Source organism: Mucilaginibacter gossypii (genome assembly GCF_017569325.2).
GTDB classification, from domain to species: Bacteria; Bacteroidota; Bacteroidia; order Sphingobacteriales; family Sphingobacteriaceae; genus Mucilaginibacter; species Mucilaginibacter gossypii.
In genome coordinates, this window is sequence record NZ_CP071878.2 from 4,841,063 (window position 1) to 4,956,405 (window position 115,343).

At 43.9% G+C, this 115,343-nt stretch carries 89 protein-coding genes, 3 tRNA genes, 3 rRNA genes and 2 pseudogenes (2 of these 97 running past the window's edge); 35 read left to right on the forward strand and 62 right to left on the reverse strand.

Annotated elements, in window-relative coordinates; translation table 11 throughout:
• Both J3L18_RS20210 and J3L18_RS20215 read left to right on the forward strand, forming a co-directional pair.
• Window positions 1-1,520 carry the 3' portion of an outer membrane beta-barrel family protein gene (locus tag J3L18_RS20210; RefSeq protein WP_129571844.1) on the forward strand. The gene continues 1,282 nt to the left of window position 1, outside the view, so 1,520 of the gene's 2,802 nt are visible here — the last part of the coding sequence; the start codon falls outside the window, past its left edge; its stop codon occupies window positions 1,518-1,520.
• Window positions 1,521-1,526: 6 nt separating this feature from the next.
• The gene (locus tag J3L18_RS20215; RefSeq protein WP_129571845.1) at window positions 1,527-2,303 is read left to right on the forward strand and encodes a GLPGLI family protein; all 777 of its coding nucleotides are present in this window, start codon (window positions 1,527-1,529) and stop codon (window positions 2,301-2,303) included.
• A gap of 113 nt (window positions 2,304-2,416) precedes the next feature.
• Here the strand turns inward: J3L18_RS20215 and J3L18_RS20220 are convergent, their stop codons facing one another.
• Genes J3L18_RS20220 through J3L18_RS20240 form a run of 5 tightly spaced genes read right to left on the reverse strand, consistent with a single transcriptional unit; the run spans window position 2,417 to window position 7,791 of the window.
• Window positions 2,417-3,205 (reverse strand): SDR family oxidoreductase, encoded by a 789-nt coding sequence (locus tag J3L18_RS20220; protein ID WP_091176575.1) that lies wholly within the window; start codon window positions 3,203-3,205, stop codon window positions 2,417-2,419.
• Window positions 3,206-3,230: 25 nt separating this feature from the next.
• The gene (gene fucP / locus J3L18_RS20225) at window positions 3,231-4,511 is read right to left on the reverse strand and encodes an L-fucose:H+ symporter permease (protein ID WP_090534993.1); all 1,281 of its coding nucleotides are present in this window, start codon (window positions 4,509-4,511) and stop codon (window positions 3,231-3,233) included.
• A 33-nt stretch (window positions 4,512-4,544) separates the two neighbouring features.
• Window positions 4,545-5,762 (reverse strand): DUF6786 family protein, encoded by a 1,218-nt coding sequence (locus J3L18_RS20230; RefSeq protein ID WP_129571846.1) that lies wholly within the window; start codon window positions 5,760-5,762, stop codon window positions 4,545-4,547.
• A gap of 5 nt (window positions 5,763-5,767) precedes the next feature.
• Window positions 5,768-6,619 (reverse strand): fumarylacetoacetate hydrolase family protein, encoded by an 852-nt coding sequence (locus J3L18_RS20235; RefSeq protein WP_129571847.1) that lies wholly within the window; start codon window positions 6,617-6,619, stop codon window positions 5,768-5,770.
• Window positions 6,619-7,791, reverse strand: a complete 1,173-nt coding sequence (locus J3L18_RS20240; protein ID WP_129571848.1) for a glycoside hydrolase family 172 protein — start codon at window positions 7,789-7,791, stop codon at window positions 6,619-6,621. Before J3L18_RS20240 ends, J3L18_RS20235 begins: the two co-directional genes overlap by 1 nt.
• Before the next feature lie 284 nt (window positions 7,792-8,075).
• On the opposite strand from J3L18_RS20240, the gene J3L18_RS20245 reads away from it, so the two are divergent.
• From J3L18_RS20245 to J3L18_RS20255, 3 genes are all read left to right on the forward strand, one after another.
• Complete coding sequence (locus J3L18_RS20245; RefSeq protein WP_129571849.1) at window positions 8,076-8,660, forward strand: Crp/Fnr family transcriptional regulator; 585 nt, start codon at window positions 8,076-8,078, stop codon at window positions 8,658-8,660.
• A gap of 159 nt (window positions 8,661-8,819) precedes the next feature.
• Window positions 8,820-9,536, forward strand: coding sequence for a pirin family protein (locus J3L18_RS20250; protein ID WP_129571850.1), 717 nt, complete (start codon window positions 8,820-8,822; stop codon window positions 9,534-9,536).
• A 4-nt stretch (window positions 9,537-9,540) separates the two neighbouring features.
• On the forward strand, window positions 9,541-9,846 hold the full coding sequence (locus J3L18_RS20255) for a hypothetical protein (RefSeq protein WP_129571851.1): 306 nt from the start codon (window positions 9,541-9,543) through the stop codon (window positions 9,844-9,846).
• Between the two features lie 4 nt (window positions 9,847-9,850).
• Here the strand turns inward: J3L18_RS20255 and J3L18_RS20260 are convergent, their stop codons facing one another.
• On the reverse strand, window positions 9,851-10,327 hold the full coding sequence (locus tag J3L18_RS20260; protein WP_129571852.1) for a hypothetical protein: 477 nt from the start codon (window positions 10,325-10,327) through the stop codon (window positions 9,851-9,853).
• 256 nt (window positions 10,328-10,583) lie between these two features.
• Between J3L18_RS20260 and J3L18_RS20265 the strand changes: the two are divergent.
• A pseudogene (locus tag J3L18_RS20265) lies at window positions 10,584-10,936 on the forward strand (transposase).
• A gap of 123 nt (window positions 10,937-11,059) precedes the next feature.
• On the opposite strand, the gene rrf reads toward J3L18_RS20265, so the two are convergent.
• The 5 genes from rrf to J3L18_RS20290 all read right to left on the reverse strand — a co-directional run bounded on the left by rrf (window position 11,060) and on the right by J3L18_RS20290 (window position 16,575).
• A 5S ribosomal RNA gene (gene rrf / locus J3L18_RS20270) occupies window positions 11,060-11,171 on the reverse strand.
• Window positions 11,172-11,485: 314 nt separating this feature from the next.
• A 23S ribosomal RNA gene (locus J3L18_RS20275) occupies window positions 11,486-14,365 on the reverse strand.
• Window positions 14,366-14,590: 225 nt separating this feature from the next.
• Window positions 14,591-14,667, reverse strand: a tRNA-Ala gene (locus J3L18_RS20280).
• A gap of 100 nt (window positions 14,668-14,767) precedes the next feature.
• Window positions 14,768-14,842, reverse strand: a tRNA-Ile gene (locus J3L18_RS20285).
• Window positions 14,843-15,054: 212 nt separating this feature from the next.
• Window positions 15,055-16,575, reverse strand: a 16S ribosomal RNA gene (locus J3L18_RS20290).
• Together the 16S, 23S and 5S rRNA genes with 2 tRNA genes alongside form the textbook arrangement of a ribosomal RNA operon.
• 774 nt (window positions 16,576-17,349) lie before the next feature.
• On the opposite strand from J3L18_RS20290, the gene J3L18_RS20295 reads away from it, so the two are divergent.
• A complete protein-coding gene (locus J3L18_RS20295) occupies window positions 17,350-18,735 on the forward strand; it encodes a methyltransferase RsmF C-terminal domain-like protein (RefSeq protein WP_129571633.1) in 1,386 nt (461 codons plus the stop codon).
• Between the two features lie 240 nt (window positions 18,736-18,975).
• Here the strand turns inward: J3L18_RS20295 and J3L18_RS20300 are convergent, their stop codons facing one another.
• Window positions 18,976-19,659 (reverse strand): porin family protein, encoded by a 684-nt coding sequence (locus J3L18_RS20300; RefSeq protein WP_129571632.1) that lies wholly within the window; start codon window positions 19,657-19,659, stop codon window positions 18,976-18,978.
• Between the two features lie 198 nt (window positions 19,660-19,857).
• Between J3L18_RS20300 and J3L18_RS20305 the strand changes: the two genes are divergently transcribed.
• On the forward strand, window positions 19,858-21,570 hold the full coding sequence (locus J3L18_RS20305) for a glycoside hydrolase family 3 protein (protein ID WP_129571631.1): 1,713 nt from the start codon (window positions 19,858-19,860) through the stop codon (window positions 21,568-21,570).
• 92 nt (window positions 21,571-21,662) lie between these two features.
• On the opposite strand, the gene J3L18_RS20310 is transcribed toward J3L18_RS20305, so the two are convergent.
• Entirely contained in the window at window positions 21,663-22,208 is a 546-nt protein-coding gene (locus J3L18_RS20310; RefSeq protein WP_129571630.1) for a hypothetical protein, read from the reverse strand.
• Window positions 22,209-22,290: 82 nt separating this feature from the next.
• Here J3L18_RS20310 and J3L18_RS20315 point away from each other — a divergent pair, with 82 nt between their 5' ends.
• The 4 genes from J3L18_RS20315 (at window position 22,291) to J3L18_RS20330 (ending at window position 29,630) form a co-directional block, all read left to right on the forward strand.
• Window positions 22,291-25,461: an ATP-dependent helicase gene (locus J3L18_RS20315; RefSeq protein WP_129571629.1), complete on the forward strand. Its 3,171-nt coding sequence runs from the start codon at window positions 22,291-22,293 to the stop codon at window positions 25,459-25,461.
• A 76-nt stretch (window positions 25,462-25,537) separates the two neighbouring features.
• Window positions 25,538-26,098, forward strand: a complete 561-nt coding sequence (locus J3L18_RS20320) for a transposase (RefSeq protein WP_129571628.1) — start codon at window positions 25,538-25,540, stop codon at window positions 26,096-26,098.
• Between the two features lie 56 nt (window positions 26,099-26,154).
• Entirely contained in the window at window positions 26,155-27,501 is a 1,347-nt protein-coding gene (locus J3L18_RS20325) for a M28 family peptidase (protein ID WP_129571627.1), read from the forward strand.
• Between the two features lie 650 nt (window positions 27,502-28,151).
• On the forward strand, window positions 28,152-29,630 hold the full coding sequence (locus J3L18_RS20330; RefSeq protein ID WP_129571626.1) for a rhomboid family intramembrane serine protease: 1,479 nt from the start codon (window positions 28,152-28,154) through the stop codon (window positions 29,628-29,630).
• Window position 29,631: 1 nt separating this feature from the next.
• Here J3L18_RS20330 and J3L18_RS20335 read toward each other — a convergent pair whose 3' ends face one another.
• The 3 genes from J3L18_RS20335 to J3L18_RS20345 are packed head-to-tail and all read right to left on the reverse strand — an operon-like array spanning window position 29,632 to window position 31,541.
• Window positions 29,632-30,432 (reverse strand): ABC transporter permease, encoded by an 801-nt coding sequence (locus J3L18_RS20335; protein ID WP_129571625.1) that lies wholly within the window; start codon window positions 30,430-30,432, stop codon window positions 29,632-29,634.
• 3 nt (window positions 30,433-30,435) lie between these two features.
• The gene (locus J3L18_RS20340; RefSeq protein ID WP_129571624.1) at window positions 30,436-31,335 is read right to left on the reverse strand and encodes an ABC transporter ATP-binding protein; all 900 of its coding nucleotides are present in this window, start codon (window positions 31,333-31,335) and stop codon (window positions 30,436-30,438) included.
• Window positions 31,329-31,541, reverse strand: a complete 213-nt coding sequence (locus tag J3L18_RS20345) for a hypothetical protein (RefSeq protein ID WP_090530816.1) — start codon at window positions 31,539-31,541, stop codon at window positions 31,329-31,331. Before J3L18_RS20345 ends, J3L18_RS20340 begins: the two co-directional genes overlap by 7 nt.
• Before the next feature lie 349 nt (window positions 31,542-31,890).
• Between J3L18_RS20345 and J3L18_RS20350 the strand changes: the two genes are divergently transcribed.
• The 7 genes from J3L18_RS20350 (at window position 31,891) to J3L18_RS20380 (ending at window position 38,844) form a co-directional block, all read left to right on the forward strand.
• A complete protein-coding gene (locus J3L18_RS20350; protein WP_223266297.1) occupies window positions 31,891-32,838 on the forward strand; it encodes a sensor histidine kinase in 948 nt (315 codons plus the stop codon).
• Window positions 32,839-32,856: 18 nt separating this feature from the next.
• On the forward strand, window positions 32,857-34,191 hold the full coding sequence (locus J3L18_RS20355) for a 3-keto-disaccharide hydrolase (RefSeq protein WP_129571622.1): 1,335 nt from the start codon (window positions 32,857-32,859) through the stop codon (window positions 34,189-34,191).
• Window positions 34,192-34,245: 54 nt separating this feature from the next.
• Entirely contained in the window at window positions 34,246-34,980 is a 735-nt protein-coding gene (locus tag J3L18_RS20360; RefSeq protein ID WP_090530824.1) for a LytR/AlgR family response regulator transcription factor, read from the forward strand.
• A gap of 240 nt (window positions 34,981-35,220) precedes the next feature.
• Entirely contained in the window at window positions 35,221-37,443 is a 2,223-nt protein-coding gene (locus J3L18_RS20365; protein WP_129571621.1) for an ATP-binding protein, read from the forward strand.
• A gap of 2 nt (window positions 37,444-37,445) precedes the next feature.
• Entirely contained in the window at window positions 37,446-37,865 is a 420-nt protein-coding gene (locus J3L18_RS20370) for a response regulator (protein WP_091175513.1), read from the forward strand.
• A complete protein-coding gene (locus tag J3L18_RS20375) occupies window positions 37,855-38,226 on the forward strand; it encodes a response regulator (RefSeq protein ID WP_091175516.1) in 372 nt (123 codons plus the stop codon). Before J3L18_RS20370 ends, J3L18_RS20375 begins: the two co-directional genes overlap by 11 nt.
• A 12-nt stretch (window positions 38,227-38,238) precedes the next feature.
• Window positions 38,239-38,844 carry a biliverdin-producing heme oxygenase gene (locus J3L18_RS20380; protein WP_129571620.1) on the forward strand — a complete coding sequence of 202 codons (606 nt, stop codon included), beginning with the start codon at window positions 38,239-38,241 and terminating at the stop codon, window positions 38,842-38,844.
• A 117-nt stretch (window positions 38,845-38,961) separates the two neighbouring features.
• Here the strand turns inward: J3L18_RS20380 and J3L18_RS20385 are convergent, their stop codons facing one another.
• Together J3L18_RS20385 and frr are read right to left on the reverse strand one after the other, a co-directional pair.
• Window positions 38,962-40,722, reverse strand: coding sequence for an ABC transporter ATP-binding protein (locus J3L18_RS20385; RefSeq protein ID WP_129571619.1), 1,761 nt, complete (start codon window positions 40,720-40,722; stop codon window positions 38,962-38,964).
• Between the two features lie 73 nt (window positions 40,723-40,795).
• A complete protein-coding gene (frr, locus tag J3L18_RS20390) occupies window positions 40,796-41,359 on the reverse strand; it encodes a ribosome recycling factor (protein WP_090530830.1) in 564 nt (187 codons plus the stop codon).
• Window positions 41,360-41,510: 151 nt separating this feature from the next.
• On the opposite strand from frr, the gene J3L18_RS20395 reads away from it, so the two are divergent.
• Entirely contained in the window at window positions 41,511-41,900 is a 390-nt protein-coding gene (locus J3L18_RS20395) for a hypothetical protein (RefSeq protein WP_129571618.1), read from the forward strand.
• On the opposite strand, the gene J3L18_RS20400 is transcribed toward J3L18_RS20395, so the two are convergent.
• The 5 genes from J3L18_RS20400 to J3L18_RS20420 all read right to left on the reverse strand — a co-directional run bounded on the left by J3L18_RS20400 (window position 41,890) and on the right by J3L18_RS20420 (window position 45,713).
• Window positions 41,890-42,720, reverse strand: coding sequence for a sterol desaturase family protein (locus J3L18_RS20400; protein WP_129571617.1), 831 nt, complete (start codon window positions 42,718-42,720; stop codon window positions 41,890-41,892). The genes J3L18_RS20395 and J3L18_RS20400 overlap by 11 nt on opposite strands.
• A gap of 126 nt (window positions 42,721-42,846) precedes the next feature.
• Window positions 42,847-43,233, reverse strand: coding sequence for a hypothetical protein (locus J3L18_RS20405; RefSeq protein WP_129571616.1), 387 nt, complete (start codon window positions 43,231-43,233; stop codon window positions 42,847-42,849).
• A gap of 63 nt (window positions 43,234-43,296) precedes the next feature.
• Entirely contained in the window at window positions 43,297-44,088 is a 792-nt protein-coding gene (gene cdaA / locus J3L18_RS20410) for a diadenylate cyclase CdaA (protein ID WP_090530839.1), read from the reverse strand.
• Between the two features lie 97 nt (window positions 44,089-44,185).
• Complete coding sequence (locus J3L18_RS20415) at window positions 44,186-44,662, reverse strand: group II truncated hemoglobin (RefSeq protein ID WP_129571615.1); 477 nt, start codon at window positions 44,660-44,662, stop codon at window positions 44,186-44,188.
• 79 nt (window positions 44,663-44,741) lie between these two features.
• Window positions 44,742-45,713 carry a polyprenyl synthetase family protein gene (locus J3L18_RS20420; RefSeq protein ID WP_090530846.1) on the reverse strand — a complete coding sequence of 324 codons (972 nt, stop codon included), beginning with the start codon at window positions 45,711-45,713 and terminating at the stop codon, window positions 44,742-44,744.
• Between the two features lie 260 nt (window positions 45,714-45,973).
• On the opposite strand from J3L18_RS20420, the gene J3L18_RS20425 reads away from it, so the two are divergent.
• Window positions 45,974-46,061 (forward strand) — tRNA-Ser (locus J3L18_RS20425).
• A gap of 725 nt (window positions 46,062-46,786) precedes the next feature.
• On the opposite strand, the pseudogene J3L18_RS31110 reads toward J3L18_RS20425, so the two are convergent.
• The 8 genes and pseudogenes from J3L18_RS31110 to J3L18_RS20460 form a co-directional block, all read right to left on the reverse strand.
• Window positions 46,787-47,443, reverse strand: a pseudogene (locus J3L18_RS31110) (recombinase family protein); the annotation flags it as partial.
• Window positions 47,418-47,987 (reverse strand): restriction endonuclease, encoded by a 570-nt coding sequence (locus J3L18_RS20430; protein WP_129571614.1) that lies wholly within the window; start codon window positions 47,985-47,987, stop codon window positions 47,418-47,420. The gene J3L18_RS20430 and the pseudogene J3L18_RS31110, both read right to left, overlap by 26 nt.
• Window positions 47,984-48,277 carry a P-loop NTPase family protein gene (locus J3L18_RS20435; RefSeq protein WP_129571613.1) on the reverse strand — a complete coding sequence of 98 codons (294 nt, stop codon included), beginning with the start codon at window positions 48,275-48,277 and terminating at the stop codon, window positions 47,984-47,986. Before J3L18_RS20435 ends, J3L18_RS20430 begins: the two co-directional genes overlap by 4 nt.
• 516 nt (window positions 48,278-48,793) lie before the next feature.
• Window positions 48,794-50,149: a hypothetical protein gene (locus J3L18_RS20440; protein ID WP_189549473.1), complete on the reverse strand. Its 1,356-nt coding sequence runs from the start codon at window positions 50,147-50,149 to the stop codon at window positions 48,794-48,796.
• A 215-nt stretch (window positions 50,150-50,364) separates the two neighbouring features.
• Window positions 50,365-50,712 carry a hypothetical protein gene (locus J3L18_RS20445; RefSeq protein ID WP_129571611.1) on the reverse strand — a complete coding sequence of 116 codons (348 nt, stop codon included), beginning with the start codon at window positions 50,710-50,712 and terminating at the stop codon, window positions 50,365-50,367.
• Between the two features lie 10 nt (window positions 50,713-50,722).
• Entirely contained in the window at window positions 50,723-52,345 is a 1,623-nt protein-coding gene (locus J3L18_RS20450; protein WP_129571610.1) for a hypothetical protein, read from the reverse strand.
• 231 nt (window positions 52,346-52,576) lie between these two features.
• Entirely contained in the window at window positions 52,577-54,571 is a 1,995-nt protein-coding gene (locus J3L18_RS20455; protein WP_129571609.1) for a hypothetical protein, read from the reverse strand.
• A 1-nt stretch (window position 54,572) separates the two neighbouring features.
• Window positions 54,573-57,548 (reverse strand): hypothetical protein, encoded by a 2,976-nt coding sequence (locus J3L18_RS20460; RefSeq protein WP_129571608.1) that lies wholly within the window; start codon window positions 57,546-57,548, stop codon window positions 54,573-54,575.
• A 1,073-nt stretch (window positions 57,549-58,621) separates the two neighbouring features.
• Between J3L18_RS20460 and J3L18_RS20465 the strand changes: the two genes are divergently transcribed.
• The 3 genes from J3L18_RS20465 (at window position 58,622) to J3L18_RS31115 (ending at window position 60,799) form a co-directional block, all read left to right on the forward strand.
• On the forward strand, window positions 58,622-59,842 hold the full coding sequence (locus J3L18_RS20465; protein ID WP_129571607.1) for a site-specific integrase: 1,221 nt from the start codon (window positions 58,622-58,624) through the stop codon (window positions 59,840-59,842).
• A gap of 55 nt (window positions 59,843-59,897) precedes the next feature.
• Entirely contained in the window at window positions 59,898-60,296 is a 399-nt protein-coding gene (locus tag J3L18_RS20470; RefSeq protein ID WP_129571606.1) for an ORF6N domain-containing protein, read from the forward strand.
• A 197-nt stretch (window positions 60,297-60,493) separates the two neighbouring features.
• A complete protein-coding gene (locus tag J3L18_RS31115; RefSeq protein WP_189549471.1) occupies window positions 60,494-60,799 on the forward strand; it encodes an Arm DNA-binding domain-containing protein in 306 nt (101 codons plus the stop codon).
• 189 nt (window positions 60,800-60,988) lie between these two features.
• Here the strand turns inward: J3L18_RS31115 and J3L18_RS20475 are convergent, their stop codons facing one another.
• From J3L18_RS20475 to J3L18_RS20550, 16 genes are all read right to left on the reverse strand, one after another.
• Window positions 60,989-61,195, reverse strand: a complete 207-nt coding sequence (locus J3L18_RS20475) for a YgaP family membrane protein (RefSeq protein ID WP_129571604.1) — start codon at window positions 61,193-61,195, stop codon at window positions 60,989-60,991.
• Window positions 61,196-61,329: 134 nt separating this feature from the next.
• A complete protein-coding gene (locus J3L18_RS20480; protein WP_129571603.1) occupies window positions 61,330-61,965 on the reverse strand; it encodes a Crp/Fnr family transcriptional regulator in 636 nt (211 codons plus the stop codon).
• A 9-nt stretch (window positions 61,966-61,974) separates the two neighbouring features.
• Window positions 61,975-62,283 (reverse strand): rhodanese-like domain-containing protein, encoded by a 309-nt coding sequence (locus tag J3L18_RS20485; RefSeq protein ID WP_129571602.1) that lies wholly within the window; start codon window positions 62,281-62,283, stop codon window positions 61,975-61,977.
• A 1-nt stretch (window position 62,284) separates the two neighbouring features.
• Window positions 62,285-62,524: a hypothetical protein gene (locus J3L18_RS20490; RefSeq protein WP_112657487.1), complete on the reverse strand. Its 240-nt coding sequence runs from the start codon at window positions 62,522-62,524 to the stop codon at window positions 62,285-62,287.
• Window positions 62,525-62,533: 9 nt separating this feature from the next.
• Entirely contained in the window at window positions 62,534-62,929 is a 396-nt protein-coding gene (locus J3L18_RS20495) for a DUF983 domain-containing protein (protein ID WP_129571601.1), read from the reverse strand.
• Between the two features lie 137 nt (window positions 62,930-63,066).
• Window positions 63,067-64,332: an NAD(P)/FAD-dependent oxidoreductase gene (locus tag J3L18_RS20500; protein ID WP_129571600.1), complete on the reverse strand. Its 1,266-nt coding sequence runs from the start codon at window positions 64,330-64,332 to the stop codon at window positions 63,067-63,069.
• 10 nt (window positions 64,333-64,342) lie between these two features.
• Entirely contained in the window at window positions 64,343-64,795 is a 453-nt protein-coding gene (locus tag J3L18_RS20505) for an OsmC family protein (protein ID WP_091175553.1), read from the reverse strand.
• Between the two features lie 159 nt (window positions 64,796-64,954).
• On the reverse strand, window positions 64,955-65,140 hold the full coding sequence (locus J3L18_RS20510) for a YgaP family membrane protein (RefSeq protein ID WP_091175555.1): 186 nt from the start codon (window positions 65,138-65,140) through the stop codon (window positions 64,955-64,957).
• 10 nt (window positions 65,141-65,150) lie between these two features.
• Window positions 65,151-65,456 carry a hypothetical protein gene (locus tag J3L18_RS20515; protein WP_129571599.1) on the reverse strand — a complete coding sequence of 102 codons (306 nt, stop codon included), beginning with the start codon at window positions 65,454-65,456 and terminating at the stop codon, window positions 65,151-65,153.
• On the reverse strand, window positions 65,453-68,677 hold the full coding sequence (locus tag J3L18_RS20520; protein ID WP_129571598.1) for an efflux RND transporter permease subunit: 3,225 nt from the start codon (window positions 68,675-68,677) through the stop codon (window positions 65,453-65,455). Before J3L18_RS20520 ends, J3L18_RS20515 begins: the two co-directional genes overlap by 4 nt.
• Window positions 68,678-68,681: 4 nt before the next feature.
• Window positions 68,682-69,791 carry an efflux RND transporter periplasmic adaptor subunit gene (locus J3L18_RS20525; protein WP_129571597.1) on the reverse strand — a complete coding sequence of 370 codons (1,110 nt, stop codon included), beginning with the start codon at window positions 69,789-69,791 and terminating at the stop codon, window positions 68,682-68,684.
• A 10-nt stretch (window positions 69,792-69,801) separates the two neighbouring features.
• A complete protein-coding gene (locus J3L18_RS20530; RefSeq protein WP_129571596.1) occupies window positions 69,802-71,145 on the reverse strand; it encodes a TolC family protein in 1,344 nt (447 codons plus the stop codon).
• A gap of 396 nt (window positions 71,146-71,541) precedes the next feature.
• Entirely contained in the window at window positions 71,542-71,961 is a 420-nt protein-coding gene (locus tag J3L18_RS20535; RefSeq protein ID WP_129571595.1) for a hypothetical protein, read from the reverse strand.
• 301 nt (window positions 71,962-72,262) lie between these two features.
• Window positions 72,263-73,831 carry a SusD/RagB family nutrient-binding outer membrane lipoprotein gene (locus J3L18_RS20540; RefSeq protein WP_129571594.1) on the reverse strand — a complete coding sequence of 523 codons (1,569 nt, stop codon included), beginning with the start codon at window positions 73,829-73,831 and terminating at the stop codon, window positions 72,263-72,265.
• An 18-nt stretch (window positions 73,832-73,849) separates the two neighbouring features.
• Complete coding sequence (locus J3L18_RS20545; protein WP_129571593.1) at window positions 73,850-77,161, reverse strand: SusC/RagA family TonB-linked outer membrane protein; 3,312 nt, start codon at window positions 77,159-77,161, stop codon at window positions 73,850-73,852.
• 41 nt (window positions 77,162-77,202) lie between these two features.
• Window positions 77,203-78,384 carry an ROK family protein gene (locus tag J3L18_RS20550; RefSeq protein WP_129571592.1) on the reverse strand — a complete coding sequence of 394 codons (1,182 nt, stop codon included), beginning with the start codon at window positions 78,382-78,384 and terminating at the stop codon, window positions 77,203-77,205.
• Window positions 78,385-78,500: 116 nt separating this feature from the next.
• Between J3L18_RS20550 and J3L18_RS20555 the strand changes: the two genes are divergently transcribed.
• The 4 genes from J3L18_RS20555 to J3L18_RS20570 all read left to right on the forward strand — a co-directional run bounded on the left by J3L18_RS20555 (window position 78,501) and on the right by J3L18_RS20570 (window position 83,402).
• Window positions 78,501-79,850, forward strand: coding sequence for an alpha-L-fucosidase (locus tag J3L18_RS20555; RefSeq protein ID WP_129571591.1), 1,350 nt, complete (start codon window positions 78,501-78,503; stop codon window positions 79,848-79,850).
• Window positions 79,851-80,292: 442 nt separating this feature from the next.
• Window positions 80,293-81,477, forward strand: coding sequence for an alginate lyase family protein (locus tag J3L18_RS20560; protein WP_129571590.1), 1,185 nt, complete (start codon window positions 80,293-80,295; stop codon window positions 81,475-81,477).
• A gap of 176 nt (window positions 81,478-81,653) precedes the next feature.
• Window positions 81,654-83,171, forward strand: a complete 1,518-nt coding sequence (locus tag J3L18_RS20565; RefSeq protein WP_129571589.1) for a cryptochrome/photolyase family protein — start codon at window positions 81,654-81,656, stop codon at window positions 83,169-83,171.
• Window positions 83,172-83,213: 42 nt separating this feature from the next.
• Window positions 83,214-83,402: a carboxymuconolactone decarboxylase family protein gene (locus J3L18_RS20570; RefSeq protein WP_129571588.1), complete on the forward strand. Its 189-nt coding sequence runs from the start codon at window positions 83,214-83,216 to the stop codon at window positions 83,400-83,402.
• A gap of 75 nt (window positions 83,403-83,477) precedes the next feature.
• On the opposite strand, the gene J3L18_RS20575 is transcribed toward J3L18_RS20570, so the two are convergent.
• The 5 genes from J3L18_RS20575 to uxuA form a co-directional block, all read right to left on the reverse strand.
• Window positions 83,478-85,106 (reverse strand): GH35 family beta-galactosidase, encoded by a 1,629-nt coding sequence (locus J3L18_RS20575; protein WP_129571587.1) that lies wholly within the window; start codon window positions 85,104-85,106, stop codon window positions 83,478-83,480.
• Between the two features lie 31 nt (window positions 85,107-85,137).
• A complete protein-coding gene (locus tag J3L18_RS20580) occupies window positions 85,138-85,974 on the reverse strand; it encodes an alpha/beta hydrolase (RefSeq protein WP_129571586.1) in 837 nt (278 codons plus the stop codon).
• Window positions 85,975-85,984: 10 nt separating this feature from the next.
• A complete protein-coding gene (locus tag J3L18_RS20585; RefSeq protein WP_129571585.1) occupies window positions 85,985-87,097 on the reverse strand; it encodes a glycoside hydrolase family 43 protein in 1,113 nt (370 codons plus the stop codon).
• 23 nt (window positions 87,098-87,120) lie between these two features.
• A complete protein-coding gene (locus J3L18_RS20590; RefSeq protein ID WP_129571584.1) occupies window positions 87,121-89,253 on the reverse strand; it encodes an alpha-glucuronidase family glycosyl hydrolase in 2,133 nt (710 codons plus the stop codon).
• Window positions 89,254-89,525: 272 nt separating this feature from the next.
• Window positions 89,526-90,725 carry a mannonate dehydratase gene (gene uxuA / locus J3L18_RS20595; RefSeq protein ID WP_129571583.1) on the reverse strand — a complete coding sequence of 400 codons (1,200 nt, stop codon included), beginning with the start codon at window positions 90,723-90,725 and terminating at the stop codon, window positions 89,526-89,528.
• Window positions 90,726-90,883: 158 nt separating this feature from the next.
• Here uxuA and J3L18_RS20600 point away from each other — a divergent pair, with 158 nt between their 5' ends.
• Both J3L18_RS20600 and J3L18_RS20605 read left to right on the forward strand, forming a co-directional pair.
• The gene (locus J3L18_RS20600; RefSeq protein WP_129571582.1) at window positions 90,884-91,912 is read left to right on the forward strand and encodes a LacI family DNA-binding transcriptional regulator; all 1,029 of its coding nucleotides are present in this window, start codon (window positions 90,884-90,886) and stop codon (window positions 91,910-91,912) included.
• A gap of 12 nt (window positions 91,913-91,924) precedes the next feature.
• Window positions 91,925-92,671: an SDR family NAD(P)-dependent oxidoreductase gene (locus J3L18_RS20605; protein ID WP_129571581.1), complete on the forward strand. Its 747-nt coding sequence runs from the start codon at window positions 91,925-91,927 to the stop codon at window positions 92,669-92,671.
• Window positions 92,672-92,698: 27 nt separating this feature from the next.
• On the opposite strand, the gene J3L18_RS20610 is transcribed toward J3L18_RS20605, so the two are convergent.
• Both J3L18_RS20610 and J3L18_RS20615 read right to left on the reverse strand, forming a co-directional pair.
• On the reverse strand, window positions 92,699-94,222 hold the full coding sequence (locus J3L18_RS20610; RefSeq protein WP_129571580.1) for a glucuronyl esterase domain-containing protein: 1,524 nt from the start codon (window positions 94,220-94,222) through the stop codon (window positions 92,699-92,701).
• A gap of 27 nt (window positions 94,223-94,249) precedes the next feature.
• Window positions 94,250-96,112 carry a sialate O-acetylesterase gene (locus J3L18_RS20615; protein WP_223266296.1) on the reverse strand — a complete coding sequence of 621 codons (1,863 nt, stop codon included), beginning with the start codon at window positions 96,110-96,112 and terminating at the stop codon, window positions 94,250-94,252.
• 260 nt (window positions 96,113-96,372) lie between these two features.
• On the opposite strand from J3L18_RS20615, the gene J3L18_RS20620 reads away from it, so the two are divergent.
• Window positions 96,373-96,864 carry an ABC transporter ATP-binding protein gene (locus J3L18_RS20620; RefSeq protein WP_223266295.1) on the forward strand — a complete coding sequence of 164 codons (492 nt, stop codon included), beginning with the start codon at window positions 96,373-96,375 and terminating at the stop codon, window positions 96,862-96,864.
• Window positions 96,865-96,876: 12 nt separating this feature from the next.
• Window positions 96,877-98,202, forward strand: coding sequence for an ABC transporter ATP-binding protein (locus J3L18_RS20625; RefSeq protein ID WP_223266294.1), 1,326 nt, complete (start codon window positions 96,877-96,879; stop codon window positions 98,200-98,202).
• Window positions 98,203-98,440: 238 nt separating this feature from the next.
• Here J3L18_RS20625 and J3L18_RS20630 read toward each other — a convergent pair whose 3' ends face one another.
• The 3 genes from J3L18_RS20630 to J3L18_RS20640 form a co-directional block, all read right to left on the reverse strand.
• Window positions 98,441-99,766 (reverse strand): vanadium-dependent haloperoxidase, encoded by a 1,326-nt coding sequence (locus J3L18_RS20630; RefSeq protein WP_129571578.1) that lies wholly within the window; start codon window positions 99,764-99,766, stop codon window positions 98,441-98,443.
• A gap of 10 nt (window positions 99,767-99,776) precedes the next feature.
• On the reverse strand, window positions 99,777-103,127 hold the full coding sequence (locus J3L18_RS20635; RefSeq protein ID WP_208102407.1) for a VCBS repeat-containing protein: 3,351 nt from the start codon (window positions 103,125-103,127) through the stop codon (window positions 99,777-99,779).
• 176 nt (window positions 103,128-103,303) lie between these two features.
• Window positions 103,304-104,332 carry a glycoside hydrolase family 53 protein gene (locus J3L18_RS20640; protein ID WP_129569888.1) on the reverse strand — a complete coding sequence of 343 codons (1,029 nt, stop codon included), beginning with the start codon at window positions 104,330-104,332 and terminating at the stop codon, window positions 103,304-103,306.
• Between the two features lie 153 nt (window positions 104,333-104,485).
• Between J3L18_RS20640 and J3L18_RS20645 the strand changes: the two genes are divergently transcribed.
• Window positions 104,486-105,046 (forward strand): thioredoxin family protein, encoded by a 561-nt coding sequence (locus J3L18_RS20645; RefSeq protein WP_091173119.1) that lies wholly within the window; start codon window positions 104,486-104,488, stop codon window positions 105,044-105,046.
• 312 nt (window positions 105,047-105,358) lie between these two features.
• Here the strand turns inward: J3L18_RS20645 and J3L18_RS20650 are convergent, their stop codons facing one another.
• Together J3L18_RS20650 and J3L18_RS20655 are read right to left on the reverse strand one after the other, a co-directional pair.
• The gene (locus J3L18_RS20650; protein WP_243771449.1) at window positions 105,359-105,595 is read right to left on the reverse strand and encodes a phytase; all 237 of its coding nucleotides are present in this window, start codon (window positions 105,593-105,595) and stop codon (window positions 105,359-105,361) included.
• A 175-nt stretch (window positions 105,596-105,770) separates the two neighbouring features.
• Window positions 105,771-108,887: an AsmA family protein gene (locus tag J3L18_RS20655; protein WP_129569887.1), complete on the reverse strand. Its 3,117-nt coding sequence runs from the start codon at window positions 108,885-108,887 to the stop codon at window positions 105,771-105,773.
• A 348-nt stretch (window positions 108,888-109,235) separates the two neighbouring features.
• On the opposite strand from J3L18_RS20655, the gene J3L18_RS20660 reads away from it, so the two are divergent.
• Entirely contained in the window at window positions 109,236-109,742 is a 507-nt protein-coding gene (locus tag J3L18_RS20660) for an REP-associated tyrosine transposase (protein WP_129569886.1), read from the forward strand.
• 192 nt (window positions 109,743-109,934) lie between these two features.
• On the opposite strand, the gene J3L18_RS20665 is transcribed toward J3L18_RS20660, so the two are convergent.
• Both J3L18_RS20665 and J3L18_RS20670 read right to left on the reverse strand, forming a co-directional pair.
• Window positions 109,935-112,418: a glutaminase family protein gene (locus J3L18_RS20665; RefSeq protein WP_129569885.1), complete on the reverse strand. Its 2,484-nt coding sequence runs from the start codon at window positions 112,416-112,418 to the stop codon at window positions 109,935-109,937.
• Window positions 112,419-112,460: 42 nt separating this feature from the next.
• Window positions 112,461-114,173 carry an arylsulfatase gene (locus tag J3L18_RS20670; protein WP_129569884.1) on the reverse strand — a complete coding sequence of 571 codons (1,713 nt, stop codon included), beginning with the start codon at window positions 114,171-114,173 and terminating at the stop codon, window positions 112,461-112,463.
• 214 nt (window positions 114,174-114,387) lie between these two features.
• Here J3L18_RS20670 and J3L18_RS20675 point away from each other — a divergent pair, with 214 nt between their 5' ends.
• Entirely contained in the window at window positions 114,388-114,855 is a 468-nt protein-coding gene (locus tag J3L18_RS20675) for a DinB family protein (RefSeq protein WP_129569883.1), read from the forward strand.
• Window positions 114,856-114,915: 60 nt separating this feature from the next.
• On the opposite strand, the gene J3L18_RS20680 is transcribed toward J3L18_RS20675, so the two are convergent.
• Window positions 114,916-115,343 carry the 3' portion of an OmpA family protein gene (locus tag J3L18_RS20680; RefSeq protein ID WP_129569882.1) on the reverse strand. It continues 106 nt past the right edge of the window, so the window shows 428 of its 534 coding nt (coding positions 107-534); its start codon lies beyond the right edge, outside the window — the gene reads right to left on this strand; the stop codon is at window positions 114,916-114,918.

Consider the following 115,343-nt stretch of genomic DNA (forward strand, 5'->3'; position numbering starts at 1 on the left):
CCAGCCGTTTGGATGGTAGCCTAATCAACAGCAACGACCGTGAAAACAGCGCCGATGTTGACGGCAAGGTATTTAACGCCAACGCCTTCTACACCAAAAAGTTTAAAAAGAAAAGCCGTACGCTTTCTGTAAACTTTAAAACCGCTTTCAACGAAAGCGACTCTAAAGGTTTCCTAAGATCAAACACGCAGTTTTATGATTCGGTTGGTACATATGTAAGCAAAGACACCATCGATCAGTACAAGGTAAATAAAACCAAAAGCACCAATATCAATACCAACATAACTTATACCGAACCACTGGCCAAGGATTTTACCCTCGCCGTTAGCTATGCCCTATCGGTAAACAACGCTACTGCCGACAGGCGCACGTTCAATAAAGATCCAGGCAACGGACCTTATAATATACTCGATAACATTTACAGCAGCGATTATAAACTGAACCAATTGTCGAACCAGGGGGGCATGGTATTTAATGTACAAAAACAGAAATACTCGTTCAACTTTGGTACAAAAGTCGCTGGAGTAAGGTTTAAGCAGGTTGATGAATTTGGACGGATGGCCGATTTGGTGCGTAACTTTACCAATTGGTATCCCCAGGCTTCCTTCCAGTACAAATTCACTAAACAATCAAGCTTAAGGTTGAACTACAACGGGAATACAACACAGCCCAATATTGACCAGATCCAACCCGTACGCGTAAATACCGATCCTCTGAATATACAGGTAGGTAACGCAGGGCTTAAGCCATCGTTTACTAACAGGTATAATATCAGTTACAACTCATACAAGGTAATCAGCAACCAGTATATCTGGATCAGCGGATCATACTCAACTACCAGTAACCCTATCGTGAGCAATGTAACACGCGATACCACTACCGGTATCAGCACTTATCAATCGTCAAACCTTAAAAACAAATCAACCAGCAATTTTTGGGTTAATAGCTATTTTGAGAGAAAGATTCCCGGTCTGGACATTAACGCAGGTTTTGAATTATCCGGCAATGGTAATACTTACTATAACCTTTCAAACGATGTGCTTAACGAAACTAAATCATATAATTATTCGGGCAATATCAGGCTATCTAAATATAAGGAAAAGAAATTTGATGCCTGGATCTCGGCAGGGCCTACTTATACCATTAACTCTTCATCGCTTAATACGGTCCAAAACAATAATGGCCGCGGGTTTAACGCCAACGGAGGGTTTAATATCTACCTTCCCGGTAAATTCCAGATCGGCTCGGATGGTAATTATACCTATAACGCCCCTACAAAATCATTCCCACAGGATTTCAGAAGGTTCCTGCTAAATGCAAACATATCGAGGACATTCATGAAAGATGCCTTGAAAGCTACCATTTCGGGTAATGACCTGTTAAACCAAAATACCGGCTATAACCGCACCGGATCGGCCAATGTGCTTACACAGGAGCGTTATACCACTATCAGAAGATATTTTATGTTTTCCCTCACCTGGGATTTTAACAAAGTTGGAGGCGGTGCACCTAAAAAATAACCTATCATGAAAAAGATTTTAACCTTAACAACCATATTGCTATTAAGTGCGAACTTTTTGCTTGCGCAGGGCAATAAGCATTTTACTTTTCACGGTACCATTGAGTATAACAAAACCTCAAATGTATGGGCTATGTTGCAAAAAGCCATTAATAAAGATAACGAAATGTGGTACCAGCCCAGGTATGAACAATATAAAAAAACCAAACCCCAGTTTAAGGTATTAAAAAGCACCCTAAAATTTGGCAATAACCAAACGCTGTTTACACCTATTGAACCGGAAACACCAACAGCCGGTTACTGGAGTGAGCCAATGATGACAGCTCAAAACAGCACCGTATTTTCTGACTTTAATACAGGACTGAGCATCAGCCAAAAAAGTGTATTTGAAGAAACCTTTTTGGTGAAAGACACCACCCGTCATATCAAATGGAAACTTACCGGCGAAACCCGTGAAATTGCCGGCTATCCATGTCGTCGGGCTAACGGCCTGATTCTTGATTCGATTTATGTAGTAGCTTTTTATACCGAAGAGATTCCTGTTTCTGGCGGTCCCGAATCATTTAATGGCTTGCCAGGGATGATATTAGGCGTAGCCCTCCCGCACGAAAACGTAACCTGGTTTGCCACTAAAGTTACCGAACAGCCTATCGACGAAAAATCATTAACAGCACCCAAAAAAGGCAAAGCAGCCACTAACAAGAGCTTCATGACTATATTGCAAAACGCCATGAAAGATTGGGGTACGGAGGGAAAAGAGTATTTGAAGGGGTTTTCGTTGTAGATAAATTCATACTAACTACCAACAAATAAAAAACGTCATTACCTTTCTGGCAATGACGTTTTTTATTGTATCAAAAATCTTGGCGACTTAGCGCCTTGCGTGCTTAATAAAACTTACGCATTGGCCAAAGCCCTATCCAAATGCACATAACCACCATCAACATAAATTAGCTGACCGGTAGTATGGCTTGATACCGGCGACAATAAAAACGCTACGGTATTGGCAATTTCCTCAGCAGTAGTCATCCGGTTACCCAGCGGAATTTTTGACTCAATTTCTTTCAGTTTTGCCTGAGGATCGGGCAGGGTCTTGATCCAATTAGCGTAAAGCGGTGTCCAGCATTCGGCTACTACCAGTGCGTTTACGCGGATGCCGTATTTCAAAAGCTCAACCGCCCATTCGCGGGTAAGCGCGTTACGGCCACCGTTTGATGCCGCATAACCCGAAGTATTACCCTGACCTGTATCAGCAGTTTTTGAGGTAATGTTAAGGATAGCCCCTTTTGATTTTTTTAGTTCGGGCAAGGCGTGATGCGCCATCAGATAATAATGCACCACGTTTTTATGTAACGATGCCATGAAACCTTCGTAGTCGCCGCTTTCCAGGCCGACTCCATCATTTACCCCGGCATTGTTTACCAATCCGTCAATACGGCCAAATTTAACTATAACTTTATTCACTGCGTTTTCGCATGCTTTGGGATCAGTAAGTTCGGCTACTACCTGATACGCCTTATGTCCTGCTGCTTCTACAGCTTCAACCGTTTTCAGGTTATCAGCCTCACCGCGGCCTATTATAACCGGGATAGCCCCTTCAGCAGCTAACACTTTCACTATGCCTTCGCCTATGCCCTTGGCCCCCCCGGTAACAATAATTACCTTATCTGTAAGTTGTAAATTCATTTTTTTATAATAGATAGATCAAATATTAATGCGAACCTGATAAGGTTAGCTTTTTAACTTTATGGTTGTTGATAGCAAAGATCAGGATGCCAAAAAAGCAAATACCCGGAACAACATAAGCCCACTGAATGCTATGAGTGGCATCAGATACCCTACCCATGATTACCGGGAAAATAGCGCCACCTACAATACCCATAATTACCAGCGACGAACCTAATTTGGTTTTAGCACCAAGTCCACGGATACTTAACGAGAAAATAGTTGGGAACATGATAGACATAAAGAACCATGTACACATTAACGCGTAAACCGCTACTTCGCCTTTTAGTGTTACGGCCATAGCTATCAGGAAAATGTTAATAATCGCATAAGTGATAAGCAGTTTAACCGGGTTAAAATAACGCATGAGCAATGTACCAATAAACCTGCCTGCCATGAAACCCGCAGAAGCGATAGTGAGATAAAAAGAAGCTGGTTTTTCGGCAAATCCGGCTACTTTTTCTGAATAGCGGATAAAGAAACTGCTTATACCCGCTTGCGCCCCTACATATAAAAACTCTGCAAAGATACCGGCCCTTAAACTTTTCACGTGCAACAGCTCGCTTATCCTTACACCAAGCGAACGATTGTCGTTAACTGCCTCTTCACTGGTTTCTTCAACAATTGGCGGGAAGTGCGTACGATAAATTAAGAATGCAACTACAAGCACCACTGCGCCAATTACCACAAAAGGAATTTGTACAGACGATGCTTCATGATTAAGATATTCATTCAGCTGCTCGGGCGACATTTTGCTTGATTCCGCATCTGTTAACACTTTGCCCGATAAAATATAATTGCCACCTACAAGCGGAGCTAAGGTAGCAGCCAATCCGTTAAATGATTGTGAAAAGTTGATCCTTCTTTCAGCACCAGCCGGATCACCTAATACCGTGATGTAAGGATTAGCGGCTGTTTCCAAAAAGGCCGCTCCCGAAAATACGATGAATAACGCTGCTAAAAAGAACGCGTAGTTACGCACCGCAGCAGCAGGGAAAAACAGGAATGCTCCTGTTGAAAAAAGTATCAAACCTAAAATGATCCCACCCTTGTAGCCATATTTTTTCATGAATTGCGCGGCCGGAATGGGTAATATAAAATAGGCAATATAGGATGCCGAATCGATCAGTGAGGATTGCAGGTCATTAAGCTGACAGGCTTTTTTTAAGTGTGGAATTAGTATCGGATTAAGATTGAGCGCGAACCCCCAGATAAAGAACAGGGAGGTAATTAATGCTACTGCGAACAGGGCGTTGTTTTTTGACATTGAGTATTTATTGGTTGGTTGTATATTGATCTGTTATTTAAATGCGGTCGCGATCTCATCTAACGAAATCCCCAGCGTTTTTAATGCTATTTTATTTAATGCGGCTTTATTACCGGTGAAATGGAATACACTATGTTTATGTGTAAGCTTTTCGCCCGGCTTCAGGAACGCGGCGGGTGATACACTTTCTATCTCATAAAAGGGCCCCATTTGTTTACCATCTGCCAGTGGGCCATCGTTATAAGCATTTACCGCGTCGCCGCTGTAAGGCGCAGTATCTGTTTTCCATTCCTGGTTTAGGTAGGATGCTGTGCTATCCACATCAAACGTGGTGATGGTTAAAACATCGCTCTCCGCATCATAGCTACCAGCCATATTTTTTGCACGATGAGGTGGAATACCCAGCTTGCCACGGCTTTTTCCATCAGCCTTAAACAGCAGGATGCCGTTTTTATAAGTGATTCTGTCTTTCGGGATCTCGCCAAAATAATTGGTAGTAGCTATTTTACCGGTAGCACTTTCATTATATGGCACTACGATCACCACTTTTGGCGAAGGGGTAAACATATCTAAATTCCAAAGGCATGGCGCACCGGTTATTTTATCCCAGGCCTTATCACCTGTATTTATGATAGTATTCAGCGTATTGAAGCCTACTGCCTTTACCGATGTGTCGGCATCAATACCAAGTGCCTGCTGTATAGCATTTGGCTCCATAATCTCCACATCCCGCTCCAGCTTTATTGATAATTCGGTACCGGCATAATTTTGCAGATGGGTGCTTTTGCTCATCGATACCTTTTTATCCGAAGCTGAAATGAGTTCCCAGCTTTCATTATCAACAGCAGCCGGCGTATGCCAATTGGCAAACTCCATTTTGGTGTCCGGCTTAAAGAAAAGCGAGAATTGCCCGCCTTCCGGCCCAAGCCACAGGCGATCTTCACCGCCAAAGGCATTCATATGCGGGTCTGGCTGTTTCAAATCGAATGTTTCATACTTGATCCATCCGAAACTTTTACCATTTAAACCATCAGCGGTAGATGTAAAAACCTTTGCCTGATATTTGGGCGATACGATCACCTGCCCTAAACCGCTGCCATCTTTTAAAACGATAACACTATCCTTTGCTTTTAAAAAATCAAGATCTGATCCAAAAGTTCCTTTCATGGGTAGTTGAGGGTTGCGCATGGTACACGACACCGAAGCGGCAAACAGCAAAACTAATGATGACTTTTTTAAAAGCTGCACCATACCGCTTATTTATGTTTAGGATTTAAGCCAATCACATTCACCATTGTGCCGATATGGTCAATACTGATCTCCACAACGTCGCCGGCTTGCAAAGTAAAACTTGGCAGCGGCACCAGGCAGGTGCCCGTCATTAAAAAGCATCCGTTAGGAAAATCACATTCACTGTATAAATAGCCGGTAAGCTCGGTAAAAGAACGTTTAATGCGCGATACCGTTGTTTCGTCTTCAAAAACGATTGTACCATTTCGCTTAATGTTCATGCTGATGACTGTTTCCCCCGGAATTGGCGATGAAGTAACATATAAGCATGGCCCAAGTGCGGCACTTTTTTCATAAACTTTAGCCTGCGGAAGGTACAACGCATTTTCTCCCTCAATACTCCGGGAGCTCATATCATTGCCAATGGTGTATCCCTGGATATTACCATCGCTATTCACAAATAGTGTAAGTTCAGGCTCCGGCACATCCCACTCCGAATCTTTGCGGATGTAAACCTCGCCCTTATGTCCGGATACCCGGTGAGCAAGTGCTTTGAAAAAAAGCTCAGGGCGGGCTGCATCATAAACCTTGTCATACAAACTTGCGCCGGTTTCTGATTCTTCCATGCGGGCATCACGGCTACGTAAATAAGTTACACCCGCAGCCCATACTTCCTGATTACCTATAGGTGGCAATATGTTGCCGGTTAAATGTTCGTCTTCTACTTCAGGACTTAAAGCCGTGGTATCTGTAGTTACCGATTCAAGATAGGCTGCCAAACCATCACGATTGATCAGTTTGTCCCATTCATCATCAATAATATATGATGACCCGTTATGTTGCAATAGGCTGCCTTTTGCCAGTTTATATAGTTTCATTAGTTTACTTCCAGTTCGTCTTTTGAGGGGAATTTAGGGAAAGGGCCGTGTTCGCCGGTTTGATACCAAAACACGGTTGAAGCAATATCGTCCTGCAAGGGCATGTAACGGCCATCATGCCGCCAGCCTAAGGCTTGTATGGTAACTTTTAAACTTTTTTCAAAGCGAATGGGGTCAACGATATGCCAGCGGTACATGCCGAAACGTTGCGCAATATTGTAATGCCCGTCACCACGGATCACCTGCGGCAAGCCGCTGTAGGGGCTGCAAAATTCGGTGTATTCTGTTCCGGGTTTCTCTTTACCATCAGCATCCTTGTGATGGGTATCAAAATCATATGATCCGCAGAAATAATCCTCCGTACCAGTACCGTTTATGGTAGGGAATTTGGTATCGCCATCCATAAAAAACTTGATCTCACCTTCGCCCCACCAGCCATTTTTATTTGAGCCATAAGCGATGTAAGTACCTACGTATTGCCCTTTGCCTTTAATGCTATCCACCAAAACAAAATCTTTTTTATAAGGCAGCGGATTTACCCTGCGAAATTGCGCATGAAAATACCCTGCATCTTCAGGTACATCGGTCAGGGTATAATCCACCTGGTAATATAGCACCATGTCTTCATCATCAATGTTTTCCATGGTGATGCGACATTTTTTTCGGAACGGCATTGGCCAGTAACAATTGAATGCGCTGCCAGGGTTTACTGCAACAGCAAGGGAACTTACCGGCGCATATTTACCCCAACCCATACAAAAAAAGTCGCCCACCGGCACCTCCACGGATGGGGTAGTTTCATCGTCCCAATAAAAACGGATTATGGAATAGCGCCAGTTACCGGTAGGTGTCATCCAGATATGCTGAATAGCGCCCGATCCGTTAATTTCGGCAACGGTAAAAGTTGTGTGCTTTTTGATAACAACGCTCGGGCTTACTTTCCAGGTCTGGCCCAGATCGCGCGAAGCGTTGGCGCCGGTGCCGTTTGTGGCCATGCCACCTTTACCTTTCTCGCCCGTAAAATTTTCCGGACTGATAGACCGTGTCTTAGCGTCAGACGTACGGTAAAGATTCCCGAGCCCAACATCAAGCCCATTAAATTTTTGCTGTGCACTAACAAACGAAGCAACAATAACACACAGGCAGATCGTTAAAAAATAATTTTTCACCATAAAACTTATCTTTAAAATCAATTAACGCAGTAATTGGTAATGCGCTCCAGGTTTATTTGTTTATGCTTCAGGCCTTGGTTAAAAAGCCATTCACAATCATATTGATAATTTTTTGCTATCCATACCGCTTTATAAGCATAACATGCGCATATTTTGGCATGGCTTACCTGCGGTTGATAAAGCTAATTTAAAATTTATTAAATAAATGCCTGCGCCTGTAAAAAACAGGATAGATTAATTGTCCATTCTTCGATAAATAAGCTAAATAAACCACATTTTTGCATATGCCGTTTGATCTGATACTTAACAATCTCGAAAAACACATCCACTTAACCCGCGAAGAACAGGAAATTTTTACGGCTTATTTACAGCCTAAAAAAATAAAACGCAAACAGTTTTTGCTTACTTATGGTGAAGTATGCAAGTATTCGGCTTTTGTAACGGCCGGGTGCCTGAGGGGATATACGGTAGACAAAAGCGGCATAGAACACGTGTTAAGTTTTGCCCCTGCCGATTGGTGGATTGCCGATATGTATAGCCTAATTTCGCAAAAAACCGGTATCCAGAATATCGAAGCATTGGAAGATACAGATGTACTGCTGCTCTCAAAAGCAAATCAGGAAAAACTATACACACAAATCCCAAAGTTTGAACATTTTTTCCGGATCCTCACCGAAAATTCCTTGGTAGCCAGCCAGCAGAGGTTGATCGATAGTTTAAGCCTAACTGCCGAAGAGCGCTATAATAATTTTTGCAAGCGTTACCCCACATTGATCGATCACTTGCCCCAAAAACAAATAGCATCTTATATTGGTGTAACCCCCGAATTTTTTAGCCGGATGAAGGCAGAAATGGTGAGAAAAAGGTAGATGAATGGTTGATTGGGCTGATTAGAGAGTGGTGTTATACGCAATAAATAACTATTCTCCATCCACCTAATCAACTACTCTCCAATTTTCTTAACCTACATCAAGTGCCGCCAACCAATCTCCCTTTAAATTTGTAATATAATTTAAAGGAAACACACAATGGCACAGACCGTTTTACATAAAGCCAACACCCGCGGACATGCAGACCACGGATGGTTACACAGCTACCAATCATTTAGTTTTGCTGGTTATTACAATCCTCAACGGATGAACTTTGGCGCGTTGAGGGTGTTGAACGATGATACCGTTGATCCGGGTATGGGTTTCGGCAAACACCCGCATGATAACATGGAGATTATATCCATTCCGCTGGAGGGTGATCTGGAGCATAAGGACAGCATGAACAATGTAGCTGTTATCAAAAACGGAGATATCCAGGCTATGAGCGCCGGCACCGGAATTTTTCACAGTGAGTATAATTTTGACCGCACCAGCGAAGTTAAGTTTCTTCAAATCTGGATTTACCCTAACAAACGGAACGTTGAACCACGTTATGATCAGATTTCATTAAATCTTGAAGACCGTCATAATAAATTACAGCAGGTATTATCTCCCAATCCGGATGATGCCGGTGTATGGATACATCAGGATGCGTGGTTTCATTTAGGCAAATTTGACAAAGGTGTTAGTACCGAATATAACCTCAAGAAAGAGGGCAACGGAGTTTATGCGTTTGTTTTAAACGGAGAAGTAAATATCAACGGTCAAACATTGAGCAGCCGGGATGCTTTAGGTATCTGGGACACCGACAAGTTCACTATTGAAGCAGGTACCGACGCCGAGTTTTTATTGATAGATGTACCGATGAAATTTTAAGATCATGGAAAAGACACAGATACTGGTGGTTGGCCGCCATCCTGAAATTTTAGCTACCGTAGTACGGCTGGTAAACAATAATCCTGATTGGAACGCAACAGGCTGCCTCACCGATGAGGAAGCCATTGCTGCGTTCCAGTCACAAGACTTTAAAGTGGTGTTATTAGGTGGAGGGGTTGATGAGGTTTCAGAGGGGAAATTGAAGGATTACTTTTTTACCGAAAAGCCGGATATTAAGATAGTACAGCATTTTGGCGGGGGAAGTGGATTACTTAGTGCGGAAATTTTCGAGGCGTTGGGCTCATGTTAAATAGCTATTGTACTTTTTTCGTTAATTCATTTAACAGCACATCCCTATTACATATTTCTGGTTGAATCCTTATCCAACCTTTGCCGCTCCATTTCCTTGAAAACTTCGAAATGCTATTATCATAAAGATCGATAATGCCACTTTCCTGTTCTTTAACAATCAAATTATTCCAATTTATGGTTCTATAAGGCATTCCTTCTGCTTTAACTTCGACACCATCATCGTTTAATACGATTTTAAATGTCTCATGCATTCTCCTTAGCTTTTTTCTAAGTGTAATCTGCGGAAGAAATATAGCTACAGGGGCGATGATAATAGTGGAAATGAAAAAGACCTTAAATTCGTGGCGCCCTACCGAAAGATATTGTAGAATAGCAACGGACAACACGATCATAGTCATTCTTCTAAACATCGCAATTAGCAAACGTCTTATTAACCTTCCAAGCTGATTTTGATCAATAGTATATATTATCTCTTGCATTTATGATAAGATCAGTATGTTAAGATAGAAATCTATTGCAATATAAAAAAACAAGTAATTTATATTTCAGCTACAAACTAATACTGTATCATATACTTGCACGACATTGAATTTAATTAATGTAAACGATCATAGCCACGGTGCCAACAACTTTAGCTTGCGCACGTGCCACACGCGTATTCCAAGATAAGTCGCGCATAAAAGCGCCCAAAACGCACGCGGCACGTGTATAGTAGCTAAAGAAACAGGGAAAGCCATGAGTTACACTCTAAATGAATCTTTCCCCCAATGCCATTGTAATGACGCTAAGGCTTATCGACTTTCCGTTCGTTTAGGACAGATATTTACTGTAAGCAAGAACAAACAACGGGCTTTTAAACGATTGGCTATCTGGTATAATGAGGTTGAGGATGTAGGTATTGACGCGTTTAAAACCTTAGCCCGTTCAGTGCAACAACATATCAATCCATCCTGAACTTCTTCGATAATCGAAGTACAAATGCTTCAGCCGAATCCTTCAACGCTAAGATCAAAGCTTTCAGGGCTACTTCAAGAGGCGTCAGAGACACTACTTTCTTCCTGTTCACACTGCAAAACATCTATGCCTAAATTATTCTATCCCCCTCTCGGACTGAACCCAGGTCTGAAGGATTTGTGAAAAGCCCATTAAACGCAAAAAGCCCTAGTAATTAGCTAAGGCTTTTGCGATGTTGCACCATTGAAGGTGATAAAGGGTGGCACCGACCTACTCTCCCACGTTTTACCGCAGTACCATCGGCTCTGGCGGGCTTGACTTCTCTGTTCGGAATGGGAAGAGGTAGACACCGCCGATATAGGCACCTGAATTTCTTTTGGTTCATTTGTTCATTCGTTCAGTAGTTCATTGGTATGAGCTTACTGATGAATGTTCATTTTATCGAACCTATTATTTTATTTGTTTCCTGTTCTTTTATCCACCATGCTTAGCCCTAATGAACCAATGACATCAATGAAACCAATGAACATTTTACAAATGACATATTATTGAAAGAAGTGATTGAATGTAAGAGAAAACAACAGCTTTTGTTGTTTTTGTTGTCACCGGCTCACTTATCCCTCATTCTACGATATTGCTACCAATGAACTACCGAACAAATGAACCAGTGAACGTTTTTCTATCTGAAGAAAGCTTCGGGCAATTAGTATTACTCGGCTATGATGTCACCACCTTTATACCTGTAACCTATCAACGTAGTAGTCTCCTACGACCCTCAATGGAAGTCTCATCTTGTGGCTAGTTTCGCACTTAGATGCTTTCAGCGCTTATCTATTCCCAACGTAGCTACTCTGCAGTACACCTGGCGGCATAACAGATTCACCAGAGGTTAGTCCAACCCGGTCCTCTCGTACTAAGGTCAGCCCCACTCAAACTTCCTACGCCCACAACAGATAGGGACCGAACTGTCTCGCGACGTTCTGAACCCAGCTCGCGTGCCACTTTAATGAGCGAACAGCTCAACCCTTGGGACCTTCTCCAGCCCCAGGATGTGACGAGCCGACATCGAGGTGCCAAACCTCCCCGTCGATATGAGCTCTTGGGGGAGATCAGCCTGTTATCCCCAGCGTACCTTTTATCCTTTGAGCGATGGCCCTTCCATGCAGAACCACCGGATCACTATATCCGTCTTTCGACCCAGCTCGACTTGTCTGTCTCACTGTCAAGCAAGCTTATGCTATTGCACTCCACGTACGGTTACCAAGCGTACTGAGCTTACCTTTGAAAGCCTCCGTTACCTTTTTGGAGGCGACCACCCCAGTCAAACTACCCGCCAAACAATGTTCTCCTCTTTGAAGAGTTAGACACCAAATACAGAAAGGGTGGTATTTCAACGTTGACTAACCGACTCCTAGCGAAGCCGGATCACAGTCTCCCACCTATCCTACACATCCTGTATCCGATATCAATGTTAAGCTATAGTGAAGGTGCATGGGGTCTTTCCGTCCCGTTGCGGGTAACCGGCGTCTTCACCGATACCACAATTTCACCGAGCTCATGGCTGAGACAGCGCCCAGATCGTTACACCATTCGTGCAGGTCGGAACTTACCCGACAAGGAATTTCGCTACCTTAGGACCGTTATAGTTACGGCCGCCGTTTACTGGGGCTTCGATTCAATGCTTCGCCTTGCGACTAACATCCCCTCTTAACCTTCCAGCACCGGGCAGGTGTCAGGCCATATACGTCATCTTGCGATTTTGCATAGCCATGTGTTTTTGTTAAACAGTCGCCTGGGCCTTTTCACTGCGGCTGACATTGCTGCCAGCGCCCCTTCTCCCGAAGTTACAGGGCCATTTTGCCGAGTTCCTTAGCCATGATTCACTCGAGCACCTTAGGATTCTCTCCTCGACTACCTGTGTCGGTTTACGGTACGGGTTTTTATTACCTGAAGCTTAGCGGGTTTTCTTGGAAGTCTGATTACCTGAACTATCACCTTGTCCGAAGATTTGGTGTACTATCAGCTTTCAGCAAAGTCTGCGTACTTAACTACAAACTCTATACCTACAGCCTTTAACGAACTATTCCGTCAGTTCGCGTCAGTGTCACTACTCCGTCACCGCATCGCAGTAATAAAAAGTACTGGAATATTAACCAGTTGTCCATCGGCTACGCCTGTCGGCTTCACCTTAGGCCCCGACTAACCCTGATCCGATTAGCGTTGATCAGGAAACCTTAGTCTTTCGGTGGGCGGGTTTCTCTCCCGCCTTATCGTTACTTATGCCTACATTTGCTTTTCTATTCCCTCCACAGTCAGTTACCTTCCTGCTTCGCCGGATAATAGAATGCTCCCCTACCAGTCATATTAATATGAATCCATAGCTTCGGTATACTGCTTGATGCCCGTTTATTATCCATGCCCGATCGCTCGACTAGTGAGCTGTTACGCACTCTTTAAATGAATGGCTGCTTCCAAGCCAACATCCTAGCTGTCTGTGCAATCGGACCTCGTTAGTTCAACTTAGCAATAATTTAGGGACCTTAGCTGATGGTCTGGGTTCTTTCCCTCTCGGCCATGGACCTTAGCACCCATAGCCTCACTCCAGCGTATATTATAAAGCATTCGGAGTTTATCTGGATTTGGTAGGATTTGACTCCCCCGCACCCAATTAGTAGCTCTACCTCTTTATAACTCAACCGCCAGGCTGTTCCTAAAAACATTTCGGGGAGTACGAGCTATTTCCCAGTTTGATTAGCCTTTCACCCCTACCCACAAGTCATCCGGAAACTTTTCAACGTTTATCGGTTCGGTCCTCCAGTACCTGTTACGGCACCTTCAACCTGCCCATGGGTAGATCACAAGGTTTCGCGTCTACCTCCCCTGACTATACGCCCTTTTCAGACTCGCTTTCGCTTCGGATCCGTGTCTTAAACACTTAACCTTGCCAGGGAAGAGTAACTCGTAGGCTCATTATGCAAAAGGCACGCCGTCACCCGTTGCCAGGCTCCGACCGCTTGTAAGTACACGGTTTCAGGTTCTATTTCACTCCCCTGTTCGGGGTTCTTTTCACCTTTCCCTCACGGTACTGGTTCACTATCGGTCTCTCAGGAGTATTTAGCCTTACCGGATGGTGCCGGCAAATTCCCACAAGGCGTCTCCGACCTCGCGGTACTCAGGATACCACTATCCTACTATCAATTACCCGTACGCAGCTCTCATGCTCTATGGCCGGGTTTCCCACCCCGTTCCGGTTCTCTTTAATATTCATGTTGTGGTCCTACAACCCCTGCTATGCCGTAACATAACAGGTTTGGGCTTCTTCCATTTCGCTCGCCACTACTCTGGAAATCACTATTGTTTTCTCTTCCTCTGCTTACTTAGATGTTTCAGTTCGGCAGGTTAGCGCATTTATGCAGTTATTCTTCAAATAACTAGGTTTCCCCATTCGGAAATCTGCGGATTAATTCATATTTGCTAATCCCCGCAGCTTATCGCAGCTTATCACGTCCTTCTTCGCCTCTGAGAGCCAAGGCATCCCCCGTGTACCCTTTCTTACTTTCTTCTACTCTTGCGCCTTTTGCGCCGCAAGGTATGTCTTTATTTTAGTCCGTCATTGGTTCATTAGTTCATTGGTTCATTAGTATTACTACTTATTTACCTTTGAAGTCTTGAATTCAACAACTTCCTATCTGTTGTTTTCTCTTGTTTTCAATTACTTCTTCCAATATGTCAAAGAACGTTAGTTTTCATCTGTAGCGTAACCTATATTATAGTTACTGTAGAATACTTGGTGGAGAATAACGGATTCGAACCGTTGACCCCCTGCGTGCAAGGCAGGTGCTCTAGCCAGCTGAGCTAATCCCCCGAAGGATAAATTAATTAGTGATTTGGTGATTTATTGAATTAGTGATTGCTTTTCAATTCACTAACTCACTAATTCCTTAACTCGCTAATTGCCTTTATAGTAGTCCCGAGCAGATTTGAACTGCTGACCCCTACATTATCAGTGTAGTGCTCTAACCAAGCTGAGCTACAGGACTAGTTGTTTTTAGTTGCAGTTATCAGTTGCAGTTTGCAGGACTTTTCTGCCTACTGCTGCTGCCACTGCTTACTGCCACTTGTCCTGTGCTTACTTTCGTTTGCACATTCCACAGATGGCTTCATCTTCTGGGTTTCCTTTTGTCTTTTTGTTTGTGTTTTAAGAAATATCATGTAGGTAACAGTTCCGAGTCTATCAGAGATTCTGCTCCAGAAAGGAGGTATTCCAGCCACACCTTCCGGTACGGCTACCTTGTTACGACTTAGCCCCAGTTACCGACTTTACCCTAGGACGCTCCTTGCGGTTACGCACTTCAGGCACTTCCAGCTTCCATGGCTTGACGGGCGGTGTGTACAAGGCCCGGGAACGTATTCACCGCGTCATTGCTGATACGCGATTACTAGCGAATCCAACTTCACGGGGTCGAGTTGCAGACCCCGATCCGAACTGTGAATGGCTTTAAGAGATTGGCATCCTGTTGCCAGGTAGCTGCCCTCTGTACCATCCATTGTAGCACGTGTGTAGCCCCGGACGTAAGGGCCATGATGACTTGACGTCGTCCCCTCCTTCCTCTCTATTTGCATAGGCAGTCTGTTTAGAGTCCCCACCTTAAATGCTGGCAACTAAACATAGGGGTTGCGCTCGTTGCGGGACTTAACCCAACACCTCACGGCACGAGCTGACGACAGCCATGCAGCACCTAGTTTCGTGTTCCGAAGAACTGTGACGTCTCTGTCACATTCACTAACTTTCAAGCCCGGGTAAGGTTCCTCGCGTATCATCGAATTAAACCACATGCTCCTCCGCTTGTGCGGGCCCCCGTCAATTCCTTTGAGTTTCACCCTTGCGGGCGTACTCCCCAGGTGGAACACTTAACGCTTTCGCTTAGACGCTGACCGTATATCGCCAACATCGAGTGTTCATCGTTTAGGGCGTGGACTACCAGGGTATCTAATCCTGTTTGATCCCCACGCTTTCGTGCCTCAGCGTCAATCATACTTTAGTAAGCTGCCTTCGCAATTGGTGTTCTGTGACATATCTATGCATTTCACCGCTACTTGTCACATTCCGCCTACCTCAAGTACATTCAAGCTCTTCAGTATCAAGGGCACTGCGATAGTTGAGCTACCGTCTTTCACCCCTGACTTAAAAAGCCGCCTACGCACCCTTTAAACCCAATAAATCCGGATAACGCTTGGATCCTCCGTATTACCGCGGCTGCTGGCACGGAGTTAGCCGATCCTTATTCTCAAGGTACATTCAACCCGGTTCACGAACCGGGGTTTATTCCCCTGCAAAAGCAGTTTACAACCCGTAGGGCCGTCTTCCTGCACGCGGCATGGCTGGTTCAGACTTCCGTCCATTGACCAATATTCCTTACTGCTGCCTCCCGTAGGAGTCTGGTCCGTGTCTCAGTACCAGTGTGGGGGGTCATCCTCTCAGATCCCCTAAACATCGTCGCCTTGGTATGCCGTTACCACACCAACTAGCTAATGTTGCGCATGCCCATCTTGATCCTATAAATATTTGATTATAATACGATGCCATATCATAATGTTATGCGGTCTTAATCTCTCTTTCGAGAGGCTATCCCCCTGATCAAGGTAGGTTACATACGTGTTACGCACCCGTGCGCCACTCTCATTAGGAGCAAGCTCCCAAATCCCGTCCGACTTGCATGTATTAGGCCTGCCGCTAGCGTTCATCCTGAGCCAGGATCAAACTCTCCATTGTAAAATGCTTTGTTTAACCACTGACCCTATTATTAATTAATAGAATCTGTATTATATATCTTTATACAGTCTCTCTTCTTTTTGTAACTCTTCAATCTTCCTCTGCCTTAGCTTTGGTTAATCTCCCGTTACGCTACATGATTTCCATTTCTTAAAAGAACTTGCTCGCTTCATCATCCGAATCAGCTATTATGTCGTCGCAATCTTCATCGCTTAACTTGTCAGTTTGTTTCCCCGAAAATCGCTTTCGGCTCTCTTGTTTTACTCATTAACTATTGTTAACTTTCTTCCTTCTTTTATTGACTGAACTCGCTCAGCCTCAACTTCTTTTGCTCTTTCAAGCTCCCTTCCGTTTGGGTCTGCAAAGGTAGAAAACCTTTTCTTATTTCCAAAACTTTTTTATTTTTTATTTTTCAAAGTTTTGATGACGCTTATCTTCCTTCTCTTTCCCTCTTCAGCACCAATTCTTCTACCCTTTGTATGAACTACCGCTCCTGTTTGAAGCGGCTGCAAAGGTGCGAATTTCATTTTGATTTAGCAAGTGAAAATTTCACTTTTTTAATCTTTTTATTCGCTTTTAATTTTCAAAAAACAACGCCTCTTTTTCTAAAGCGGTCACAAATGTACACAGAAAACCAGCTACCAACCAAGATATATTTTCAAATAATTAAACCTATTTTACAACTACCTGTAAATTAAGGCAAAATACATCCCCAAACACCTTCATAATTAAGTAAAGACGGGCATTTAGCTAATGTGTATATTTGAAATGTATATGAACGAGCATAATTTCCCTCCGCATTTCATCGCATCATTGAGCGCGGAAAACGGTTTCGATGAAGAAAATTTTGTAAAAGCGCACCGGTTTGAGGAGGCTCCAACCTCTATAAGGGTTAATCCTTTTAAACCATCTGTCTTAAAAAGCACACAAAATGTACCGTGGTGCGCCAACGGATATTACCTTGAAAGCCGCCCGTCGTTCACTTTTGATCCACTCTTTCATGCCGGCTGTTACTATGTGCAGGAAGCATCATCAATGTTTATTGATCATGTTTTTAAAACAATCAACCAAAATAATGATGATGCGGTAAAAGTACTTGACCTTTGCGCGGCACCCGGAGGTAAAAGCACCCTGCTTAATTCGGCCCTGCAACCTGCCGATTTATTAGTGGCAAACGAGATCATTAAAACACGTGTACCTATATTAACAGATAATTTGAACCGGTGGGGTACAGCCAATACCATCGTCACCAATAATGACCCTAAAGATTTCGGGAGGTTGAAAAGCTTTTTTGATATCATACTCGTTGACGCCCCTTGCTCGGGCTCGGGCATGTTCCGAAAAGATCCGGACGCGATGAGCGAATGGTCGGAAGGGAACGTGAACCTTTGTCACCAGCGACAGGAACGCATACTGGCTGATATTTACCCGGCCTTAAAAGAAGATGGGTACCTTATATATAGCACATGCTCATATTCGCACCAGGAAAACGAGGACATTCTGGACTGGCTTTGTACCGAGTTTGAACTGGAAAGCGTACGTATCCCAATTAATAAGGAATGGAGCATTGTTGAAACCCAGTCGCCGGAGAAAAAAGCCTGGGGCTACCGCTTTTACCCGGGTAAGGTAAAAGGCGAAGGCTTATTTGCCGCCTGCCTGCAAAAAAAAGAAAACAGCGGCGACCTGGCCTCCTTTAAAAACAACACCCAGCAAAAACTGCCGGGCAAGGAGCTCGACCAGGTGCGCTCATATATTAATAACCCCGACGAGTTTTATTATTTTAAAGTAAATGACGACTGGATGGCTATTAACCGAACGCACAAGGAAAGCCTTAATATATTGCAAAGGCACCTTTATATTAAAAAATCGGGGGTAATTATTGGTAAACTTGCCGGTAAGGACCTGATCCCTGATCATGAACTGGCGCTAAGCCTTATAATTAATAAAGATGCAGTTTTGGAAACGCCCCTTAATAAAGATCAGGCTATCCAATACCTGCGGCGGGATAATATCGAACTATCCACAACAGATAAGGGCTGGACGCTCATGACCTTTGAGGGGCATCCGCTTGGCTGGGCCAAATTATTGCCAAACCGGATCAATAATTATTATCCTAAAGAAATAAGGATTCTCTCGGCACATCCCCCGAGAGAATGGTAATATTATGCCTTTGTGTTAGATTGAAGCGGGTACCGGCCAATGTGGCTAAGGCCCTGCGCAGTATGAGCGGAAAGCCCGGCCGAAGGCAACGCCTAAATAAATAAAGATCGAACTTAAACTCACAAAAAAAGCTAAGCCGTAAAGTTTTGGAATCTCTTCCCCTTTGCGGCTTAGCATATTTGCATAAAAGTAAATGCTACATTAAAGTAGCTGTGATCAATTACCGTACTCCATTATTTATTATTGAAATTTAAACCCTAAACCAATTTGCCAAACCTGGTTACGGTAATCGGGCAGGTTTTGATCAGCATAAGGACGATTTTCGCCAAGGTCGATATTATAACGGCCGCGGATCTCCACATTGCGGTTAATATCAAAGCTTACACCAACTACGCCGGCTACGTAGCTATGACTGGCATCGTTATCAATATGATCGACACTGGTGCCCAAAGCGCTTTCGTAAGTATTTTTGGTTGAAGTTAAAAAGGTAAGCTGTGGACCAATCAGCAGGTTAAAGCCCCGTACCACCCTAAATTTAGCCAGCAAAGGCACATCAATATAATTGGTGCGCTGTGTAAATTTCCCGTCCCGGTCATTCACCTCATATCCTTTTTGCGAAAACAATACTTCGGGAGCAAATGACAGCGGGTAGATAATAGGCACATCAAAGGTTAAACCTGCGTGCCAGCCCGCAAGTGAACTCGAACTATAATTGCTGTTATAAGCATCAACCGTGTTTGAAACGTTTAAACCAACCGCCAAACCAACTTTGGGGGTGTAAAAATCATCATAACGGCGTTGGGGCTGAGACCTTTCAACAACCCGGCGGGGCGGGCGGCGATGACGCGGTCCATAGTAATACCCCTGCGCACTAACTGTCCCTACGGTAAAGAGGCACATTGCCAAGAAAAGTAATTTTTTCATCGTATTTGTCTGTTTTAAATAAGTGGCGGAAAAGTCGTTAGCCCGTTAGTTACCGGTTACCGCCGGCTTTTCTCCTCGTATGTATGTTAATAACGTGATAGATTAATAAAAAACACAAAGGTTTATTAGCGGTTTGATTTTTATAATAGTTATAACATCATTTTCATCAAAAATTCAGAATAACGCTACATTTGGCCTATGCAAGCTTCTAAAAACCGCATTTTCTACCCGCTGATTATCATCTTCACATTTTTCACCGCCGATGTTTTTGCACAAAAAGAAAGTTATATCCAATTGTTAGGCAAACAAAACCGCTGGGTAGATTCGGTGTATCATAAAATGAGCCGCAAGCAGCGGGTTGCACAATTATTATTTGTACGGGCGCATACCAATAAAGGAAAAGCCTATGAAGATTCGGTTGGGCAGGTGATTAAAGAGCAGCAATTGGGGGGCGTTGTGTTTTTTCAGGGCGGACCGGTGCGCCAGGCCAACCTAATCAATAAATACCAGAAACTGGCCAAAGTACCTTTAATTATAACTATGGACGGCGAATGGGGCCTGGGTATGCGCCTGGATTCTACCATATCATACCCATACCAAATGACCCTCGGTGCCATACAGGATGATAACCTGATTTACAAAATGGGCCAACAGGTAGCTTATGATTTTAAACGCCTGGGCATGCAAATAAACCTTGGCCCCGATATGGATGTGAACAACAATCCTAATAACCCGGTTATCAATTACCGCTCTTTTGGCGATAATATGTATAACGTGGCCAAAAAAGGTATTGCTTATTTTAAAGGCATGCAGGATGCAGGCTTGCTTACTTCGGCCAAGCATTTTCCGGGGCATGGGGATACCAATGTCGATTCGCATTTTGATTTACCGCTGCTGCCTTATAGTCGTAGTCGATTAGATTCTTTAGAGATGTATCCCTTCCGGGAAGCCATCAATGCGGGTATCAGCGGGGTAATGATCGCTCATATGGGGATCCCTTCCTTAGATAATACGCCAAAACTACCCTCAACCCTTTCGCGCCCTATTATTACCGGAATCCTGAAAGATTCGTTAAACTTTAAAGGCCTGGTGATATCCGATGCGATGGAAATGAAAGGGGTAACCAAATATTTCCCCAACGGTGAAGCCGACGTAAAGGCATTTATTGCCGGCAATGATATCATTGAACTATCTGAAAACTCAGACCGGGCTATACGCTTGATCCGTAAAGCTGTGAGGCATGGCAGCGTTAGTGCTGTTGAGTTTGAAGCGCGGATCAAAAAGATCTTAGTTGCCAAATACTGGGCAGGGCTTAATCAATACAAGCCAACTACTTTAACCAATTTAAGCCAGGACATTAACAGCGATGCCGCCAAAGCACTGGTACAACAACTAAGCGATGCCGCGGTAACCCAATTGAAGAACAATAATGTAAAGCTTAATCCATTTTTAAAAACAGCCATCGTGAGTATAGGCGTAAGCTCGCCAACGCTTTTCCAGATGGAGGTTGTAAAAAGTTTCCCGAACAGTCGCATTTTTATAATTAATAAAGATGCACCGGCGATTGAAGTTACCAATATCCTGAACTGGCTTAAACAGTACCAGCAGATTATTGTAGGCATACATGATACCCGCCTCCGCCCGCAGAGCAAGCTTGATTACAGCAGCGATGTAAAACTGATGATTGCCGACCTGGCATCACGCAAAAACACAGCATTCAGTGTGTTTGCCAATGCTTATACCATAGCGGGTTTGCCGGGACTTGAAAACGCTGGCAGCTTATTGGTTTGTTACCAGATGTCGCCCGAACTGCAACAGTCGGCGGCGAAAGTGCTTAGCGGTCGTTTAAAGCCTACCGGTAAGTTACCTGTAAGCGTGAATGCTTTTTTTATTACGGGGATGGGATTGTAGGAAAGAGATTAGAGACTGGCGATTAGAGGTTAGGTGCGCCGCAGTTATAAATAATCTAACAGCCCATAACTGTTATTTAAACTGGCTTTCAGTTAATACTTTTTACTTTTCATAACATTCAACAGGTATTGTGCCTCTGGCTCATAAAGATCTTCTCCAAAGCAGAAGTTTCGCATGCCGTAATCAAATGCTATAGTTCCCTTTTCTTTATTCCGGTAATAAAATACGAACCAGAATTGCCTATCAGATTCTGATTCTATTTCCCTGATCCTAAACTCCCTACATTCATTAAGATCGTAAACTTTTTCGCGGGTAAAAAGATCATTTTTACGATTGATGCTGAAGGTGCCCATTCCAATTTCGATGATCTCCTTGCCCCAAAACAACCAAATTATCGTTTTTACTGCCATAACTCCGCCAATGGCCCAACCGCTTATCCATAGCAACATAAATACGTGGCCAAATTCGTTAGGGGGATTGAAAAGTTCACCAAATGCAGATGCCCCAAAGTATCCCCAAAAAGTCACCCAGCAACAAATCCATATAATGGAGATATAATTTCGTTTTACAGGAATAGTAATTTTGAGATACTCGAAATTATCCTCAACTATCGCCCGCCCATGATAAGGTTTTTCCATGGTTAATATTATAGCCTAAATATCATATTTATTACCCTGTTTGCAAATGCAGCAGCATCCTTTTTTATCTTTACTAAATATTATGCAATCTACATTCAATAAATATAACGCTAAATTTCAGGAAGCCTTAGCCGGTTTAAACCCCGAGCAGCTGGCCGCAGTTAACAAAATGGACGGGCCCGTACTTGTAGTAGCCGGCCCCGGTACGGGCAAAACCCAGATCCTGGCAGCGCGGATAGGTAAAATCCTGACCGATACAGACGCTTTGCCCAGCGAAATCCTGTGCTTAACATATACCGATGCCGGCGCAGTAGCCATGCGCAAACGCCTGTTCGAATTTATTGGCCCCGATGCTTACCGGATCAACATATATACCTTCCATGCGTTTTGTAACGAGATTATCCAGGAGAACCTCGAGTATTTCGGCAAGCTGAATTTGGAGTCGCTTTCCGACCTTGAATCGGCCATGCTATTCCGTGAACTGGTTGATGAGTTCCCGAACGATCACCTGCTGAAGCGTTTTACGGGCGATATTTATTATGATGTTCCCCGGCTTAAAAGCCTGTTCAGCACTATGAAGCGGGAAAACTGGAACGCCGAAATGATTGAGCAGGCGGTAAATGACTATCTTGAAGACTTGCCTAACCGCGAGGAGTTTATTTATAAACGGGCTAATGCCAAAGCGGGCATCAAGATTGGTGATCCGAAACAAAAAGATATTGACGCCGCGCATGATGTGATGAAAAAACTGCTGGCTGCTGTTGGAGAGTATCAAAACTATACAGAAAAAATGAAAACGCGCGGCCGCTATGATTACGACGACATGATTATTTGGGTGTTGCGCGCTTTCCGCGATAATGAAGAAATACTTCGTAAATACCAGGAACGTTATCAGTATATTCTGGTAGATGAATTCCAGGATACCAGCGGATCGCAAAACGAGTTGCTGCGCTTTTTGCTTAATTATTGGGATACCCCGAATGTTTTTGTGGTAGGCGATGATGATCAGTCGATCTTTAAATTTCAGGGAGCCAACATGAAAAACATCCTTGATTTTGCCAATGACTATGTAGATACACTATACACCGTAGTGCTAAAACATAACTATCGCTCCAGTCAGCAGATCCTCGATATTTCAAAAGCGCTTATCGATAACAATTTTGAGCGATTAACCAGTCAGCTTAATTTAGATAAAGCTTTAAAATCGTCGCACCCGCGTTTTAATAACCTGTTGGTCGAGCCGGTGATCCGGGAGTACGAGAACCCTGATAAAGAACTAGTTGATGTATCGCTACAGATAAAACAACTGGTTACTTACGGTGTACCTCCGGGCGAGATAGCGGTAATTTACCGCAACCACAACCAGGTTGAAGAGATGATCAAATTTTTGGATGTGCAAAAGATCCAGGTAAACACCAAACGCAAGATAGACGTGCTTACCCAACCCTTTGGTGAAAAGATCATTAATATCTTACGTTACTTTGCCATGGAGCTCGATTCGCCATACAGCGGGGATGAATTACTATTTGAGATCATGCACTATGATTTCTTTAACATCCCCCCTATTGAAATTGCCAAGGCAAGCGTTGCCGTGTTTAAAGAAAACTTTGGCACCCTGGCTTACAATCAGCCTAAAACTTCTATCCGCCGTTACATAAGCGAGATGAGGCCACCCAAACAAGCAGACCTTTTTCACCCCGACCAGCAACAGGAGATGCGGTACCTCGTAAGCAATATCGATTACCTGCTCAAAAAGTCGGTTAGCGTTACGCTGCAACAGCTTTTTCAAAGTGTGATAGCCAAAATGGGCATCCTTAAATATATTATGCAACAACAGGATAAGGGCAGTTACATGCAAATGCTTACCAGTTTTTTCGATTTCCTGAAAGATGAAAGCCGCAAAAGGCCCGACATCAGCCTGGATGATTTGATCTCGACCATCGAGATGATGAAAAAACATCAGATCCGCCTGGAGCTTAACCAAAGCATCTTTTCGGAGAATGGTGTTAACTTCCTCACCGCACACGGCTCAAAAGGCCTTGAGTTTGAATATGTGTTTTTTATTGGCTGCGACAAACGTACCTGGGACAGCAAAGGCCGGAACAGCGGTTTCAGCTACCCCGACACGCTTACCCGCTCCGCCGCTGACGAAATAGCACAGAAAGAGGAAGCGCGCCGCCTGTTTTATGTGGCGGTAACACGTGCTAAGCAGCACCTTATGATCTCATACGCCGCTAAGGATAGGAAGGACAAAGACCAGGAGGCAAGCCAATTTATAGGCGAGATATTAGCCAGCACCAATATGCAGGTACAATATCCTAAAGTGGATGTCATGGATATGATCGAGTTCCAGGCAACCCAATTCAGCGAAGCCGAAAAACCAAAGGTTGAGTTGCTGGATAAAAACTACATCAACCAGCTGCTGCAAAATTACACGCTATCGGTAACCCACCTGAGCAGTTACCTGGACTGCCCGCTGCGGTTTTATTTTCAGTGTTTGATCAGGGTGCCATCGGGTAAAAGTCCGGCGGCTACTTTTGGACAGGCGGTACACTGGGCACTCAACAAAACTTACAGGCAGTTGAAGGATAATGACAACGAGTTTTTGAGTACGGAAAATTTCATGCGCGAGTTTAGATGGTATATGGCCCGCAATCGCGATTCATTTACTAAAGATGAGTTTAAACTGCGCTCAGCCTACGGCGAAAAGATCCTGCCGCCATATTATGAACAAAACGTACCGCATTGGAACAAGATAGCTGTTACCGAACGATCTATAAAAAACATTGAAGTAGCAGGTGTTCCTATTAAAGGTAACCTGGATAAAATTGAATTTGACAGCAAGCAGGCTACCGTTGTTGATTACAAAACGGGTAAGCCTAAAAATGCAAAAGATAAACTACTGCGCCCAACCAATGATGCGCCAAACGGCGGCGATTACTGGCGACAGGCTGTTTTCTATAAAATACTGATAGATCATGACCGCACTACCGACTGGCAGGTGATCAGCACCATTTTTGATTTTGTTGAACCCATAAGCGATGGTGAATATTACCGCGAAAAATTTATGATAACACCGGAAGACGTAGAGACAGTAACCGGGCAAATTCAGGACACTTATGAGCAAATCATGGCTCACAATTTCAGCACAGGTTGCGGCAAAAAAGAATGCGATTGGTGCCATTTTGTAAAAAGCAATTTTAAACAAGCTGATGAGATTTTAGGGATTGTTGCGGAGGAGGAAGGCGAATAAAAAATGCTGATGTAGAGACGCATAATTGCGTCTCTCGCAGGACAGGAACAATTGCATTATAATCCTTACAATATAAATGGAAGAAAAATATCAAAATAAATATCGCACCTCATCACCTCGTTTAGCTGGATGGGATTATGGGGCTCATGGTTTATATTTTGTAACCATCAGTACCCTTAACCGTGTACCATATTTTGGAGATATCCTCCCAAATGAAAATAATGAAGCTCTATTTCTACAATCCTCAATTATGGGTGAATTCGCTCATATCAACTGGCTAAAAATTCCAGAAATTAATCCATTTGTCGAATTGGATGAATTTGTGGTAATGCCAGACCATTTGCATGGGATATTGTTTTTTAACAAGCCTGATAAAATCAATTGGGAAGCAAATAAATTCGGTGTTCAAAAAGATAACCTGGCTTCTGTATTGCGTGGCTATAAATCATCCGTTAAGAAATATGCGAATGACAACAGCATCGATTTTGCTTGGCAGCCTCGTTATTATGATCGGGTAATTAGAAATGATCGTGAGTACAATAACATAAGCAATACATTCATAACAATCCCAACAACTGGTTTACTGAAAGAGATAGGTTTGAAAATTTATATATCTGACCCAAATCATCAAGGTTGACCTGTATGGTCGGAGACGCAATTATGCGTCTCTACGGGAAAAAACATCATCATCATATGAAACACATCTTCTTATTCCTCCTCCTTATCCTTACCGTCCCGGCCTCCGCCCAAACCATCATAAAACAGGACGCTGGCATTAAGCAAATGGTTGATGAGGTATCAGCCAAAAACATCGAAACTACTATCCGGAAGCTGGTTAGCTTTAAGAGCAGGCATACATTGAGCGATACCACCAGCAAAACCACCGGCAGCGGTGCAGCACGCAACTGGATCAAGGCCGAAATGGAGAAATATGCGACTGAGTCAAACGGGAAGATGACCGTGCAGTTTGATACGTTCACACAGCCTAAAGGTACACGTATCGATAAACCCATCAAACTCAAAAATGTACTGGCTATATTAAAAGGTACCGATCCGAATGATACCCGGGTGTATCTGGTATCGGGACATTATGATTCACGCATCAATGATGTGATGGACGCCAACGGGGTTGAACCCGGTGCCAATGACGATGCTTCAGGCACTGCACTTTCGATGGAACTGGCCAGGGTGATGGCTAAAAGATCGTTCCCTGCCACTATTATTTTTATGACAGTGGTTGGTGAAGAGCAGGGTTTGTATGGATCTGCCAACGTAGCCAAACGGGCCAAAGCCGAAAACTGGAATGTGGATGCCATGCTGAATAATGATATCGTTGGCAATACTTACGGCATGGAAACCGACCTGAAAGATAACCGTAGCGTACGTGTTTTTAGCGATGGTGTACCTACAGCAGCTACCGATAAACAAGTGGCAGCTTTGAAATCATTAGGAGGGGAAAATGATAGTCCGTCGAGGCAGTTGGCAAGGTATACCAAAGAAATTGGAGAGCGTTATGTTGATCAATTAGACGTAAAGCTTATTTACCGGCGAGATCGCTATTTGCGCGGCGGCGATCACCTGCCATTTTTAGAACAGGGCTTTACGGCTGTAAGGTTTACCGAAATGAACGAGAATTTTAACCGTCAGCATCAGAATATCCGCGCCGAAAACGGTGTTGAGTACGGCGACCTGCCTAACTTTGTTGATTTTAATTATGTGCAAAAAGTAGCCCGCATGAACCTTGCAGTATTGGCTAATCTCGCTTCAGCCCCGGCCGGGCCTCAGAATGTAGGCGTGATCACCAGCGACTTAACCAATAAAACTAAACTGAAATGGGAAGTACCTTCCACGGGTAAAAAGCCCGCCGGCTATTATGTACTGATGCGCGAAACCATCAGCCCTTATTGGGAAAAGAAATTCTATGTAACCGATACTATAGCTACGTTGAATTACTCAAAGGATAATTACTTCTTCGCGGTACAGTCTGTTGATGCTGAAGGGCACGAAAGTTTACCGGTGTTTCCGAAGCCGGTTAGATAGTCTGATAAACATGTCAAATATTTCGTCATTCATCGATGCAATTTTCATGGGCTTAGGGCTTTTTATTCCTTTGCTTGTCCTGTTGAAATTCACAAGCCTTTTTCACAAGAAAATAGATATTAAAACGCGGATCATCGCAACAAACTTATTGCTGCCTATAGCTGCAACAATCAATCTGATATTCTTTGTTTCGGAAATATTTGCAGCATATTATTCACAAACAACTATGAACAGATTAGGGTAAATAACCGCATACTTGGCCCGTATTGGTTTGCATTTGCTATGCAAGCTTTTATTTATTTCTTGCTTCCGCAAATGATGTGGATTAAAAAGGTGCGGACATCGATCATTGCAACTATAGTTTGGGGATTGTTTGCATACGCTTTAGCAGCTTTTATTTTTTACGCCGAACATTATTCCGATTATATCACAAGCTTCAAATCTTCAATAAATTTTTAGCTGATTTAAAATCGCTGATGATTTTCATGCTGCTGCTTGTAACCATTTATTTTGGGAATCTAAAAAGGGCTCGTAATCCGATCAAAACAACAGGCTCGACCTAACTAATCCGATCATTGATATGCGACAATGTGTTTTTTGACTAATAAGAGATTTATTGTCATCTTTATAGCTAAAAAAGTCCTAACCTTATGGCATTTAGCTTTACCCCTTCATTTAAGAAACAAATTGATACAAACAACGCCGACCCAAAACATATCCTGGTAATTGCACTCGAAACCGCCCGGCAACTGGATTGGAGAATAATTTATACCGGAAAAAATGGGCTTATAACAATTATAGGCGGAGGCCTTTTTTCACCCATGCAGGAGTTCAGGCTTGTTATTAATCAGTCTGATATTTTGCTGATAAGTAAAAACGCCGACGGAAAAATTACTGATTGGTCGGAAATGAACGAAGAGAATGTAAATACTTTCATCGAAAAATATGATCAGCTTAAAACATCTCTGAACAGCGAATTTATCGAGGAAAAATTGGTCGAACTCACTCCCATATTTGAATCTGAAGAAGAAGATATCTTAAACGCCCCTCCACCAACCCCAAAAGAAAAGTTACTGGGATTCCTTAGTTTCTTTATACCACGGCCTGAATACTTCATAACACCAATAATTATAAATGTTAACATCGCGATTTTTATTATTATGGTTATTCGTGGTGTATCGGCGCTCGAACCTACAGTAAGCGACCTCATTAGCTGGGGAGCAAACTTTGGGCCACTCACTTTAGATAATCAATATTGGAGACTAATAACGGCAATTTTTCTTCATATCGGCATCATGCACTTGCTTTTAAACATGTATGCCCTGATGTATATAGGTATGCTACTTGAGCCCCGGCTTGGCAAACTAAAATTTGCAGCTGCCTATTTATTGACAGGTTTATCTGCCAGCATAGTTAGTGTTACAACGCATGGGTTTATTGTTAGTGCGGGTGCATCCGGGGCTATATTTGGCATGTATGGTGTATTTCTTTCCATGCTCACAACAAATATTATCGAAAAAAACGTACGAAAGCAACTTTTGGTCAGCATAGGCTTTTTTGTCGCTTTTAATTTATTATATGGTACTAAAGAAGGGATTGACAACGCGGCTCACGTTGGTGGACTGGTAAGCGGATTCATTATAGGATACCTTTACTATCCAAGTCTTAGCAAACCGGATAATACAGGATTAGAAGTTCTCTCTGTAATGTCCATTGCCGTTTTAACACTACTATGCTGTACCGTTACCTACTATCAAACACCTAATCCATTTGCGATGTACGAGAAAAAGATGAAGGATTTTGCCGTTAAGGAGTCAATGGCATTAGAGGTAATGCAAATGCCAAAAAATACGGCTAAAGATGTTTTAATGTCCGAACTGAAGGATAGGGGTATATACTATTGGAATGAAAATATCCAGGTTATCAACTCTGCTGATTCACTCGACCTTCCCGAACCTTATAAGGTTCGCGACAATATGCTTAAAAAGTACTGCCAGCTACGCATCAATAGTTATAATTTATTATATAAGAGGTTACAGGACAGCACGACAGTTAGGCTTCCGTCCATAGATTCGGTTAATCGCGAAATTGCTCAGATCATTGATGACTTGAGTAAACATAACAAATAATCTACTTCACGCTCTTACGCTGCACAATAAAATATCCTGCCACAAATACAACAACTGCTATAGCCATACTTACAAATACAGCTTTAGTAAAAACATCTATTTGTAACCGGTTGGATGGATCGCCATGATTGTTTTTCAGCATGCTACTGATAGCTGCCATTGGGTGTGCATATGGAAACAGGTAGCTATACTCCCAGCCTTTTGAAGCCGCCACAACGCCGGCTATAGTACATATAAAACCAATCCCCATCGGCTTTAAAAAATCTGCCCAAAATAAACTGAGTAAAAACTGAATGGAAAGGATACCTAATGATGATAAAAACAGTTTGAAATAGATCTGTGCCAGTTCTTTCTCCATGTGGAAATCGTCGAACCGTAACTCTGGTTTTACTATGCTTAACAAATTGCCGAAACCAATGGTAAACAGCACAAACAACGCAAGGCAAACAAATACAAGGAAAACCGCATAAAAAAATTTAGCCGCATAAACCGACCAGCGGGGGATTGGCAGATTAAACAAGGTTTTCCAGGTATCGGCCCGGTGTTCGATACTGTTTACGGAGTATGCTATAAATATGATATATATTGGCAGCACCAATGAGCCCATGATACCCAAAATAGCACCGGCAAACTGTAGCCAAAGCATCATCGGTGGCATTGACACCAACTTTTCACTTTTGGTATAAAACCCTACGAACAACAAAACACCTATAAATAAAGGAAGCATTACCGAAGCCCAAAAGCCAAGTGTTTTACGGCTTTTGTAAAACTCCGAACGGAATGACAGTATAAATCCTTTCATGGCTTAGGCTCTTTGGGTGATATCTAAAAATAGTTTTTCCAGGTCTTTTTGCTGTTTACTGATGCTGTAAACCGTTTGCCCGTTTTTATTAAGCAGGGCGTTGATCTCGCCCATTTGCTGTTTGGAGATGTAGGGTACCAGTAAATGCTCGTCGGTTACTTCGGTAACGTTAATATGGTGGCGGGTTAACAGGTTGGCGGCGTCAACGGTATTTTCGGCATCAACGCGCACCAGCGGTTTACTAATGGACTGCAGGTCGGCAACACTGCCCTGAAAAAGCATTTCGCCGTTATTTATAATGCCCACATGCGTGGCCATCCGTTCAATCTCACCAAGCAAATGGCTTGATATAAAAACGGTTTTACCGTGTTGGGCAACAAGCTTTTTCAAAAGCTCGCGGATCTCGATGATACCGTTTGGGTCGAGGCCGTTGGTGGGCTCATCCAAAATCAACAATTTAGGATCGGCCAGCAGGGCCAGCGCAATGCCAAGGCGCTGCTTCATCCCTAATGAATATTGCCCGGCTTTTTTGTTGGCAGCATTGGTTAGCTGCACAAGTTCAAGCATATCTTCAACGCGCTGAGCAGGCACCTGCAATAATAAGGCCCTGTTCAATAAATTTTCCCTCCCGGTTAAGTGCTGGTATAAAGCAGGCTGCTCAATAAGCGAACCTATTTGCGAAAGTATGCTGATGCGGTTTGTTTTGATATCCTGCTCAAAAATGTGGATGTTACCTGCATCGGGTTTTAGCAGGTTAAGCAGGAGTTTGATGGTAGTGGTTTTCCCGGCGCCGTTGGGACCGAGAAAACCATATATACTTCCTTCCGGAACTTGCAGCGCGAGTGATTTAACTACCTGCTGCTTACCAAAGGTGAAGGAAAGGCCTTCGGTAGTAATTACCATATGTTATTGTTTTTTGCTATTGAGCAAACAGTTTTAACCATTACAAAACCTTTGTGAAACAATGAGGTAGCATGTACTGCTGTGCGGCCAATTATTGCTGTTTCCTTTTTTTGCTCGAACTGGTAACTTACACCCAAAATAAGGGCAAACATTACCGGGATCAATAACATGATAAAAGGATTTGAATTTTTGATAAGCGTTTTCATTGTGAGTGGTGATTTTATACAACAAAGGAATATTAAAAAAATAACCTGCTAAAATCATTTAGACCAACACACTTTGTTTATAGATGAACGCTTTTCTGCACCTTTTAAACAGTTCATCGATAATAAAAGCCAGTTCATCGAAAAAATGAGCAGCTATATATAAATAACAGGCCGATATCATTATCAAAATATTAAATTAGATGCCACACCCGTAAACATAAAAGGGATTTAAAAACAGCGAATGGAGGCTTCATTACCATTACCGAAATCCAGAACCGGAATAAAAACCGCCTGGATAATTTTTTGGCACCTGTTTTTTTGGACGGGCATTATATCCTTTTTTGTTTTTTTGGCAAGACTAAACGACGCGCAGCTCAGTACCAAAGAGCTGCTGGTGATCTTTTTGCTTTATCCTACTATTAATATCAGCCTATTTTATCTTAACTACCTGGTTTATATACCCAATTTCCTTAATAAAAAACGATACTGGGAATATGCCACAGCTGTACTGGTAAGCATAATAATATATGGCATAGGTAAATATGGAGTAGGGTTAATATTTAAGGATATTGTGTTAGTACATCAAAAAGGTCATGTAACCAGTTTTGCCACCTATTTTTACAGCAGTATTTTTACCAGTCTGATATTTGTTTTCCTGAGCACTGCGCTAAAGTTCAGTACAGACTGGTTTCTGAACGAACGTATCCAGCGCGACCTCGAAAATCAGCGCCTTATTGCCGAGCTGGCTTTTCTGAAATCGCAGATTAACCCGCATTTTTTATTCAACTCCTTAAACAGTATTTATTCACTGGCCTATCAGCGTTCGGAAACCACGCCCGAAGCTATCTTAAAGCTGTCGGAAATTATGCGTTACATGCTCTATGAATGTAATGAAAACAAAGTTGACCTGAGTAAAGAACTCCAGTACCTGCAAAACTATATCGACCTGCAAAAGATCCGCTTTGGCAGCAAAGCATTTATTGATTTTAAGGTAGATGGCAATATCACCGATCAAAAAATAGAACCTTTGCTACTGATCGCTTTTATCGAAAACGCTTTTAAGCATGGCGTTGCAAATGATATCAATTCGCCTATAAAGCTACTTATTAACGTGGCGGATGGTAAACTGCATTTCTACATCCAAAACAAAAAACATAACAATAACCGTGATGCTGTAGGTGGAATTGGTTTGATAAATGTGCAACGCCGGCTCAACCTGCTTTACCCCAACAGGTACTCTTTAAAAATAAGGGATGAAGAATATACCTACACCTGCGAATTATCAATAGATTTATAGTTATAACCTATTATAACCATGACCTGTTTGAAAAAATTGCTCCCAGCCCTGTTTCTTGCAGCATCGGCCATTACCGCATGTGCACAAACCGATCCTAAGGCAACCGAAGTTTGGGACCCCGAACCTGAAGTAGTTTTACCGGGCGCCGGCAACAAGCCGCCATCTGATGCTATTATTTTGTTTGATGGCAAAAATTTGGACAAATGGACAGATCAAAAAGGCAACAAACCGGGCTGGATAGTAAAGGATGGTATTGTAACCGTTAAGCCGGGCAGCGGCTCTATCATCACCAAACAAAACTTTGCCGATTGCCAGCTGCATATTGAATGGCGCACACCACCCATTGTTAAGGGCAACGGCCAGGAACGTGGCAACAGCGGCGTAATTATGCAAAGCCGCTACGAACTGCAGATCCTCGACAGTTATAAAAACCGTACCTACTCAAACGGGCAGGCCGGTTCTGTTTATAAACAATACCTGCCGCAGGTAAATGCCTCGCTTAAACCGGGCCAGTGGCAAAAGTATGATATCATTTATACCGCTCCACGCTTTAATATCGATAGCTCGGTTAAATCGCCGGCTTACATTACCGTATTACACAATGGCATACTGGTACAAAACCATGTTGCTATAAAAGGAACAGTGGCGCATGTTGGTCAGCCCAAATATCAAAAACATGCCTTCGCCTTACCCCTGTTGCTGCAGGAGCATGAGTTTCCGGTATCGTTCCGCAATATCTGGATCAGGGAGATTGGGGTTCAAAAATTGTTAAACGGCAAGGATAAAAAGGGTTGGTATACCTACCTGGATACTTTAGGCAAGGATAATGATGTACATAACAACTTTGCCATTGAAAATGGTATGGTGCATGTAATGGGCAAGTATTTTGGTTATATGGCCACCAAAAAATCGTACGATAATTATTACCTGAAAGTAGTGTTTAAATGGGGGAGCAAACAATATCACCCGCGCGAAAAGGGCGTCCGCGACGCAGGTATTTTATATCATTTTGGGGAGGGTGATAAAGATATTGTATGGCCAAGATCGATAGAATGCCAGATTCAGGAGGGTGATTGCGGCGATATTTGGTGCGTACAACATACTAATGTGGTTACGCCCAATAAATCGGCCATTGAGTGGGACCAGCAGCGTGTTTACCGCACCGCCAATTTTGAAAATCCGCGCGGCCAGTGGAACACCATCGAAATTATTTGTAACGGCAACCAGATTGAACATTATGTTAACGGACATTTGGTAAACTGGGGAATAGCCTCATTATCGCACGGTCGCATCCTTTTGCAATCTGAAGGGGCCGAAATCTGGTATAAATCTGTTGAATTGACGCCGTTATAACAAAACAGCATATTAAAAAATTTAGAATAACCATTATTACATTATTTTTACGCTATGATCAGATGTTTGGTAGTTGACGATGAGCCTTTGGCGCTGCATATTTTGGAAGACTATATTTCCAAGATGCCTTTTTTGCAATTGGTTAAAGCCACAACTAACCCCATCGAGGCGCTTACCATGGTACAGGCCGCCGAAGCCGATCTTGTATTTTTAGATGTTCAGATGCCCGAGCTTACCGGCATTCAATTTTTGAAAATTGCTAACGGCAAAGCCAAGGTTATTTTAACTACAGCCTACCCGCAGTACGCGCTTGAAGGCTATGAGCTTGATGTAGTTGATTACCTGTTAAAGCCAATCGCATTTGATCGCTTTTTTAAATCGGTACAAAAAGCACAAAGCATTATCCAGCCTGTTGCAGCCAAACCACAGGTAGTGATGCAGGCCGAACCCGTGCAGCAGGATGATTTTTCAACCGATTTTATCTTTGTAAAAACCGAACATAAGATCCAGAAGGTATACCTGCATGATATTATGTTTATTGAGGGTTTAAAGGATTATATAAGCATTTTTACCTCTGCCGAGCGGATTATTACCCTCCAGGGCATGAAAAAAATGGAAGATGCCTTGCCCGAAAAACATTTTGTACGTGTACATAAATCATACATTGTAGCTCTCAATAAAATAGACAGTATTGAACGGAGCCGCATCCAGATCGGCGACAAGATCATCCCTGTAGGCGACACCTATCGCGATGAATTTTTCAGGATGATTGAGAATAAAAATATTTAGGGGTATGTTTTATTTATTCGGAAAGTAACTCCTCCCCGCATTTGCTCGTGGTCGGTATTTCCATCGCACCACTTCCCTAATTAACACGGTACTGTGATAAAACCAGGCATGGGCTTAATGCTATAGTTTTATTAACAATCACCTTTCCTCTCAATCCTTACAACTTACCTATTTAAAAAATATATTTCATAAAAGTGTATTTTTTGTATTTTACGCGGTCATTCATCCTATCAAAAAACTATGAGCTACCAGGTAGACCTGACCAATTGCGACAGAGAACCAATACATATCCCGGGAAAGATCCAATCGCACGGTTTCTTGATCGCTGTAAACAGCAAATCTTACAATATTTCCTACATCAGTCAAAACGTTGAAAGCTATACCGGTATCAACGCAATCGGACTCTTAGGCAAAAATATTAGCGAACTGGAAGAACAATTAGCCATAGCAAATGATACCGCGTCATTGCAGCAGTTGTTAAAGTTGGCTAAGGGTGCAAAAAGTTCAGACACCATCAATCCGCTGGCTATTGATGTAAAGGGAACTAATTACAATCTTATCATCAGTCACTCGGTAAATGATCTGGTACTGGAGTTTGAGCCAACCGAATCAGATCTGGGTGGTGACATTCAAAAAACTATAGGCCGTTCGGTAGCCGAGATCCTGAGTGGTAAAAGCTTATCCCTTCTACTGCAAAAGGCTGCTTCTGAAATAAAAAAGATCATCAATTATGACCGGGTAATGATCTATAAATTTAACGAGGATGGTCACGGCGAAGTAACCGCCGAAGTGAAGAACGATGACCTGGAGCCGTTTTTAGGCCTGCATTATCCGGCTTCAGATATTCCTAAACAAGCCCGCGAGCTTTATAAGATCAATCTTACCCGTATTATAGCCGATGTAAATTCAGAAAGCTCGGCTATTATTACCTATGAGGAGGGAGCCGCACCGCTTGACCTTACCCATTCGGTATTGAGGGCAGTGTCGCCTATCCATATCCAATATTTAAAAAATATGGGCGTCGACTCGAGCTTCAGTATCTCGCTTATTGCCCATGGCGAACTTTGGGGACTTATCGCCTGCCATAATTATTCGCCAAGGTTTATCGACTATAAATCGCGTGATGCATCGAAACTGATCGGTCAGATCCTTTCATCAGCATTAGAGTACCGCCAGGATGAGGAAGAATTGGCAAAACTTCATGAACTGGGCGAAGCTGCCAATACCATTGCCGATTATATCAAAAAGGACACTGATTTTACTTTCGCCTTAACCCGCAATAAAGTTACTATCAAAGATGTTACCACGGCTACGGGTGTGGCGCTGGTGTACGATGGAGAGATAACTACCATTGGCCAGACACCCACCGAAGAACAAATAGCCGAGATAGTTGATTGGCTTAAGGTAAATATGGTTGATACCATTTACAGCACTTACCGTTTCCCCGAAATATATCTGGCGGCCAAAAATTACAGCGATGTTGCCAGCGGTATTTTATCTTGCAGCCTATCGCGCGAGCTTGGGGAGATGATCATTTGGTTTAAACCCGAGCAGGTAAAAGCTATCAACTGGGCGGGCAATCCGGAAAAGCCTGTTGAAGAAACTGCCGACGGCCTGTTGCAGCTCTCGCCACGAAAATCGTTTGAAAGCTGGACACAAATTGTTAAAAACACATCCGAAAAGTGGAAGCATGATGAGATCGCCGCGGTTTTAAAGGTTCGTGAAGATGTTATTTATGCCATCAACCGCAAAGCCAACGAAATCAGGATCCTGAATGAACGTTTGCAATTGGCCTATGATGAGCTAGATACCTTCAGCTATACCATATCGCATGATCTACGCACCCCGCTATCATCAATAAAAAATTACTCGGAGCTATTGCTGGCCAGTAATAAAAGCCTGGATGATTCGGCAAAAAAAATGCTCGAAAGGATCGTCAAGGGCACCGATAAAATGCACATGCTCATTAAAGAGATCCTGCATTATTCGCGCGTGGGCCGTACTGACATAGAGGCCGCCCCAATTGATATGGGCCTGTTACTAAATGAAATTAAAAGGGAAGTACTATCGGCCCTTAAGCCCGAAAGCATTGAATTTACCATTGGAGATACCCCAGGTATTGACGGCGACAGTGTAATGATAACGCAGGTTTTCACCAACCTGATTAACAATGCTGTTAAATACTCTTCAAAATCAACGCCATCAAAAGTTAAGGTTGAGGGGATAGTTAGAAACAACGAGATCGTTTATTCGGTATCCGACAATGGTGTTGGTATCGACGTAAACTATTATAACCGCGTGTTTGAACTATTTAAACGCATGGATAACGCGCTCGAATTTGAGGGCACAGGCGTTGGCCTGGCCATTGTAAAACGCATTGTTGAAAAACACAAAGCGCGAATTTGGTTTGAGAGCAAATTAGGATTTGGCACAGTTTTTTATATATCTTTTAAAATTAGTTAGTTGTGAGTTCGCCTGATATTTTTTATGTTGAAGATGACGAAGATTTTGCATTCATAATGCAGCATGCCGTACGCGAAGTGAAAGACGGGCTTACGGTAAAGATCATTGATAATGGGAAGGATGCGCTTGAGCAGTTAAAACAGCTTACCGAAGCAAGAGTAAAACCGAAACTTATACTGCTCGACCTTAACCTGCCCGGGCTTTCGGGGCTCGACCTGGTAAAACGCATTCGTGAAATATCGTTTTTAAAATATGTTCCGGTGATATTCTTTTCAACGTCCGACAATCCAAAAGACGTTAAAGCATCACTTGAATTTGGCGCTAATGCTTATTTAACCAAGCCTGCGGGCTATTTAAACCTGGTAAATTGCGTTGAATCACTTTATAATTTTTGGTTCACTAAAAATCTGAATGTCAATTAAAACGCTGAAAAAAATATTAGTCATCGAGGATGATGGGGATATAGCCGATATTATGGGCATCGCATTATGCGATAAATATGAGGTTGAAGTAAAACGCGACGGCTACGAGGTTGTAGCGCAAATTGAACGCTTCTCTCCTGATTTGATCATACTCGATAACTATATTGGCCAGCGCCAGGCCCGTGAAATAATCAAAGAGATCCATGAGGTTGATGACCACAGAACTATACCTTTTGTATTATTTTCAGGCCATGACAACATTATGCAGCTTGCTGAAAATCTTAATGCTACATCTTACCTCGCAAAACCATTTGCACTTGACGAACTTTATAAGTGTATTGACGGTATTTTAGCGGCGTAAAAACGCACACCTATGCTTCATGAAAAAATAAAACAAGCCACAGCACACCTGCATGATCAGCTTGAACAAAAAATGTTTACCGGTCAGATCATGGATGGCTCATTTACCTTTAAACAATATCAAACCATACTGACAGTAAACTACGCTACGCACCTGGCGGTAGAAGATTTTTTATTTAACAATCTCAGCGATGAATTATGTCAAAAACTGAATATCGAAGCCAGGATAAAATTACCAGCGCTGCTTCGTGACCTTGAGGAGATTAACTCATCTGTAAGCAGCAGTTTGCCGGAAGCCCCCGAATATATTGACTTAAACAGTGACGCATCCATTCTTGGTGCAATGTATGTATTGGAAGGGGCAACACTTGGGGGCAACGTAATAGCAAAACGCCTAAAAACTAACGGGCAGTTGTTACCATACAATCTGAGTTATCACTATTACCAGGTTTACGGCGACCAGCTTGGCTCAAAATGGAAACAGTTTTTAGAGGTGCTTAACGCGATACCGGAGAATGAACATGAAGCAGCCATAAAAAATGCGGTGAACTTGTTTGAACACATGGCAACTACTGAAGTAGCAAGTACTACAGTAATACTTGTACCGCCGGAAGTATAGTTAAAAAACATGTCATTGCGAGGAGGGACGACGAAGCAATCGCATGGAAGCAGGGTCGCCCTGTATAGCAAGCGATTGCCGCGCTTCACTCGCAATGACATAAAATATTCGAAAATCTTAATCCAGCGCATCTGCTGTATCCTTCTCTCCAATCTGCTGACGCCACATGGCGTAATACAAACCTTTTTGGGCTATCAGATCGGCATGTTTACCGCCTTCAATAATGCGGCCTTTTTCCAGCACATAAATACTATCAGCATGCATAATGGTTGATAAACGGTGAGCGATCAGGATAGTAATATGGTTTTCCTTTTCGGATACATTACGGATGGTTTCTGTAATCTCCTCTTCGGTGATAGAATCGAGGGATGACGTAGCTTCGTCAAATACCAGAATATCCGGTCTGCGTAATAGAGCTCGCGCTATAGACAGACGCTGTTTTTCACCACCCGATACTTTTACACCGCCTTCACCAATTACAGTGCTCAAACCTTTATCGGCCCGCGCCAGTAAGGTTTGGCAGGCTGCACGCTGTAACACATCCATACATTCTTCATCAGTAGCTCCGGGGCGAACGAACTGCAGGTTCTCGCGGATGGTACCTGAAAACAGTTGTGTATCCTGGGTTACAAAACCAATTTTCTCACGGAGCTGATCAAGGTCTATTTCTTTACTTAATGTGCCGTTGTATAAAATATCTCCCTGCAAAGGCTGATATAAACCAACCAATAATTTAACCAGTGTAGTTTTACCCGAACCTGACGGACCAACAAACGCTATCGTTTCGCCCGAATTAGTTTCGAAGCTGATATGGTTAAGGGCATTACGATTGGCTGTTAAATGCTTAAAGGTAACATCGTTAAAAGTGAGGGTTTCTACCTTTTCAAGCAGCACCGGTTTTTCTGGCTTTTTATCGATAGGAATGCTTAATATCCTGTTGAAGTTACCAAGGGAAACCTCAGCTTCACGCCAGGAAAGGATTACGTTGCCTAACTCCTGCAAGGGATTAAATAAGAAGAATGAGTAAAATAAAAAGCTGAAATATTGGCCCGGAGAGATAGTGCTTTTAAAAATGAGCATCAGCAGAACCACCACCATCACACTGCGCACAAAGTTTACTGTAGTGCCCTGTACAAAGCTCATGCTGCGTACATACTTCACTTTTTTCAGTTCCAGGTCGAGGATTTTGTAAGTGGTATTATTCAACCTTGCTATTTCCTGTTTTGCCAAACCCAAACTTTTTACAAGCTCGATATTCCTTAGCGATTCGGTTGTTGAACCTGCCAGCGCTGTTGTTTCGGCTACAATTGTCTTTTGGATTTTTTTGATCCTACGACTCATGGCCATACTCACAAAAGTAATGACAGGTATCGCAGCGAAATATACCAGGGTAACTTTATAGCTTACGCTTACTGAGTAAACGATAACAAATACCATCCCGATAAGCGACACAAAAAGGATCCCGATAAAGGAGGTAATAAACTTTTCGCAATCTAAACGTACCTTTTGCAATATGCCTAAAGTTTCGCCGCTCCGCTGGTCTTCAAATACCTGGTAGGGCAACTCAAGCGAGTGCTTTAAACCATCGGCATACATTTCGGCCCCAACTTTTTGAGTAATGATATTGGTAAAATAATCCTGGAAGTTTTTAGCTATACGCGATACCATGGCAACACCAATAGCAGCGCCAACCAGCATCAGCACCTGGTTAAGGTATGCGTCATATTGTAGCTTACTGCGTTGTTCAATAACACGGTCAACAATACGCCCCGTTATCCATGGGTCGAGCAGTGAGAAGCCTATATTCATAGCCGCCAGGAAAAGTGCGAATACAACTATCCAGCGGTGTTTTTTTAAGTAAGAGATTAATACATTCATGTTTCAACGGCAAACATAAAAAAAGGGAATGGCTAAGTAGCTCATTCCCTTTTAATTTGACACAAGGTTAATATTAAACCGTCATGATATCTTTTTCTTTAGCTTCTGAAAGCTGATCAACTTTAGCAATGTAAGCATCAGTAAGTTTTTGAACTTCAGCTTCGCCTGTTTTTATCTCGTCTTCAGAAACACCTTCTGATTTTAATTTTTTGATCTTTTCGTTAGCATCTTTACGTATGTTACGAACAGCCACCTTACCGGTCTCAGCCTCGGCTTTAGCTTTTTTAACCAAATCACGGCGGCGCTCTTCGGTAAGCGGCGGTACATTAATACGGATAATGATACCATCGTTTTGAGGGTTAACACCTAAATTAGCTTCTTTAATGGCTTTTTCAATAGGATTTAACAATGATTTTTCCCATGGCTGAACAACAATGGTACGGGCATCAGGGGTGTTAACACTACCTATCTGGCTTAGTGGTGTTGGGGTACCATAGTAATCAACCCTGATATCGTCAAGTAATGAAGGGCTTGCCTTACCTGCACGTATTTTATTTAATTCGCTATCTGCATGGTCAATGGCCTTTTCCATCAAGGCCTTTGCATCGTTCACTTGTTTTTTAATGAGTTCGCTCATCGGTTTTTAAATTTTCCACAAAAGTAATAAAATCTATCAGTTTATGGCTTTGGTATTTGGGTTCAATTCAAAAGCATTTAACATTTAATAACATTATTTAACATTTAAATATTATTGAATGATAGGTATATTAGTATAAAATAGTATCACCATGAAAAAAACCTTCATCCTTGCCGCTATCGTAGTCTGTGCAGGCCAGCTTAAAGCACAAAACCTCAATAAGGCACCTAAAAACAATAACACTGTCGATAAACTTTTTAATTTGAAACCATTACAGGTTGACAGCAACTTGTCTAAACTAATCCCGGTACTTCCGAAAAACGGACTTTTAAATGATAACAATACACTACTGAACACCCGCGAACTTGTAGACAATGTAACCGTATACAGCCGGATGCCTGTAGTTAAAACTTACCCAAACGACAATATGCCGATTGTTAAAACAGATGAGCCGGGGGTGAAATACCATATGCTCATTAAAAGAATAGATGTTGTTAATCCGGATACTGCCGGGGTAAAAAAGGAAAAAGTTACTCCGTAGCCAGCTCGTCTGGCAGTAGTTCGCCGTCTCCTTTATACTTCACTTTTTCGCGCTTTTCAACCACCTGTTCAAAGCTCTTTTCATAATCGGGATGATTAGTGCCCATTAACCTGTCCCATATGTTGAAATATAAACCATAATTGCATTTTACCAATCGGTGGTGCATGTTATGATGCGTTGAAGTATTGTGCCATTTAAACAGTTTATGCGTAGTAAACCCCTGGGGAAAAAGCTCATAGCCCAGATGACCGGTCACGTTTAATAGCAACGAATACAAAGAAAATATAGTGAGTGCTGTACCGTGATAAGGAATAGTAAAGGCGATGAGCGGTACAATGCCAATCTCTACTACGGCCTCCAGCGGATGGAAAGCATAAGCGGCAAATGGTGTCGGATTAGTTGACAAATGATGCGTTTTGTGCATCAGCTTAAACAAAGGCTTCCAGTGCATAACCCTGTGTGTCCAGTAAAAGTAGGTATCGTGCATCAGGATCATCAGCCCTATACTCAAAAAATAATAAGGATATCCTTTATCGCTGATATTTAAATAGATCCTTGTTAAATGCTGCTTACTGGCATAGATCACCAGCATGATCACCGCACCAAATATCAATATGGTGAAGAATGAATAAACAATTTCCCTAACGACGTGCTTATTTGCGGGATAGCGTTGCTGAATTTTTGCATACCAGTAAGCTCTTTTTCGCCACACATAGAAAAACAGGTAAAACGCACCGGCAAATACAAGATAGCGCACTGCTATAGAAAGCAGAACCCGGGAGATCTCTGTTATTTTATCGATGGAGGGATGCACTGGCATTGATTAGATAATGTCAATTATCGGTTCATAATAATATGCTATCCTTTTGCTGTATAAGGCACAGGCCAGCTGCGCACTGACAACCACACAAGACTTTCGCCAATTGACATCAAAATAAATCTCCATTCAGGGAACGACAATGTAAATATCATCTACAAATCCATTTTTAAATTCTATAAGCAATGATTCAGTCTGGATACCTGTATAATCCATACGCTTAATATCTAAACACTGTGTCCCGCCTTCAACAAAATATCCCATAACGTTTTTATTCTCTCCATTAGGTCTGCCTAATAAACTCACTACCTGGGCTCTATTCAGATTAATCAAGTTTTGCTTATTACTAATAAGTATTTTAACTAATTCTGGGCGTTGATCATTACAACTTAACCTATCTTTTTTCCATTTGCGGCTATTAAACCCTTTAATTCTTATAACATGATTATGGTTTATAACTGTTTTTTTAGTTGAACAAGATGTAAAAACAAGAAAAGCAATTACAAGTAAAGACACCTTAATATGATACATTTTTGTTTTTCCCTTCCTCAAACTGCATGTATAGGCTTTCCTCCAACCTCAAAAATCCTTATTTAAAACTTTTTCCAGCTCCGCAAAACTGATATTCATTTTAATCCGGCCTTGTTTGGCATACGAGATCTCACCGGTTTCTTCAGATACAATGATCGCCGTGGCCTCATTTGCCTCTGTAACACCAATACCTGCCCTGTGGCGCAGGCCGAACTGCGCCGGCAGATCAGTTTTTTCGGTAAGCGGCAAAATACAACTTGCCGATTTAATCTTATTCTCCGAAATCACCACCGCACCATCGTGCAGCGGACTGGTTTTTTGAAAAATGCTTTCCAACAATCGCTTTGAAATTTTGGCCTCCACCACCTCGCAACTGTTTTGATAAAACTGTTCGTCATAATACTTGGCGAAAACAATAAGCGCCCCGGTGCGGGTTTGCTTCAGGCTTTTGCAGGCATCAATTATTGGCTTGATCCTGGCGTAATTATTTTTCTCAACTTCCGATTTTCCGAAGAAATATTGCCACCAGGCTTTATTGCGTTGGAGCGAAGCATTTTTACCTACCAGTAATAAAAATCGCCTTACTTCCTGTTGAAAAACCACGATAATGGCAATGATCCCCACATCAACAAATTTGCCCAGGATAATGGTAAGCAGCTTCATATCCAAAGCCTTCACCACAAAATTGAGGGCAAAGATCACTGCAAACCCAATGAAGATATTAGCTGCAATGGTTCCCCTGATAAGGTTATACAACTGGTAAATGATCAAAGCCACCAGCAATACATCAAGAATAGAAAAGAAACCTATTTTGGGGAAGAGGGATTGTATGGACTGCATTTACGAAGTTAATAAGTTTACCCGAACATAAACGCCGAAAGAGCAGTAATTATGATGTGCTACTCTTGAACACCGGTCATTTTACATACGCGTTTTATTATTTCAGGGGAATGTATGGCCCTCCCGGCACGCCCCAGCCCCATTTCGGCATAGGCGTATCCGGGCTTTCTGTAGTATTATCTGTTTGGGAGTTCAGCATTGCTATCCGCGTACCCCACTCAAGGTAAGCCATAAAAGCTGAGCGAAATTCCGGATCATCGGGCAGTGACAGTTCATCAGCAGTTTGCAGCAACAGTTCAATCCAGCGCTTGCGGTGCGTTTCGGTTAAATGCTTTTGCAAATGTTTATTAATCATGGCATAATGGTTGCCTTCAGTTTCGCTATAGGTTTTTGGGCCGCCAAAAACTTCACTTACAAAATGCGCCACATGCATCCGGTGTTGGGGCGACATATGCTTAAATACAGGTTCCAACAGTTCATCGTCCAAAACCTTATCATAAAACTTGTTGAAAAGCAGTTCAAAAGCAGGTGTACCACCCGCCCATTCAAACAATGTAGGGATTGTAGCTGTCATAAGTGTAAAAACCGGTTGTGATAAAGATAGGGAGTGCATCTTTAAAAAACCAGTTATTTATACGCAGCAATAAAATTGATTATTTGTCCCGTTCGGTAGTAAACCTAACCAGTTGCTCCAGCCCGCGGTGCGAATCACTGTCGGGAAAAGTGTTCAGGATTTCGAAAGCCTCCTCCTGATACTTTTTCATCTGGGTTTCGGCGTATTGTAAGCCCCCGGTATCCTTCACAAATTTGATGATCTCAGCAATCTTTTTAGGGTCTTCATTATGGTTCTTCACCAGGTTGATCACCCTCTTTTTTTCTGAACTGCTGCAATTGGCCAGGGCGTAAATAAGCGGCAGGGTAACTTTTTTTTCTTTGATATCGATACCTAACGGCTTACCCACATCATCAGTTCCGAAATCAAACATATCATCCTTGATCTGGAACGCGATGCCTATTTTCTCGCCAAAGAGGCGCATTTTTTCAATCACCTCGTCACTGGCCCCTGCCGACGCAGCACCGCAGGCGCAGCAGGATGCAATAAGCGAAGCGGTTTTCTGCCTGATCACCTCATAATAAACCGGTTCGCCAATATCCATACGGCGTACCTTTTCAATTTGCATTAGTTCCCCCTCACTCATTTGCTTAACCGCGTCAGATACGATGCGTAACAATTGGAAGTCGTTATTATCTATAGAAAGCAGCAAACCTTTTGAAAGCAGGTAATCGCCTACCAAAACGGCTATCTTATTTTTCCATAAAGCATTGATAGAGAAAAAGCCGCGGCGCTGATAGGAGTTATCAACCACATCATCGTGCACAAGAGATGCTGTATGCAACAGTTCAACCAGTGCCGCCCCGCGGTGCGTAGCCTCATTGATGCCCCCGCAAATACTGGCCGAAAAGAACACGAACATGGGGCGGATCTGCTTGCCTTTACGCTTTACAATATAATGCGTGATGCGGTCAAGCAGCGGAACGGAACTTTTCATTGAGTTCCTGAATTTCTCCTCAAACGCATCAATATCAGCAGCAATAGGTTTTTTAATGTCGTTGATGCTCAGCATTGCAACCAAAACAGTATTTTATGTTAACCACCGCCATGTGACAGTGCGGAGCAAACATAAGCTAAAATTATGTATCTGCATTGCAGCCTAATATTTTTTACTCAAATTAAACCAAAGCACACCATAACTGTCATACTTGCGCGAGTGCAATTTTTATAAGTAGAGTTAAGTTTTTGTGAAAGCGAAGCTGGTTAAAACGGGCTTCGCTTTTTTATTGATAGTAAGGGCAAATATTTTACCTTTGCAATCCGCATTTACTCGGAGAGGTGTCTGAGTGGTCGAAAGAGCACGCCTGGAAAGTGTGTATACTCCAAAAGGGTATCGAGGGTTCGAATCCCTCCCTCTCCGCTTAGAGGGATTTTGTCATGAAAATCCCTCTTTTTTTGGAAAATTAAAAAACCTTCATCTCTCATTTCCAGATATTTACGAGCAAACAGCGGCAGCATTGTAGGGGTTTGATATATGCCATTTTCATAGTACAAATTGCTGTCAAACACCTGCTTTACGAACTCCCGCTTGTTTAACGTATCTGCCTGCTCATACACAAATTTCATATCCGTCAGCAGATCAAGGTTCTTGTTCAAGATATCGAAGGCACAATCCTGGCCATTATTGATACGCTCCATCACGCCTTTTATACCGATTATATTCCCCGAGTAAGTACCGTACCATCGTTCATAGGTATCTTTCGCAATATCGCCCCTGATCCACTTTTCTTCTACCGCAAACAACAGTTCTTCCTCCTTACGCAATTCGATACGTTTTGAGGCCAGTACCGCCTTATTCTCTTTCAACTCCGCACTCATAGCTATCTCAGAAAACTGCTTGATCTCACGCTTCTCTATATCGCTTAAACTCATCAGTTCACAGGCTCCCAGGAACTGTTTTGTTGATTTAACCACACTGATCGTGTTGTGGCCAGAATGCCTGCATTTGTAATAATAGAACAAGCGTCCTGATTTACCTTTCACCGGCCCGCCGGTAACCGGATTTCCGCAATGGCATTTCAACAATCCCCTCAAAGGCACTTCGTCATCTACAGTAACCTTAAGCTTTTCAGGCTTTTTCATTTTATTCTGTACCATCTGCCAGTCCAGTTTATTCACGATCGCCTCGTGCCTGGCCGGAAATAATCCGGCCGGATACTCCTTGAAGGCATTCGCATGAAGCAATCCGCTATACGCCGGATTTGCCAGTACCCGTTCGATGGCCATGTTGCCACCACGGTCGAAACCCATCTCCCGCGCTTGTTGCTTGATTACATACAACGGGACATCGCCCAAATAGGCCTGGTAAATGTAACGGACAATCTTAGCCTCTGTAGGTTCCACGACAATCGTCCTGTTTTTGTTCTCACCTGCCAAGCGATACCCAAAAGGCGCGTTTTTGTAAACAAAACGGCCTTCTTTTGCTTTTGCCGTATAAATCCCGCCCCTGACCTTAATACTCCGGTTGATATTGTCCTCTTCGGCCAGCAATAACTGGAGGCCGGTACGGAAATAGCTGCCGGGCGTATCGTAGTCAAAAGTGATACCTTCGGTGACGCTGACGATCTGTATATTATACAACCGCTGCAAGTTTTTAACCATACTCATTGCCTCACCCGCATCACGGCTGAAGCGATCCAACTGGTCAACCAGCAGGTAATCCACCTGCTTATGGTATTTGGTAATAAATTCCTGAAGTTTGATAAAATCCGGCCGGTCAAAAGTTTTTTTGGTCTTTGCCATTATCTCTTGTTTGCTGGGTTAATGTTACGTCGAAGCCGTCCTTGTAAAACATTTCTCCCACCAACTCTTCAAATTGCCTAGGGGTTATTTGATGAAGTAATGCCGGTTTATTTTTGATCAATTTGAGGATATTGACATTAATCTTGCTGATATCTGTGATGATCTCGGGTGTATCTATTCTAAAGGTATGTTTGCTGATTTCCAGAATTTCCTCAACATCGTCTTTATAAATAATTTCATTGTCAATTAAACGAGCGATATCCGCTGACGACAAATTTGCGCTGTTCATCAAGGCTATGATATTCAATTGTGCTTGTGGACTGAGTTTGACACAATCAGCAATTCTTTCTCGTTTCACAGCCTCGCCTAACGACTCGATGAGTTGGTTTGTATTAAAGGTGATCAAACTTATAGCTTGCAATTTTGGATCCTCCTCCAAATGAATGCGAAAAAATGAACTGACAAAATTTTGAAGGTTAGTCAGACGGGAAACGGCTAATATCTTTACATTCAATTTTTGGAATTCGTCAACAACCAGTTTCATGACCTGGGTTTCATATAGTAAAAAACATCATCGATCTCATCGATGCCATCAATGATGGCTAAAACTTCTCTCTCTGCATACTTTTTGGATGTAAAGAAGGATTCTTCTATATCCAGAATACTGAACTCTAACGCATTTATATAAATTACACGTTTAAATTGCAAGGGATTCGCCACCTGATAGGCTTTAGCTAACTCAGTTTTACCAATCCTTGGTTTGCCCGCCACTAAGACATGGTCGTATTGCAATAAAGCTTTAGAAATTAAGTCAATATTGTATCCAAAGTTCATCTCTTACAATCTGATTGTTTCGGTTTTCAATTTAACATTATTTTTTGGCCTTAACCCAAATCGTGCTTGTCACCCAAATCAGGTATTTGAACTGAGTAAATGATGCAGTGATATAAGCGTCAGGAGAGTTTAGAGCACTGTAGAAGAAAAAAACATTATCTAGATCAGTGTCAATCTTGTTCCCAAATTATTGGAATAGTAAAGCCCGGTTTAACTAGTGGAAAATTGCCTTCACTAAAATTGGCTCTTCAATTAACTGGTTATTATGCGTTGCAAAATTAATCAAAACCGGACCGACAGTAGTAATATCATTTTATAGATAGGATTGTGAGTTGGAATGTGTATACAACGATTTCATCAATAAAGCGCTCGGGATAATCTGCGAGTGTAACACCGCCTTATAGTCCAAAACAGCTTTGATAGCAGTTCGAAGATTTTTCGGGTTTATGATTATCTGTTAACCATGGGTATAATAAACGAATAATAGCAGTTTTACATTTCTTTACATATTACAGGTTAATTGACTAAGACACTCGTGACCTGGCTGATGGCTGGGTTCTGCTGCAGGGCAATAATGATCTTGACGATTCCTTTATAAGCGGAGTTCCCGGTGGTGAAATTAACAGTCGCTGCGCCGTTGGCGTCGGATGCAGTGCCGTTACTGAACACCCCGATCTGGTTACCGCCGCTATCGGTTGCGCTGTAAACGAATTGGTAGCCAGCTGCAGGTTTGCCGATGTTTTTTTGCAGGCTAATACTAATGGCTAAGTTATTGCCGAAGCCAGAACTCACTGAAGGGTTATTGCTTAGAAGCATGTTGTCAGGTACGGAGCGGGTAAAATTAACGGTCAGGCTGCGAGTTACGCTACCGCTAGCCATGGTGACATGCACCGGCCCTTCTACTGATTTTTTTAAGTAAACAGTGGCATTGCCGGCTGCGTCAGCAGTAGCTGTGGCTGTTGGGTTACCGTTGCTGTACGTCGCGCTGTTATCGGCTGTAAAAGTGACGGTTTGGGCAGACAAAGGCAGTTTTTTATTTACGGCGGCGGTCAGGACCATAGTGCTCACGCCATCGGCCATAACGTTATCGGTAAATGAGGCAATAGTGAATACGTTATCGGCGGTGGGAGCGACAAAATTAACTGTCAGATTGCGGCTAACCCCAAGGCCGGTCATGGTGACATGGACGGAGCCTTCGGTGGCTTTCTTCAGATAGGCAATCGCATTGCCTGCTCCGTCTGCGGTTATGGTCATGGTGCCGGTATTATTGCTGAAGGTCGCGCTGTTGTCGGCAGTAAAGGTGATGACCTGGGACGCAACGGGCAGTTTTTTATTGACGGCGGCGGTTAGGGTCATGGTGCTGACGCCATCGGCGATAGTATTATCGGTAAAAGGGGCTATGGTAAAGACGTTGTCGGCATTGGGCGCGACAAAAGTAACAGTAAGGTTACGGGTAACGCCGAGGTCGGCCATGGTCACATGGACAGGGCCTTCCGTTGCTTTTTTCAGGTAAGCTATGGCGTTACCTGAACCATCTGCCGAAACGGTAATGGTAGGGGTATTGTTGCTGAAGGTTGCGCCGTTATCTGCGGTGAACACGACCGATTGAGCGGATGTAGGCAGGCTTTTGTTGATGGCGGCGGTCAGTACCATTGTGGTGGTCCCGTCTGCGGCGACATTATCGGTAAAGGCTGCCACTGTAAAGATATTGTCGGCTGCCGGAGTGGTAAAATTTACCGTTTTTACAGCAGTATATTTGGTGGCTACTGCGGCTTTGATCGTCGCTGTTCCGGTAAGGGCGCTTTTGATACTGGCGGTGGCATTGCCGGAAGCGTCAGCGCTGACGGTAATCGTCGCGCTGTTGCTGTTCACAAATGTGCCGAGGTCCGTGGTAAATGTTACCTGCGTCTGGGGATCCGAATCTGGGGGAAGCACGGCAGTGATGGCCAGCGTTGTAAGGTTATCCGCAGGCGAGCTTTCCGGGTCAGGCTTAGAGAAGTGTATGACCAGGGTGGCGTTCAGTGGATCTTTCTTACAGCTGCCGGTGCTTAGCAGCAGAAAGGCCAGGAAAAGCAGGGTGATATTTTTCATGAGAAATGTACGGTAAATTGCTGGCTGTCGGGATCGTTGTTGGCGGTATCTATCCCGTCAATATTTATAAAGCCCAAGCTAAAATTGGGGTTGTTCCCGCTTTTAACGATGGTCAAAATATCGCTGAAAGACTTCGGCGAATTTTGCAGGTTAAAGTTTTGGGTGATCTCTTTCACTTCACTCCCGTCGGCCAATTTAAAAAATAAGTTGTTCCCGGAATTTAAATGGTACGTGAGCTTGATGGGATCCGGGTTGCCGCTGACGTCAAAGTTTAAGGTGACCTGTCCAGGCGTTGAAATGATCGCGCTGGATGGAGATGGTGCGGAAATGCTGAATGCTGCCATGATCTTTGTTTTATTGAATGGATGAAACCTGTGAGCTGGTGAATAAATTGTTGAATACTGTTTTTACATTAATATCGAAGGATAGCGATATAAAGGGCGATCCGGCGATGGACTTATTGCTGTTAAGTGGGTTTGGGTTGATCTGTCCGTACCAGACCATACCGCCGTTGATCCGGACAAAGTCCGCCACACGGAAGCCGCCGCCGGTTATCAGATTAAAAGAGCCCAGCAGGTCGGCCCGGTAATTGTCTTTGGCCAGCGAGTTGACGGTGAGCCCGATCAAAAAGGAAAACCGTTTAAAAAAGTCGAGTTTATGAAAGGTCAGCGGATAGTTTTTGTTGACCGGCCGCAGGTAGATATTGGTGCCTAAATAAGGGGCCAGCTGCCCGATCTGCGGGATGACGGCTAATCCAAGGTCGGCGCTGATATATAAATTGGCACGCGTAGTGAAATCCCCCGGAGTGCTGGTACCGGTGATGTAGGCATTACTGTAAAGGCGCTCGGCCAGGACCGTGGTAAAGGTCAGGGATTGCGCGGCTACGTCCTGGTCGATGGTTTTCAGGTCGAGGCTGTACTGCTTGAACTTGTCCGTGATGCCCGGCAAAAAATCTTCGATAATCCCTTTTTTTATCGGTTTCAGGTCTGGATTGTCAGGTAAAATGGGTTGCAGGGCATCGGCCAATGCTTTGCAGGCACCGAGATAGGCAGTTACTTGTCCATCGTCAACGGCATTGGCGCCGGTGGGGTAACGCCAGGCGGGCGGCGCCAGCGGGAAGACTTTTCGCAATGCTTTCACATCGGCGTTATTATCAGGATCCGCGATGGTGCGTTCATAGGCCAGTTCAAATGTTTTGAGCTTCTCGACGAGGACTTTTAGCTGTGCGATCTTACCGTCCAGGGCTTTTTTGCTTTGACTGGATTGTTCATAGGCGGTACAGATGACGCCAAGGGCATCAAACAGGATTTTGTGATGTGCAGCGTCTATCGCGGCAAAATCGATCTTTAAGCCCTGCGCCTCCACCGCGTCGGCGGTTTTTTGTTCGATTTGCCCGATAATCTTATCAAAGGTGACATCGCTGAATTCATGGCTGCCACCGTTGGCTGCCTGCGCGATGGCTTCGGTAATAAAAGGTTTCGCGGTGGTGACCAGTGTTGTTTTCTGCGCATCGCTCAGTTTGCGCCGCATGCGGAAAATGAAAGTGAAGACCTTGTTGGGCGGCAGGCCCTCCTCGATCATCAGGCTGAACTGTTTGTCGCCCGCTTTATAGAACCAGGAGGTATGGTGCCCGAGTTGTTTAGGGTCCTGCATCAGGGTTTCGAGGTCGACATTCTTTAATTTCGGACCGTACCAGCAATCGATCGCCTGCACCTGGTCGATGGTGATCGGGTCCGTAGCCGCCCCGCCGCCGATGATCTGGAAGGGTACGTCAAAGGGCAGGACATCGGAGAACGCATGCAGGCTGAGGTCCATCGTGATCGCCGGTGAGCTGGTGGTAAACGTTCCGGTAGCGGTTTTCGTAACGGTCTTGGTCACCTGCGTGGAGGAGGCCACGGTCTGTCCGTAAGCCCCGTAAATAGTGGCTGCCAGTAAAATGCCTAACAGTTGAAATACGCGGGTTGGGTTAAAGGTCATCGGTCATGGGATAGGAAGAGGTGCGTAAGTAGGATGCCGGCGAAAGCGGTAAGGCCTGTCCTTTAACTAAAGGGCGGCAAAGGGTACAGCGAAGCATAGTTGCCATGTTCATGGATGATAAGTTAAGGCTGTAACTATCTTTTGTTAAAACAGTTACCACGTAAAAATAAAAAATAATATTTATTATTTTTATATACCGGCTAAAAAATATTTTCGCTGCCCTTATCCTGCTCAGGTGCCGGTCTGCGCCCTGATCTTGGTGATGTTATCGGCCATGATATCCAGCGAAAACGCAAATAGAAATATAGATATGAATTCTTCTGGCTGCCCGACAAAATTCTTGCCGTAGGAAAGATAGCCACCGGCACCCATCAAGAGCGTCAGCACGAAAAGCTGCAGCAGGTTATAGGCGATATAGCGACCGTAAAGTATTTTGAAGGACGCGCTGAGCGTAGCCATGCTGATGGTCTTTAAGTCCGTTCCCGGCGAGGGCGGCTGTGCGACGGAAAACATCTGGTGCACAAATGCGAATGCCGGGGGCTTCGGTTGACCGGGGCCTAACGTGGTGGATGAAACCCCCAGGGCGGCGGTCCAGGCGGCATTCAGGTCGGCGGGCAGCGTCGGGATCCAGTACATCAGCGACTGCGGCGCGCCCTGGGGGTTGCTGATCATATCGCCAATCGCTTTCAGCCAGTTGTTGAACGCGTTTTTAAAATTTGGGTGGTTGGCTGCCAACTGGTTGGTGTCATTATAGTATTTAATGACGCCGTTGGTCAGTGCGGTTAATGCCTGGTCCAGGGTGGTTTGTATCCGTTTGGCGGCAGCCAGTGCGGCGTGGGCATCGGTGATACCGCTGCCGAAAGTCGTTGTGCAGATGGTTTGCGCGGGAGCCAGTAAAGCCTGTACGGTAGCCAGGGTTGGGTCTGTCGCCGGTATTGTCGGGTAATAATTGGCCGGGGTAACTAAAAAGAGCAGCAGGCCGGTGACGTAAGCGCCGTAGGCGGTCAGCCCGGTTATTTCTTGCTCCTGGGTTTTGGCCCGCCATAGCGCTGCTTCCGTCGGGTTAAAAACATCGAGTTTCGCTTTGGCCTTCTTTAAACTGTCCTGCGCGTCAGACAATGCCCTGTTGAGCTGCGGTGGCAAGTCGCTGGCGAACAGGTCAGCTTCTATACTGGTATAAAGCCCCGTTTCCGTATCGATTTGCGTTTGAAAGGTTGCCTTGCGTGTATTGTAGGCGGTCCGGGCATCCTCTATTGCTTTGGTAATGACTGTGGTGCCGTTGAGGTTTGCGGCGTTGTTCTCCGGGGAAATGGCCGTCAGCACGGTTTGTACGATCATATTGACATCGGCTTGCAATTTGGGGTCTTCGATCGCTGCGGTAAAGCTTTTGATGTCCTGCACGAGTTGCAGGCCGTTGAGCCGGGCTTGCTCGCGCTCTTTTCTTTCCTTTAAAAAATGGCGGACGAAGGTCCCGGTCAGTAAACCGCCGAAAACAGTCAGTACGATCCACCATTTGCTGAGCCTTTTCCAGATATCGATCTGAACAGGAATGGGCGCGGCTACGGAGCCGGCCATCAACTGGACCTTACCAACGGTCTCCCCCAGGGGTAAGGCGTCGAATAGGTCCGGGTCGAGGTGATAAGCGATGGTCACCAGGCCGCCGGGCAATATCTTTATGGGTTTTGCCGGCAGGGTGATGAGGCTGCCCTGGACAACGGGAAAATAAGCGGAGCTGATCCGGAGCCCGTCGGCGCCTGCTTTGCCGCCGGTCTCGGTGATCACGAGCGGGTCGGTTTTGCGGGTGCTTCCCTGTTCGGCGATATTGATCTTATCCGCAGTCAGTACTGCCGGAGGGCGTACCAGCGTCAGAGGCAGGTACGAGTAGTCGGTCGCGTTGCCGGACTGGTAACGGAGGCTGACATCGTAATTGCCCTGGGCATCCAGCAGCGCCGGGTCGACCGTCAAGGTCAGCGCGGCCAGTTTCGGGTTCCAGGAGATTCTAATGCCTTTTAGATAAGCGTCGCTGGACACATTGCCGTTGCGGACGGCAAACGCGCTGACGGTATCGAAGTGTAGTTCCAACGGCTTATCCAGTTTCAGTTTGACCGGGATTTTGGTTTCCTTTTCGGTGTTTATTTCAAAAGGGGTCCCCTGGACGGTGATGGTCTGGGCGCGTGCGGTCGTCGCGGTGAAGATCAGCAGGATAAGGTAAATGGCTTTTTTCATGTTAATTGATCTTAAGGTTACTGTTGCCGAAGCAGGTAAAGACAAAGGCCAGAGGGTTATAGGAGCGGAAGCGGTTCTGGTTAAAGTTCTGTATGGCCTCGCCGATGTCCTTGCCGTCCCGGTAAAGTGATTGTAATACTTCCCGGATAAAGACAGCGCCGAGGTCGGGGGTGATATCACACTCGGTGCCGACAATAGCGGAAGCGCCGGCGGTATGAAAATCTTCGATCAGGGAATTGAGCGAGTTGACGGTCATGGTGGCGTTATAACAGCTGATTAGGAAGACCAGCGGCAGAGGCGCGCCGTCCCAGGGATCATCCAGCATGATTTTATTGATCAGTAGGCGGTGATATAGCCATTTGCTCAATGGCAGGTTGCCGCTGCCCGGCGGCCAGGAATCCCGTAAGAAAGTGAGGATACGGGGCTCATCGGGTTCCCCTGCAATCGTGCCGGTCTCCAAATGCCCGAAGACGACCAGCGAGGATGGTCTGGAGGCTTCGCTCCACAGCAGTTCCAACAGGTTGCAGTCATGGGTGACCTCCTGTAAGGGCAGGTCCGCCCGGAGGCTGGCGAGCAGTGCCTGGCTGTGGGGGTCGCTGAAATTATTGGCGTAGAGTACGTTTTTGCCGCTTGAGTCTACTGACTGTGCCGTATCCGTCGCTTTAGCGGCGGTGGTCAACAATTGCTCGATCCGGTGCCGGAAACCCCAGAAGCCTTCGATGCAATAGGTGTACAGGTTCGGGTTATGCGGACAGCCCTCGCCGTCACAGTGAAAACCGGGATATAGGTCAGGGTCCAGCGGCGCACCCATGCAAACCGGGTAGTCGGGATCGCCGGCAGCCGGGGGCACGAGGTAATAGTCGTAGATCAAGGGCCAAGGAAAGGAATAATTGACTTCATGCCGGGCTATCTGGAACGAAAGGTTGCTGTTCTTCCTGACCTTTTTCAAGGCGTCCTTGAACTCCTTATCGTTGGCGCTGAACAGCCGTTCGTAATAACTATGGCCGATCCTGGCAAATTTACGCACCTGGTCAAAAAAAGCTTCCTGGTCAGGTACTGCGGCGTCCAGCGGGAAACGCAGGTAGCCCGCGTCGAAATAAGCGGCTTTGAGGAGTTCGCTGAATGTTTGCTGGGCGTCTTTGAGCACGGACTCGTTCAGGCCGTGAACTTCGCGGACCACGGTATCATCTTTGATAAAAAGGGAATGGGTGCCGTCGTTGCCGGCATTGATGCCGATATACAGATCCCGTTCGCCGACTTCGTCGAGGTTGGTGTACCTGGCGGAAGTGGCGATATCCATGCGCACAGTGATAGCGGGCTCTTTTTGCTGCCGGTCCTGATAGGTCCCGACCGTGGCTTCCAGCAGGAAAGCCTGCAACAAGTAGTTTTTCCGGAAAATGCCGAAACGCAGTTGCGCGGTCTCCAGCCCTTCGGGGACTTCCAGCAGGAAGCGGGCGGTGTTCGAGCCGCCCAGTAAGGGCAGCCTGATTTTTTTGCGCTGTTTGGAGGTCAGGATAAAATCTTTGGAAAAAAGGACGACTTCCAGTTCGTGACCGTCTTTGTCATCCGGGTCCGGCAGCAGGGGATCGATGGAATCGACCTTGCCGGTTATCAGGCTTTCCTGCGATGGCTGCCCGATGTCGATATTCAGGCGATAGCGCCCGCCAGGGAAAAGGGGCTGATACCGATCTGCAGACGTGTAACGCAGGGTATCGGAGAGCTGGTCTAGGGTCGCGTCGACGACCCGCTCCTGGGCCTGCCGAAAAGTGTCGAACAGATCCGGCGTATTGATCAGCGTTTTCAACTCCGCCGCGGATTGCTCCAGCTGTAGCTGCTGGCTGGTCCTGAAGAACTGTATCTCGTTGGAAAGGGGTACCAGACCGCTGGTCTCCCGGCCAAAATCACCGCCGAAGTTTTTCATCTGGTGAAAATACTGACCGAAATGGCCGCTGTCTTTAAAGGCAGCGCCGAGTTGCGCACCGGCGGCCGGCGGGAGCTTTTGGATAAATCGGTCCAGGTTACCCGGGTTGACGGTGCGGGCATACTGGTCTACCTCAAGTTTGAAGTTATCCAGCCCGTCTACCATCCGCAAGGCCTGGTTGGCTTCCACACTGGAGTATAGAATGGGGCCGTAATTGGGTGGTCCGGTTCTTTTGATGGCGAATTCGACCGCTTCATGAAGCGGGTAGTCGTGTATGATGCTGTATAAAAACTCTTTCAAAAATAGACGTTTCCCGTCATGAAAGCGGTCATGGACGAGCAGCAGGGACGAGTTTGGGTAACGCTGGGACCAGTCGACCCACTCTGAAAAATAGGCATCAAGAAGGATGATCAGCCGAGGGGCCTGAGCGGCATCATCCCTGAAATAAAAATCACTATTGGGTTCTTCCGCAATGAGTATATCGACGCCCTGATGTTCCGGATCTTGGAAATAGTCATAATCGATGGTTTGCAGGCCATATTCCTGAGTGCCCGGGTCATTCCTGAGCCAGTTCCATTCTTCGATCTGCGACCTTATATTCCGGGCATCCGGTCCGGCGAGCGCGATGCGGAAGGGTAATTCGAAAGCAGGCCGTTTGGCTATGTCCCGGTGATGGATGAACTGGTAACTCTTATCTTTTAGGGTTGCTTCAAAAATCTCTGTCCAAAAGCGGAAGTTATAAACGGACCAAAGCTGCGTTACCAGCGATTTCAGCGGCGCGTCCAGTTCCTGGTCTGCAAAAATGGCCAAAGGAAGGTCTTTGATCCCGTAGGGTGTCATGCGCTGGCGGGGTTCGGCATCCAGCATCTGCGCCAGGTAGGTATCGATGCGCAGATCGATCCGCACACTGGCGAAAAGTGACAGGTCAACGGTGCGGTATTCCTTTCCGGGCGTTTTAACTTTATTGCCCATGCCGTCTTCGTAACTTACGAAGACGTATCTTTTTCGGAATATAAAGCAGAGCTTTACCCACTTATTTTTTTCCGGCTTGTTCATTGTAGTGATAAATAATTAATGTTCAGGTAATTATAAGACCAAATTAAGCAATAATATTTTATTTGATATGGGACGGAAATATTTTTTTTTGATAGTCTGCGGGTAGCATACGCCTAGTGGAAATTTATTTGACAGGCGTTACAGAAGATCGTCCTGCTGCTGAAGTGGCTGAGCTGGGTGCGCATGGCTTTTAAAGAGCAAGTCTAATAAATGAACTTTATAGAAAGAAGGTTTCCGTCAAACGTGCAATTTCCGTTTTGGCCAAAAATGGCATTGGGTGGATGATAGCGAAGCTATCGTCATCTTGGATTTTCTTTATCTAATACTATAAAAAATACAAATCAAATAACAGGTATGAAAGGGGAAGAACCTTTAAGTATAAATGTCGCACTATGTAAATAACCCTAAATAAGATACTAACTTACTTTTTGAATTATAATAGCATTTATAATCGGCAAAGAAGCTAAAAGTTGTAACTGTCTGGTTTGTAGTGAATTGCTTTGGCTTTGATTTTACTCGAATAACCGGAGCTGGATCGAATAGGCGTCTATTTGATCGTCAATATTTTATCAATATATCTTCTAAGGCAGTCAATTTTACAAGAAAAAGAAAAAGCCTTTAAAGTTCTTGATTTTCAATAGAAAAGTTAGAACTTAAAGGCTTTTGCCGGTTCACGTAGTGTGGATCAGGATCGAATTACCGACCTTATTAGGGTTATGAAGACTAATGCATCGTTTTATATTGTCAATTACTTTTGAAGTTTCATAGTATTTAGAAAAGTCAAAAAATGAATAAGGTGTTTGCCTGTCATCCCTCCCTCTCCGCTGATTTTCATACAAAATTGACTAAAAGCCTGTTTTTCGCAAAAAATCAGGCTTTTGACTTTTAACCAACAAGCTAATTTACTCACCATTTCACATATATCCGGTGAGTAATTCGGTGAGTCAGGTCAATCATTTGATTGACTCACCAGAAAGAGGTTAAAACACTGATTGACAACCAGTTCATAAATTGAACATCTTGTCAAAAAATGGCCGCAAACCGATATTTGTTTAACCATTTAGTGAGTCATTATGAAGACAATTTTCAGTGTGCTCTTTTATTTGAAGAGACCAAGAAACTATCAAACAGGTTCCGTGCCTGTGTACATGCGCATCACAGTGAACGGCAAGCGGTCAGAGCTGACAACCGGCCGCGAATGCGAACCATCTCAATGGATCCCTTCCGCCGGCCGGATAAAGGGAACTAAAGAAAATGTTAAAACTTTCAACAACTATCTTGACACCCTGAGGGCACAGGTTGACGACGCACATAGTGCAATGATAAAAGCGCAGGAAAGTATTACAGCTGAAAGCCTGAAAAACCGTTTTCTGGGTAAGGAAGAAAGCCCCAAAATGCTGATTGAAGTATTTGAAGAACACAACAAGCGGTTCGAGAAGCTGGTAGGCAAAGAAGCGACAAAGGGTACTTTGAGCCGGTATAAGATATCGTTGAGCCATACCCAACGTTTTCTGAAGTGGCGTTATAATTTAACTGATATCAGCCTGCGCAAGGTCGATCATCAATTCATCACAGATTATGATTTCTGGCTGCGCTCAGAACGGAATTGCGCTAATAATTCCGCCGTTAAATATATCAGGAACTTTAAAAAGATCATCCAGATCAGCCTGGACAACGGCTGGATAGATCGAAATCCTTTTGTAAAATATAAAGGCAAGGTCAAGCGCGTTCACAGGACTTGTCTTGAGCAAAAGGACCTGATTGCTATCGAGGTCAAAGAATTCCCATCAACCAGGCTCGATCAGATACGTGATATCTTTTTGTTCAGCTGTTATACCGGCCTGGCATATGCCGATATAAAAAAACTGCACCGGCGTGATCTTACCGACAGGTACGATGGGGAAATCTGGATCATGACAAACCGTCAAAAAACCGATATCCCCACCAGGGTGCCCTTACTTCCCGTGGCGATAGCACTGATGCGGAAATATGAGCATCACCCAAAATGTTCCGATACAGGATTGATCTTTCCGGTACCCTCTAACCAAAAGGTAAATGACTATCTGAAAGAGATCGCAGAAATGTGCGGTATTAAAACCGGGCTGACTTTTCACATAGCCCGTCACACCTTCGCGACTACGGTCACTCTTGCCAACGATGTGCCGATTGAAAGCGTTTCTGTCATGCTGGGGCACGCCAACATCAAAACCACGCAGGAGTATGCAAAAGTGCTGAATATGAAGCTAAGCAAGGATATGCTTCTATTGAAGCATAAGTTTAAAACAGGAGTTTGATCTTCAGAACTGTTACGCTGCGAATAATTAAATCCATAGAATTAAATCAGATTACATGAAAAACGAACTTACGGATGATGCTGGAATTGCCGAAAAAATATACTTGATAAGAGGAGTCAAAGTAATGATCGACCGCGATCTTGCGGAAATGTATGGTACGATTCCCAAACGCCTGCGACAACAGGTCAAAAGAAACGAGGAAAGATTTCCTGAGCATTTTATGTTTCAACTGACGGATGAGGAAGTTGATATCATGGTTTCACAAAATGTGATACCATCCCGCCAATACCTGGGCGGAACAAGACCTTACGTGTTCAGCGAACATGGCATTCTGATGCTTGCCAATGTTATTAAAAGTCAAATGGCCATAGCAATGAGCATCAAAATCATAGAGGTTTTCGTCAAGTTGAGGGAAATGCTGATAACGCAGAAAGATCTGCTGTTGAATGGATAAACCACACCTGACTGACCCCATTTGGCCAATTTCAAAATGACCATCTTTAGCGCTTAAGTTCAAGCTTTTAGGAAAAGAAAGCAAATTGGCGGTGAGGGGTCAGTGCTATTGGTTTATCCAATCAAGGAATTAAATAATTAACCTCTTTGTGATTAGTTGCAAACTTAGTTTTGTTTCACTTTCTAATGTTATTTAACATGAAAACTAGTTTCATCTTGCTCCTCTGTTTGAAGAAACCAAAGAACTACAATGACGACCCAGTACCAATTTACCTGCGCGTTACAGTGAACGGAAAACGGGTGGAAACCACAGCATCAAGAACCTCTGAACTCTCGCAATGGAACAGTAAAGCAGGTCGCTTAAAAGGCATAAAGGAATCTGTTCGGGTATTCAACGCATATCTGGACACATTGCAGGCAAATGGTTTATGCAGCTCACGAAAGCCTGACAGCCCAGAAAGCAGCGATCACTGCCGAACGCTTAAAAAATGTGTTAAACGGTAAGCCAAAAAAACTCTATACCTTAGGCAACAGAATGAATAGACGCTATTTTAAGCATGATATGTATTAATAAGTGAACCTGTGATCCGAATATGGAAATTCAAAGTTCCGATAGCTGGGATGATTCACGCTGCCTTAGAGCTATCACGTTCTGTCTTTTCGCTCGGATTAAACCGGCAGAAAGTTTTTAAGTTAGGCGCCAGTTTTCCTTGTGCTGATCTTGAAGGGGTAATACAATGGACAAAAACTGACAAATCCTGTTAAAATGAAGATAGCGGCAAGGGCCAGCAGAATAATTGCAAGCGTCCCTGACAGAACACCCGTATAGTATAAGATCGCTATTGCAAGCGCCGCAAGGATCCGTAAAGAACGGTCAAGCGTACCCATGTTCTTTTTCATTGCATTAATTTTTTAATAAAATTAACCTATATAAAAGTACTGGTTGGTGACAAATGTTACATAGAAAGATGATCTTGGTCTTATTTAAATAAAATGTCGAGATCTTTATTAAGAACAATGTTGGGCTGGAATAACTAAGCGTCGAAATTATGTAGTAACTTGATCTCGTTGCGATATAGTAAAATCTTCCCGTTATTTTCAAGGATTTTTAGGAGGCGTGAAATAACTACCCTGGAAGTGGCCAGCTCATCGGCAATCTGGTAGTGGGAGGCTTTAATCAGATTGGAACCTGATAATCTCTTCTTTTCTTTCAAATAAGCGATCAGTCTGTCGTCCAGCTTATGAAACGCGATACTTTCTATCGATTTTAACAATTCTGAAAAACGCTCATTGAAGCTCCGCATGATATAATTTTTCCAGCTGGGGTATTTGCACAGCCATTCATCCAGCTTGTTATGCGGAATGGCTATGATCTGAAGGTCCCCTTCAGCGATGGCTTTAACTTCGCTCTTTTTTTCTTCCAGGCAACAACTGTATGCCATAGAGCAGGTTTCGCTGCTGGATAAATAGTATAGCAATATCTCATTGCCATTATCATCCTTTTTCAATACCTTTAATGTACCTCTTACTACGAGGGGCATCATACGGATGTATTTTCCGTAATCCATAATGATATCACCGTCTTTGAATGAGCGTAATTCACCAAACGTCTCAATTTCTTCTATCAGCGCGGGTTCAAACTGAAAAGCAAAATTGGCAGATTCATCCATGTAGCTAAGTTAACAGTATTGCGCTACATTATTCCAGTTTCCGCCATTGATGACATTGGTTATACCGCTTTTTTCTAATATTACTTTTGCCTGCCCGCTCCTGCCTCCGCTTTGACAGCAAACAATGATATTTTTCTTATTCCTGAACCTGGAAAGTTGTTGCGGCAACTGGTCTAACGGAATATTGACAGAACCTTTAGCGTGGCCGCCTGCAAACTCACCGGGAGTGCGTACATCAACTAAAAATGCGCCATCTTTGATTAGACTTTCCAGGTCAACAGACGGCGAGCCGCCAAATAACTGCTTAAATAAATTCATATTAATTTTTTATTTGTTTGGTGCCATTGTCATCGGTTGGCGTTTCTATTATTTTAGGAGAAAACGAACACAAGCCGGTTGAACACAGCGTTTTGTTAAATACCCCTATCCCGGTATAAATCAGGCCTCCGATAAAGCTTACTAAATCTTTTTTGAAAATCCCTTCCGTAATAATCACTAAGCCGATAATGACCCAAAGCCTGCGGCCCAAGGTCCAATTGTACAGTATCGTATTTTTCATAACCTCATATTAATGACCGGCACTTAAATCCGGATGATAATGGAGGCCTGGAGTCAACCAATGGAGCAGGATAACCCTTGAGTATCTCATGTTGAAAGGGGCAAGCAGGCCAACAACACCTAATAAAACGATAATGTACAACCAGGGGTTATCGCTTCCTGTTATGATGGATGTACCAATGGCCAGGGCTACCAGTTCGGCCACGATAAAAGCGTAACTTACATACATAGCACCATAGAAATATCCCGGTTCCCGCTCATAGGTCATCCCGCAATGCGGGCAATTGATGTGCATTTTCTGGCCGCTTAAACTATATAAAGGGCTGGTATAAATATCTCCGACCCGGCATTTGGCTTTGACAATGGCCGGCCACATCGCCAGCGCCTTTTCTTGCTTCTCTTCCATTTTAATGATGGTTAAGTATCTAATGATCACACAAAGATCCCTCGAATCAGCTTTAGCAACGGTAACAAATGTTACACTCGATTTTCAACGACTGTCTTTCTAAGATTTACTTCATAGTTAAAGGCACTAATATTTTTTTACAGAACGGTATGATCCCCAATCATTTCACTTAATGCCAGCCCCCATTGCGGAATTTTCCCGCCCAGGGTATAATACATTTGCTTAAAGCCCATTTTCAGGGCGTAAGGTGTAATGCCCATCTCCAGGTGGCTTTCCTTACCGCCCCACCATTCATTGGTACGCATGTAAAAACCTTTTATGCCACCCATATCACCCATGCACAGCAGTTCAAATTCCATAGGTTTAATATCTCCCTTAATGGCGCCTAATTCTTTCGCTATAGTGTTAGCCAATACTTCGGCTTCCATGTGGCCCAGTGACCCGATCTTAGGAACGGTAATTGCAGCGGCGTCACCAACCGCGAAAATATTCTGATAATCGGGATTGCGCATATACAGATCGGTGACGACAAAACCCATATCATCGGTAAAAGGCAATTCCTTTAAAAAGGGATGTGCCTGCCAGTCGGGGAAAATGATAGATACCTCTGCTTCCTGTGACGAACCATCGTTAAACTCAATACCGCCGTTATAGATCTTTTTGATACCATTTGTATTTGCCTGGTAATGGTAGCCCATTTTTGCCATCATGGGTAATAGCTGATGCAATATCGTTTCTCCTGCATCTTCCGCAATTACTTTTGCAGGAGTTGATAGATAAATTGTTTCGGCATTGCCTTTTTGATTTTTTTCCAGCCAGTGTGCCAATGAAAATGCAAGTTCAACAGGCGGGCCTTCGCATGCAGTCATGGCTATAGGCAAGCCGGACGGCAGCTTCCAGCTCTTGCCCTGGTGAAAAACATCAGAGGTGAGCGCTATAGGCCCTCCTTTGTATTCCTTATGCAGGTAATTTCTCAGCCGGTTACCCAAAAAAGCGTCCGTAACGCTATGTCCGTTCTCATTAAAACCGTCCACCGCATCGTAAGCCAGGCGGTTACCCAGCGCAACAACCAGGTAATCATATTTTATTTTTCTTACCGGGTGACCGGGCCGTTCGTTCGGCTGGTAAAATACGGTGTTGGTATCGGCATCAATGGTAGTTACCTCTGCCTGGATAAATTCACTTCCGTCATGTTCCAGGTACGACATGAATTTATATTGCAGGTCGATTGCCGGGTTGATATTGGCCAAAACCTGCATAGGGATATTGGGAACAAAGGTGAGTAATGCTTTACGATCAATGATGGTAATGTTCGCCTTGTCCTTTACAGCAGCATGAATATATCTGGCTGTTGTAAGCCCGGCAAAATTGCAGCCGAGGATAATGATATGAGGTTTTGACATACAAGTTAATTTAAATGTTGAGAACTTTGATTAATGGGGTCATGATGATCTTTGACCTGACTGAATTGGAGATGAGACAGGCCGTTTCTGATTTTTGCAACACCCTTTCGGCTCTTTCCCTGTCTTTTTCATCAGCGATGGTTACCGTGGGCTCAAGAATAACCTCGGTCATCATGAATTTCCCGTCCACCTGTTCGAGTTTCCCTTTTGAATTGCAGCTGAAGCTCACAAATGAGAGTTTCGAATTTTCTGCAATGGCTAAGAAGGTGGTCATTAAACAGCTACTCACGGCGGCCGTGAACAAATGCTCGGGCGACCAGATCCCGGGAACCCCTTTCGGAAACTCGGGGGGTGTCGCGACTTCAATGCAACTGCCGGCATCCCGGTTTAACTCGGGGGAACACATCATGCCTTTGCGTTCTGTATTCCAGTTAACTTCTACGTTATAATAATGCGCTTCCATCGGTTGTTTCCATTTTGTATTGATCAGAAAGCCAATTTACCTTTGTTATAATAAACAAATAATGACCGTCAATAGCCTCATTCATGATGTTCATCACTTATCGGGCGCTTAGCACTAACGGGGGGCAACTTGAACGATCCGTTACAAACCTTCCCGTTATCAATCTTTGACGCCTACTGCCTTTAAGATCAATTCCAAAGGACAAAACCTCGTAAAAGCGGACTGGACTAAATTAAGTCCGACAAAAACACCCAGCCATAACCACTGGATATTTATTGTGTAGGCCAATATGATACTGGTTAACACCATAGTGCCGGCAACGGCACGTACTATTCTTTCTTTCATATTTTTTAGATTATAGAAATTTCTCTACCGGCATGATGAATGTCCTGACCGGAAATTTTTCATCATGCGTTTCGTTATAAATTTTTATTAATTCCATACCTTTTTTCGCATTTGCCGACGGCGTAAACGTGAAGATCATCATTGACTCAACTTTTTCATCGCCGCTGGCAAACCAATCTTCCAAAAAATTAGTGCCTTTACCTTGCTTCTGTCCTATGATTTCGCTGGTACTAAAAACATTAATGTTTGCCTCTTTAAATATTTTTGAAATATCGCCCACGCATTCTTTTAGACAGGTTACGACCAATAGTTTCATGACGCGGATTTTTTAGGATTAAGATGAGTTTTACGCATCATCTTGAAATATAATAAGGGCACCACGATCAGGGTTAGGAAGGTGGAAGTGATCGTACCGCCCATCAGCGAGATAGCAAGCCCCTGAAAGATCGGGTCGAACAGAATGATCACTGCGCCTAAGGCCACTGCGCCGGCTGTTAGTAATATAGGCGTAGTCCGTACCGCACCAGCTTCGATAATGGCTTGTTTGAGCGGGATGCCCTCATCCAGCCTGATATTGATAAAGTCGATCAGTAAGATAGAGTTACGCACCATCACACCGGCGAGGGCTATAAAACCAATCATGGAGGTTGCGGTAAAATAAGCGTGCAGCATCCAGTGGCCTAACACAATACCTATCAATGAAAGCGGTATCGCAGCAAGCATCACCAGCGGCACCGTAAAATTCTGGAACCAGCCTACGATCAGGATATAGATCATGATGATTACTACGGCGAAAGCGATACCCAGGTCGCGAAATACTTCAAAAGTGATCTGCCATTCCCCATCCCATTTCAGGCTGTAATTATCCTCCAGTTCCGGCTGATGAGTGTATTCCTCTTTTAGCGAAAAGCCTTTGGGAACTGTCACCGACTTCAGGTGGTCAGAAACATCCGAAATAGCATAAGATGGACTTTCCAGGTCACCAGCCATATCACCCAGTACATAAACTACTTCTTTTTGATTTTTACGGTATATGCTTTTCGGTTTGGTCTGCCGCGTTACGGTAACCAGGTCCTTTACGGGTACTGCGTTCCCCTGTAATCCAATCACCTTTAGGTTCAGCACATCATCTATATTGCTCTTATCGGCGTCGCTCAACTGTAGCTTAATTGCGGTTTGGTTATAAGCAGCGGGCTGGGCTGTATTGCCAACCGGCATACCCGACAGCCCGGCGTTAACCGTTGCAGCTATTTGTGCCGTAGCGATACCATAACGCATTGCTTTTTCCTTATTCACTTCAATATGATATTCCGGCTGGTCGTCTTCGACCATCCAGTCAACGTCTACCACATTGGAGGTTTTATTCATTAAAGTTGTTACCTGCCTGGCCACTTTGATCTGCTCCTTATAATCAGGCCCGTAAATTTCAGCCACCAAGGTTGACAACACCGGTGGACCCGGGGGAACTTCCACGATCTTCACATTGGCATTATATTTTTTGGCAATTTCCTGTATTGGACCACGCATTTCTTTGGCGATGTCGTGACTTTGGATGCTGCGGTCATTTTTATCAACCAGGTTAACCTGTATATCGGCAACATTGTCTCCCCGGCGCAGATCATAATGGCGCACCAACCCGTTGAAGCTGATCGGGGCAGAAGTGCCGATGTAGGTTTCATAATTCCTGACAAGTACTTGCCTGGATACATAGGATCCTATATCTTTTGCTACGGCCTGTGTCTTTTCGAGAGTGGTTCCTTCCGGCATATCAACCACTACCTGAAATTCATTCTTGTTATCAAATGGCAGCATTTTAACGGCCACCGCCTTGGTGTAGAACATCGATAACGATGCGAACAGGATCACCACGATGCTTAGTATAAATGCCCAGCGTTTCCACCGGGTTTCGAGTAAAGGCCGTATAAATGAGCGGTATATTTTATAGATGCGGGTTTCTTCCAGTAGTTTTGGTTTGCTTTCTTCGTCAGCGATACCATGCTTCTCTTTCTCGCGTAAAAAAATGTAACCCAGGTAGGGGGTTAAGGTCAAAGCAACTATCAGCGATAAGATCATAGCGATTGAGGCTCCTATCGGCATTGGGCTCATATAAGGCCCCATCATACCGGATACAAAAGCCATTGGCAATACAGCTGCAATTACAGTGAAGGTTGCCAGTATGGTAGGATTACCAACCTCGTTAATGGCATAGATGGCGGCCTGCAATGGCGGCAATTTTTTCATTTTAAAGTGCCGGTGCATATTTTCGGCGACGATAATAGAATCATCTACAACGATACCCGTAATAAACACCAAAGCGAACAAGGTAATTCGGTTAAGCGTGTAATGCATAAAGTAGTAGGCAAACAACGTAAGCGCGAAGGTTACCGGCACAGAAAGAAATACAACTAATCCACCTCGCCAGCCCATCGCCAGCATTACAAATACGGTTACCACCACGATGGCGATAAACAGGTGAAGCAGTAATTCCCCCACCTTGTCTGACGCGCTTTCGCCATAATTACGGGTGACGGTTAGATGCACATCGTCAGGCAATAAACTTGCTTTTAAATGCTCCACCTTACCAAGGATCTGTTCAGACAATTTCATGGCATCCGCGCCTTTCTTTTTGGCGACAGATAGGGTGACAGCCGGGTAATTCGATTTAAAGGCTTGAACATTTTTAGTATCCGCTTTCCCATAACCAAACAGCACATACTGATTCGGCGTTTCCGCACCCTCATCAACTTTGGCTATCTGTTTCAGATAAACCGGCTGCTGCTGGTTAATACCTACCACCAAATTGCCAACATCATCTGATGAAGTGAGAAAATTCCCGGTTTCGACGGAAAAGGCAGTATCTTTTTGCAGCAGTGTGCCACCTGGTAATTGCATATTACTACCCTGAATTTGTTTGCTCAACGACAAAAAGTCCACATGGCTTTCGGCCATCTTACTTTTATCCAGCAATACTTTTACCTCGCGGTTACGGCCGCCGATGATATTGACATCAGATACATCGTTGATTTTCTTGATCTCGTTAGCCAACTCCTGTCCCATCTGTTTCAGCTGGTAATCGTCATATTTATCACTCCATAACGTTAACCCTAATACCGGCACATCATCAATGGCCCTGGTCTTGATCAATGGCAGCGTAACGCCTTGCGGCATTTTATCCATATTCTTCAATAGCTCGCTGTAAAGCTTTACTAATGAACGCTCCACATCTTCGCCCACGTTAAACTGCACGATCACCATGGCTTGTCCCTGCATAGAAGTTGAATAAACGTATTCTACGCCTTTGATATTCGAGATCATTTTTTCAATTGGTGCCGCAACTTTGGTTTCCACATCTTTGGGGGAGGCACCGGGGTACCCGATAAAAATATCGGCCATCGGTACCTGTATCTGTGGCTCTTCCTCGCGCGGAATTAAGAAAGTGCTGTAACCACCAATGAGTAAAAAGGCGATCATCAACAGTATGGTTAATTTCGACTGTATAAATGCCTTAGCAATATTTCCTGCAAATCCGTCTTTCATGTTCTTATTTTATTTTAACAGCTACACCGTTATACAATCTGCCTTCTGCGCTGACAATAAATTGCTCATTTAAAGCCAGTCCGCTTAATACTTCTACCTGGTTACCCTGCGCTTTGCCCAGCCTTACCCAGCGAAGCAAGGCGGTATGGTTACTGCCAATAGTGTATAAGCCAGTTAATTGGTCCTTATATTCGATAGCCGATACCGGAACCATCAACTGACTACCAGTATTGTTGGTTTTTATTGCCGATGGTAACGGGATGGCCACATTGGCGTACATGCCGGCAAACAAGCCTTGCTTTTCGTTATCTGGGATATTTACTTTGATCATATACTGGCCGCCGCTGTTTTCAGAAGACTGGTTGATTTGCGTTATTTTGCCATTAATCACTTTATGAATCGCATCGACATTTATCGTTACCTGCGCATCTTTTGTTATTAGGCTGATCTCGCTTTCAGGCACAGTTGCGCTCACCTGGTAGCTCCCGCTTTGTTCAATGGTCAATAGTGGCATTCCGGGGGTGGCCATGCTACCGGCATCCATCATTTTCTGAGTTACGGTTCCTGAAAAAGGAGCGGTCAGGCTGGTGTAACTGAGCGTGGCGTTTACCTCATTACGTTGTTGTTTTGCTGCTTCCAATCGTGCTTTTGCCGAACTGTATTGCAGTGTAATATTGTCGAGTTCCTTAGCTGAAGCACTTTGCTGTTTATACAATGCGGTAAAGCGGTCATAGTCCTTTTGTGCGTTCTTAAAACCAGCTTCAGCTTCTGTTATCATCGCATCGGCCTGGGCCCGTTTCGCCAGGATATCGTCATTGCTGATAGTCGCCAGCGTTTGCCCTTTATTCACCCGGTCGCCCACTTTAACATTGATCTTCGTGATATAGCCCATGACCCTGGTGCTGATATTGGCTGTTTGACTGGCTTCTACTTGTCCGCTTACCGTCAATCCCTGGTTGGCATCAGCCGAAGGTTGGCTTACCGTAACAAAAATGGCGGTATCTGCACCGGCGTATGTGTCTTTTTTTTCGTTGGAAGAACAGGAGCTAATAAGCAGCAAACCCATCGTTGCAAATAGCTGTAAAGTCCTGTTTTTATGGATCGGCAAGTTCATATCTGATGGTTTATTTGGTGGTCGTTGTTGTTAATAATGTGATATAGGCGTTAGTCACATCTGCAGTAAACCGCGCCTGTGCAAGCGAAAATTTCAATTGGGACAACTGCGTATCTGAAGTCAATATATCTGTGGTATTGACCAGCCCTTGCTGGTAACGGTTCTGTAAGATTCTCAGGGCCTCGGCTGCCTGTTCTATCGCGGCCTGGTCCTGGCCCATTTCAAATTGTGCATCGGACAGGTCGCGGTAAGCTTTGTCAAGCTCCAATTGGCTCTGGTCTTTTTGCTGAGCTAACTGCATGGTAAGTTTGTCACGCTCCAGTTTTTGTGCGGCAATAACATGTTTGGTCTTATTCCCGTTAAAAACGTTCCACGATAACTGTATACCGACCAGGTAAGCTTTAGCACCGAACCCGGCTAAACGGCTGTCGTTATACTGGTAATTGCCAAAGGCATTCAGCTTTGGCAGGTAACTCATCTGGCTCGATTTGATCATCAGGCTGGATGCATCAATTGCTTTCTGCATGGCCATAAAGTCTGACCGGTTAGCGAATATCTTTTGCGTGCTGTCGATAACTGACAAGTTTGTTTGCGGCTCATCAGCGATGCTGTAAATTTTCCCGGTCGGCTGCCCCATTAACAAGCTGAGGTAATCAGAAGCGTTAAGGATACTGCTTCTTGCTTTTGCCAGGTTACTTTCAACCGAGGTTACATGCACTTGGGCATTCAATAAGTCCGACTTTTGGATCAACCCTTGTTTAAAGTGATTTTCGGTGAAGGTATATACAGACTTTGCTGTTTGTCTTGCTTCCGTCAAAACTTTCTCCGCCTGGTAGGCCAGTTGCAGCTGCAAAAACGCTTTCGTGATTTCGAAAGTAGTGTACTCCTGGGTGCGCTGTGTCTTATACCGGTAAATTTCGGTTTGTTTTTCAGCACCTTTACGCATGTATAGCATATCAATGTTGAGCAGGGGTTGTTTGACCTCCACTTGTGCCATATAATCCGGTGTTGCAGAAGGATGGTTTAAAAAAGCAGGATTAAAATCGTTTTGAGTAATGCTGCGCTGCTGCAGTTTAAAACCAAAAGCGCTGAGCGGATTGTTTGTGCTCATAGCTGTATAAGAGAGATCAACCTGCGGCAGAAAGATCGCCTGGGTCTGGTTGAAATTTGACTCCGCAATACGCTCGTCCAGACCAGCCACTCGAATAGCTTTGTTATTGGCTAAAGCTGCCAAAATGGCCTCATTCAGGCTTAGCTTTTGGTGGATGTCCTGCGCTTGCGCTATTGCGAGGAAGCCTGGTATTCCTATATAGAGCATCAGTGCCCATTTGATCAATTGCTTTATTTTGTTCATCAATTAAGTTTTTAACAAAAGTAGTTTCAGCAAAAAAGTTAAACGGTAACATTTGTTACCTACGCTGCCAGGTACAAGTATTTACGTCCCATCGGGCTCTCATCTCGTTTTGACCGGCAATGCTAAATCAAAAAATAGGATTGGAAATAGCATTCACCCTGGTGTAATCATTCTCTCCAGCATCTGGCAGAAACCAATGATTTAGTTAATCTGATTATAAAGTTCAGGGCGATTAACTATTAAATAAATGCTCATTATCAGGAATTAAGATGATTTTTGTCTTTAGGTGAACTATGGACGTTAGGATTGAGGCCGGGTGGTATAAAGCTGTATAGCACTCATCTGCCATCCGATCGCTGTCAAAACGAGGTAATATACCCTGCATGCTGGCCGTGATCATACTGAGCCACTGATCGGGATGATTATAATACAGCGGAATGATCGTTTTTTACAACAAGTTGTACAGGTTATGGGCATCGGTTTATCCCGTTGAAATTCATGTTCACTAATTTGAGTGTTAGGAACAACAAAGCCATTCACTCTATCCACAACGAATTCCGGAAACCAGCCATCAGGAATCGAAACATTAACACATCCGTTCATTGCCGCCGACATCCCGCTCGTACCTGAAGCTTCGCGGGTCAGCCGCGGCGTGTTGAGCCAGGCATCTGCCCCTTGTTTAAGCAGTCGTGATAAACGCAATTCATAACCGGCTAAAATCGCGCAGTTTGGGTAATACTTACCTAAGTTTACGATCTTATCAAAACTGGCTATTGCCTCATAATCCATTGGATAAGGCTTTCCTGCCCATATCATTTGAACCGGTATTTTGTTGTCGGTCAGCGGTTGCCATCAATTCGTATCAAAAAGGAAAGCGATGGGGGGAGTAAATTTAAAGTTTTATCTTACCCACCGAATAGCCGCCTTAAGAACCAATGCTGGCTATTCACATCGCTCCACAATTCTGAAAGTCAGATAGAGTGTTTATTGATGATTACTATCCGGGCGTGGCACATGATTTGATTTTGCACGTATCGCGCATAGAAAAAAATATTTATACATAAAAAAAGCCGCCCACAAGCGTGGGCGGCTCCTCAATCAACTATTATCTGGCATCTCATTTCACATCCCAGAAGATCTTTGTTGTACGGGTATCTTTTGCCTTTACATCATTATAATGACTGTTAAGACCTGTTTCGATACTTGGATATACTAACCTGTTTGGCGGAGTAGTGTAATTGGCCAATTTACCTGTACTTGGGAAATTCAATACTGGATATTTTGTACGCCTGTATTCGCTCCAGGCCTGGGTGCCTTGCATAAAGCCGAAATGCGCCCATTTCTGTGTCCATATTTTTGCCAGTTTTTGGGTTTGTGTACCTGTATAAGCTACCGAAGCCGAACTTAATAAAGTGGCAATATCAGCTGCGTTTAAAGTTGGTTTATTACCGGTACCTAAGCTGTTCAGATAAAAATAATAGTAAACAGACTGGCTAACCGCAGTTTCGTAAGCTGCTTTAGCATCACCACCTCCCCAACGCTCAAAAGCCTCAGCTTTCAGGAAGTTAACCTCAGGTGCGGTTATTACGATACCCGGAAGTTTGTTATTGGTTAAGAAAGTGGTTGAATCAACTACCGAATATTTTGCAGCGTCAGTTGAAGCCTGCTCGCTTGTAAAAGTTACCGGCATTGCCTGGTAGGTTTTGTTACCATTTTTATCATATAATACCGGGATCCTTGGATCATTAGCTGGCAACAATACGGTATTTAACAGGTAGTCTGGCGCATAATTACTACCACCTTCGGTAAGTGCGTTTTGCAACGATCCGGTGTAAGTAGTTAACGGTGTTAATAAAACGTCGGTAGCCGCCGGGCTGTAAGCCGCAGTATTACCTCCATCAATCAATGGATATGATGTTGGATCAGCAAGCATTTTGGCTACTTCGGTTTTTGAACCAGCTTCATCATAAAAAGACATACGCATCAGCATACGTAAACGGATAGAGTTAGCGTACCTTCTCCATTTGTCAACGCTGCCGCCTAACAAGATATCCTGTTGTGTAAATGCTTTGCTTGACTGGCCTGATAATGTAGCTGTTTTAAAATATGTTGAAGCAGCATCCAAACCAGCGATGAAGCTTTTGTAAAGCGCTATCTGATCGTCAAATTTTGGATTTTTTACAGTAGCGCTTGTCTCAAGGCTACCTGCTTCGCTAAACGGAATGTCACCCCAGCAATCAACCATTTCTGATGCCTGGTCATATAAAACCACTCGGGCAGCATTCATGATTACATCGTTAGACGCCTTATCCGTAGCCGACATTTGGTTATAGGTAACTTCCATGGTACGGTACAAAGCCATTACACCATTGGCCGAACCATTTGGATGATAAAAATCTTCCCAGCGGTTGCCCATGTATCCGTCATTAGGCTGATATACGGTATTGGTATTAGGCAGGAAACATGTTTGTGAAAAATCAGCTGTGGCCGTTAATACAAACGTTCTGTAATGCCAGTACTCAGCCCTTACCCTGGTATTATTCAACATACCGGTAAACATGTACGGGATAGTTACCACGGATGTTTTTTCCGGGTTATTAAATTTCTCGTCGATGCTTTTTTTGCAGCTTCCCAATGATAAAGCAAGCAAAAACGCGTATCCTATATTTTTAAAATTCTTTTTCATAATTAATGACTTGTTCTATTAAAAATTCGCGTTTAATGAAAACCCAAAACTCCTGGTAGCTGGTGATGAACCTTCATCAACTCCTTGCCTGTACCAAGTATCGCCAATTGGGGCCTCAGGGTCAAGGTTTTTAAGTGTTCGGTATACATACAATAAGTTCCTGCCAACTAACGAGAACCTTAAGTTATTCACATGCAGCGCCTTGCTTACGCTTGCAGGCAACCTGTACCCCAATACAACTTCACGCAATTTCACGTAGTTGTTTTTAAATACTGCGTTTTCGTTTACAGAGTTGTCTCCCCAGTCATAAGTGTTCAGGTAATATGAAGCTGCATCAACAATCGTTGTGTTTTTCTGTCCGCTTTCATTTACACCCGGTAATATAACACCGTCGTTATAGGTTTTGCCACCGTTTGGTGCAGTCCCTAAGTGCTTGCCACCATTGCCGTCAATATAATAAGCCAAACCACCGTGGGCAGCATCACGATATTGTAAAGTGCTTTCGTACATACCTGCAGCAGTTCCATATTTTAATGGGTTTGATACCATTTTACCGCCCAAACGGTAATCAACCAACACGTCAAGAGAGAAACCTTTATAATTGAAAGTGTTGGCAATACCACCTACAACTTTAGGCTGTATATTACCTACATTCACATATTTTGATTTATCAATTGTATACAAGCCGTCACCATTTACTATCTTATTACCGTTAGCGTCTTTTGCAACCGGGTAGACCAAAATATTACCTATAAGTTGGTTGGCCTCGGCTACCACCGCTAATGCAGACTGATCACCATAGTAGAAGGTAAGCTTGTCAAAGCCAGGAGCCAGGTTGTTTGTTTTAGAACGGTTTATGGCAAAATTTAAACGCACATCCCAGTTAAATTTACCGGTAATAGGTTTACCGTTTAAAGCAACCTCAAAGCCGTTGCTATGTAAAGTAGCAGCATTGGCCAATAAGTTGGCTGCTCCGTTAGATGGCGCAACATTTAACGCCATAATTACGTCTTTAACTTTGTTGCTGTAGTAAGTAAAATCAAATCCTAAGCGATCTCTTAGGAAACGGGTTTCCAAGCCATATTCCTGCTCATATTTCATCTCTGGCTTCAATTGTAAGTTGCCATAGGCCGAATCATAAGTAAGCTGGGTAACAGATGCCGTTTGTGTTTGCAACGATGATTGATTATATAACACATTTGCCACATACCTTGGCGCCCTATTACCAACCACACCGTACGATGACCTTAATTTTCCATAGCTGATAAATTCAGGCATATGAAAAGCATCTGTAAACACAAAACCCGCATTTACCGATGGATAAAAATAGGTGTTGTTTTTGGGAGGAAGCGTTGAAGCCGACTCGTTACGCGCGGTACCTTCTAAAAACAAATAATTTTTATAATTAAAGTTTAAGACCCCAAAAAATGCCTGGCTTTTCAGAAAACCGCGGGTGGCCGTTGTATTTTGTACACCGTATGAATTTGATAAAGAAAAGAAATTTTCGGTTACCAAACCGCCATTAGTACCTGAAGACTGATCACGGTAAGTTTCGCTGCGCGAAGTATAACCGCCGCTAACAGACATGCTCAGATCTTTGGTAAGTTTTGGCGAATAGGTTAATAATAAGTCGCCGTAAGTAATTGAATATTGTCCTTTAGTAACGCCATAATAACCAGTACTTGACGAACCATTAAAGGCCGTAGGGTACTCGTTATACTGTTTCGAATCGGTATTGCGGCCTGTATAATCACTGCCGATACGTCCTCTGAACTTTACATTTTTAAGCACGTCCCAGTTTAAAGTGGCACTGGTGATTAAACGGTTTTCTGTTTCATCTTCGCTGTTCTTTAACTGCGTCCAGAAAAAGTCCATAATATCCGCACCACTCATATTGTATTTGAAAGCCTCAGCTGGATTTCTGGCTGCGTTGCCAAGGGTTACGTATTTATAACCTTCAGATGTTTGATAGTTATCCAGCAATACATCTGCTTTTTCCGAACGGTTTAAGAAGCCACCAAAGTTGGCTAAAACACGGCCTAACTGATACGGACGGTTATGAGTTAAGGTATTTACATAGCTCGCAACGATATCCGCGCTAATTTTATTACTTAACTTAACAGTAGTGTTTAAGTTAAATGAGTTTTTTTGTTGTTTTTGACCACGCTGTATACCGGTATAATCCAAACGGGTTGCCGACAAACGGTAATTAACGTTGTCTGTTTGGTTTGATATAGCGATGTTGGCGTTTGAGCTATAGCCCGTTTGAAATAGATCTTTGTAGTTATTTGGCTGCGGAGTGTAATCCCTGATCTCGCCATCCCACCACCTGATTTTTTGACCTTCCATTTTAGGGCCAAATTGCGCGTATGAGCTAAAACGTGGTCTGTATCCTGATGGTGAATTAGCATCGGCTAACCAGCCATCTTCGGTAAAACCACCTGCAAGGTTGGTGGCACGGTCATAACCAGGACCGTAAACGTTTTGGAAATTTGGTGTAAAAGCCACCTGCTCGGCAGTACCTACATAGTTGAAATCAACACCAAGGCCTCTTGATCTTGAGCCTTTTTTAGTAGTGATAACAATAGCACCGCTCATTGCGTCAGATCCGTAAAGCGCTGTAGCACTTGCGCCCTTTAACACGGTAAGCGTTTCGATATCCTGTGGGTTGATATCCAGGATACCGTTACCCCTGATCCGCTGATCAGACCAGTATCCACCGTTATTTGAACCACCGGCACCTGCCTCACTGTTATTGCGGATAATAACACCGTCTACAACATACAGGGGTTGAGTGTTGTAGTTAAGTGAGTTGATACCGCGGATCTGCACGTTTACAGCACTGCTTGAACCACCCGGCGCCGTAGTGATTTTAACACCAGGAGCTTTACCGTACAATGCCGAAGCAAAGTTAGTATTACCGGCCTCAGTTAACTGCTTCGCTGTAATGGTGGTAGTAGCATAACCCAGGGATTTTTCCTGGCGTTTGATACCAAATGAGGTAACTACCACTTCATTTAATTCGCCTTTACCTGCAGCCAGAGTTACGTTGATCACAGCATTGTCGCCCACGGTAACTTCTTTTGGTGTATAGCCTACAGATGAAAATTTAAGCACTGCACCCTTAGCCACTTTAATGCTGTACGCACCGTTTATGTTGGTTTGTACTCCGGTTGTTGTACCCACAACTAACACGGTTACACCCGGTAAAGGCCCGGCGTCATCGCGCACCACTCCCGTAACATTGGTTTGGGCAAATAAATTTGCCGAGATAAAAAGGGGCAGTAGCAGGACCACCCACCTTTTCAAGTTTAGATAAAATTGTTGCATGAAAATTGATTAATTGAGTTAAAAAAAGACCTTGAATATGTTTATGTAGGCTCGGAAATATTGGCCTGCGGATTAAGTTTATATAGATTTTCAATCACCGTGGTTACGCCTCCTAACAGTTGCGCGTTATTGCCCAGGTTTGAAACCGCCAATTGGGTGTAGGTGGTTAAGTGGGGAATGCAGTGCTCGTTCATGGCCTGCTGAATGGGGCTGAGCCATAATTTACCGATAACGCTCCCCTTTCCGCTTAAAATGATACTTTCGGGATTCATTAAATGCAGCAATATGGCCAAGCCCTGACCAATAAAATAAGCTGCCTCGGCAATGATTTTTATTGCAAAGGCATCACCTTTAAGTGCTTCATCAATGATATTATCTGCCGATACGGTATCGTATTTTAGGAGGCTGCTAACCTGCCCCTGTTTCAGGCCTTCAGCAGCTTTAGCTTCAATAGCCAACAAAGAAGCTTCTGTTTCCAGGCAGCCCTGCTTACCGCATGAGCATAGCTTTCCGTTTTTATGAAGCGGCAAATGGCTAAACTCTCCCGCAAAACCGCTGTGTCCTTTAAATATCTCTTTATTGATAATCATCCCCAAACCAACACCCCAGCCCAGGTTAATGATCATGGAGTTATTACGGGCAATGGGAAGTCCAAATTTTTGCTCAGCCAAAGCTATGGCTGTCGAGTCATTTTCAATAAATACAGGTAGTCCGGCGTGTTTGGCAATGTAGGTTACCAATGTTTCTTCCGGGACTTTAAGAAAGCTCAGGTTATTACCCAAAAACGCGTCAATAAATCCAGGCATGGTAATCCCTATAGCTAAAAACTTATCTTGGGCTAATCCTGAATTAACAACTACAGCCTTGATACAGGCTATCAATGAATGGATAGCATCCTTGTTATCGCCCAGTTTTAATTCAAACTCCTGCACCTCTCCCACAAACTCATTATTCATATTGACAATTACAATTCTTGTCAAAAACTGGTTCATAGCTACCGAAATGATAAAACCGGTATCAGCTATCAATGAATAAGTTGCGGGCTTTCTGCCTCCGCTTGAGGCCCTTATACCTACTTCCTTTACAATATCTAACTTCATCAAGTCGGCTATCCCTTTGGTCACATAAGGAATGCTTCGGCCAGTATAAATACTCAGGTCGTTAAGGGAAGCTGTTTTACTGTAATAAAGTCCTTTAATGAGGTCAATATGCTTAAGAAACATGTAGCAGGGGTTTATATCTGCATATTTAAATAAATTAATTTAATAACAAAAGAAAACTTTTTATTTTTTTTAAAAAGTATGATATAGATTTATAAAATCAATAATTACTTTTGAAAATGAGAAGAAATCTATCACACCTTTTCATGGTATTTTATACCATGCTATACACCGGTTACGCACAAGCGCAACACCGTGTAAATCCTGATGAGATCAAAGAAAAAATGCAATGGTTTGCCAATGGTAAGCTGGGCATATTTATTCATTATGGCATTTATTCTGTAAAGGGGATAGATGAAAGCTGGAGTTTTCATAACAAAAAGATCAGCTACCCGGATTATATGAACCAGCTAAAAGGCTTTACGGCAAATCAATACAAACCGGATGAGCTGGCAGAGCTGATTAAAGAAAGCGGTGCCCGCTATGCGGTAATGACTACTAAGCACCATGATGGTGTAGCTTTATGGAACAGCAAATATGGCTCGCTGAATGTGGTGAAAAAGACACCTGCCAAAAAAGATTTGTTAAAACCATTATATGATGCCCTGCGTGCGCGTGGTATAAAAGCAGGAGCATACTTTTCACTTATTGATTGGAGCCATGCAGACTATCCCGGCTTTTTGAAAGACAGCAGCCGGTACAAGGTTGATGCGCAGCCGGCAAAATGGGCCAAATATTTAACCTTTATGAACGGTCAGCTGGATGAACTGGCCAAACAATACAACCCCGATCTTTGGTGGTTTGATGGTGATTGGGAACACAGCGCCGATGAATGGAAAGCATCAGCCATCAGACAAAAACTGTTAAGCTACAATCCCAACGCGATCATAAACGGACGCTTGCAGGGATTCGGTGATTATGATACCCCTGAGCAAAACTTCCCGGTATCACGGCCTAATTACAAATGGTGGGAACTTTGCATGACTATCAATGACAACTGGGGCTATCAACCACAGGACACGAATTTTAAAACCCCTTATGAGATCATCAGCATTTTTACTGATGCCGTAAGCTACGGTGGAAATTTACTACTGGATATTGGCCCTAAGGGCGATGGCAGTATCCCTCCGCAAGAAGTGAACATGCTTAAAGAACTGGGCGCATGGAACAAGAAAAACGGCGAAGGTGTTTTTAATACGGTAGCCGGTATGCCACAAGGGCATTACTATGGTGCAAGTACCCTGTCAAAAGACTCAACCACCGTATACTTGTTTGTTCCGGCTAAAACAAGCGCACCGGTATTGGTGAAAGGTTTAAAAAACAGCATCAAAAAAATAACCGTTCTCGGCAGCGAAACACCGTTAAACTATAAAATCGTCGGCAAAATTTCATGGAGTGCGGTACCGGGCTTATTGTACATCCCAATCCCCGAAAGCAAGCAGGATAAATACATGTCGGTAATAAAAATTGAGCTTAACGGCAAGCTTGACCTTTATCGTGGCAAAGGAGGATTTCTCACCAATGAATAACGGGAAAACCGAAAGTTAAAAGCAGAGGGCCGAAAGCCTGTATTGTCTGCACAACTCCTGCTTTCCTTGATATCATTTTATCAAAAGCCTGTAATCAATTGCAGGCTTTTGTTTTTATGTTGATCTCTACTCTTAATCGGGCTCCAACCCGCCATTTATTATGCGGACAAACCGTATCAGGGAAAAAAAATTTAATTTTTTTTCCCCATTAAAACAGCTCCCCCAATCACGAAGTAATATTGCGAATCAAGCGTATCGACACAATTACATCTTGCTTTTAATCAATACTTTACAATAATTTTGTTTCATCAAACCAATTATCTGGCATCTTCTTAAAACAACGGTAAAACCTAATTCAAGGCAATAGCGCGCCTCGGTAACGTTAAGCTCTTTGTTTTATAAGCTATGCCGGTGAAACCAATTGCAAACTAAAAACCAATTTATGAACAGCAAACCAAAAACTACCTTTGCAACTCTATTGGGCCTGGCCCTTTTTGTGGCGTTATTTTTTACTTATTGCACTAAAAAACAAGTCTCGCCGGCGGCGGCAAGCAATGATGCTGCCTCAGGGGCATTAAAAACCCAGGCTACCGGCTTTATCCATCCCGGCATCCTTAACACGCAGCAAACGCTTGATTATGTAGGCCAGCAAGCAAACTCAAATGATGCCAACCGACTGGCAGCTTATCAGTTTGTGCTTAACTATTGCAACAACCACAGCCCAAGCGGTGCTTATAAGGCCACGGTACAGGTTGCCGGCGGCGTTACCACGCCCGATGAAATTGCTTTTAAAGGCGATGCCCTGCTGAGCTATGCCCTGGCGCTGCGCTGGGCTAAAACCGGTAACGCGGTATATGCTACTACTGTAAAACAAATTCTTGACGGTTGGGCCAATAGTTTTCAGAATTTCAGTGTAACCGGTTCACAACCAAACCAGGCATCGCTTGAGGCTTCGTGGGCTGCGCCTACCTTCGCCGCGGCTGCCGAAATTATCAAATACTATATTCCGGCCGGTGGTGTTGGCGGCGGCTGGACCACGGCCGAAAACACCCAGTTTGTAAACTTTCTGAACAACATGAAAGATAATTACATCAATAACGTGCCCAACTTTAACAACAACTGGAACGTATCTGCCGGATATGCAAAAATGGCTATCGGTGTGTTTGAAGATAGCCAAACTGTATACCAAAACGGCATTACTGCTGTAAAAACTGTATTGCCCAATGTAATTGCATCAGATGGCTCGATGGACGGCGAGATCTGCGGCTCGCACAATGATTATGTGCATTACCAGTACTCTCTTACCGGTTTAAGCTATGCGGCAAACATCGCAGGTATACAGGGGGATTTGTCAATTTACTCGGCCAGCAGCAGTCGCCTGTTAACCGGGTTTAATTACCAATACAAGCTGATGCACGGCACCGTGTCGCCGCCATGCTCACCTAACGGTAATGTAAACAACCCTATCTGGCCGGGAATTGAAGTGGCTAATCGTCATTACGGCACTACCGAAACCAGTTACATCGCCAGCAATTATGTATGCGACAGTAACGGCCTGCCCAATGGCGATATCGGTTTTCTATGCTGGACAAACTATACGCATAACAACGTGCCAACTACTTTTTAACAAAGTATTCGCTTAATAAAAATTCTATCCCGGCTGCTCCGTTTATGACTGACCTCATTTAACGGAGCGGCTTTTTAGCGACGAATTCAAAAAGAGCTTACAAGAATATCAAGGCATTATAAAAATGAATAATGACAATTTGAAACATATTTGGCCTTGTACCTATTATCCATTAGATGCAACAGAACAGCATAACACTTATATTCCCACATCAGTTATTCAAACACAATCCCCAGATAACCCAATTAAGACCGGCTTATTTGGTGGAGGAAATACTGTTTTTCAATCAATATAGTTTTAATAAAAAAAAGCTGGTACTTCACCGGGCGTCGATGAAGTTTTATGCGCATCATCTTGCCAGCCAAAATATTGCGGTTAACTATATTGGTGCTCAGGATCCACTTGCCGATGTTCGCCGGCTGATTACTTCATTAGCCAAAAAGGGCATCAAAAACATTTATTACACCGATACCGCCGATAACTGGCTCGAAAGCAGATTAAACAAGGCCTGTGTTGAGAATGAGATCCAGCTCATCAAACATCGAAGTCCCAATTTTCTTAATAGTCCTCACGAGGTTGCCGATTTCTTTGACAAAAAGAAAACCTACTTCCAAACCGATTTTTACATAAGCCAGCGCCGACAGCGAAATATTTTGCTCGAACCAGATGGAACACCCATTGGTGGTAAATGGACCTATGATAGTGAAAACCGGCTCAGGTTTCCGAAGAATGAGGTAGTGCCTCTGCTGAACATATCGCCGGAAAACGATTATCTGAAAGAAGCCCGGCTGTATGTAGATACCCATTTCGCCGATAATTATGGTAACACCACATCGCCGTTTGGCAACCTGGGCGGTTTTTATCCAACTACCCATGAGGAAGCAGAGCACTGGCTGGATGATTTCTTGCAACAACGCTTTCGGGATTTTGGTATTTACGAAGATGCTATGGTGGCAAACGAAAGTTTTTTATATCATTCGGTGCTAAGCCCTACGCTCAACATTGGCCTGCTTAATCCGCAACAGGTTATTGATAATGCCCTTGATGTGGCCGCAGATATGGATATTCCGCTAAACTCTTTAGAAGGATTTGTAAGGCAGATAATGGGCTGGCGCGAATTTATCCATATTGTATATGAGCGCGAAGGAACCAGGCAGCGCACTAAAAACTACTGGGGATTTAAACGCCGCATTTCTCATTCGTTTTGGAAAGGCAATACAGGCATTCACCCCGTCGACGTTGTGATAAAAAAGGTGCTGGCTACCGGGTATACCCATCACATTGAGCGCCTGATGGTGATGGGTAATTTCTTTTTACTGTGCGAATTTCACCCCGATGACGTGTACCGGTGGTTTATGGAAATGTATATAGATGCCTATGATTGGGTTATGGTGCCCAATACCTACGGTATGACCCAATTTGCCGATGGCGGTCTTATGATGACCAAGCCCTACATCAGCGGCAGCAACTATTTGCTAAAAATGGGCGACTGGAAAAAAGGCGATTGGCAAGATACCTGGGATGGCCTGTTTTGGCGTTTCATGCATGTACACCGCAATTTCTTTTCACAAAACCCGCGTTTGGGCATGCTGGTGAAAACTTTTGATAAAATGCCCGCCGAAAAACGAAGAATACATTTAAATAATGCGGAACAATTTCTCGAAAACCTTGACAAACATGCAGCCCCGGTATAATTAAACCTCTCTTTTTTTAGATCCCTACATTCGTTAATACTATTGAAAGACCGGGCGATACTGGCGCTTACGGAAGAAGTTACGTTAATCAGTAACCGCGTAAAAGATGAAACATATCAACAGGCGGCCAAAGTACTGGAAGAAAAATATCTGACACAGGTTATCTTAGCTATTATAACCATTAACGACTGGAACAGGATCGGCATTACAACCAATTTGATATCCGCATAACATTAGTTGAGTGCTTAAAGGCTCTAAACCGCGGAAGGTGCTTAAAAAACATTTTCCTCGGTTTTTAACCTCTGATCATTTATAATTATAAAGCTTAATACGCTGTATCCCGTATTCCCCTACGGGGATTCTCAAATGTCTTCCCTGGTGATCCTCATCCCCGTTTAAACGACGCCCGGGTTGCCATTTGCCGTTTACAAATACCCCTTCATCCACCTGCAAAATACCAGCACGCTCCCCATCTTTAACAGATTTAAAGCTGATCACCAACCCTGTACCCCCTACATAAAACTCATCATTACCTAAAGCAATAATAATCCCCCCGGTTAATGGCCAGATTGCATCTTTAGTTTTCGGCGACCAGCCCAGGGTTAAATCATGCGAAACTGTCAGGATATAACCCCCAATTTGCAACCGAACCGTATCTGCATCCTTGCTTAACAATACGCCATCTATACTTCCCTTATGTTTGGCCTTGCTGATTTCACCGGCTAACTGCTGAATGATACTGTAAGATTGGCCAAGCGGCTCACCTGCCGTTTTGTTATCTGTTTCGATAGAAAAGGGTGAAAAACCCAGCGCCTTGTAATGCCCAATGGCATAAAAAGCTTTCGCATCTACCCCATCTTCAAAACGATGTTCGGGGATAAACAACGCGTTATCAGGCCGTGTATAACGGTCATTCCAATACTTAAAATTTGGATTGTAAAAATCAGGCGATAGAAAGTCAATATCCGGTGCTGCCTCTTTCCAGATATCAATTAAATGCGGCAATGGGCCTGCAGAAGGGTACTGTCCCGGCTTTTTACCGGGCGCATTAAGGGCTGCATTCACATACATTGGGAGCGGGTAAACAGCCTTTCCTGCTTTAGCCACAGCGTTGGCATATTCAGCAAAGTACCAGGCCATAAACAACTCATCGGTAGCCAGACGTTTGCCGAAAACTGCTTCCCAGCTGCCCGAAGTTTTATTCCCTCCCTCCTGCCATATTTTTTGCATCTCGGGTACAAGCTTGTCTTTGTGCGAATTTAACCAGGAGATTAGCTTTGTCGGGACTGGTCGGTTAAAAGCTTCATCGGCCAGTTTCGAATGATCGCGGGCATCCGGCAGCATGCCTATTTCGTTTTCAACCTGTACCATTATCACAGTGTGAAACTTGCTATCAGTTTCTTTAATATGCCTCATCAGCGAACTGAATGCTTTGCTATCGGCAAGTAAAGCCTCTTTGGAAAACGGCGTAATAATCTCTTCGGGGCCGCCGGTACTATTTGCCACACGCGGAAAACGTTTTTGATTGGTTTTAACCCAGCCCGGCGCATAACAACTCATACTGTTTTTCCAGGTACCAAACCAAAGCAACACCAGTTTCATATGATGCTGCCGGGCACTTTTTATCAGGTAATCAACCAGCGTAAAATTAAATTTACCCTCCTGTGGTTCCAATAACTCCCAATAAACCGGTGCAATCACGGTATTGAGGTGCATTTTTTGCAGTTTGGGCCAAACCGGGTTCATGTAGGCCGTGCTTGAGGCACTTGAATTTCCCAACTCCCCGCCTGTCATTAAATATGGCGCTCCATCTACCAATAATTCTGTATTACTACCATAATATTTGACTTGTGGTATGCCCTGCGACAGGCTTTGCGATTTAACCTTAAACAATATCAAACAACAAAAAACAAATATTAATACCGGTGACTTCATAGCTATTTATTTTGATGTAAATAGAACCCTGTTATTTGCGCGCATATGCCCATGCCAAAGCCTTGAGCATGGTAACAGGTTTGCCTGATAAATGGGTAACATCCTCAATAATGATATGCTTAAAAACAAGGTTTTCATAATGACGGCTATCCAATAACGCCACCAGCTGTTTGTTAGGCACAACCTGTCCATGTGTTTCCAGTCCGCCTACTTCAATAAAAACATTTACAGGCAGGCTTTTATGTTTGGCAGCATATTGCTTTTCAGTTTCAAATACAGCTCCGTTACCATAACCCAATGCAGGGCTGCCTATCAGGATATTTTTAAACAGCGTTGGCTTTTCAAACAAGGTATAAGTGGCAAACAGGCCCCCCATCGAATATCCGTACAGCGTACGGTTTGCAGGATCGGCCTTTAAACCGGCATCTACCGATGGGATCAATTCCTTCTCAATAAAAGCAAGGAATGCGGGCGCACCGCCGCTTTCGGCCACATTGGGAAATGCAACCGGTGTGAAATCACGGTTACGTTTGTTGTCGGGCGTACCAATCAGGCCGCCGTCGCCAATAGCTACCAATATAGGCTCGGGAATATGGTATTCGGCCATCAATAATCCTAAATACTCCAGCGATGGTGAAAAGTCGTTATCACCGTCAACCACATACAATACCGGAAATTTTTGTTTGGCGGTATCATAACCGGCCGGGTAATGAATATAAATATCATAATCATTACCCGCCAGTTTAGAGTGCATTTGCCGGTGTTCGGAGTTGGGGATAGTAACCGGCTTAACCTGCTGCGCAAAACCATGCGTCCCCAACAAATCAAGCAATAGCAGTAACAGGGTTAAAGCTTTAAGGATTTTCATAACGATGAGATTACAAAAACGGATCGATCAGTTTAATAGATCCATCAGCGTTATGCTGTAGTTCGGTTACCTTTACATTGCGCAGATGCGTTTTGCCTGATAGTTGGGTATCATGATAAAATATATACCATTTACCTTTTACCTCGATGATGGAATGGTGGGTTGTCCACCCCTGAACCGGTTTCATAAACACGCCTTTATAAGTGAACGGGCCTAACGGACTATCACCTATCGCATAGCAAAGTAAATGTGTATCGCCGGTTGAATAAGTGAAGTAATATTTACCATTGTATTTATGCATCCACGAACCTTCAAAAAAGCGGCGGTCATGATCTTTAGTCAACAGCGGCTTGCCAAGGCTGTCTACAATAACTGCGTCTTTCGCAACGCCATCAAAGGTTTTCATGTCAGGCTTTAGCAGGGCTACCTTACAGCTTATGGCCGGGGCATCTTCCTGTTTTGAATCGGTCTTTGATCCATCTGCCTCGTATTTACCGGAGATCCAGCGCTGAAGCTGACCACCCCAGATCCCACCGAAATACATGTAGGTTTTACCATCGGTATCCGTAAAAACGGCAGGGTCAATACTGTAACTTCCTGCTATTTGTTCAGGTTCGGCTTTGAACGAGCCAACCGGGCTTGCAGAAGTTGCCACGCCGATATGGAAAACATCTTTTTTATCTTTTACCGGGAAGTACAGGTAATAAGTACCGTTTTTAAAAGCTACATCAGGCGCCCACAGCTGCCGACCAGCCCAGGGGATATCCTTGATATCAAGTGCCACACCATTATCTGTAACCTTGCCGCCAATACTATCCATCGACAGGATGTGATAATCTTTCATGGCAAAATGGTCGCCGTTATCATTTTCGGGGATACCCGCATCGATATCATGCGATGGATAGATATAAATTTTGCCGTTAAATACATGGGCCGATGGGTCCGCTGTGTAAATGGAACTGATGAGCGGCTCGGAAAGATATTTTACTTTTTTGCCGGTATCTGTTTTTGTAGTATCGCCTGCATTAGCTGTCTTCTTTGTTGATGAGTCACATGCACTCAAAATGCATAAGGGTACAAAAAGTGCGAGGACTAATTTTGCTGTGGTAAATTGCTTGCTCATTGACGTTTGGTTTATGGTAGTGATTAATTGGTCATGTAGTTATTGCCTCCTATGCCCGGCACATAATAAAACTTCATTTTTTTATAATAATCCAGCGGGTGCTCCGGCTTGGGATAAGCAGATCCGGCAGGCATTTTTGAAAATGTTTGGAAATATAAAACACAGGCATCACGCCAGGTTGTAGCCTCATTTAACTGAACCTGCATCAGTTGTTTTACTTCCGTAAAGCGTTCGGCATCTATCCTGCCCTGCATTTTATTCCAGGTAAGGCCCATCTGTTTAACAGAATCGGCCCCCATATAGTAATGATGAACCAGTTCATCCCACAATGACCTGCCCGAGCGCATTTTATAAGTCCAGCTTAAATGATGAAACCACAACAGGTATTCATCAGGGCAGGTTTGCAAGTTTCCCCAGTGTGCCTTAACCTCGGGTGCATATTGCGATAGCGCATTACTGCCCGTTCCGGTACGGTCAAAGCCTATCCCAGCTGAATCGGCTTTATGGTAATAAGTGGCATTCCAATCAGGGCGACCGGCATTATCTACCCAGGGACCAGGGCCGTAGTGCGTTGACACCCCCATAATATGGTGCAGCCCAAGCGGGGTCATGTAATTAACTGTATTTTCCCTCGATTGCAGCATGAAGTTTTTTACCGGCGACACAAAGCTATCGTCATTAGTAAAAGTCATTTTGAGCCAATCGGCGGCAATTACACCTGGAGACTGGTCAGGGTTCCAGGCCATGCGGCCGAAGGCATACCAGTTAGCCTGAGCAAAGGGATGACCGCACCAGTTTAAATCAGCGCCGATATTGGCCACACCTGCCATGCCGGTTATCAATTTCGTGTTAAAATCTCCTTTAATCACCCTTGCAACAGTTGAACCTTTGCCATGTGTATATGTATCCGATTGCAGGCATTCAGCAAATAATGGCGCTTCATAAACCAGGTGCGTTGAAAAACCGAGATATTCCTGTGTTAACTGGAACTCCATCATCAGCGGGGTATTGGGCATAGCACCAAACAATGGGTGAAATGGTTCTCTTGGCTGAAAATCTATCGGACCATTTTTTACCTGAATAATCACATTATCCCTAAACTTTCCATCAAAAGGTTTAAATTCATTATAGGCCTGCTTAAAGCGATCGTCGGGTACCTTATTATCATAAACAAAGGCACGCCACATCACTATGCCATGATGAGGAGCTAAAGCATCGGCGAGCATATTTGCTCCATCGGCATGGGTACGGCCATAGCTTTGCGGACCGGGTTGTCCCTCCGAATTAGCCTTCACTAAAAATCCGCCGAAATCAGGGATGTAGCGATAAATTTCATCAGCCTTATCGGCCCACCATTTTTTTACCGCGGGATCAAGCGGATCGGCAGTTTTTAGGCCTCCAAGCTCAACCGGGCTGCTGAATTTAACCGACAGGTAAATCCTGATACCATATGTTCTGAATACATTGGCCAAAGCCTGCACTTTTAACAAATATTGTGGCGAAAGGATCAGTGCATCGGCATTTACATTGTTGACAACCGAGCCGTTGATCCCTACCGAAGCATTGGCCCGCGCATAATCAATATAACGCTGATCAATAATACCAGGCAGCTTGTGCCAGTTCCAGATGGATGAGCCCGCATAGCCCCGCTCCACTGTACGGTTCAGGTTATCCCAATGATCCAATATGCGGTACATCATCCTTGGGTGGTCTGAAAGATCCAGTTTATTAATAGATTGATTGGTTTGGATCAGCTTTAAAAAATTAAAAACACCGTACATAACCCCTGCATCGGTGTTGGCCGTTATGATGATACATTTCTTTTGATTGACAAGGGCAGTTTTGATAAGATACCCTTCGCTGCCGATGCTATCGGGGGCAGTTATCGGAAAAGCTTTTAGTGATCGCGGCGTACCTATTATAATAGTTTGCCCATTGGTTATGCTTTTAGTATCTCGTGGCTTTAGGGCCAGCATTCCATCAAGGCCAGTTAAGAGCTCGGTCCTTGCAGCTTTAAGCTGGTCAGACTGTGCCGGGAAGATCATGTTTTGCAACTGTTGACTGTAAATGTTTGCCAGTTGCTTGTTGCTCACCTTATTATATTCAAGCCATAATTTATAGCCATCGTCTGCACACACTTTATTTATCGCTGCCATGAAAAGCAGTATCAGTAAACACCTGTTCGTAAATGAATATTTGGCCATGACGTTATTAAATCCAGCTTTATAAACCCATAGGCGGTTTATAAAAAAACACAATTAATCTGTTGAAAAACTTATGAATGAAATGGGTTAAGATCCCGCTTCATTTAGTATGGTTTATAAAGTTTTAGTTTTATGCAATCGATTGCAAGATAAAAACTTTTATGACTTTTAACAATAGGAATTTAATTATTGATTCCTTATTTAAGCTACCTTACTTATTGCAGCTATTGTTCGTCGTATAGTATGCGTTTAATCCCCATCTCTAATCCGCGTAACTCGGCCAGGCCCTTTAACCTGCCAGTTACCGAATAGCCGGGATAGGTACAATAATTAAAGTCATCAAGTAGTTTATGCCCGTGATCAGGCCGCATGGGGATAGCCATATCGCTCCGGCCTGCATTTTTACGGGCCATCTGTTCATTGATAATGGCTTTCATCACGGCATACATATCAACACTGCCTGTTAAATGATCGGCCTCATAAAAGCTGCCATCCGGCTGCCGGGCCACGTTGCGCAGGTGTAAAAAGTGGATCTTATCACCCAGGCGGCTTATAATTTCAGGAAGATCATTTTTGCCCGATGCACCTAACGAGCCGGTGCAAAGCGTGATACCATTGGCAACTGACGGATAACTATTTACAATATCAGTAAGATCATTTAAGGACGATGCTACACGGGGCAGCCCCAGGATAGGAAACGGGGGATCATCAGGATGGATACACATTTTAATGCCCAGTTTTTCGGCATATGGGATTATAGCCCGTAAAAAATAAAACAGGTTTTCCTTTAATGCTTGCGTGTTTACCTCACTGTATTTGTTAAGGTGTTCTTTAAACTCCGCAATGGTAAAAACCTCGTCTGTACCAGGTAAGCCGGCCAATATTGTATTGGTTAACAGCGTTCTGTCTTCGTCACTCAGCCCATCGAGGTAATGCTTTGCGGCTGCCTGTTGTTCGGTGGTAAATTCGTTAAAGGCATTCTCCCGTTCTAAAATATACAAGTCAAAGGCTGCTAAAGCCGGAGCGTTGTAAAGCAAGGCCGAAGCACCGTTTGTTAATCGATAATCAAGATGCGTGCGGGTCCAGTCCAATACGGGCATAAAGTTGTAACACACCGTAAAGATTTCCTCCTGCGCTAAATTTTGCAGTGTTTGAATATAATTATCAATATACTGGTCACGTTCCGCACTACCAATTTTGATACTTTCATGAACATTCACACTCTCTACAACCGCCCAGTTAAAGCCCGCACTTTCAATTACCGCTTTCCGCTGCCTGATTGCTTCACTGTTCCAAACATCCCCGCAAGGTATATGATGAAGCGCGGTAACTATCCCGCTTGCTCCCGTTTGTTTTATTGCGCTTAAAGCTACCGGGTCGCCGGGGCCAAACCACCTGAAAGTTTGTTTTAAATCTGGTACCATATTATTTAAAAACCAATTGCTGTCAACGCGATAAATTTATGCAATCGATTGCATAAATTTTAAATAATGTGTAATAATTTTATACTTTTATCCCTGAACAATCTGGCTGCGGTTATTACCGAACATGCAACATCGTTTATGTATTTTAGATTAACTATATGCCGGACAGCGGAAAAGAGATAACCATATATGACATTGCCGAAAAATTAAAGGTTTCGGCAGCTACGGTTAGCCGTGCGCTCAAAGATCACCCGCGGGTTAATAAAAATACCAAAAAGAAGATTATCAAGGCAGCCGAAGAAATGGGTTACCACTCCAATTCGTTCGCCAGCAATTTACGCCGTAAAAACAGCAACATCATCGGCGTTATTGTGCCGCGGCTCAACAGCAGTTTCATGTCGGACGTTATTGCAGGCATCGAAAAAGTGGTGAACGACAATAACTACAACCTCATCATCAGCCAGTCGTTAGAAACGATGAAGAAAGAGATCAGCAACGCCAGGGCCATGCTTAATAACCGGGTTGACGGCCTGTTGGTTTCATTAGCTTATGATACCACCAGCATTGAGCATTTCGAACCTTTTATCAAACGTAATATTCCGGTGCTTTTCTTCGACAGGATTTTTGAGCATGAACAATATCCGCAAATCTATATCGATAACTTCAAAGCTGCCTGCGAAGTAACCAACCACCTGCTTGAACAGGGCTGCAAAAGGATAGTACATATTACCGGCAATCAACTGCGCAATGTGTATGCCGAACGCCTGCGCGGGTATAAAAAAGCACTTGAAGCACACCAAATAGATTTTGATGAGCAGTTGGTGATCATCAACGACCTGAGCGCTAAAGAAGCTGCGGCAGCGGCAGAAACTATTTTACAAATGAATCCCCTGCCCGATGGCATATTTACAGTTAATGATGTCAGTGCCGTTAGCTGTATCCAGGTGCTGAAAAAGGCAGGCATCAAAATTCCCGAACAAATAGCCGTTGCGGGCTTCAACAATGACCCGGCAGCCTGTGTGATTGAGCCCAATCTCACTACCGTAAATTATAAAGGCTATGAAATGGGCGAGGTTGCCGCTAACATGCTTATCAATCATTTGGCAAACAGGCAGGATCTGCAACAAACGCATAGCCTCATCCTCAGATCGGAATTGATAGTACGTGAATCCTCCAGAAGAAAATAATTTAAAAAATCCATGAACTCAAAGACCAAACTTGCTATCGTAACCGGCGGTGCCTCGGGCCTTGGCCTTGCTACGACCAAAAAATTCACAGAGGAGGGCATCAAAACCATTATCATAGGCCGCGACGAGGCAAAACTTATTGCGGCAGTAACACAGCTTGGCGATCTTTGCAGTTACAGGCAATATGATCTGAGTGATACAACCGGTATACCGCAACTGGTAGCAGAAATTGAAGCTGAATTTGGCGCACCCGATATTTTAGTTAATAATGCCGGCATTAACCATAAAAAAGCTTTCGCCGAGGTAACCGATGAAGAGTTCGCCAGAGTGATCCAAACCAATCTTACTTCGGTATTTGCGATAAGCCGCGAGGTAGTAAAAATCATGTTGAAAGCTGGCAGTGGGAGCATAATTAATATCAGTTCGATGGCTGCACAATACGGCATACCGTATGTTATTGCCTATACCGCATCTAAAACCGCCATCGAAGGTATGACAAAAGCCATGGCTACCGAGCTTTCGCCGCAAGGCATCAGGGTTAACTGCGTTGCTCCGGGCTTTATAGCTACAGATATGTCGGCAAAGGCGCTGGATAATGATCCTGCCCGCAAGCAAAAAGTGATGGGCCGTACCCCAATGGGCAAATTAGGTGAACCTGCCGATGTGGCCGAAGCCGTTTATTATTTGGCGACAGATGCTGCCAAATACGTAACCGGGGTTGTTTTACAGGTTGATGGGGGTAATTCGATTGGGTTTTAATAAATTCGGCATGGCTTGAAGGAGACCTCATTTCCCGCTTCCTGCTTTACCATAATGCATCAACTTATTGGCCCAGGCAATAAAGTATTTTACGTTTGGCGCGTCGGTATGCCCACCATCATGCTGACGCCAGGCAAGTTCGCCATCAAGCGGCCCTGTATTAACGGGTGGCATTTTTTCGGTTTTGTAATCGTTTGAAACGCCGAGGTCCTTTGCGCCGAGCAGTTTAAATACAGAACCCGCAGCTACAGTTGCCATATAGCTTCCCTGCTGATCAAGCCATTTGGCATCGCCCTGTTCCGGCACGCCATAGCTTATAAAAGTAAACCGCGGGGCACACAAGGCAATCAGCTCATGTGCATCTACCGGAAGGTCTTTCGCGGTTTTAGCACCGAATACGGCATCCGATGCACCATATTTCATAAAGTTACCGGCCATCCAATAATATTCGCCACCGGTGAGGCTTTCAACCGCTTCTCCAAAGTTCCGGCGATGCAGCTTGGCCCCTCCCTCACCGGACGAACCTATCAACCCCATGGCAAACCTTTGTTCAAAAGCAAGTGTCACCAGCGCTGCCTTTCCATAGCGGGAAACACCTTCAATACCTACATGTTTGGCGTCAACCGCAGGTTCTGTTTCCAGGTAATCCAATGCGCGTGCCGCTCCCCACGACCAGGCACGTAAAGCGCCCCAATCCTCCGGCTTACGGGGCTGGCCTTTATTCACCAAACCGATGATCCCTTTGGTTAAACCTTCGCCATTATCTGCCTGGATAGACGACGGATCTATAAGTACATACCCCCATCCATTGGCAATTAGTTGCGTGGCAGTCGGTGGGTCGCCTTTCATCACCGGAAAACCACCGGGACCAAAGGGAGATTGTTCGGCAATAGGATTATAAGCGGGATATTGATCAAAAATAGTTTTAAACTCGGGATGTTCTTTTACGAGCAGTTCTTTCAATGCAGCGTTGATTTTTTCCACATCAGCAGCCGGGGGCTGCGCCGGCGCCGGTAGCGCGCTCCGACCAAACATCATCAGTACAGGTACCGGTCCTTTGGCATTTGCGGGGAGCACTAAGGTCATTTCGATATTGACGTTGATAAGCGGATAAGCCGTATTATCAACATGGCCTATAAGCTGTTTGGCAATCACCGGATAAAAGCCAACCCGTTCTTTATCGGTTACTTTAACTGTCCAGGTTACCTTGGGTACATTAGCAGGGATGCGGCCATAAACCTCACGCTCCATATCCTCCACAATTTCGGGGCGGCGCTGTTTCCACCACATTTCGGCTGTAGTTACCTTTTTACCGTTCTTTAGCGTAAGGGCGTCAGGCAAATCAGGATAAGGGTTAGCCAGCGCTTCATCATAATTAGCATGATTAGGGGCCGATTCATCGCCGCTTGGCCCGTTACGCAAGGTTTTAATTCCTAATTGCTTCATCATATATTGATGGTCCTGATCAGCAGTGAAATTTACCGGGGCCGGGGTTTGCGCTTTCGCAGCAATGGCCCATGTGAGTAAGAAAAAGAAGGCAGTACTTTTCATCGTCCCTGGTTTTAAGATGATTTATGGTTATTGCAGTTTTCCGGTTTGAAACGGTGATGCCGGCAAGCCTTCTTTATTATACAGGTTCGCGCCATCCGGGTTGTCGGCCCAGGCATACCTTACGTAAAGCGGTGCAGGGATTTTATCGCTCCAAACCAACACCTTACCTCCATTAATAATTGCCTTTGCCCAAACAAACTTTTTATCAGCCCCGGCTATTGCAAATTGTGACAGTTCCTCGCCATCAATGACAACAAGCCCCGCACCTGTATTTTTAAAAGCAATCTCAATCTTATTCCCCTCAATTTTAGCCGATTGGTAAATCGGCCCTGATGGTACTACGTTTACCTCGCCATAAACCACATTTTCGGCTACCCTGGCAAGCCTTTCTCCTACCTTTTTTTTATTAAGGGGATGAATATCATTCCATTCGCCGGCATCAATGGTTACCGCCATACCAGTATTGGGCACTTCAAGGGCCTCAAGCTGACCGGCGCGTAATTGCGCCCAGTCGCTTTCTGTTGGCGAATATTGTACCTCGTTAAAGTTAGGAAGCTGTGCATATATAAAGGGAAGATTACCTTGTTGCCAACGATTCCGCCAGTCGGCAATAAGAGCCTTTAACAAGGTTCCATATTCGGATGCACGGCTGGAATTGCTTTCGCCCTGGTACCAAACCATGCCTTTAATGGTATAATTGATAACAGGCGCTACCATGGTATTATAAAGCCCGGTAGGTTCATTTTGGGCCGAAAATTCCGGTTTCATCCTAACCGGTTCAAACACCTGCCCTACCTTGTATTGCCAATCGCCGCGAAGATCGATAGTATCACCGGCTATCGCCAGATAGTAACGTTTATCGGGCACAAAACCACCTTTGCCCGATGTATTGGTAACGCGTACCACAACAGTATTTTTACCCGGCTTTAATAATCCGGCAGGCAATGTATAGCGCCTTGGAGGGTATTGATAAGTAATGTTTCCTACCAACTTCCCATTGAAATAGGTTTGATCGGCATCCACTATCCTGCCTAAATACAACTTAGCAGTCTTGCCCTGTACCGATGCGGGCAAGTTTATTTCCTTCCTGAACCATACCACACCATTCAGGCCTTTTACTCCCTGATCGGCCCAGTAGCCCGGCAGCCAGAAACGGTGCCAGTTATGCGGCTGATAGGTGGTATCATACCATGGTTTAGGCTCATTTAAGCCTTTATCTGCGTCAAGCGGTTCCACTGGTTCCGGGTGCTTTTTCAATACACTATCCATAAATGCCGTATTGCTGAACTGGGCAATCCTGTTATGATATGATTGAATGTTCTTTAAGCCCTCGCTGCTGATCCATGCCTCAATAGGCGTACCGCCCACACTTGAGTTGATGATACCCATAGGCACATGATATTTTTGATATAGCTGTTTAGCAAAAAACCATGATGTGGCACCAAAACCTAAAACGGTTACAGAATCGGACTTAACCCATTTACCAGGTAACAGATCCGAATGTTGCCTGGTTACGTCAGATTCCGTTTTAACAAAAAAATTCCTGATCTGCGGATAATTGGCTTTTGCTATTTCATCCGGATACTTTTCCTTTACCCGCTCCATAGGCAAAACCATATTCGATTGCCCCGAACAAAACCATACATCGCCAATTAAAATGTCCCGGATAGTAATACGATTTTTACCGGTAATTTCCATAGTATACGGTCCCCCTGCTTTCATTGGCTGAAGGGCAATTTTCCAGGAACCACTTTGGCCGGTAACTGTATGGTACGTTTTATGCTGAAAATTAACGGTGATCTTTTCGCTTGCATCGGCCCATCCCCAGATCTTTACTTTGGCATCGCGCTGTAATACCATGCCATCGGCAACCAGTTGCGGTAGGCGCACTATTCCATAACACGGTAATATTAAACAAGCGAACAGCGCGACAAGTAATAGCTTCACCGACCTCATAACTCCGAAATGTTTATTGATGGTTTATTTGACTAAGTAACAAATAAAAAAAGATTTGTGCAATCGATTGCACAAATCTTTTTTTATTTTAATTACTCTTTAGTCAGCAAACGATCATAAATAGGCCCGCAAACCTGCAATGCAGTAGTAATGAACATTTTTTTATTTAAAATCGCATTTATCAAAACCGGAAGATGGCTAAAACAAGAAATATCAAACCAGAGCAAAAGATCTCATTCAGAGAGCGCTTGTCGGCATTGAGCAATCTCCCGGATTTTTTCAAGCTGGTATGGCAAAGCAGTCCAGGTAAAACTACAGCAAGCTTTTTGTTACGTATTATGCGTTCAGCCATGCCGGTTGCCTTGTTGTATGTAGGTAAGCTGATCATCGACCAGGTGGTATTGCTCAACCGCCACAGCGGAAGCCAGCATGAATTATGGAAACTGGTTATTATCGAGTTTTTGCTTGCGGTGGCAACCGACGGCCTAAACCGGATGATCAGCCTGATGGACAACCTGCTGGGTGATCTTTTTGCCAACTATACCTCCATGCGCATCATGCGGCATGCGGCCACGCTGGACCTGGAGCAGTTTGAAGATTCTGTTTTTTATGATAAACTGGAGCGTGCCCGGCAGCAAACCGTTGGGCGTACCGTGCTTTTATCACAGGTGATGAGCCAGATCTAGGATTTTATATCCATGGCTTTCCTGCTTACCGGTTTACTGACTTTAAATCCCTGGCTGATCCTGTTACTACTCATTTCTATCATCCCTTCGTTTCTGGGCGAAAGCTATTTCAACAGCCACAATTACGCACTCACCCGTAGCCAGACACCCGAACGAAGAGAGCTTGATTATGTACGCTACCTTGGTGCGAGCGATGAAACGGCTAAGGAAGTCAAGATCTTCGGCCTGTCTGATTTTATTATTAACCGCTTTAAAACGTTATCAGATAAATTTTACGCCGATAACAGCAAACTGGCCGTGAGGCGTTCGGCCTGGGGCACCTTCTTTTCTGTTTTAGGCAGTGTTGGCTACTATGCCGCGTATGGTTTTATTATTTATCAAACTGTTACGGGCAAGTCTTCTGTAGGTACGCTTACTTTCCTGGCTGGTTCGTTCCGGCAATTGAGCAGCCTGATGGAAAATTCGCTGAACCGGTTTACATCAGTTTCACAGGGGGCTATATATCTCAACGATTTCCATGAGTTTTTTGAGATCAAACCAAAGATCAAAGTTGCCGTTTCTCCTTTGCCATTTCCAAATCCGATAAAGCAGGGGTTTACTTTTGAGGACGTTGGATTTAAATATAACAATGCCGAATCATGGGCCAACAGGCACCTGAACTTCACCCTGCATCCCGGCGAAAAGATTGCGCTGGTAGGCGAGAACGGCGCTGGCAAAACTACACTTGTAAAACTTTTGGCCCGCTTATATGACCCAACAGAAGGGCGCATCCTGCTGGATGGTGCAGATTTGAGGGATTATAACCTCAGCGACCTTCGGTTAAACCTGGGCATTATTTTCCAGGATTATATCCGTTACCAGATGAGCTTTTCGCAGAATATTGCGGTAGGAAACATTGATGAGCAGGACAATACCGAACTAATCCGTAAAGCTGCCCAGGAGAGCCTTGCAGACGCGCTTGCGGCCAGACTTCCGCTGGGATACGAGCAATGGCTCGGCAGGCGGTTTAACGAAGGTGTTGAATTATCGGGCGGCGAATGGCAGAAAGTTGCATTGGCAAGAGCTTATATGAAAGATGCACAGGTACTCATCCTTGACGAGCCAACCGCAGCGCTCGATGCCCGGGCGGAATATGAGGTATTTCAGCGCTTTTCATCATTAACCCAGGGTAAATCGGCTGTGCTTATTTCACACCGGTTTTCAACAGCAAGGCTCGCTGACAGGATCATCGTATTGGAAAAAGGCAAAATCCTTGAGGCTGGCACACATCAGGAGCTTATGGCAAACAACGGCCGTTACGCCGAATTATTTAGCTTGCAGGCGGCAGGGTATCAGTAAGGGATGATATTTAAGCAAACATCCTTTGGGCTTTGAAGAAGAAATGACAAAAGATGGCCCGTCACCCTGAGCTTGTCGAAGGGTCGCGCGCAGAGGCCAGCCCACCATGCTTCGAGGGCCTCAGCATGACACCCTTTTTAAGTTGTCATGAGAGATGAAAGCACCATCTTCGCCCTGTATAGCAACTCCACTTATCGAAAAACCCTTTCGCCACCGCTCATAACAACCATGCTTATATCTACGATTTCTTTTGCCCGCTCATTTTAGCAACAACGAGGTTGCCCACTTTATTTCCCTGAATAATACCATTATCAATAGCATCCATAAAATGGATACCGCCCCAAAACCTGGAAATGGCGGCTTCTTTGGCAGCCTGGGTAAACGAACTGAAATGCCTTGGCGGAATGCCATAACTTACTTCCACATCATCGGTATATTTAAAGTTATCGCCGAAATAATGCGTGAGGATAACCGCAGCTGTTGACGAAACTACCGAATGCCCGCTGATATACTCCGGAAACGGCGGAGTTTGCAACAGGGGTTTCCAATGCGGGTCTATATACCTGCGGATGGCCGTTTCGGGCCTGATGCGGTTGGTGCGGTATTTATCTTCCCAGCAGCAAATGAAACCATCCAGCAGGCCTATGGCTACAGCTGTATTGATTTGCACCGTTTTAGAGAAGTTTACTTTAGCCTGCTTACATGCAATGGCCGTTATCCCCATCCAGTGTGCACCCGGCGAGATCTTTTTTAAGCCGATGAGCATGTGCCCGTCATTTTGAACAGCAAAAGGGTTACAATCCCAAAAGTTGGCAATATCTTTTTCTTCCTGCTTTAAGCCGTTACCGCTTTTGGCATAGCTCATTTGCAGGTATTTATAAAAAGTTGAGTTTTTATCCGTTGAAAAAGGAATAGGCGCATCAGGAACAAATTGTGCGGCCGAATCAAGCGTCATAGGCCGGATAGTGTTAAAATATGGTTCAACCGGCAACATGTAAGCAGGTGGGGTCAGGTCCCAGCTACCGGGTGTTTGCTTAAGCTTATAGCGTGGATAGTTATTTATTTTCCGGTAACCATCGGCCTTGGCATAAGCCAGGATCTGTTTACTGATTGTTTTGGCATAGCTTTTTGAACTATCGATAACTTCGCTGCTGAAGCCAATATTTTTGCACGAGTCAATAAAGGAAGACTCGTAGCCCAGCATCAACGTACCCGATGGTAACAGCCTGGCAGATGTTTCAAACATGGCCAGTACCGCACTTAGCTGATAATTATAACCTGTATTTTGTTTGGGGTGTTTGATATCGGGATATTGATTTAATACACCGCGCATACTGTTGGTCTGTTTGTCGTTTTCGGCAACTACCTCATACCCGGCAAGGCAGGTATAAGCAAAAAAACGGGCGGCCAATGGCGGGTTAGTAACATCATGGATCATTACGCTGGTCATATGGCCAACAACTTTGCTCACGTCCTGATTGGTTAGTTCGGGTTGCTTTTTCGGGCTGCAGCTTATCATCGCAAATAAGCCGCAGGCAGGTATTAGCATTAACAGTTTTTTCATTGCCTTTGTATTATTGCTTGTATGCCTTTAGTTTGCCTTTATCAAGGGCAAATAGTAAAACATTATTTAATTGAAGCACGCTCCTAACATCTCCCCGGATGTTGAAGCCCGATTGCTGCTGGTTTATGTATTGGTAATTACCCTTGCCATCACCCTTAAGCAATACGCCATAGTTAGCATCATATTTACCAAAACGGATGCGGGCCTTGTTGATGTTGCCGCAAAGCAAAAGATCCTCCTTGCCATCATGATCGTAATCAAATGAAGTAATGGTAAAAACCGGCGAATACTGAGCCTGTAAAGGCAACGTCGCCTGTTTTAATTTTCCTTGTGCATTACTGATAAAACATGCTGTAGCCAGTTCATTGGCTGTCAGTTTTTTTGCACCTTTCATTTCTTCCGGGGTGAAAATCTTGTCCATTGTAGCATCGGCATAGCTTTTATAATCGGGGAACCGGCCGCGCATTACACTCATCTGGTCAAGCAATTCATCGCGGCTTACAAAGGGGTAACTTTTATGCTGAATGTAAAAACAAAGCATCGGGTCAACGGAGCCGTTATCATCAAAATCTTTATAAAACATTTCCGCAGGCTCGGCATCGCTTGCTTTACATTGCGTATTTAAACCAATGTTTCCGGCTATAATATCCGGATGGCCGTCATGGTTGATGTCACTTACCTGTAAACAGTTCCACCAGCCGGGATATTTTTTATCAAAGTATTTTGTTGTGGCATCGGTTAGCTTAGCACCGCTATTTTCAAAAACCGTGATCGGCATCCATTCGCCGGCCAGCACCAGGTCGGGCTTTTTATCACCGTTCATATCAACCCAGGCAGCATCGGTCACCATCCCTATGTTCTTTATTGCCAGATTATATTTTGCGGTTTCGTTGGTAAAATGCCCCTTGCCATCATTGATCAAAATATAGCTTTCGGGTGCTTCGGGATACTGCCCGGGTATTACCCTTCCGCCAACAAACAGATCAGGAAAACCATCTCCATTGATATCGGCCGCTTTTACACAGCTTTTACTGCTGATCATTTTGGGCAAGGCACCTTTAGCTTTACTGAAGTTTCCTTTACCATCGTTAAGGTATAACCTGTCCTGCAGCAGCGCGTCATCCGGTTTATAATCGGCATAGCCACCAGAGGCTGCATACAGGTCGGGCTTGCCATCGCCATTGGCATCAAAAAATAAAGCTGCGGCATCGGTACTGTTTTTATCGGCTTCAAAGGCGGCAACAGCCTTGCTGATAAATCTCCCATCTTTTTGCTGCAGGTATAAAACACCGGCTTTGCCATCATGTGCACCGGTATAAATATCCTCAAGCCCATCGCCATTTGCATCGCCTTTGGTAAGGACGGAACCCGAAAACGATATCGAGTTAACCATTAACGGCTGCCTTTTAAAATCATTGGTGGTATTATCGCTTTCGCTGCCTGCGATAGGGGCAGGTACCTCTTTAAATATCGGATTGATCTGTTTTTGTGCAGGACTTGCGCCAGTGGCATCCTTTTCATTTAAAACAAGCTGTTTATCGGCTTTTACTTTTTGAAGTACCTGCGACTTGCCGCTTTGCCAGGTAATCCTTAATGAATCTACCTGCTTATCTTTTCCCAATCCAAAGTGCAGTACTGTTGACACGGTTGACTGGTAACCACGGTTTGGCATTTGCTCCAGATATTGCGTTTTATTGCCCGAATAGATGCTCACCTTAGCCCCAATACCCTGGGTATTGGCCCCATTGCCATTTAATTTTATCGATAAATAATGATTATCATTTTGCTTGGCGGCCTGGTTTTCATAAACAAAAGCCGGCTGATTGATATTATTTACCACCAAATCAAGGTCACCGTCATTATCCAGATCGGCATAAGCGGCGCCGTTACTGTTTGATGGCATCGTTATGCCCCATCGCTCGCTTGTATTGGTAAATGTGGTATTACCATTATTTTTAAACAGGTAACTTTTCATTTGCGATGATGGCATCTGGCTTACAATATCCAGGAGGTCCTGCCGCATTACGCGCCGGTCTTTAAGGTTATCGCCCATAAACTTTAAAAAGTCCATGTTGGTATAGTCGCGGGTATATCCGTTACTTACAAACAGGTCTTTCCAGCCATCATTATCATAATCGGCAAAAAGGGGCGACCAGCTCCAATCCGTATTGGAGATGCCTGCCAGCTGTCCTATCTCGCTAAACGAGTTATTGCCGTTATTGATCTGCAGCATATTACGCATATACTGGTAATAAAAGCCAACCCTCAGGTTCAGGTCAAAGGCTTCATAATTATCAATACCGAACAGCAGTTTTTGCCGCTTGTTATCTTCGGGAAGCATATCCAGGGTGTAGATATCGGGTTTGCCGTCGTTATTAATATCGGCTACATCATTCCCCATAGAGTAAAACGAGCTGTGACCAATCTGTTTCTGGAGCTCATCGGCAAAACTGCCCTTGCCATTATTAATGTACAGCCTGTCGGGAATACTATAATCATTGGATACATAGATATCCGGCCATCCATCGCCGTTAATATCGGCGATACCTGCTGCAAGGCCGTATGACAGTGGTGTATTGATAATGCCTGCACCGACGGTAACGTCAGTAAAATGATTATTGTCATTCCGCAGCAGCCTGATCCCCGATTCGTTATCCCTTTTGGCCGACATCTCCTTAACAAAGGCATCATCCATAATACTGATCCGGCCTGGGTTGTGGTTAATTAACAACAGGTCGAGATCACCGTCCCGGTCATAATCAAAAAAGTATGCCTGTGTACTGAATGATGGAAAATCGAGGCCAAAATCAGCGGTCAGATCTTTAAACATGGGCACTCCGGCGGCATTGTTTCCCTGGTTTATGAATAATTGGTTAACCCGCTTCTCGGCCCGTACTTTACCCGAATAACATATGTAGATATCCAGCTTACCGTCACCGTTAACATCGGCCATGGTTACACCTGTTTTCCAGGGACCGGGCCTGCCTGCTACACCGGCATCAGCAGTGATATCCTTAAATTGCATATTGCCCTGGTTCAGGTACAATTTATTATCGGTCATATTGCCGGTAAAATAAAGGTCCTGCAAGCCATCGCCGTTTAAGTCTCCAACAGCCACGCCACCACCATTATAAAAATACTCGTACATCAGCACGTTGGTGTTTAATCCTTCGGTTAAGGTATTGGCGAAATCAACATGGGTTTGTTCCGGCTGCAACAGTTTAAACAAGGGTTGTTGTGAGTTGGCTGAGGGTTCATGATTGCAACCTGCAAATAACATCAGCGTACACACAGCAGGAAACATCAAAAACGATCGTTCTTTTCGCGTTTTTAGCGGGAGAGGGAACCGGAATATCTTCATTTTGGTTTATTGTGGCTGCGATAAATAGGCATCGCAAATTTGATGTCAATATAACAATTATTCTACATGCAAAGCATTTTTAGAAAAATCGCTTTAAGAAGCTATATATAGTGACTCTGCAAATTGGAATTGCCCTTACTTATCCTATGATAAAGCCAAAGCGTATCATGATCCTCCTATTCAAGGGACAGCCGAATATGGTATTGTTTACTAATGCTGTCATAAGTAGCCATATGCGCATTAATATTTCCCTGTTTATCAACAAAGGTTTCGCCCCAGCTAAAGGGCTCCCAAATAAAAGTGCCTTTAACTTTATTACCAGGTAATGAAAAAGCTATATCATTTACCTCGCGTTTGCGCTGCGAATATTCCACCACTATCAGATCCTGTTTATAACGGGTGTTGAGGTCGGTAAGGTTGTTGCGTAAACTATCCGGTGTGCCATGCCACTCGGGATAATATGATTGGCCAATGATATCGAAATTAACGCCGCGTTTGAGCATGTTATCTACAAAGTATCTTGATTCTGCATTTTGCCCGCCGCAGGCAATATGTAGCATTACCCTGATGTTGCCGCTCACGCTTCTGACACCGTTAATGCCAGCCTTTAAAAACCCAGCCAGGGTATCCAGGTTTCTGACACGGCCATCGGGCCATAAAATGCCATGGTTAATTTCGTTGCCTACCTGCACCATATCGGGCAGTGTGCCCTGCTTTTTCAGGGCCAGCAAGGTAAGCCGGGTAAATGTCTTTATAGAATCCTGCAGTTGCTGGTTGTTGAGCCTTTTCCAGGCGGCGGGTTTGTATTGCTTACCGGGATCGGCCCAGTTATCACTGTAATGAAAATCGAGTAAGAAGCCCATTCCGGCTTCTTTAATACGCAGAGCCATCTTCTTGGTATCTTCCAAACCACAATAGCCTTTTGCCGAGTACCCGCTATCGGCCTTAGGATTATTGAATATGCGAAGCCGTACATAGTTAAAGCCATGATCTTTCAAAATGGTGAAAGGGTCCTTGTTTACGCCGTTATCATAAAACTTATGTCCCTCAGCTTCCAACTGAGGGATAAATGAAATATCGGCGCCCATGATCTGCTTAAACTTAACCGGAACATTTTTGGCCGGCGAATATTTGTAGGCAGATAAAGCGCCGGTGCATACCAGGCTAATTGCTGTTAATAACAGTTTGTTTATTTTAATTTTCATGTACCCCGCTTTGATAATCAAAAATACATAGTATATTAATCATAGCCCGGTAAAGGTTATCGAAATTAATCTACATCAACAAAATTCACACGCACATTATTTAATTTCATATCGTAAAAGGAAGTGCCATAAATGGCGCCAAATTCAATTATTATGGATTTCACAGCATATCAGCAGCTATTTTTCGATATTTTGAACAGCCCTAATCCGCGTGCTCCGTACGATAACCCGGATTATTTAAATTATACAAAGCTTAATTGGTCGCGCCAGCAGCGCTGGCTAAAGGTTGGCGTACTGAACCCGGATTTGACAAATGCCATCGAAAAGATCAGCAAACCACAATTATGGACGGTTATTACCGAGGCCTGGTGCGGCGATGCTTCGCATACTATACCGTTCCTGCATCGCCTTTCGGAACTAAACCCGCTTATTAAAGTTGATTATCAGCTAAGGGATTCGCCGCCATTCTTGATTGAAAGTTACCTTACCAATGGCACCCGGTCAATACCCAAGATCGTTATTGCAGATGAAAATAATCAAGACCTTGCGACATGGGGGCCGCGACCGGCCGAATGCCAGCGATTATACCTGCAAATGGTGAAAGACCATATTGAAATGAGCGAAAAAAAGATAGCATTGCAGAAATGGTATAACGAGGATAAAGGTGAAAGTTTTCAGCTGGAGTTTTTAGATATTATAAATAAGCTATTATGATTCTGGTAAAAACAACTTTCGCCCCAACCCTATCTGAAGGCTACTGTGTGTGTACATATTTAAAAAATGTCATTTCGATAGAGCCGGACGGGCATGAACGATGGGGCGAAAGAGAAATCTTCTACATTAAGCTTTGCAACTGTGCTTGTAAAAGCAGGGCGTAGAAGATTTCTCCTCGCCTCCAACGCACAAATACCACCCAGAGCTCGTCGAAATGACATTTTTTTTTAATAGTAAAATAAAAAAGATATGGCCACACGAGAGTTTTTTGTGCTACTATTTTACCTTAAGTTCTTTGCCCGCTATGTCTTCTCAGCGGTAATAGTGAAAAGTTTTATCGGTACTCATTACCACAAAAATGCCATGTTTAAAGGTACCATTTAAAGGAGTGGCGGTTACGTCACTGCCATCACTTTGCCTGGCGGCAACGTTGGCTATTTTCAAAAGTTTATGTTCAAAAGGGTTTGCTTTTGTGCCTTCCCTGCTGAAAATCTGGAAGCGGTTGGCGCCCTGACCGGATACCAGAATGTAACCCGTTGTATCATTCAACTTATAAATCGAGATCCCTTCATGGTCGGCATTAAGCCTGCGGTGCCGAATATAGCCAGCTCCTGGTCGCCTTTTTCGGGGTCGGCATAATACTGGCGTACACCTACCTGCTCTTCGCACAATCCTCGCTTCTATTTCTTTCACAAATGAATTCGCCAGTCTGCTCAACCCGCTTTTATTCTTCTTCCTGCGTTTCTTTCAGCTCATCTTCTTTTTTGCCATTGCCCAAATGGATAATAGGTTTATCCTGGGTACCGGTGATAGTCATCGGGATGCCGAAGATACCGAAGGGCGGCAGCCCCAGCCTGAATTTCAGGTTCAGTTTGCCATCCAAACCCACCTGTCCTTCAAATCTTGGCCTGAAACCTGCAATCCGCATTTTGGTTCGTTCTATAGTCATGATGTTGTTAGCTATAGTACTTTTGATATCAACCTTTTTCACATCACCGTGGCCAACACTGTCATGACCGGTTTGCTTGCCAACCGCGCTTAATAATTTCAATCCGTATACTTTTACTTGTTTTACAGAAAGTACGCCACCGCCTTTTAATGATTGATAAACCGGTTTCATATCGCTGTTTAGCTTACCCGCAAGCTTATAGTCTAAAGATACAATACCTTGTACATGCTCGGCCGAAGTTGCCATATCATGAAACAACTTGATTTCGCGGTAGGCCCTCTGAATATCAAACTCTTTCGCATTGATGTGATAATCAAAAAATGCTTTTTGCGGATTGATGCTGCCATAAGTGGCGTCCATCACTACAGGGGCACCTATCAGGCTGAAACCAGTTTGCTTAAGTACGATCTGCCCGTTGGTAACATTCATTGCGCCTTTGGCGTCACTGATATCCAAACCGCTGTATTTTACTTTTTTAACGTCAGCAGCAAAATTAAGATCAAGGTTTGCAGGCACCAGGATCACACCAGATGATTTGGTTGGTTTGGCAGACGCAGGCACACCGGCAAAGGCCATGAAGTCATCGGCAATAATCAAATCACTCTTTAGATTAAACTCGCCTTTCAATGGCGAATTTGGCTGCATGGCATAGCCTATCACATTAGATAAAGCACCGTCAAGCACCACTATCGATTTACCGTAGTTAGCCTTAAACTGATCAAACTTCATTTTGTCCTGGTTAAAGCTGAATACTCCGTTGGTGATAAAAAATGGTTTAGGGAACAGCTCGGTAGTAAGCTTGATGTTCTTCACTTTCATGCTGCCCGAATTGTCCAGCTTATCATAGTGGCCCGAAGTAGCATCGCTTTGCTTGCCCTTCAATTTAAAGTTGGTGCTTACAAAACCATTTACATCATATCCTTTTACCGCAAATACTTTATAAATTTTGCCCAGGTCAAGGCTGCCGTGCGAGGCTACGTTGTAATCAAGGTCATCAAAATTGCGGAGATTGGCCCTCAGTAAAAATGGCTGCCCTTCAAAACTGAAGGATACCGGTTTAATATCCACCTTAAGCCCTTTTAGCGAGCCGGTGTTGTTAAAAATATTTACGCTAACCTGCACATTTTGCATGGGGTGCGGATAGTATTTGGTTTGAATGTATCCGTTTTTTAGATTGATCTCAGCATTCGTAACCGGGAAGATCCTGCGGGCCGGAATATACCTGCCTTTACTTTGCAGATTAGCATCAAAATCACCACGGAAATCAATGCTATCAACCGGATAAAACTGCTTGATATCGTCTAAATGGAATTTAGCATTCAACCCGGCATCAATCAATGCACCAGCCTTATTGCTTAATTTCAGATAGCCTTTTATGTAATTATTAAGTGCATTAATGTTCAGGTTGCGCACATTCACAGTGGCATTGGCAATGTTATGATCCGGACAAGCGACATCCAGGTCAAAACTGATATTGTTGATGGACTGCGGCAATTTACTATACTTAAAATACCCGTTCCTGAATGTCGACTTGAGTTTAAATTGGGGAATACTGGTTATCACGGTATCAATCTTTTGCCTTAGTCCAGTTTTCCTGATGCCGGTGGTGTACTTGCCTTCGGCCAGTAAATGCAAACCATACCTTCCTTTTACCTGGAATGGTTTAATGCCAAAAACCTTGTACCATTGCTCCAGGTCAATTTCGGTATTCACTTTAGCATAAATATATGGCGATTTGATTCCCTTTAATTTCAGCACCGAACCAAAGTAGTCCTTACCAATATTAAAATAAACCGAATCAATATTAACTTTTAAACTGTCGGGGTTGAGGCCAGGCAAACTGGCATCCATATTCAGGTACAGGTTTTTAACCGGCGCAGGAGTACTTTTGTTAACGATGGAACCGTCGCGCACTTTCATGCTGATACCCAGGTTGGGCATAATATTTTTTGAGGCGATGTACTTTCCGCTAAGATCAAGTTGGATGATTCCGTTACCGCTGATATCCATATTATCAACATATTTGGCGTATTCATCCGGGATGGCGGTAAAAACATCACCAAGATCATTTTGGTCACTCCTGATCTTGAAATCCATATCATAGCCATCTTTCAAAAACTCAAACCTACCCTTAAATTTAACCGGGAGCTTGTTAATAAGCAGATCATTTTTTTGAAATGCGAAGGCCAATGATTTGGTATTGATACTGGTAACCAGATCGGCATTTACTTTTTTCCTGAGCACGTAGGCCTTATTGCCGTAATAAAAATCTACCGAAGCGGCATCTACGTGGCTATAAAGGTCAAAGATGTCTTTGCTTAAATCACCGCTTCCTTTGTAGTTAAGTTCCCGCGCGTTGATCTGCATGGGCAGTGAGCGGTCGTCATAAACCAGGTGGCTTTTGTCTATCAAAATCTGTTCAATCCCTAATGATGCACTGGCGGTATCGGCTTTATTATCCTGTTTAGGTGGAGATGATTTGTAAACATTGTAATTGGCTTTACCGGCACTGTCAACCTGGATGTTGATCAACGCATGATCAAGATAGATCTTATTTACATTGATTTTGCTTTTAAACACCGAAGAAAGATCTATAGCCAGTGAAATTTCTTTAGCCGAAACCAGCGTATCATTCCGAAAAGGTACGCTGCCATTCAGTACAAAATCATCCAGTGTAAGCGTTAACGACGGGAACTTTTTAAAGAATGATAAGCGAGTACTCGAAAACGAAAGCTTGCTGTTTACGCTGCCGGCCGCCCATTGTTTAATTTTTTGCGTTACCGTTTCGGGAAAAAGGTAAGGTAAAAGGAACATCAACAGCAATAAACTAATAACGGCGATGGCGCTTATTTTAAGCGTTTTAACCAATATTTTTTTTAAGAGGAGCGGCATAGAGATTATTATACTAACGAAGCATGAAAGTAATCATAAAACCTAATTATTGGATATCAAATAATGTTAGGAGAAAGTGATGGGGGGATGGCGCAAGTGGTGCGGTGAAAACACTGACCACAAGCTGTATAGACTGTGCACTATAGTTTGATTATTCAATGCAAAATTTACAACCTTATCGGAAGTCATAAAACTCCAAAGCCCATGGTCAGTGTTTTCACCGCACCATATGATTCCTTACAACCTATGCTCACTATAGACTGTATTACGATTAAAATCCCAAAAGCCTGTGGTTGGTGTTTTCACCGCACCACATGATTCGTTATATTCGTATTACAAATATCAATAATGCATCAGGGCATAGAATTTTTTACTGCAACCTGCCTTAACTGGCAACCCTTACTTGATCCGGATAATCACAAAGAAATCGTAATCGACAGTTTAAGCTTTTTAGTAAAGAATAATAGGATATGGCTTTATGGTTATGTGATAATGCCTAATCACGTACATATTTTGTGGTGCAAACAACCTGATTGGCTTAACAAAAATGTACAACAGCATTTCAGCAAATTTACCGCGCAACAACTCAAGTTTAGCTTAATAAACACCTCGCAAAGTTTGGACAATTACAAAAGCACTCAGAACGATCGCGAGTATCAGTTTTGGGAACGGCGACCATATAAGGCAACAATGTACAATCGCACAGTGCTCGAACAAAAGTTAGATTATATACACAACAACCCTGTTAAAGCAGGGCTATGCCAATTACCTGAAAATTATTTGCATTCATCAGCTTCGTACTATATCAATAATGAGGACAATGAATTGATAACACACTATATGGAACACATGTAGAAAAAAGTGGTGCGGTGAAAACACCGACCACAAGCTGTATCAGTACAAGGTAAGACCTTCGCTTACTGGCTGAAGTTTAGTGGTCGTAACTTCGACCAGACTTTAACAAAAAAGGGGAGCTTGCGTAGCGGGCTCCCCTTTTTCAATTGATATTTCAGCCTGTGGTCGGTGTTTTCACCGCACCACTCATCATCAAGGCTTATTACCCGCCAATTTATCCCTTAAAGTTTTCATATAATAACCGCCAATCACACTACGCGCCTGGAAGCCTACCATTTTACCATTGGTAGTTTCATGCCAGTCGCTTAGTGGTACGCGTGATGAAGTTTCGGTAGCAAATTTGTAAACCGGAGCAACTAAAGCGTTGAAATCAGCTCTGTTATCGGCCATAGATGCAGTCCAAAGGATCCAATCGCTTTTTGTGTAGGTTTTACGGCTATCAAGCGGCAAACCAAACTCTTTTTGGTGTGCTAAATAGTATTTAAGCTCGGTATCGTACACTTTTTGAGGGAATAATTTCAAGCCCAACACTTTATCCCAAACCATGTTGTATTTCTGGCTCCAGGTATCTTTGCTGTCAAACACCAGGCCGTAGTGGTCGCCCGCGTTGGCTTTGTCTTCCCATTTTTTAGCCATGTCTTTAGCCATAGCTTTGTACTTTTTAGCGGTTGCGGCATCACCTAACATACCGGCTAATTCGCCGTAGGCGTCAATGGCTACAATAGCTTTTACTGATAAGTTGGCATTGTGTGCCAGGTGACCGGCAAAATCATCAGTACACAATTGGCTACCCGGATCAAAACCTGATTTGGCAAGATACTCAGTCCAGATAGTTAATGTTTTCCAGTGTTTTTTTGCGTAGTTGGCGTAGCCTTCAACTTTTGCTAAAGCAGCGTTAAGGATGATCATGTTACCGCTTTCTTCTACCGGCATATCCTCGCCATAAGTTTGGCCGTTGGCCAATGGATAAGTACCTAAATCGTGTGATGAGTAAGGTTTGTTCCATTTGCCGCTTTCGCTGAAATAGAAAATACCGTTCATCATCCCCTTTAACAAATCGGGATTGTAAAGCAAGTACATTGGAGCCGAAGGGTAAGTAATGTCAACCGTATTAATAGAGCCATTGCTAAAATTCTCTTTAGATAAGAATAACAATTCGCCCTCCGGGCTTTTAACCAATTGGTGCGCGGCAATACTTTGACGATAAGCCATTACACATAACTTAGCATATTTTTCACCACCGGCTTTAACCGCATCGGCCCAGATCTTAGCATCTGTTTTTACACAAGTGTCCATCACTTTAGCGTAGGCTTTGGTAGCATCGCTCAGTACGCCTTCAATAGTAGCATCCGGGGTGTTACGCCACCATGGCCTTAAATTGGTTTTGAAGTATTGAATAGCATAGATATCATCATATCCAACCGAAATAAATTTAGATGCCGGGGTTGCAGTAACCTTACCAAATGGTAATACTGTGCTTAACATGAATTGTTTACCAGTAACCGTAGCTTCACCTTTTTGGGCGCCCAGGAATGATGAAACAGCATCGCCTTCGGGAGTGATGTATTGTTTAGCTCCGGCGGTTGACGAAGCAACATAAACATAGCCCCAGTCAATACGCAGGTTATCACCCTTTTTCTGTAATACTGGTTGTTCCACAGTCCCCGCTTTTAACAGCTTAAGGCCATTCTGACTGTATTTTGATGCAGTAACTTCCTGTGATGGTGTATTTACAGCCAGATTACTTGATACCCCCTGATAGATCTGAACATCATGAGCCTTCCCATCGGTTGATTTCAATTGGTAAGTGATGTATGATACCGGGGTGGTAAGTAATTTCAGATCGCCCATAACCAATGGCGAAGTGAACGTAAGTTTCAGGTTTACCTCACCTGCTTTAAAGTTATATACGGTTTGGGTAGCAGTAACTTTAACGCTGGTTTGCTCAGCCAGTTTAACGGCTTCGTCATCCTTGCTCAACATTTCTTCAACAAGACCGGCATCAATAAACGAGCCGCCACCGGTGTTTTTACAATGGATAGCCAAAACGTTTTCGCCTGCTTTCAGATTCGATTTTGCACTGGCAGGCAATGCAACAGTTTCAAAATCGCCGTTAGCGCCACCTTCGGCAGCAATCTGCTGGCCGTTCAGGTAAACTTCGGCTTCATCATCATGATAAATTTTAAGCATTAAACGGCCTTTCGGTAATTCGGCAATATTGAATTTCCGACGAACCCAAATGTCTTTACCTCTCCATTCGGTGCCTTTGCCCGCACGTTCATCGCCAAATGGCGCAGCGCTGCTTTTCCAGGCCTGATCATTAAAGCCCGGTTTTTCCCAACCTTCTGCCGGTGCAGTTTCGGCCAGGTATTGGCTGTTGTACGATTTTTCGTCGGTAGCTGCTAAAATGGTTTTATAATTAACGGCCGATGCGCCCATAAAACGGTAGTAATTGCCATCAACCTTAATGAGGCCCAGTAACGATTGATCTTTCCCGGTCCAGTGTTTGGTGGTTGATTCATTTAACTTATCGGTGTTTGACCAGATGCTGAAATAAGTGTTGTGCGTGATCAGCGGATAAGACGGCATCTTATCTTGTGCCAGCGCTGTTTGTGCAACAAACGATGCTGCCAGTCCGGAAACAAGCAAGTACGTTTTTTTAAAAATGCGGTTCATAAACTACGTTTTACTTTTGGTTTAATTTATTGTTGTTTTTTATTATTTACTCTTATTTCCGGGCTTTGGAAAAACCTGGTGCGTATTTGCCCAGATATGCCAAAGGCTATCCAGTTGGTGCACTTTTTCCGGGTATTTCGATTTCAGATCGGCAGTTTCGGTTTTATCCCGCGACAGATCGTACAAATGCCAGGTAGTATCATTACTCAGCGATACCAACTTCCAGTTTCCTGAACGCGCATACCTCGCGCCGAAGTGCTCGTTAAACAAATCCTCATGACCGGGAGTTTGTTTGCCTTTAAAACCTGGCACCAGGCTGATACCTGTAGTCGGTGGAATCTTGTGCCCCTTATATGTTTTAGGATATTTGGCCCCGGCCAGCTCAACAAAAGTGCACATGAAATCCATCACATGGCCCACATGGTCATTAAAGCCACCTCTATTAGCAGTAATTCCCTTTGGCCAAAAGGCGATCATCGGTGTATGGATACCTCCTTCATATGATTCGGCTTTCCAATATTCATACGGCGTGTTGGCTACGTTTGCCCAACGCGGCCCGATTGACGAATAAGTAGTCTCCGGGCCTGGCAAAGCTTCTTTCTTTGTGGCATAAACAATTTTCCGTCCGTCGCGGGTTTCATTAGGGCGATCAAAACCCGGACCATAAGCAGCGCAGTTTTCAGCACTTGCCCCATTATCTGACAGGAAAACGATAAGCGTGTTATCCAACTGACCTGTTTCTTTCAGCGTTTTAATAATGCGGCCAATACCCTGGTCCATCCTGTCGATCATAGCGGCATGAACAGCCATAGCCATGGCGTCCCATTCTTTATCAGGATTGTTTTCCCATTGCAGATCACCTTTCCAGCGATCGGATAGCTTTGTTTTTGCAGGATCAATAACACCAAGCTTCACCATTCTTTTATACCGCGCTTCGCGGATTGCCTGCCAGCCCGCTTTGTAGGTGTCTTTGTATTTGGCAATATCCTCTGGCTTTGCCATCAGCGGCCAGTGCGGTGCATTTTCGGCAACGTACAAAAAGAATGGCTTTAACGATTTAGCGTAGCCTTTGATATAAGCTACCGCTGTATCGTTAATAGCATCTGTATGATAGTAGTTTTTGGGGACGGTTTTAATGGGCTTAGTACCGCTAACCAAACTAAAAGGATCGTAAAAATCGACCACGCCCCAAATGGTTCCAAAAAACTTCTCGAACCCGCGGCTGGTTGGGTACTGGCTAATGGGCGAAAAATCGCCAAAATCTTTATGATGATTTAACCAGGCCATCTGGTCCTGCGCGTTAGGCTGCCCGTTGGTGTTGGACACATGCCACTTTCCCGACATGGCGGTATGGTAACCTGCGGATTTCAAAACTTCGGCAAGGGTTACTGCATTCTCTGTAATATGACCGAGATAGCCGGGTTCGTCTTCGGCGTCGGTCATTTTGCCTATGCCTGCCTGCTGATTGTATAAACCGGTAAGTAAAGATGCTCTTGTTGGGCAGCAACGCGACGTGTTATAGAATTGCCTGTAGCGGATACCATTTTGAGCAAGGTAATTGATGTTGGGGGTATTAACCTCACCACCATAACAGCCCAGATCAGAAAAACCCATATCATCGGCCATGATCACGATAATATTCGGGCGTTTCCTTGCCGGCTCAGGCTGCTTCACAACTTTAGTTTGCCACGCAACTGAAACAAGCGCTATTGCACCGGCACAAAATAAGCCGGCATATAGTTTATATTTATTCATAGGTGATCAAAATACCTGCGCCAGTTCGGTTAAATTTACGTTTTAATAAAGCAGGAAGGTTAAAAAATGACCGGGGCTTTTATGCCTGAACATATAGCACTACAGACAGTTTTACACATTCCAAATTAAAGCAATCATTTTACACAAAACGGCTCAATCATTGGTAAAATCGTATCATTTTTGTGATGAATTTTTTAAATTAACCGTAAGGCATATGAGCTTATATACATCACTCTCCGAAAGACTAAAAACCCAGCATCTTACCATAGAACAATTGGTTGCCGATATAAGCAATGATAAATTAATTACGCCACCGGTACCCGGCAAATGGAGCGCTTTAGATAACATAGCCCACCTGGCCCGGTACCAGAAAATATTTACAGACCGTATACACCTGATATTAAATGAAGATACGCCTGTTTTTGATCGTTACACCGGAGATCTCGATCCTGAGTTTATACCTTTCAGATCAATGGGTTTAAGAGAACTGCTGGACATGATAAATACATACAGGACAACAATTATCGATCTGTTGTCGGGGCTTAGCGACACCGAATTATCGCGCATTGGCGTACACCCTAAATATGGCAGGCTAACTATCTTAAAATGGGCCGAGTTTTTTGTATTGCATGAGGCCCATCATTTATTCACGATTTTTCAATTGGTTAATGGTGCCGAATAATTTTATCCAACAAAAAAGGCAGCCCAATGAGCTGCCTGTAATTTCTATTAAAGTTTTTATTTACTGTGCCAGCTTAACCTCAACACGACGGTTAAGTACACGGCCATCTTCGGTAGTGTTATCAGCTATCGGTTTGCTTTCGCCCCAGCCTTTTACAGTAAGGTTATCGCCATTAACACCGCTGTTTACCAGGTACAATTTTACAGAGTTTGCCCTATCTACAGATAATGACATGTTATGCTCGGCAGTACCTTCGGCAGAAGCATTGCCATTTAAAACGAATTTCGCCGACGGGTCTTTTTTCAGTTCTTTAACAATATGATCTAAAGTTTGGTACGAAGCAGTTTTTAACACCGCCGAATTAAACTCAAACTGGATATTGCTGAAATTATAATCTGGTTTCTCCGGTGCAGGAGCAGGTGCCGGCGGAGGGGTTGGCGCCGGTTTTGGTGCGGGCGGAGGTGTTGCAGCTTGTTGTGCAGGCTGAG

What these genes read in the sequence shown, in the direction of transcription:
- J3L18_RS20655 (WP_129569887.1), bottom strand. Translation starts at nt 108,887, where the DNA reads ATGCCGCTCCTCTTAAAAAAAATATTGGTTAAAACGCTTAAAATAAGC.
- J3L18_RS20635 (WP_208102407.1), bottom strand. Translation starts at nt 103,127, where the DNA reads ATGAAGATATTCCGGTTCCCTCTCCCGCTAAAAACGCGAAAAGAACGA.
- J3L18_RS20525 (WP_129571597.1), bottom strand. Translation starts at nt 69,791, where the DNA reads ATGAACTTGCCGATCCATAAAAACAGGACTTTACAGCTATTTGCAACG.
- J3L18_RS20420 (WP_090530846.1), bottom strand. Translation starts at nt 45,713, where the DNA reads ATGCTGAGCATCAACGACATTAAAAAACCTATTGCTGCTGATATTGAT.
- J3L18_RS20490 (WP_112657487.1), bottom strand. Translation starts at nt 62,524, where the DNA reads ATGAAAAATACGATACTGTACAATTGGACCTTGGGCCGCAGGCTTTGG.
- J3L18_RS20445 (WP_129571611.1), bottom strand. Translation starts at nt 50,712, where the DNA reads ATGGCAGCATTCAGCATTTCCGCACCATCTCCATCCAGCGCGATCATT.
- J3L18_RS20485 (WP_129571602.1), bottom strand. Translation starts at nt 62,283, where the DNA reads ATGAATTTATTTAAGCAGTTATTTGGCGGCTCGCCGTCTGTTGACCTG.
- J3L18_RS20330 (WP_129571626.1), top strand. Translation starts at nt 28,152, where the DNA reads ATGGCATTTAGCTTTACCCCTTCATTTAAGAAACAAATTGATACAAAC.
- J3L18_RS20220 (WP_091176575.1), bottom strand. Translation starts at nt 3,205, where the DNA reads ATGAATTTACAACTTACAGATAAGGTAATTATTGTTACCGGGGGGGCC.
- J3L18_RS20375 (WP_091175516.1), top strand. Translation starts at nt 37,855, where the DNA reads ATGTCAATTAAAACGCTGAAAAAAATATTAGTCATCGAGGATGATGGG.
- J3L18_RS20555 (WP_129571591.1), top strand. Translation starts at nt 78,501, where the DNA reads ATGAGAAGAAATCTATCACACCTTTTCATGGTATTTTATACCATGCTA.
- J3L18_RS20510 (WP_091175555.1), bottom strand. Translation starts at nt 65,140, where the DNA reads ATGAAAGAAAGAATAGTACGTGCCGTTGCCGGCACTATGGTGTTAACC.
- J3L18_RS20295 (WP_129571633.1), top strand. Translation starts at nt 17,350, where the DNA reads ATGAACGAGCATAATTTCCCTCCGCATTTCATCGCATCATTGAGCGCG.
- J3L18_RS20540 (WP_129571594.1), bottom strand. Translation starts at nt 73,831, where the DNA reads ATGAAAAAGAATTTTAAAAATATAGGATACGCGTTTTTGCTTGCTTTA.
- J3L18_RS20660 (WP_129569886.1), top strand. Translation starts at nt 109,236, where the DNA reads ATGCATCAGGGCATAGAATTTTTTACTGCAACCTGCCTTAACTGGCAA.
- J3L18_RS20315 (WP_129571629.1), top strand. Translation starts at nt 22,291, where the DNA reads ATGCAATCTACATTCAATAAATATAACGCTAAATTTCAGGAAGCCTTA.
- J3L18_RS20310 (WP_129571630.1), bottom strand. Translation starts at nt 22,208, where the DNA reads ATGGAAAAACCTTATCATGGGCGGGCGATAGTTGAGGATAATTTCGAG.
- J3L18_RS20495 (WP_129571601.1), bottom strand. Translation starts at nt 62,929, where the DNA reads ATGGAAGAGAAGCAAGAAAAGGCGCTGGCGATGTGGCCGGCCATTGTC.
- J3L18_RS20245 (WP_129571849.1), top strand. Translation starts at nt 8,076, where the DNA reads ATGCCGTTTGATCTGATACTTAACAATCTCGAAAAACACATCCACTTA.
- J3L18_RS20325 (WP_129571627.1), top strand. Translation starts at nt 26,155, where the DNA reads ATGAAACACATCTTCTTATTCCTCCTCCTTATCCTTACCGTCCCGGCC.
- J3L18_RS20395 (WP_129571618.1), top strand. Translation starts at nt 41,511, where the DNA reads ATGAAAAAAACCTTCATCCTTGCCGCTATCGTAGTCTGTGCAGGCCAG.
- J3L18_RS20560 (WP_129571590.1), top strand. Translation starts at nt 80,293, where the DNA reads ATGAACAGCAAACCAAAAACTACCTTTGCAACTCTATTGGGCCTGGCC.
- J3L18_RS20260 (WP_129571852.1), bottom strand. Translation starts at nt 10,327, where the DNA reads ATGCAAGAGATAATATATACTATTGATCAAAATCAGCTTGGAAGGTTA.
- J3L18_RS20240 (WP_129571848.1), bottom strand. Translation starts at nt 7,791, where the DNA reads ATGGTGAAAAATTATTTTTTAACGATCTGCCTGTGTGTTATTGTTGCT.
- J3L18_RS20470 (WP_129571606.1), top strand. Translation starts at nt 59,898, where the DNA reads ATGAAAAACGAACTTACGGATGATGCTGGAATTGCCGAAAAAATATAC.
- J3L18_RS20480 (WP_129571603.1), bottom strand. Translation starts at nt 61,965, where the DNA reads ATGGATGAATCTGCCAATTTTGCTTTTCAGTTTGAACCCGCGCTGATA.
- J3L18_RS20620 (WP_223266295.1), top strand. Translation starts at nt 96,373, where the DNA reads ATGGCTAAAACAAGAAATATCAAACCAGAGCAAAAGATCTCATTCAGA.
- J3L18_RS20450 (WP_129571610.1), bottom strand. Translation starts at nt 52,345, where the DNA reads ATGACCTTTAACCCAACCCGCGTATTTCAACTGTTAGGCATTTTACTG.
- J3L18_RS20515 (WP_129571599.1), bottom strand. Translation starts at nt 65,456, where the DNA reads ATGAAACTATTGGTCGTAACCTGTCTAAAAGAATGCGTGGGCGATATT.
- J3L18_RS20585 (WP_129571585.1), bottom strand. Translation starts at nt 87,097, where the DNA reads ATGAGCAAGCAATTTACCACAGCAAAATTAGTCCTCGCACTTTTTGTA.
- J3L18_RS20625 (WP_223266294.1), top strand. Translation starts at nt 96,877, where the DNA reads ATGGCTTTCCTGCTTACCGGTTTACTGACTTTAAATCCCTGGCTGATC.
- J3L18_RS20535 (WP_129571595.1), bottom strand. Translation starts at nt 71,961, where the DNA reads ATGATATGGGCAGGAAAGCCTTATCCAATGGATTATGAGGCAATAGCC.
- J3L18_RS20320 (WP_129571628.1), top strand. Translation starts at nt 25,538, where the DNA reads ATGGAAGAAAAATATCAAAATAAATATCGCACCTCATCACCTCGTTTA.
- J3L18_RS20455 (WP_129571609.1), bottom strand. Translation starts at nt 54,571, where the DNA reads ATGAAAAAAGCCATTTACCTTATCCTGCTGATCTTCACCGCGACGACC.
- J3L18_RS20605 (WP_129571581.1), top strand. Translation starts at nt 91,925, where the DNA reads ATGAACTCAAAGACCAAACTTGCTATCGTAACCGGCGGTGCCTCGGGC.
- J3L18_RS20610 (WP_129571580.1), bottom strand. Translation starts at nt 94,222, where the DNA reads ATGAAAAGTACTGCCTTCTTTTTCTTACTCACATGGGCCATTGCTGCG.
- J3L18_RS20590 (WP_129571584.1), bottom strand. Translation starts at nt 89,253, where the DNA reads ATGGCAGCGATAAATAAAGTGTGTGCAGACGATGGCTATAAATTATGG.
- J3L18_RS20465 (WP_129571607.1), top strand. Translation starts at nt 58,622, where the DNA reads ATGAAGACAATTTTCAGTGTGCTCTTTTATTTGAAGAGACCAAGAAAC.
- J3L18_RS31115 (WP_189549471.1), top strand. Translation starts at nt 60,494, where the DNA reads ATGAAAACTAGTTTCATCTTGCTCCTCTGTTTGAAGAAACCAAAGAAC.
- J3L18_RS20365 (WP_129571621.1), top strand. Translation starts at nt 35,221, where the DNA reads ATGAGCTACCAGGTAGACCTGACCAATTGCGACAGAGAACCAATACAT.
- J3L18_RS20475 (WP_129571604.1), bottom strand. Translation starts at nt 61,195, where the DNA reads ATGAAAAAGAACATGGGTACGCTTGACCGTTCTTTACGGATCCTTGCG.
- J3L18_RS20500 (WP_129571600.1), bottom strand. Translation starts at nt 64,332, where the DNA reads ATGTCAAAACCTCATATCATTATCCTCGGCTGCAATTTTGCCGGGCTT.
- J3L18_RS20550 (WP_129571592.1), bottom strand. Translation starts at nt 78,384, where the DNA reads ATGTTTCTTAAGCATATTGACCTCATTAAAGGACTTTATTACAGTAAA.
- J3L18_RS20345 (WP_090530816.1), bottom strand. Translation starts at nt 31,541, where the DNA reads ATGAAAACGCTTATCAAAAATTCAAATCCTTTTATCATGTTATTGATC.
- J3L18_RS20530 (WP_129571596.1), bottom strand. Translation starts at nt 71,145, where the DNA reads ATGAACAAAATAAAGCAATTGATCAAATGGGCACTGATGCTCTATATA.
- uxuA (WP_129571583.1), bottom strand. Translation starts at nt 90,725, where the DNA reads ATGGTACCAGATTTAAAACAAACTTTCAGGTGGTTTGGCCCCGGCGAC.
- J3L18_RS20230 (WP_129571846.1), bottom strand. Translation starts at nt 5,762, where the DNA reads ATGGTGCAGCTTTTAAAAAAGTCATCATTAGTTTTGCTGTTTGCCGCT.
- J3L18_RS20675 (WP_129569883.1), top strand. Translation starts at nt 114,388, where the DNA reads ATGAGCTTATATACATCACTCTCCGAAAGACTAAAAACCCAGCATCTT.
- J3L18_RS20340 (WP_129571624.1), bottom strand. Translation starts at nt 31,335, where the DNA reads ATGGTAATTACTACCGAAGGCCTTTCCTTCACCTTTGGTAAGCAGCAG.
- J3L18_RS20430 (WP_129571614.1), bottom strand. Translation starts at nt 47,987, where the DNA reads ATGAAACTGGTTGTTGACGAATTCCAAAAATTGAATGTAAAGATATTA.
- J3L18_RS20300 (WP_129571632.1), bottom strand. Translation starts at nt 19,659, where the DNA reads ATGAAAAAATTACTTTTCTTGGCAATGTGCCTCTTTACCGTAGGGACA.
- J3L18_RS20630 (WP_129571578.1), bottom strand. Translation starts at nt 99,766, where the DNA reads ATGAAAAAACTGTTAATGCTAATACCTGCCTGCGGCTTATTTGCGATG.
- J3L18_RS20600 (WP_129571582.1), top strand. Translation starts at nt 90,884, where the DNA reads ATGCCGGACAGCGGAAAAGAGATAACCATATATGACATTGCCGAAAAA.
- J3L18_RS20215 (WP_129571845.1), top strand. Translation starts at nt 1,527, where the DNA reads ATGAAAAAGATTTTAACCTTAACAACCATATTGCTATTAAGTGCGAAC.
- J3L18_RS20520 (WP_129571598.1), bottom strand. Translation starts at nt 68,677, where the DNA reads ATGAAAGACGGATTTGCAGGAAATATTGCTAAGGCATTTATACAGTCG.
- J3L18_RS20335 (WP_129571625.1), bottom strand. Translation starts at nt 30,432, where the DNA reads ATGAAAGGATTTATACTGTCATTCCGTTCGGAGTTTTACAAAAGCCGT.
- J3L18_RS20640 (WP_129569888.1), bottom strand. Translation starts at nt 104,332, where the DNA reads ATGAAAATTAAAATAAACAAACTGTTATTAACAGCAATTAGCCTGGTA.
- J3L18_RS20645 (WP_091173119.1), top strand. Translation starts at nt 104,486, where the DNA reads ATGGATTTCACAGCATATCAGCAGCTATTTTTCGATATTTTGAACAGC.
- J3L18_RS20415 (WP_129571615.1), bottom strand. Translation starts at nt 44,662, where the DNA reads ATGACAGCTACAATCCCTACATTGTTTGAATGGGCGGGTGGTACACCT.
- J3L18_RS20665 (WP_129569885.1), bottom strand. Translation starts at nt 112,418, where the DNA reads ATGAACCGCATTTTTAAAAAAACGTACTTGCTTGTTTCCGGACTGGCA.
- J3L18_RS20505 (WP_091175553.1), bottom strand. Translation starts at nt 64,795, where the DNA reads ATGGAAGCGCATTATTATAACGTAGAAGTTAACTGGAATACAGAACGC.
- J3L18_RS20400 (WP_129571617.1), bottom strand. Translation starts at nt 42,720, where the DNA reads ATGCCAGTGCATCCCTCCATCGATAAAATAACAGAGATCTCCCGGGTT.
- J3L18_RS20380 (WP_129571620.1), top strand. Translation starts at nt 38,239, where the DNA reads ATGCTTCATGAAAAAATAAAACAAGCCACAGCACACCTGCATGATCAG.
- J3L18_RS20385 (WP_129571619.1), bottom strand. Translation starts at nt 40,722, where the DNA reads ATGAATGTATTAATCTCTTACTTAAAAAAACACCGCTGGATAGTTGTA.
- J3L18_RS20580 (WP_129571586.1), bottom strand. Translation starts at nt 85,974, where the DNA reads ATGAAAATCCTTAAAGCTTTAACCCTGTTACTGCTATTGCTTGATTTG.
- J3L18_RS20575 (WP_129571587.1), bottom strand. Translation starts at nt 85,106, where the DNA reads ATGAAGTCACCGGTATTAATATTTGTTTTTTGTTGTTTGATATTGTTT.
- J3L18_RS20565 (WP_129571589.1), top strand. Translation starts at nt 81,654, where the DNA reads ATGCAACAGAACAGCATAACACTTATATTCCCACATCAGTTATTCAAA.
- J3L18_RS20545 (WP_129571593.1), bottom strand. Translation starts at nt 77,161, where the DNA reads ATGCAACAATTTTATCTAAACTTGAAAAGGTGGGTGGTCCTGCTACTG.
- J3L18_RS20235 (WP_129571847.1), bottom strand. Translation starts at nt 6,619, where the DNA reads ATGAAACTATATAAACTGGCAAAAGGCAGCCTATTGCAACATAACGGG.
- J3L18_RS20255 (WP_129571851.1), top strand. Translation starts at nt 9,541, where the DNA reads ATGGAAAAGACACAGATACTGGTGGTTGGCCGCCATCCTGAAATTTTA.
- J3L18_RS20460 (WP_129571608.1), bottom strand. Translation starts at nt 57,548, where the DNA reads ATGAACAAGCCGGAAAAAAATAAGTGGGTAAAGCTCTGCTTTATATTC.
- J3L18_RS20435 (WP_129571613.1), bottom strand. Translation starts at nt 48,277, where the DNA reads ATGAACTTTGGATACAATATTGACTTAATTTCTAAAGCTTTATTGCAA.
- J3L18_RS20305 (WP_129571631.1), top strand. Translation starts at nt 19,858, where the DNA reads ATGCAAGCTTCTAAAAACCGCATTTTCTACCCGCTGATTATCATCTTC.
- fucP (WP_090534993.1), bottom strand. Translation starts at nt 4,511, where the DNA reads ATGTCAAAAAACAACGCCCTGTTCGCAGTAGCATTAATTACCTCCCTG.
- frr (WP_090530830.1), bottom strand. Translation starts at nt 41,359, where the DNA reads ATGAGCGAACTCATTAAAAAACAAGTGAACGATGCAAAGGCCTTGATG.
- cdaA (WP_090530839.1), bottom strand. Translation starts at nt 44,088, where the DNA reads ATGCAGTCCATACAATCCCTCTTCCCCAAAATAGGTTTCTTTTCTATT.
- J3L18_RS20670 (WP_129569884.1), bottom strand. Translation starts at nt 114,173, where the DNA reads ATGAATAAATATAAACTATATGCCGGCTTATTTTGTGCCGGTGCAATA.
- J3L18_RS20360 (WP_090530824.1), top strand. Translation starts at nt 34,246, where the DNA reads ATGATCAGATGTTTGGTAGTTGACGATGAGCCTTTGGCGCTGCATATT.
- J3L18_RS20250 (WP_129571850.1), top strand. Translation starts at nt 8,820, where the DNA reads ATGGCACAGACCGTTTTACATAAAGCCAACACCCGCGGACATGCAGAC.
- J3L18_RS20355 (WP_129571622.1), top strand. Translation starts at nt 32,857, where the DNA reads ATGACCTGTTTGAAAAAATTGCTCCCAGCCCTGTTTCTTGCAGCATCG.